We start from the raw sequence: 111,927 nt of genomic DNA on the forward strand, positions 1-111,927 counted from the left end.
TTTTGGGGTCGTCAAACATTTTGTAGTGCTTTTTTAAAAGCACTACATCTTTAGTCTAATACGACTCGTCAGTCAGTTTTTGGTGCTTCAGTTCAAGGTATCGACCTTGACCCGTACAGTCAGGTCGTCGCGGCCCTGAGTAGAGTAGCTGCGGGTTGTAGAGGATTTGTCGGCCTGGGTGTCACGATTGATGCCGGCCAGGGAGATCCACTCGCCGAGGCGCCCACTGACTGTTGTGTCGGTGCTTTGCACGTTCACTACATCGGGACGTTCCTGGCTCATGCGGTCACGATTGGTGCTGATCGCCAGGTGCACGGTCTCGCCGGTGACGCTGGCGGTCACGTAGAAGCCCTGGGTGACGTTGCGGTACTGGGTCTGGTTCTGCGGGCGGCCATAACTGTCTGGTTGGGTGGTGGTCAGCGGCACGCTCTGGCCGACCTGGATCAGGGCGGGGATGCCTTCGCTGGCCTGGATCTGCTGGACGCCGCCATCGCGGCTGGTGGTGCCGTAGCTGATGATGCGGGTCTGGCTGTCGCCGCGGTTCTGCTGGTTGGTTTCATTGGTGTCGACGGTGATCAGCAGGCGTTTTGCCGGGGTGTCGAGCTGGGACAGCAAGGCGCGCAGGCCTTCGATTTTTGCGGGGTCAGCGTTAACAATCAGCTGGTTGCCATAGGCGCTGACGGTGCCGTCCTTGCCGATGAAGTTTTGCGCCACGGGCAGCAGGTCGGCGCTGGTGCGGTTGCTCAGGTTGACGACTGCGGTGTCGGCCAAGGCCGAGACACTGGCGGTCAGGAGGAGGGCGGTGAGCAGGGTGCGTAGGGACATGTCCGTGATCTCTGCGAGTCATTTGGCTGGATAGTGCCAGTTTGTCGGCCTGAGGGGTCGCAAATTGAATCGTAGACGGCAAAATGCCCTGGCATGGCAGGGCATTTGGGGTGTTGCTGATATCGCTATCGCAGGCAAGCCAGCTCCCACACTTGACCGAGTACACCCCTTGGAATGCGATCAAATGTGGGAGCTGGCTTGCCTGCGATGCAGGCGACGCGGTTTCGGATCAGTCCCCGCGCACCATGTCCACATGCGGAATCCCGACTTCAAGAAACTCGTCGCTGACGATCTTGAACCCCAGCCGCTCATAGAACGGCGCCGCATACACCTGGGCACTCAGAAACTGCCGGGTCTGGCCACGCTGCTCGGCGACGCCGATCACCGTTTCCATCAGCTTGTCGCCGACCTTCAGCCCGCGCCAGTCCTTGAGTACCGACACGCGGCCGATCTCGCCGCTGGGCAACAACCGAGCGGTGCCAATCGGGAAGTCGCCTTCGAACGCCAGAAAGTGCATCGCACCTGCGTCGTCCGCGTCCCATTCCAGCTCGGGAGGAACCGATTGTTCGGCGATGAACACCGCTTCACGAATGCGCCTGATCTCGGCGATATCCTTTTGCCAGTCCGCGACACTCACGTGAATCTTATTCATCGGCAAATCCCAGGCTTCCTTGCTTGACCAGTTCGCACAGCAGGTCGCGGCCGTCTTCGTCCGCGAGCCATGGGCCGAGGTTGTCGGCGTGCAGGGCGTCGGCGGCGCAGATCAGTTTGAGCAATTCGCGCAGCTTGCCCGGCAGGTAACGGCTCTGGCCGCTGGCGAACAGCAGCACGTCATCGTCCACTTCCGACCAGGCCATGCGCGCGCTCGGGTTGCGCACCAGGATCGCGCCGTCTTGCAGGCTGCTGACAAAATCCTCTTCGGCCACTTCTTCACCGGCCACCAGTTCAGGGTAGCGCGGTTCAGTCATGAACTGGCCGAACCAGGTGAGCAGCATGCGCTCGTCGCTCATGTGCTCGGCCAGCAGGCTCTTGAGGCGGTCCAGTGCGTCGCTCTGGATCTGGTGCGGGTCGCTGACCGGCTGGGCGTCGGCGTCGGTGTAGCGTTCTTCGTCGGTCAGGTACTGGGCGAGGAAGTCGGTGAAGTGGGTCAGCACTTCAGCGGCACTCGGTGCGCGGAAACCGACCGAGTAGGTCATGCAGTCATCTTCGGCGATGCCGAAATGCGCCAGCCGCGGCGGCAGGTAGAGCATGTCGCCCGGTTCCAGCACCCATTCGGCGCTTTCTTCGAAGTCGGCGAGGATGCGCAGGTCGGCGTGCTGCAGCAGCGGGCTCTCGGAGCTGCACATCTGGCCGATCTTCCAGTTGCGCTTGCCCTGGGCTTGCAGCAGGAACACGTCATAGTTGTCGAAGTGCGGACCGACGCTGCCACCCGGTGCGGCGAAGCTGATCATCACATCGTCGATGCGCCAGCTCGGCAGGAAGCGGAACTGCTCCAGCAGCTCGGCGACTTCCGGCACGAACTGGTCGACCGCCTGTACCAGCAGGGTCCATTCGCGCTCGGGCAAGGTGCTGAAGGCATCTTCGGCAAACGGGCCGCGACGCAGTTCCCAGGGGCGTTCGCCGTGTTCGATCACCAGGCGCGATTCGACTTCTTCTTCCAGGGCCAAGCCAGCCAGTTCGTCGGCGTCGATCGGGCTTTCGAAGTCAGGGATGGCCTGGCGGATCAGCAGCGGTTTCTTCTGCCAGTAATCGCGCAGGAATTCCCGTGCAGTGATGCCGCCCAGAAGTTGAAGAGGGATATCAGGATTCATGTGTAACCTATTGAAAAAAAGCACTTTTAAGACAGGAATAAAAACGCCCGGCGCGGCCGGGCGTCTCAAGGGTCTTGCGGTAATCAGATGCGCTTGGCTTGCTCGACGGCGTTGCCGATGTAATTGGCTGGGGTCAGCAGCTTCAGCTCGGCCTTGGCCGCGGCTGGCATGTCCAGGCCGTCGATGAAAGTTTGCAGCGCTTCGGAGGTGATGCCCTTGCCGCGCGTCAACTCTTTGAGCTTCTCGTAGGGGTTTTCGATGTTGTAGCGACGCATCACGGTCTGGATCGGCTCGGCCAGGACTTCCCAGCAGGCGTCCAGGTCAGCGGCGATCTTCTGCGCGTTGAGCTCAAGCTTGCTGATGCCCTTGAGGCTGGCTTCGTACGCGATCACGCTGTGGGCAAAACCCACGCCGAGGTTGCGCAGTACGGTGGAGTCGGTCAGGTCGCGCTGCCAGCGGGAGATCGGCAATTTACTGGCCAGGTGCTGGAACAGGGCGTTGGCGATGCCGAGGTTGCCTTCGGAGTTTTCGAAGTCGATCGGGTTGACCTTGTGTGGCATGGTCGACGAACCGATTTCACCGGCAATGGTGCGCTGCTTGAAGTAGCCCAGGGAGATGTAGCCCCAGATATCGCGGTCGAAGTCGATCAGGATGGTATTGAAGCGTGCGATCGCGTCGAACAGCTCGGCGATGTAGTCGTGCGGTTCGATCTGCGTAGTGTAGGGGTTGAAGCCCAGGCCCAGCTCGTCTTCGATGAAGGCACGGGCGTTTTCTTCCCAGTCGATTTCCGGGTAGGCCGACAGGTGCGCGTTGTAGTTGCCCACGGCGCCGTTGATCTTGCCCAGCAGCGGGACGGCGGCGACCTGAGCGATCTGGCGCTCGAGGCGGTACACCACGTTGGCCAGTTCCTTGCCCAAGGTCGTCGGCGACGCCGGCTGACCGTGGGTACGCGACAGCATCGGCACATCGGCGAAGCGGATCGCCAGTTCGCGGATCGCGTCGGCGGTCTGGTGCATCAGCGGCAGCATCACGTCATCACGGCCTTCGCGCAGCATCAGGGCGTGGGACAGGTTGTTGATGTCCTCGCTGGTGCAGGCAAAGTGGATGAATTCGCTGACCTGGGCCAGTTCCGGCAGCTTGGCCGCCTGCTCCTTGAGCAGGTATTCGATGGCTTTTACGTCGTGGTTGGTGGTGCGCTCGATCTCTTTGACACGCTCGGCGTGCTCCAGGGAGAAGTTTTCCGCCAGGGTATTCAAGACAGCGTTGGCCTCGGCGGAAAACGCCGGCACTTCGCTGATGCCAGGGTGAGCGGCCAGGCGCTGGAGCCAGCGCACTTCAACCAGTACACGAGCACGGATCAGGCCGTATTCGCTGAAAATAGGGCGCAGGGCCTGGGTTTTGCCGGCGTAGCGGCCGTCAACAGGGGAAACCGCAGTGAGCGAAGAAAGCTGCATGGGGTGTTCTCGGACAGTCGGGCAACGAAATGGGGCGCGTATCATACATGAAAAAATCCGCCGGTCCGTTGCCAACTGACCGGCGTATTACGCGTAACGGCTTGAAAACGGCCTGCTGGTGCGACTTATTCGTTGCGCATCAACGGGTAAAGCTCTTTGAGCAATTTGCGCCGGCTGATCACCAACTGCCAGCGATGCCCGCCCAACTGGCGCCACAACCGCGCCGAACGAATACCGGCCAGCAGCAGCGCGCGGATTTTCGAGGCGTTGTTCGGTTGTTGCAGGTTGCGCATGTCGCCGTGCACCTGGATGCGCTGGCGCAGAGTGCTCAAGGTGTCCTGGTACAGCGCTCCGCAGGCGGCGACCACGTTTTCATGGGCCGGGCCAAAGTGCTCCACCTGGGACTGAATCTGCGGCAGGCGCTTGCCGATGGTCTCGAGCATGTCGTCGCGCTTGGCCAGTTGACGCTCAAGACCGAGCATCGACAGGGCGTAGCGCAACGGCTCACGCTGCAAGGTGCTCGGGTCGCGCTCCAGGGCGCCGATCAGCGCGCGGTAACCTTCACGCAGCGCCAGGTCGTCGCCGCCGTAGACCTCCAGGGTGTCCTTGGGGTCGCGAATCAGCAGGCTGCCGAGCATGCAGGCCAGGCCGGCCTCGGTGACCTGGCCGGTCTTGGCGATCTTGTCCACCAGTACCGCCGCGAGGAAAACCCCGCCGAGTGCGGTCAACTGCTCCTGGGTCGGGCTCATGCCGGGTTGCTCCAGGCCTGCGCGACTTCAATCACGCCGCCGCCCAGGCAAACCTCACCGTCGTAGAACACCACAGACTGGCCAGGGGTGACCGCGCGTTGCGGCTCATCAAAGGTGGCGCGGTAGCCGCTGACGGTTTTTTCCAGGGTGCAGGCCTGGTCGCCTTGGCGATAGCGCACTTTGGCGGTCAGGCGGCGTGGCGTACTCAGGTCGATCGGGTTGACCCAATAGATCTCGGAAGCGAGCAGGGCGCCGGAGAACAGCAACGGGTGTTCGTTACCCTGGCCAACGATCAGCACGTTGTTTTCCAGGTCTTTGACCAGCACGTACCACGGCTCTTCACCGGCGTCTTTCAAACCGCCGATGCCCAGGCCCTGGCGCTGGCCGATGGTGTGATACATCAGGCCATGGTGACGGCCGATGACTTCACCGTCAGTCGTTTTGATTTCGCCCGGCTGCGCCGGCAGGTACTGCTTGAGAAAGTCGCTGAAGCGGCGCTCGCCGATAAAGCAGATGCCGGTAGAGTCTTTCTTCTTGGCAGTGGCCAGGCCGTGTTGCTCGGCGATCCTGCGCACTTCAGGTTTTTCCAGCTCGCCCACCGGGAACAGGGTCTTGGCGATCTGTTCACCGCCGACGGCGTGCAGGAAGTAGCTCTGGTCCTTGTTCGGGTCCAGGCCCTTGAGCAGTTCGGTACGCCCGTCGATATCGCGGCGGCGCACGTAGTGGCCAGTAGCGATCAGGTCGGCACCGAGCATCATGGCGTAGTCAAGGAACGCCTTGAACTTGATCTCGCGGTTGCACAGGATGTCCGGGTTCGGCGTGCGACCGGCCTTGTACTCGGCGAGGAAGTGCTCGAACACATTGTCCCAGTACTCGGCGGCGAAGTTGGCGGTGTGCAGCTTGATGCCGATCTTGTCGCACACGGCCTGGGCGTCCGCCAGGTCGTCCATGGCGGTGCAGTATTCCGTTCCATCGTCTTCTTCCCAGTTCTTCATGAACAGGCCTTCCACCTCATAACCCTGCTCCATGAGCAGAACGGCGGAAACGGAAGAATCCACGCCGCCGGACATGCCGACGATGACGCGCTTCTTTTGGGTGTCAGAAGGGGCTGGATCACGCATAGGGTTTCAACGGGTGTCTTGAAAAAGGACGCGATTCTATCAGGCTCAAGCCTTCAAGGCTAAAGGGAAGGGCGGATCAATTCGAGACTGTGGCGCTGGCCGGCCAGATAATCATCGATACAGCGGATGATCAGCTCGCTGCGCCACTCGTCGCGCAAGGCCATCAGCTCGTCGCGGGTCAGCCAGCGGGCGCGGAGGATGCCTTCGTCGAGTTGATACTCGGGGTGATGTCTCAGCGCCTTGGCGATAAAGCAGACGCGTTGATAGGTCACGCCATTGCTCGGGGCGGTGTACAGGTAGATGCCGACGATGCCGGTGGGCTCCACGTCCCAGCCGGTTTCCTCAAGTGTTTCGCGCACGGCGGCTTCGGTCAGGGTTTCGTCCGGGTCAAGGTGACCGGCGGGCTGGTTGAGCACCGCGCGGCCGCCCTTGAGTTCTTCGACCATCAGGAAGCGGCCGTTGTCTTCGACGAGGGTGGCGACGGTGATGTGGGGTTGCCAGGTCATGGAGGCCTCGATTCTGGATTGAGCAGGATTGCAGTCAGTGTGGGAGCTGGCTTGCCTGCGATAGCGGTCTATCAGCGAGCTATTCAGTAGCTGACCCACCGCTATCGCAGGCAAGCCAGCTCCCACATTTGATTGGGTTTCTTCAATTAAATCGGTAGTAGGCACAAACAGAAACCCCGGCACGTGGCCGGGGCTTCTTTGCAGCCTTACAACCTTACTTCAACTTGGCAATCGCCGCGTTGAGGGTGTTGCTTGGGCGCATGGCCTGGCTGGTCAGCTCAGGGTTCGGCGCGTAGTAGCCGCCGATGTCCACGGGCTTGCCTTGTACGGCGTTGAGCTCGGCAACGATGGTCGCCTCGTTCTCGGCCAGGGTCTTGGCCAGTTCGCCGAACTGCGCTTGCAATGCAGTGTCTTCGGTCTGGGCGGCCAGGGCTTGTGCCCAGTACAGCGCCAGGTAGAAGTGGCTGCCGCGGTTGTCGATGTTGCCGACTTTGCGCGAGGGCGACTTGTTGTTGTCGAGGAACTGGCCGGTGGCCTGGTCCAAGGTCTTGGACAGGACCAGGGCTTTCGGGTTGTTGTACGTCACACCCAAATGCTCAAGGGACGCGGCCAGGGCCAGGAACTCGCCCAGGGAATCCCAGCGCAGGAAGTTCTCTTCCACCAGTTGCTGCACGTGTTTCGGAGCCGAACCGCCGGCGCCGGTTTCGAACAGGCCACCGCCGTTCATCAGCGGCACGATCGACAGCATCTTGGCGCTGGTGCCCAGTTCCATGATCGGGAACAAGTCGGTCAGGTAGTCGCGCAGTACGTTGCCGGTCACCGAAATGGTATCCAGGCCCTTGCGGGTGCGCTCCAGGGTGAACTTCATCGCTTCGACCGGCGACATGATGCGGATATCCAGGCCTTCGGTGTTGTGGTCTTTGAGGTAAGCCTGAACTTTCTCGACCACGACGCCGTCGTGCGCACGCTTGGGGTCCAGCCAGAAAATGGCCGGGGTGTTGCTGGCGCGGGCGCGGTTGACGGCCAGCTTGACCCAGTCCTGGATCGGCGCGTCTTTGGTCTGGCACATGCGGAAGATGTCGCCGGCTTCGACGTTCTGTTCCATCAGCAGGTTGCCCTTGCTGTCGGTGACGCGGACAACGCCGTCAGCCTTGATCTGGAAGGTCTTGTCGTGGGAGCCGTACTCTTCGGCTTTCTTCGCCATCAGGCCAACGTTTGGCACGCTGCCCATGGTGGTCGGATCGAAGGCGCCATTGGTCTTGCAGTCTTCGATGACCGCCTGGTAGATGGTGGCGTAGCAGCGATCCGGGATGACGGCCTTGGTGTCATGCAGCTGGCCGTCGGTGCCCCACATTTTGCCGGAGTCACGGATCATGGCCGGCATCGAGGCGTCGACGATCACGTCGCTTGGCACGTGCAGGTTGGTAATGCCTTTGTCGGAGTTGACCATCGCCAGGGAAGGGCGAGCCGCGTATACGGCCTGGATGTCAGCTTCGATCTGCGCTTGCTGGTCGGCCGGCAGGGCCTTGATGCGAGCGTACAGGTCGCCGATGCCGTTGTTCAGGTTGAAGCCGATCTGCTCCAGCACGGTGGCGTGCTTGGTCAGGGCGTCTTTGTAGAACTCGGCAACGATCTGGCCGAACATGATCGGGTCGGAGACCTTCATCATGGTGGCTTTCAGGTGAACCGACAGCAGTACGCCTTGTTTCTTGGCGTCTTCGATTTCAGCGGCGATGAACGCGCGCAGGGCTTTCTTGCTCAGTACGGCGGTGTCGATGATTTCGCCGGCCTGTACCGAAGTCTTTTCCTTCAGCGCGGTGGCGGTGCCGTCCTGGGCGATCAGCTCGATTTTGACAGCATCGGCGGCTTCGATCTGTACGGCTTTTTCGCTGCCGTAAAAGTCGCCGTTGTCCATGTGGGCGATGTGCGACTTGGAGTCGGCAGCCCAGGCGCCCATCTTGTGCGGGTGCTTGCGCGCGTAGTTCTTGACCGACAGCGGTGCGCGACGGTCGGAGTTGCCTTCGCGCAGTACCGGGTTCACGGCGCTGCCCTTGACCTTGTCGTAACGGGCACGGGTTTCTTTTTCCGCGTCGGTGGTTACGGTTTCCGGGTAGTCCGGCAGGGCGTAGCCCTGGGCCTGCAGTTCCTTGATCGCGGCTTGCAGCTGCGGGGTCGAGGCGCTGATGTTAGGCAGCTTGATGATGTTGGCTTCAGGCGTAACGGCCAGGTCGCCGAGTTCGGCGAGGTGGTCCGGGATGGCCTTGGCGCCCAGTTGCTCGGGGAAGCTTGCGAGGATGCGCGCGGCGAGGGAGATGTCGCGGGTTTCCACGGCAATATCAGCGGAAGCGGTGAAGGCCTCTACGATAGGCAGCAGTGAATAGGTGGCGAGGGCCGGGGCTTCGTCGGTGAAGGTATAGATGATCTTCGAGCGGGTGGGCATATTCGGATTAACTCTCTTCTTTGCTGAAAGCGTGCGCAGAAACTCGAGATGCGCCGGGTGGAGCGCGTTCGTTCAAAGTCATCCATGAGCGAAATGTCGAGGTTTCTTCGCGGTGATGTTGGGTTGCATCAGTCGAGCGTCAAGCGGGTGGACTATTGTAATAGTCCTGCTTTGCGAGCCGAAGGCGTCTGTTCCAGAGCGGTCGGCGGTCGTGACTCTTTGGTCAGCGGCGGCATTATACATAGGTCGCTATGCTTACGCCGAGCCTTCATACAAAAGGTGGGTCGTCCATTGGTCTAAAGGTCGCAGGTACCGGATTGCGCCTAAAGTCGCACGATGTGCTCAAGATTGGCGCTTTTCCCTTTGCTTTCAGGCTTGTAGGCGACAAATTATGCTGTTTTCGAGGCAAATGAGCCTGGCGTGAGGTTTCAGTCGCCATTTATCTGGAGTAGGCTCGAACGCAGCCAGATGTTCAATCCATAGATGGAGTTCAGCATGGGATACAAGAAGATTCAGGTTCCGGCAGTCGGCGACAAAATCACCGTCAATGCAGACCATTCTCTCAATGTTCCTGACCAACCGATCATCCCTTACATCGAAGGTGACGGTATCGGCGTCGACATCAGCCCGGTGATGATCAAGGTGGTCGACGCCGCTGTTGAAAAGGCCTACGGCGGCAAGCGAAAAATCTCGTGGATGGAGGTTTATGCCGGCGAGAAGGCGACTCAAGTCTACGACCAGGACACCTGGCTGCCTCAGGAAACCCTGGATGCGGTCAAGGATTACGTAGTGTCCATCAAGGGCCCGCTGACCACGCCCGTTGGCGGCGGTATTCGTTCGTTGAACGTGGCCCTGCGCCAGCAACTCGACCTTTATGTCTGCCTGCGTCCGGTGCGCTGGTTTGAAGGCGTGCCCAGCCCGGTCAAGAAGCCCGGCGATGTGGACATGACTATCTTCCGCGAGAACTCCGAGGACATCTACGCCGGGATCGAGTGGAAGGCCGGCTCGCCCGAAGCGATCAAGGTGATCAAGTTCCTGAAGGAAGAGATGGGTGTCACCAAGATCCGTTTCGACCAGGATTGCGGGATTGGCGTGAAGCCGGTCTCCAAGGAGGGCACCAAGCGCCTGGCGCGCAAGGCCCTGCAATACGTAGTGGATAACGACCGTGAGTCGCTGACCATCGTGCACAAAGGCAACATCATGAAGTTCACCGAAGGCGCCTTTAAAGAATGGGCCTACGAAGTGGCGGCCGAAGAGTTCGGTGCCACGCTGCTCGACGGTGGCCCGTGGATGCAGTTCAAGAACCCCAGGACCGGCAAGAATGTGGTGGTCAAGGACGCCATTGCCGACGCCATGCTCCAGCAGATCCTGCTGCGTCCGGCTGAATATGACGTGATCGCGACCCTCAACCTGAACGGCGACTACCTGTCCGATGCCCTGGCGGCAGAAGTGGGCGGCATCGGTATTGCGCCGGGCGCGAACCTGTCCGACACCGTGGCGATGTTCGAGGCGACCCACGGCACTGCGCCTAAATATGCGGGCAAGGACCAGGTCAATCCGGGTTCGTTGATCCTGTCGGCGGAGATGATGCTGCGTCACATGGGCTGGGTCGAGGCGGCGGATTTGATTATCAAGGGCACCAATGGCGCCATTTCGGCGAAGACCGTGACCTATGACTTCGAGCGCCTGATGGACGGTGCGACGCTGGTGTCGTCGTCGGGGTTTGGTGATGCGTTGATTTCGCATATGTAAAAGGGGTGCGCACAAAAAAAACCGGTCATCTCATGGGTTGAGTTGACCGGTTTTTTTATTGCAATCCACGCGCTCGGCGGCTTTTCAGGCCGTTTGTTTGTTTTCTTTGAGAGCGGTGGATGGTGTTGATTTTTCAGACATATCAGCCGAGGCCGCGCGGATATTCACGGCGTGTAGCCCTTTCGGTCCTTGAATGATCTCGAATTCCACGGGTTGGCCCGCTTTGAGCGTCTTGTATCCGTCCATTTTTATCGCAGAAAAATGCGCAAACAAATCCTCATCTTTGTCATATTCAACGATGAAGCCGTAACCCTTGGCATTATTGAACCACTTGACCTTACCGCTTGCCATACCCATATCCCTCTGCACCAGACTCCATCACTGGAGTATCATCCAGTTTATCCGTCCTAACCCGAATAAATAAGGTTGACTGCGCGGACCTTTTTTACCCACTGTGGGTTCTATTGGTTGTAACACCGTTTCGCCGATAGTCAAGGCGACCGGCCGGTCAGAGTTGAAATTCTGACAGGTCGCCCCCACCACTGTAATTGAACCACTGACGAACCTTTCTTTCCATGCATGCAAACAGCCAGATTCGACTAACATTCAATCAGGATCGACCGGATCAGGAACACGATGACCACGGTTCTGCAGGCATTGCTGTCCAGGAGGCCAAGCCTGCTCTACAGGCGCCGCCGATGTACAAGGTGGTTTTGTTCAATGATGACTACACACCGATGGATTTCGTGGTCGAAGTGCTCGAGGTGTTTTTTAACCTGAACCGCGAGTTGGCGACCAAGGTAATGCTGGCCGTTCACACAGAAGGACGGGCAGTATGTGGAGTGTTTACCCGCGACATCGCCGAGACAAAGGCCATGCAGGTCAACCAGTACGCCAGGGAAAGCCAGCATCCGCTACTCTGTGAAATCGAGAAGGACGGTTAACGCCGATCCACTTGGGTATGAGGTGAAGCTATGTTAAACCGCGAGCTCGAAGTCACCCTCAATCTTGCCTTCAAGGAGGCTCGTTCGAAGCGTCATGAGTTCATGACCGTCGAGCACCTGCTGCTGGCACTTTTGGATAACGAAGCTGCCGCCACCGTTCTACGCGCGTGCGGCGCCAATCTCGATAAGCTCAAGCATGACCTGCAGGAATTTATCGACTCCACCACGCCACTTATTCCCGTTCACGATGAAGACCGTGAAACCCAGCCGACGCTGGGCTTTCAGCGCGTGCTTCAACGTGCAGTGTTCCACGTGCAGAGCTCCGGCAAGCGTGAAGTCACAGGCGCCAATGTGCTGGTGGCGATCTTCAGCGAGCAGGAAAGCCAGGCAGTGTTCCTGCTTAAACAGCAGAGCGTTGCCCGTATTGATGTCGTGAACTACATCGCCCACGGTATCTCCAAGGTGCCTGGGCACGGCGATCATTCCGAGGGTGAACAGGAAATGCAGGACGACGAGGGCGGTGAGTCTTCTTCTTCAAGCAACCCACTGGATGCCTATGCCAGCAACCTCAATGAACTGGCGCGCCAGGGGCGGATCGATCCGCTCGTGGGCCGCGAGCTGGAAGTTGAGCGCGTAGCGCAGATCCTCGCGCGTCGTCGCAAGAACAACCCGCTGCTGGTCGGTGAGGCGGGCGTGGGTAAGACCGCGATTGCCGAAGGCCTGGCCAAGCGCATCGTGGATAACCAGGTGCCGGACCTGTTGGCCAACAGCGTCGTCTACTCGCTTGACCTGGGCGCCTTGCTTGCCGGGACCAAGTACCGTGGCGATTTCGAGAAGCGCTTCAAGGCGCTGCTCGGCGAGCTGAAAAAACGCCCGCAGGCGATCCTGTTCATCGACGAAATCCACACCATCATCGGTGCCGGTGCCGCATCCGGCGGGGTGATGGACGCGTCCAACCTGCTCAAGCCATTGTTGTCGTCGGGTGATATCCGTTGCATTGGCTCGACCACGTTCCAGGAATTCCGCGGCATCTTCGAGAAAGACCGTGCCTTGGCGCGTCGTTTCCAGAAAGTCGACGTGTCCGAGCCTTCGGTCGAAGACACCATCGGCATCCTGCGCGGGCTCAAGGGGCGTTTCGAGGCGCACCATGGCATCGAGTACACTGATGAGGCCTTGCGTGCGGCGGCTGAGCTGGCGTCGCGCTATATCAATGACCGGCACATGCCGGACAAGGCGATCGACGTGATCGACGAGGCGGGCGCCTATCAGCGCCTGCAACCGGTCGAGAAGCGTGTGAAGCGCATCGACGTGCAACAGGTCGAGGACATCGTGGCGAAAATTGCGCGTATTCCGCCTAAACACGTCAACAGTTCCGACAAAGAGCTGCTGCGTAACCTGGAGCGCGACCTCAAGCTGACGGTGTTCGGTCAGGATGCGGCCATCGATGCGCTGTCCACCGCGATCAAACTGTCGCGCGCGGGCCTCAAGTCGCCGGACAAGCCGGTAGGTTCGTTCCTGTTCGCCGGCCCGACCGGCGTCGGCAAGACCGAAGCGGCGCGGCAGTTGGCCAAGGCCATGGGCATTGAGCTGGTACGTTTCGACATGTCCGAATACATGGAGCGCCACACCGTGTCGCGCCTGATCGGTGCGCCTCCGGGCTATGTCGGTTTCGACCAGGGCGGCCTGTTGACCGAAGCGATCACCAAGCAGCCGCATTGCGTGTTGCTGCTCGATGAAATTGAGAAGGCCCACCCCGAAGTCTTCAACCTGCTGCTGCAGGTGATGGACCACGGCACCCTGACCGACAACAACGGGCGCAAGGCGGACTTTCGAAACGTGATCGTGATCATGACCACCAACGCCGGTGCCGAAACGGCCGCGCGGGCTTCGATCGGGTTCAGCCATCAGGATCACTCTTCGGATGCGATGGAAGTGATCAAGAAGAGCTTTACGCCGGAGTTCCGCAACCGTCTGGACACCATTATCCAGTTTGGTCGCCTCAGCCATGAGGTCATCAAAAGCGTGGTGGACAAGTTCCTCACCGAGCTTCAGGCGCAGCTGGAAGACAAGCGCGTGCAGCTGGAAGTGTCGGAAGCGGCGCGCAGCTGGATTGCCGAGGGCGGCTACGATGCGGCAATGGGCGCACGCCCGATGGCGCGTCTGATCCAGGACAAGATCAAGCGGCCACTGGCCGAAGAGATCCTGTTCGGCGAGCTGTCCGACCATGGTGGCGTGGTGCACATCGACCTGAAGGACGGCGAGCTGACCTTCGACTTTGAAACCACGGCTGAAATGGCCTGATAGCTGACCGCAACAAAGCAAAAGGCGCCGAAAGGCGCCTTTTTGCTGTCTCTGATTGTGCAATGCAGTCTTCAGGTCAATAAAGACCAAATGTGGGAGCTGGCTTAACCAGTTTCGGCTAAATCGCACGCACACAAAAACGCCCGGCATAACCGGGCGTCTTGTATTGACCTGCTTAGCGAGCGCGGTAAGTGATGCGCCCTTTGCTCAAGTCATAGGGCGTCAGCTCGACGCGCACTTTGTCACCGGTAAGAATACGAATGTAGTTCTTGCGCATCTTGCCGGAGATATGCGCGGTTACGACGTGCCCATTTTCCAACTCCACACGAAACATGGTGTTGGGCAGGGTGTCGACGACAGTGCCTTCCATTTCGAAGCTGTCTTCTTTCGACATGCAGTAAAGCCCTCGGTATCCAGTGAATGGCCCGGTGCAACTGCGCCAGGCAAAAGCGGCGTGCATTGTGCCCGAAAAAGGGTGTTCACGCCAAGGGGTTCTAGTTAAGCGTGACCCATCTTTGGTTAATCAGCAGTTCTATAGGCCGATATTGGGTCTTGTAATTCATTTTTTTGCAGTTTTTGATCCAGTAACCCAGGTACACCGCCTCCAGTTCCAGGCGCAACGCCTCGCCGATTTGCCAGAGGATGGCGAAGCGTCCCAGGCTGCGGCGTTCTTCGGCGGGCTCGTAGAAGGTGTAGACCGCAGACAACCCGTTAGGCAGCAGATCGGTCACGGCGACGGCCACCAGTCGGCCTGCTGCGCGAAACTCGTAGAAGCGCGAGAACGGCAAGTCACGCACCAGGAACGTGGAAAACTGGTCGCGGCTGGGCGGGAACATATCGCCGTCGGCGTGGCGTTGCTCGATGTAGCGCTGATACAGGTCGAAGCACTCTTCGGTGAAGCGCGGCTTGGTCGATGTCACCGTCAGGTCGGCGTTGCGCTTGAGAATGCGTTTCTGGTTGCGGTCCGGCAGAAACTGCGCCACGGGGATACGTGCCGGCACGCAGGCATTACAGTTCTGGCAGTGAGGCCGGTACAGATGATCGCCGCTGCGCCGAAAGCCCATCTCCGATAGATCGGCGTACACATGCACGTCCATAGGCTGGCTGGGGTCGAGGAACAGTGTGGTGGCCTGCTCGTCGGGCAGATAGCTGCAAGAGTGGGGTTGAGTGGCATAAAACTTCAAGCGCGCCAACTCGGTCATGATCAACCCTCGGGATAAGCTTTGAAATAAGTGTAAGCCAGGAGCGCGAAAGTCGCCTAGGAAACCCACGGTCCAGTGTTGGGTTGGTCCAGGTGATCGCGTAGCAGGCCGGCGAAGTCGCTGCGGGAGATGGCGCGGGCACCCAGGCTGTGCAGGTGGTCATTGGGCATCTGGCAGTCGATCAGTACAAAGCCCCAGGCCTGCAGTTGACGGGTCAGCGTGGCAAAGCCGAATTTCGAGGCGTTGTCGGCGCGGCTGAACATGGATTCGCCGAAAAACAATTGGCCTATTGCCAGGCCATACAGGCCGCCGACCAGTTCGCCATCATCCCAGACTTCCACTGAATGGGCGTAGCCGCGCTGGTGCAGCGCCAGGTAGGCGCTCTGGATGCCCTCGGTGATCCAGGTGCCGTCGGCATAGGCGCGCGGTGCGGCGCAGGCCTGGATGACGGCGGCGAAGTCTTGGTCGAAGGTCACCTGGTAGCGCTGCTGACGCAACAATTTGCCCAGGCTGCGGGAGACATGCAGCTCGTCGGGGAATATGACGGTGCGCGGATCGGGCGACCACCAGAGGATCGGCTGGCCCTCGGAGAACCAGGGGAAGCAGCCATGGCGGTAGGCTTGCACCAGGCGCTCGGCCGACAAGTCGCCACCGGCGGCAAGCAGGCCATTGGGCTCGCGCAGGGCCTTGGCCAGCGGGGGAAAGGTCAGGGAGTCGCGTTGTAACCAGGTCAGCATGGCATCCAGGCTTACGGAAGGGGAGGGGAGTGGCAGGTATGTCACCTGCCTGCGCAGTGCTGATTATTGTCGACATGGCGCCATCGGGCCAGCCCGAATCGGTCATTGGCGTGTATTAGCGTGAGCGGGTGTGTCTGCAACTCCGTGCCGGGGACGTGGTCGTAATCGGGTCGGTTCCATGCAGGCCATCTGCCAAGCTGGACCGGATTGATAAAAACAGCTCATAAGCCTTTGTCAGCAAAGACAATGCATGCTCAAATTGAGCCTGTCGTGTGAGCCGATTCGTCGGGCTGCCGGGTGAAGGGCAAGGGGCGTGGCATCGCCGGCACAAACCCGTACAATGCGGGCATTGTGGCGCTTTCGTCATTTCATCCAGCCGTCGCCCAATGTTAAAAAGTAGATGCAACGACGCTCCTTCATTTTTCAACTGCTCGGATTGGGCAGTGTTTGCAGTCATTCAACAGATGGACGCGCTAAAGGCGCAGGAAAAGACCCGTTTTGAAGAAATCCGCCGCAGTACCTAAAGCAGCCGTGGTGCCAGCCTGGCGCCAGCACCTGCATTATCGCCTCAAGGAAGGCGCGCTGATCGCTATTGGCGCCCTGTGCCTGTTCCTGATGATGGCCTTGCTCACCTATGGCAAGGACGATCCTGGCTGGAGCCACAACAGCAAGATCGATGATGTGCAGAACTTCGGCGGGCCGGTGGGCTCCTACAGCGCCGATATCCTGTTCATGGTACTGGGTTATTTCGCCTACATTTTCCCGTTGTTGCTGGCCATCAAGACCTGGCAGATCTTCCGTCAGCGGCACGAGCCGTGGCAGTGGAGCGGCTGGCTGTTCTCCTGGCGCCTGATCGGCCTGGTGTTCCTGGTATTGTCCGGCGCGGCCCTGGCGCATATCCATTTCCATGCGCCCACCGGCCTGCCGGCGGGCGCGGGCGGTGCGCTGGGTGAAAGCCTCGGCGACCTGGCGCGCAGGACCCTGAATATCCAGGGCAGCACCTTGATGTTCATCGCGCTGTTCCTGTTCGGCCTCACCGTGTTCACCGACCTGTCCTGGTTCAAGGTGATGGATGTGACCGGCAAGATCACCCTCGATCTGCTGGAGTTGTTCCAGGGCGCCGCCAACCGCTGGTGGGCCGCCCGTGTCGAGCGCAAGCGCATGGTGGCGCAGTTGCGCGAGGTGGACACCCGCGTCAACGAAGTGGTGGCTCCGAGCACGCCGGACCGACGCGAGCAGGCCAAGGTCAAGGAGCGGCTGATCGAGCGCGAGCAGGCCCTGAGCAAGCACATGTCGGACCGCGAGAAGCAGGTGCCGCCGGTGATCGCCCCGGCGCCGCCCAAGGCCCCCGAGCCGAGTCATCGCGTGCAGAAAGAGAAACAGGCGCCGCTGTTCATCGACAGCGCGGTCGAAGGCACCTTGCCGCCGATCTCGATCCTCGACCCGGCCGAAAAGAAACAACTCAACTATTCCCCGGAATCCCTGGCGGCCGTCGGCCACCTGTTGGAAATCAAGCTCAAGGAATTCGGCGTCGAAGTATCGGTGGATTCGATCCATCCCGGCCCGGTCATTACCCGCTACGAAATCCAGCCGGCCGCGGGCGTCAAGGTCAGCCGTATTTCCAACTTGGCCAAGGACTTGGCCCGTTCCCTGGCCGTGACCAGCGTGCGCGTGGTGGAGGTGATCCCCGGCAAGACCACCGTGGGTATCGAGATTCCCAACGAAGACCGCCAGATCGTGCGCTTCTCCGAAGTGCTGTCGACCCCGGAATACGACAACTTCAAATCGCCGGTCACCCTGGCCCTGGGCCACGACATTGGGGGCAAGCCGGTGATCACCGACCTGGCAAAAATGCCGCACTTGCTCGTTGCCGGTACCACCGGTTCCGGTAAGTCGGTGGGCGTGAACGCGATGATCCTGTCGATCCTGTTCAAGTCCGGCCCGGAAGACGCCAAGCTGATCATGATCGACCCGAAGATGCTCGAACTGTCGATCTACGAAGGTATTCCGCACCTGCTGTGCCCGGTGGTCACCGACATGAAGGACGCCGCCAACGCCCTGCGCTGGAGCGTTGCCGAGATGGAACGCCGCTACAAGCTGATGGCCAAGATGGGCGTGCGTAACCTGTCGGGCTTCAACGCCAAGGTCAAGGAAGCCCAGGACGCCGGTACGCCGCTGACGGATCCGCTGTACAAGCGCGAAAGCATCCACGACGAAGCGCCCTTGCTGACCAAGCTGCCGACCATCGTGGTGGTGGTCGACGAATTCGCCGACATGATGATGATCGTCGGCAAGAAGGTTGAAGAACTGATTGCGCGGATCGCCCAGAAGGCCCGTGCCGCCGGTATCCACTTGATTCTCGCGACCCAGCGTCCGTCGGTGGACGTGATCACCGGCCTGATCAAGGCCAACATCCCGACGCGCATGGCGTTCCAGGTGTCGAGCAAGATCGACTCGCGGACCATTATCGACCAGGGCGGCGCCGAACAACTGCTCGGCCACGGTGACATGCTCTACATGCCGCCGGGCACCAGCCTGCCGATTCGTGTCCACGGTGCCTTTGTTTCCGATGACGAAGTACACCGCGTCGTGGAAGCCTGGAAGTTGCGCGGCGCTCCGGAATACAACGACGACATCCTCGCCGGTGTTGAAGAGGCCGGCAGCGGCTTCGACGGCGGCAGCGGCGGTGGCGACGACGATGCCGAAACCGACGCGCTGTACGACGAAGCCGTGGCCTTTGTACTCGAAAGCCGCCGCGCGTCGATTTCCGCGGTGCAACGCAAGCTCAAGATCGGCTACAACCGCGCCGCCCGCATGATCGAATCCATGGAAAACGCCGGCGTCGTGACCGCCATGAACACCAACGGCTCGCGTGAAGTCATTGCCCCCGGGCAGATGCGCGACTGATCCCGCGCCGCGTGGCGACACGCGGCGCGTCCTGACTACTCAATGAGGACTCCCATGCGTCTTATCCGCATGCTGTTGTTGCCGGCACTGGCCCTGACCGCGGTTTCGGCTCACGCTGACCCGGCTTCCGTGGCCAGCCTGAAAAACCTGCTGGACAAATCCCAGACCCTGACCGCGCGCTTTTCCCAGTTGACCCTGGACGCCGGCGGCACCCAGTTGCAGGAAACGGCCGGCGAAATGGCTGTGCAGCGTCCTGGCCTGTTCTACTGGCACACCGAAGGCAAGGCTGAGCAGACCATCGTTTCCGATGGCCAGAAAGTTACCTTGTGGGACCCTGACCTGGAGCAGGCGACCATCAAGAAACTCGACCCGCGCCTGAATCAGACGCCGGCGCTGCTGCTCTCGGGAGATGTGTCGAAGATCAATGACAGCTTCGACATCACCTCCAAGCAAACCAGCAACGTGATCGAGTTCACGCTCAAGCCCAAATCCAAGGACACGCTGTTCGACACGCTGTCGCTGTCGTTCGGCAACGGCGTGATCAATAACATGCGCCTGGTCGACAGCGTCGGCCAACGCACCGATATCCTGTTCACTGGGGTCAAGGCCAACCAGCCGGTGCCCGCCTCCAAGTTCAAGTTCGACATCCCCAAGGGTGCCGACGTGATCCAGGAATAAATCCGCCAGAGGTTTCAAACGCTGCCCATGGACCTGTTTCGAAGTGACCCGATTGCCCAGCCCCTGGCCGCGCGCTTGCGTTCGACCAACCTGGATGAGTACGTCGGTCAGGAACACCTGCTCGCTCGCGGCAAACCCCTGCGCGAAGCGCTGGAGCAGGGCGCGCTGCATTCGATGATTTTCTGGGGGCCGCCGGGGGTGGGTAAAACCACCCTGGCGCGCCTGCTGGCGAAGGTCTCGGACGCACACTTCGAAACGGTCTCGGCGGTACTGGCCGGGGTCAAGGAGATCCGCCAGGCGGTGGAAGTGGCCAAGCAGCAGGCCGGCCAATACGGCAAGCGCACCATCCTGTTCGTCGATGAAGTGCATCGCTTCAACAAGTCACAGCAGGATGCGTTCCTGCCGTACGTCGAAGACGGCACCTTGATCTTTATCGGCGCCACCACTGAAAACCCTTCTTTCGAATTGAATAACGCACTGCTCTCGCGGGCTCGCGTCTATGTGCTCAAAAGCCTGGACGAAGCGGCGATGCAAAAGTTGCTGCATCGCGCGTTGAGTGAAGACAAAGGCCTGGGCAAGCGCCAACTGAGCCTGAGCGAAGAAGGCTTCAAGATCCTGTTCAGCGCCGCCGATGGCGATGGTCGGCGCTTTCTCAACCTGCTCGAAAACGCCTCCGACCTGGCTGAAGACAATAGCGAGATAGGCGTCGACCTCTTGCAAAGCCTGCTCGGCGACACGCGTCGGCGCTTCGACAAGGGCGGCGAAGCGTTCTACGACCAGATTTCGGCGCTGCACAAGTCCGTACGCGGCTCCAACCCGGACGGCGCGCTGTACTGGTTTGCGCGGATGATCGACGGCGGCTGCGACCCGCTGTACCTGGCGCGCCGCGTGGTGCGCATGGCCAGCGAAGACATCGGCAACGCCGACCCGCGCGCACTGAGCCTGTGCCTGGCGGCCTGGGATGTGCAGGAGCGCCTGGGTAGCCCGGAAGGCGAGTTGGCGGTGGCCCAGGCCATCACTTACCTGGCCTGCGCGCCCAAGAGCAACGCGGTGTACATGGGCTTCAAATCCGCACTGCGCGCCGCCGCCGAATACGGCTCCCTCGAAGTACCGCTGCACTTGCGCAACGCCCCGACCAAGCTGATGAAGCAGCTGGGCTACGGCGATGAATACCGTTACGCCCATGACGAGCCGGACGCTTATGCCGCCGGCGAAGATTACTTCCCCGATGAGCTTGAGCCGCTGCCGCTTTATCAGCCGGTGCCCCGTGGCCTGGAATTGAAGATCGGCGAAAAGCTCAACCACCTCGCCCAACTCGACCGCCTCAGCCCAAAACAGCGGAGAAAGTAGTGCTCAAGACGATTCTTGCCGTGTCCGCAGCCGGCATCGCTGGTACATTATTGCGTTTCGCCACCGGCACCTGGGTCAGCGCCAACTGGCCGAAGCATTATTATGCAGCGACCTTGGCGGTCAACCTGGTGGGTTGCCTGATCATCGGGTTGCTGTACGGCTGGTTCCTGTTGCGCCCGGAAGTGCCGATTGAAATTCGCGCCGGCTTGATTGTCGGCTTTGTAGGCGGTCTGACGACCTTTTCATCCTTTTCACTGGATACGCTGCGCCTGCTGGAAAGCGGGCAGGCCCTGGTCGCCTTCGGGTACCTGGGCATCAGCGTGTTCGGCGGGCTGCTCGCCACCTGGGCCGGCCTGTCCTTGACCAAACTTTGATAAACGAGAGACCGACATGCTCGATTCCAAACTGTTACGTAGCAACCTTCAGGACGTAGCGGACCGCCTGGCATCCCGTGGCTTCGCCTTGGATGTCGCGCGCATCGAAGCGCTGGAAGAACAGCGCAAGACCGTCCAGACCCGCACCGAAGCACTGCAGGCTGAGCGTAATGCGCGTTCCAAATCCATCGGTCAGGCCAAGCAGCGCGGCGAAGACATCGCGCCGTTGATGGCGGATGTCGAGCGCATGGGCACCGAGCTGTCCGACGGCAAAATCGAGCTGGAAGGCATTCAAACCGAACTGGATTCGATCCTGCTGGGCATTCCCAACCTGCCTCATGAATCCGTGCCGATTGGCGCAGACGAAGACGGCAACGTCGAAGTGCGCCGCTGGGGCACCCCCAAAGCCTTCGATTTCGAGGTCAAGGACCACGTCGCCCTGGGCGAACTGAGCGGCGGCCTGGATTTTGAAACCGCGGCCAAAATGTCCGGCGCGCGCTTTGCTTTGCTGCGCGGCCCGATTGCGCGCATGCACCGCGCACTGGCGCAGTTCATGATCAACCTGCACACCGGCGAACACGGTTACGAAGAAGCCTACACGCCTTACCTGGTGCAGGCGCCGGCGCTGATGGGCACCAGCCAGCTGCCGAAATTCGAGGAAGACCTGTTCAAGATCAGCCGCGACGGCGAAGCCGACCTGTACCTGATCCCGACCGCTGAAGTATCGCTGACCAACATCGTGGCCGGCGAAATCCTCGACGCCAAACAACTGCCGCTGAAGTTCGTGGCGCACAGCCCGTGTTTCCGCAGTGAAGCCGGTGCATCGGGGCGCGATACCCGCGGCATGATCCGCCAGCACCAGTTCGACAAGGTCGAGATGGTCCAGGTCGTCGAGCCTTCGACCTCCATGCAAGCGCTGGAAGGCATGACCGCGAACGCCGAGCGCGTCCTGCAACTGCTGGAGCTGCCCTACCGCGTGCTGGCGCTGTGCACCGGCGACATGGGGTTCAGCGCCGTGAAGACCTACGACCTCGAAGTGTGGGTGCCGAGCCAGGACAAATACCGCGAGATTTCGTCGTGCTCCAACTGCGGTGATTTCCAGGCCCGGCGCATGCAGGCGCGTTTCCGTAACCCGGAAACCGGCAAGCCGGAGCTGGTCCATACCCTCAACGGTTCCGGCCTGGCCGTCGGCCGCACCCTGGTGGCCGTGCTGGAAAACTACCAGCAGGCCGACGGTTCGATCCGCGTGCCTGAAGTGCTCAAGCCATACATGGCGGGCGTTGAGGTCATCCGCTAAATGGAATTCCTGCCGCTGTTTCATAACCTGCGCGGCAGTCGCGTGCTGGTCGTTGGTGGCGGGGAGATTGCCTTGCGCAAATCCCGGCTGCTGGCCGACGCCGGTGCGGTGCTGCGGGTGGTTGCTCCCCAGATCGAAGACCAACTGCGTGAATTGGTGCGGGGCAGTGGCGGGGAACTGATTCTGCGCGGTTATCAGGAGGCCGACCTCGACGGTTGCACCCTGATCATCGCCGCAACCGATGACGAGCCGCTGAACGCGCAAGTGTCCAGCGACGCCAAGCGTCGTTGCGTGCCGGTCAATGTGGTGGATGCGCCGGCCCTGTGCAGCGTGATTTTCCCGGCGATCGTCGACCGCTCGCCCTTGGTTATCGCAGTGTCCAGCGGCGGCGATGCGCCGGTGCTGGCACGCTTGATCCGCGCCAAGCTGGAAACCTGGATTCCGTCCACGTACGGCCAGTTGGCCGGCTTGGCGGCGCGTTTTCGTGCCCAGGTCAAAGGCTTGTACCCGGATGTGCAGCAGCGTCGCGCCTTTTGGGAAGAGGTGTTCCAAGGCCCGATTGCCGACCGCCAGTTGGCCGGGCAGGGCGATGAAGCGGAGCGTCTGTTGATCGAAAAGGTCAACGGCGCACCGCCCCACGCGCCGGGTGAAGTCTACCTGGTGGGCGCGGGCCCCGGTGACCCCGACCTGCTGACCTTCCGAGCCCTGCGCCTGATGCAGCAAGCCGATGTGGTGCTGTACGACCGTCTGGTGGCGCCTGCGATTCTTGAGCTGTGCCGTCGCGACGCCGAGCGGGTGTATGTCGGCAAGCGCCGCGCCGAACATGCCGTGCCGCAGGACCAGATCAACCAGCAATTGGTGGACCTGGCCAAGCAAGGCAAACGGGTGCTGCGCCTCAAGGGCGGCGACCCGTTCATCTTCGGGCGCGGTGGCGAAGAAATCGAGGAACTGGCGGCCCATGGCATCCCGTTCCAGGTGGTACCGGGCATCACCGCCGCCAGCGGTTGCGCGGCGTACGCCGGGATTCCGCTGACTCACCGCGACTACGCCCAGTCGGTGCGCTTTATCACCGGGCATTTGAAGAACGGGACGTCGGACCTGCCCTGGACTGACCTGGTGGGCCCATCGCAGACCCTGGTGTTCTACATGGGCTTGATTGGTTTGCCGATCATCTGCGAACAGTTGATCAAGCATGGGCGTGCGGCGGATACCCCGGCGGCGTTGATCCAGCAGGGCACCACGTCGAACCAGCGTGTGTTTACCGGCACCCTGGCCGACTTGCCACGCATGGTGGCGGAGCATGAAGTGCATGCGCCGACGCTGGTGATCGTGGGCGAGGTGGTGGTGTTGCGTGAGAAGCTCAAGTGGTTCGAAGGGGCCCAAGCCGGGGTTTAACAATCCTGTATGAGCGGGCTTGTCGAATCGTCGCACCGCCCGCGCTGGGGGGCGAAGCCGCCCCAATTAAAGACACCACAGTGTTCCAGATAAAACCAGGTCGCCTGGTTTGGGGCGGCTTCGCCCCACAGCGCGGGGCAAGCCCGCTCACTACAATGCTCCGGCGTCGTAAACACCTTTGCCCGTCAACCGCTCCCGATCATGCTCAACATCAAACCCCTGCAATGGCCCCTTCGGCACAATCCCTGTCGGGTTAATGGTTCGGTGGCTGGCATAGTAATGCCCCTTGATGTGTTCAAAATCCACCGTCTCGGCCACCCCCGGCCATTGGTACATCTCCCTTAGCCAATTCGACAGGTTCGGGTAATCCGCAATCCTGCGCAGATTGCATTTGAAGTGGCTGTAATACACCGCATCAAAGCGAATCAGCGTGGTAAACAGCCGCACATCGGCTTCGGTCAGGTAGTCGCCGGCCAAATAACGATGCGCGCCCAAATGTTGTTCAAGATGATCGAGTTCGGCAAACACGTCGTCAAACGCACGGTCGTAGGCTTGCTGCGACGTGGCGAAGCCTGCGCGGTACACGCCGTTGTTCACGGCGGGGTAGATGCGCTCGTTCAGCGTGTCGATGCTCGCGCGCAGTGGCTCAGGGTAGAAATCCAAAGTATTGCCGGTCAGCCCGTTGAACGCGCTGTTGAACATGCGAATGATCTCCGCCGATTCATTGCTCACGATGCGCTTGAGCTGTTTGTCCCACAGCACGGGCACAGTGACACGCCCGGTGTAGTCAGCGGTATCGGCGGTGTAGCGCTGGTACATGAAGGTAAAATCGTCGAGCGTGTCGCCGGTCGAGCCGTGGGCCTTGTCGAAGGTCCAGCCGTTTTCAAGCATCAACCAGCTGACCACGGACACGTCGATCAAGCTTTCCAGACCTTTGAGCTTGCGCAGGATCAAGGTGCGGTGCGCCCAGGGGCAGGCGAGGGAAACGTAGAGATGATAGCGACCGGCCTCGGCCTTGAAGCCGCCTTCACCGCTGGGGCCAGGCTGGCCGTCGGCGGTCACCCAGTGGCGGCGTTGTGCCTGTTCCCGTTGGAAGGCGCCGTCTGCGCTACTTTCGTACCACTGGTCTTTCCAGTGTCCTTCGATCAGCAAACCCATGACTGGCTCCTTGGCTAATAAGCGTTGGAGGCCAGTCTAAAGGGCTCGGTTCGATTTAAAAGCGCAAAGACTGCGGGTGAATGATCGATTAAATCGATTTGTCCCGCGCGCTCCAGTACTGCTCGGCCAACACAAACGCCTGTTCCCGTGAATGGCCCAGGCCGCGCAAGGCCAGGGCCATGGTGGCAATCAGGGCCAGTTGCGGGTAACTGTCTTCGACTTCGCCGCGCCACAGCGCTTTCAGATGCTCGGGTTCCAGCGTGGCAGGTTTGACATGGCGCTGAGTGGAGAGGGCGGGCCATTCTTCGTCCCAGCTTACGCCGCCGGTGGTGCCGTACAGATGGCTGGCCGAATCGGGGTTGATCTCGATCTCGCCGCCATCGCCCTTCACCACGATCACGTTGTCGCCAAGCAAACCGCTGGCATCGCGGTGCACGCCCTGGTAACCGGGATGGAAAATACTTTGCAGGCCAAGGCGCGCATTCAGCGGGTTGAGCAGTCGCGCCAGGGAGTGGATCGGCGAGCGCAGGCCCAGGGTGTTGCGCAGGTCGATCATGCGCTGCAACTGCGGTGCCCAATCGCCCAGCGGGATGAACGCCAGGTTGCCTTCTCCGTAAGCAGCCTCGACCTGCTGCCAGTTGCGGCACAGCGGGATCTGCAAACCTTGCAGCAACTGCTCGGTGTACAGCCGACCCGCCGTATGGGCGCCGCCGCCATGCATCAGGATGCGCACGCCATGTTGCGCCAGGCACTTGGCTGCCAACAGGTACCACGGCAGGTGGCGCTTCTTGCCGGCGTAGGTGGGCCAGTCGACGTCCACGTTCAGCGTCGGAGGGTTGAGGCGCTGGCGTACCGCTTCGGTGAAGCCGGCAAGTTCTTCCGGGCTTTCTTCCTTGTGGCGCAGCAGCATCAGGAAAGCGCCAAGCTGGGTGTCTTCGACTTTTTCGTCGAGCAGCATGCTCATGGCTTCGCGGGCTTCCTCGCGGGTGAGGTTGCGCGCGCCGCGCTTGCCTTTGCCCAGGATGCGCACGAACGGCGCGAACGGGTGCTCGTCGGGGGTTTGCAGGGTCAGCGGGGCAAAGTCGGTCATAAGCAATTCGTCGGCCTGGGCAGGCCCGCCAGCTTGGCGGCGAGTTTGGCGGGAGTGCCGTTGAACAATTTGTTGAGGTGCAGGCTGTTGCCCTTTTCCGGGCCCAGCTTGAGCGCGGTGTACTTGATCAGTGGGCGCGTGGCCGGGGACAGCTGGAATTCGGCGTAGAACTGGCGCAGCAGCTCGAGAACCTCCCAATGGTCGGGGGTCAGCTCAAGGGCTTCGGCGGCGGCCAGGGCGTTGGCCACCTCAGTCGACCATTCATCCAGGTTGACCAAGTAGCCGTCCTTGTCCAGTTCCAGCACGCGTGCGCCGACGGTCAGGGTGTTCATAGCCAGCTGTTGACCTTGTCGTAGGTAATCGACAGCTGGACGAAACCTGGGTAATCGACGCGCTCGGCCCAGTCCGGCAGCGGCAGGTTGCGCGCCTGCAGGTCTTCGGCCAATACAAAGACCTTCACGCCCCGGGTTTGCAGGGCGCAAGTGTGCAGGCCGTAGGCGCCATCGCCGCAGAGCAGGATGGCGTCCTGGTTGCCGCAGACGCGCAGGCAGCTGTCGAGGCGGCTGTCGGTAAACGGCGAATGAGATACCACGTGTAGAGTCGACATCAGAGGGTAATCACCTGATCGTAACGGTCAATCAACTGGGTGATCGCGTGGTTGTCCAGAGGCTCGGCGCTGGCGGGCAGCGTGAGGCCACGCACGGCCAGGCTGTGGGTGCAGGCAAACACTTCATCGATGCCGAACAGCCCGAGCGCCTGCAGGTTGGCGCTCAGGTCTTTTTGCTGCACGGCCTTTGCGTCCTGGTGCGGCGCCAACTGGAACACGCCATCGTCCATGAACAGCAGGCCAATCGGCAGATCGAAGGCGCCACCGGCCAAGACAATGTCCAAGGCTTCGCGCGCGCTCGGGCCCGACCACGGTGCCTGGCGGCTGATCACCAACAGGGATTTGGCCATGTCACGTCCCTCCAAAACAGATCAGGCGGTCGGCGGCCTGCGCCGCGTCGTGCAACTGGCCCAGGCCCGACAACGCCCACGGCGCTTCCAAGTTGACCGCGCTGCGTTGATAGCGCGTGGCCTCCCCATGGTCAAGCACGCCACGGCGCAACGCCGCGGCGATGCACACCACGCCGTCGAGCTGGTGCTGGCTGACAAACTCGCGCCATTGGCGGGCGATGTCTTGCTCGTCCTGGGGGGCGACGATGTTGGTGGAGGCGCTGTGCACCCCGTCCTGATAAAAAAACAGCCGCACAATCTCATGCCCGCCGGCCAGCGCCGCCTGGGCGAACAGCAGGGCGCGGCGCGAGGAGGGCGCGTGGGCTGCGCTGAACACTGCAATCGCAAACTTCATGGAACACTCTGCAAGCAAACCTGGGGCCAATGATAAAGCCGTCGCCATGAAAAAGCCCGCCGTGATCAAAACGGTCACTGTGGTTGACCGTTCCGGGCCGGGGTGGTTGGGTGGTTGGGTGGTGACTGGGCGGTCGCTATCGCAGGCGAGGTATCTACACATCTTTGTAGTGAGCGGGCTTGTCCCGCGCTGGGCTGCGAAGCAGCCCCAAACCAGGCGACCGGATTCTACCTGAAGCTCGGCGATGCCTTTATTGGGGCGGCTTCGCCACCCAGCGCGGGACAAGCCCGCTCACTACAGGGATACTTTTCAGTCGTTGAGAGTTGTGTAGATACCTATGCTGCGATAGGGCCCTTATTCCACCCGGGTTTCACCTGTAAACACCAGTGTCTGCCGACACCGCCGACACAAATACCGCCGCCCCCTGGCCACCATGCCGTGGCGCTGCGATGAAAACGGAAAATCACTGTTCGCACACGGGCATCGGTAGATATAGCGCATCACCTGGCGGCGCTTCACCGCATAGGTATGGCAGCGGTCCGGCGGCAGTTCATAGACCCCGCGCATGATCAATTGCCATTCCTCGCCATGGGGCTGGATGCGCTCGCCAAACAATTGGTGGGCAATCAGGTGCGCCACTTCATGGGCCACGGTCTGTTTCAGGAAGTGCTGACTGTTTTCACGGTACAACTGCGGGTTGAAACGCAGCAGGTTCTCGTGCAAATGCGCGACACCGGCCTTCTGGCCCCGCAGCTTGAGGCTGACCTGGGGGCGTTTGAAGCTTCGTTTGAAAAAGGATTCGGCTTGCAGGTAACACTCTTCGACGCGGGTATTGAGTTGCTCGGGCATGCTGTACATATCTCCAGAGACGCCCAGTATGCCGCAAAGCTGAGTGTTTCCGAATCTGTCATGCGCCGAATGGTCATCCATAACGCACAAAGCCACCTTGCGGTGGCCTTGCCTGCGGTCTGATCAACTCAACTGGTATAGATCGGGCCTACGCCCAGGCCCCAGACGATCACCGTGAACGCCATGATCGCCACCAGCACCACCAGCCCTACGGCCAGTATCGAGCTGGAAAACAGGAAGCCTTCGTCCGGATCGATGCTCATGAAGGTCGGCACGCCCACATACAGCAGGTACACCGTGTAGCAGATCGCCGCCGTGCCCACCACCATGCCCAACCACATATGCGGATAGAGCGCCGCCAGCCCGCCGATGAACAGCGGCGTCGCGGTATAGGTAGCAAACGCGACGCAACGCGCCATGCTTGGGTTAGCGTCATAGGTGCGCGCCATCCAGTGAATGAACGCACCCATCACCGCCACGCCGCCGAGCATGGCCGCGTACGACATCAGGGTCATCCACAGTGCGCTTTCCTGGGTCAGCATCACCGGCGCGCGGTTGCCGATGACCCAGCCAACCTGGGTGGTACCGATAAAGGCGGATACGGCGGGGATCGCCGCGAGGATCAGGGTATGAGTGAGGTACATGTGGCTGATGCTTTCTTCTTTATCGCCACGAATTTCCCGCCATTCCTGGTCGGGATGGGTAAAAAGCCCCACGACGTGATGGATCATGCCAGTCACTCCTGTCGTTATTGCCATCGCCCCCATCGGAGCGCCCACGGGCCAAGTGGCCTCAAGGTCCGGATAGCTGTGCGACCTCACGTCGCAGTATAGGAAGGTATGACCGGAATGACTGTAGGGCCTTTAGAGCAAATTGCGCTGTAAACGGCGTTCCTAATCGCTGAGGGGTCTGTCAGATTCGGTACGGTCCATTGTGGGAGCTGGCAAGCCAGCTCCACAATGGAACTCGGTCGTTCATGAAGGTAAAATACCGCGCTTTTCGTCACACACCTCCAGCGGATCCAAGCGCCATGGGCACTCTTACGGTCAACCAGAACAAACTGCAAAAACGCCTGCGTCGCCTGGCCGGTGAAGCGGTCGCCGATTTCAACATGATCGAGGACGGCGACAAGGTCATGGTCTGCCTCTCCGGCGGCAAGGACAGCTACACCCTGCTCGACGTACTGCTGCACCTGCAAAAGGTCGCGCCGATCCAGTTCCAGATCGTCGCCGTCAACATGGACCAGAAGCAGCCGGGCTTTCCTGAACAGGTGCTGCCGGCCTACCTCGAAGCGCTGGGCGTGGAGTACCACATCGTCGAGAAAGACACCTATTCGGTGGTCAAGGAGTTGATCCCGGAAGGCAAGACCACCTGCTCGCTGTGCTCGCGCCTGCGCCGTGGCACGCTGTACACCTTTGCCGACGAGATCGGCGCCACCAAGATGGCCTTGGGTCACCACCGCGACGACATCGTAGAGACTTTCTTCCTCAATATGTTCTTCAACGGCTCGCTCAAGGCCATGCCGCCCAAGTTGCGTGCCGATGACGGGCGCAACGTAGTAATCCGTCCACTGGCGTATTGCAACGAAAAGGACATCCAGGCCTACTCCGACTTCAAGCAATTCCCGATCATCCCGTGCAACCTCTGCGGCTCCCAGGAAAACCTGCAGCGCCAGGTGGTCAAGGAAATGCTCCTGGACTGGGAGCGCAAGACCCCCGGCCGCACCGAAAGCATCTTCCGCAGCCTGCAGAATGTGCAGCCTTCGCAGTTGGCCGACCGTAACCTGTTCGACTTCGCCAGCCTGAAAATCGATGAAACCGCGGCGTCGCGCTTCGTCAATGTAGTGAACCTCTGAGTGGTTTCAACGCTCTGACACACGGCGCTTGCGGGCGCCGTTTTCAATTCAACTGCCAGGAGAGGGCATGCGCGATTACAAGTGGCTGCACGAATATTGTCTGAACCGCTTCGGTTCGTCGGCCGAGCTGGAAGCCCATCTGCCTGTACCCAAGACCCCGGCGCAGTTGCGCAAGATCAGCGATGATCGTTATTTGTCGACGTTGGCCCTGCGCGTATTTCGTGCCGGCTTGAAGCACAGTGTGGTGGACGGCAAATGGCCGGCGTTCGAGCAGGTGTTCTTCGGCTTCGACCCGGAAAAAGTCGTGCTGATGGGCGCCGAGCACCTGGAGCGGCTGATGCAGGACACGCGCATCATCCGTCACTTGGGCAAGCTCAAGAGCGTGCCGCGCAATGCGCAGATGATTCTGGATATCGAGCAGGAGAAGGGCAGCTTTGGCGCGTTTGTCGCCGACTGGCCGGTGACCGACATCGTCGGGCTGTGGAAGTACCTGAGCAAGCACGGCCATCAGCTCGGCGGGCTGTCGGCGCCGCGTTTCCTGCGCATGGTCGGCAAGGACACGTTTGTGCCGAGTTATGACGTGGTCGCGGCCTTGAGCGCACAGAAGATCGTCGACAAAGCGCCGACCAGCCTGCGCGACCTGGCGACGGTGCAGGACGCGTTCAACCAGTGGCACGCCGAGAGTGGGCGGCCGATGTGCCAGTTGTCGATGATGCTGGCGTATACGGTGAATCATTGAGACCGAGGCGATGCTATCGCGAGCAAGCCCGCTCCCACATTTGTCCGCATACATCCTTTGAAATGCGGTCGAATGTGGGAGCGGGCTTGCTCGCGAAGGCTGACTATCAGGCGCCCTGATCTGCCGCCAACCGCCGATTCAACTGATGCCGCCACCGCACATACAGCAGCGCCGTACAAAACAGCGCCAGGCTCGCCGCCATCTCCAACACCCCGAACCCTTGCCGGTTGGGGTCGTACGCCGCCAGCGCGCCCTTGATGAAATACAGGTTCACCACAAAGCACATCCACGAATGCCCGCGCGCGCTGCCGGTGAGCATCCCCGGCGCCAGTACCAGCAGCGGCACCAGTTCGATCAGCAGGATCACCCAGGGCCGCGCACCGTGCAGGTCGGCGATGAACAGGTAATACACGCACAGCAACGCCACCAGCGCGAAAAACGCCAGCAGGCTCAGTGCGCGTGCAAGCTTTACGCGCGGCGCCAGCCACGCCTGGGGCGGCAGGACCTTAGGCTTTCTGGCCACGGCCGTTCTCCAACAGCGTGGCGGTGGTGGCCAGGCGCAGGCCCAGGGCCCGGCACAAGGTGATTTCATGTTGATCGAGCAGGCGCTTGCCGTCAGGCCCGGCATGGTGGGTGGGCCCGTACGGCGTGCCGCCGCCCTGGGTGTCGAGCAGGGCCTGTTCGCTGTAGGGCAGCCCGGTGATCAACATGCCGTGATGCAACAGCGGCAGCAGCATCGACATCAGCGTGGTTTCCTGGCCGCCGTGCAGGCTGGCGGTGGAGGTGAACACACCGGCCGGCTTGCCGACGAGCGCACCGGTCAGCCACAGGTTGCTGGTGCCGTCGAGGAAGTATTTGAGCGGCGCGGCCATGTTGCCGAAGCGCGTCGGGCTGCCCAGGGCCAGGCCTGAACAGTTTTTCAGGTCATCCAGGCTGGCATACAGCGCGCCTTCGTCCGGAATGCTCGGCGCCACGGCTTCGCACTCGGTGGAGACCGCCGGCACGGTGCGCAACCGCGCTTCCATCCCGCCTTGCTCGATGCCCCGGGCAATCTGCCGAGCCATTTCGCTCACCGAGCCATGGCGGCTGTAATACAGCACCAACACATACGGCGACGTCACGGCAGGATCTCCACTACGTTTTCCGGTGGGCGGCCAATGATGGCTTTATCGGCGGTTTCCAGGATCGGGCGTTCCATCAGCTTCGGGTGTGCGGCGATGGCGGCAATCAACTGCGCTTCGCTGAGGCTGGCGTCGGCCAGGTTGAGGGTCTTGTACTCGTCTTCACCGCTGCGCAGCAGTTGGCGTGCGCTGATGCCCAGCTTGCCGAGCAGGGCCTTCAATTGCGCGGCGTCCAGCGGGGTGTCCAGGTAGCGCACCACAGTGGGCGCGAGCCCACGGGCTTCGAGCAGTTCCAGCGCACCGCGTGATTTCGAGCAGCGCGGGTTGTGATAAAGCGTCAGATCGGTCATGTGCGGGTCGCATCTTGCGTAAGGTGGCGGGTATTCTACCTGCGCTGCGGCCCGTCCTTAAACCGTAAGAGGCGATAGGTCGCAGCCAACGTTCATTTTTGCGAAGGATTACCCCATGACTAAGCGACTGATCGGTGCACTGGCGATCATCACAACCCTGCTGCTCAGCGGCTGCGGTAACGATTACGGCGTTGACCAGAATGGTCGGAAGGTGGCGGCCGAACGCTTGGACAAGCAGTGGCTGGTGATCAATTACTGGGCCGAATGGTGTGGCCCGTGCCGCACGGAAATCCCTGAACTCAATGCCCTGGCCGAGCAGTTGAAGGCGCAGAACGTGGGCGTATTCGGGGTCAATTTCGACAATGTGCAGGGTGAGGAACTCAAAGCCGCCAGCGACAAGCTGGGCATCAAGTTCACGGTGCTGGCGCAGAACCCGGAAGGCATCTTCGATATCCCGCGCAGCGAAGCGTTGCCGGTGACCTACATCATTGATGACCAGGGCAAGGTGCGTGAGCAGTTGATGGGCGAGCAGACGGCGGAAGGGGTGCTGGCCAAACTCAAGGCCTTGCGCGGTTAAAAATGTGCGTAGCTGGCTGGTGTGGGAGCTGGCTCCCACAGGAAAACCGATCCAGAGGGGATTTCAGCCTTCTTCCAGCCACAGGCGAATCGGCTTGCCCTCGGCCGGCCAGAAACGCGTCTGCTCGATCGGCGAAATGTCCCAGCGTTGCACGTTTTGCAGGGCCTGGAAGAAGCGGTGTTCCTGCTCCATCAATGCCTCGGCGCAGAGCTTGCGGGTGCTGCCGATCTTGCCGAAGCTGAGCGTGTTGCCGTCGACGGTGTACGGCGCAAACCAGTGGTTGCAACCGCCGTTGCCGTAGGCGCGGCCATCGGCGCCGAGGGTGACGGTCAGGTGCGCGTAATCCATCAGCGGCCGTTCACCGATCCATTCCACCACATAGCTGTGATCGCGCTTGAGCTTGACCGCGTCTCCGGCGCAGCCGGTCAGGGCCACTCCGAGGGCCGCGAGCAGAAGCAGGCCTTTCATTGCGCGGCCTTCTGGCACTTCGGGCAGCGGTGCGTGTCGCCCTCGCTGGCCCAGCCCAACTCGGCGATGCGCGCGTTGGCCGCCGGTTGCAGGGGCTCCCTGGTCAGCTTGGTTTCCACCGCGAATTCGAACTCCAACGCTGCATCGCAGCTGTTGCAGTTGACCTTCCAGGTGTGAATCTCCAGTTCGCCGAACTTCGGCCCCTGGGCCATGGCGACCCACTGGCCCGCCGGGCGGATGGAGTAGCGCGCGTCGCCTTCGACGGTGAGGCGCATCGACAGGGTTTTACTGCCACGCAGGGTGACGATCAACACGTCGCCATGCTTGATCGAACCGCCGTTGCCAGTGACCTGGTAACGGCCCGGCACCAGGGCACGGCATTCGATCAGGGTGTGTTGCGGGCTCAGCAAACTGAAGCGGAAATCGTGTTCGGCCATGGATCCTCCAAATAGGCGCGGCATCCTATCACGGGTGCTTGCTCATCATGAGCCTGGTATGTGACCGCTGATCAACCGTCGACAAGGTTCTGCGCCCGCCCATCGGCCCAGGCGGCAATGTTGGCCAAAGTGGTGCCGGCGATGGCGGCCAGGGCTTCGCGGGTGAGGAAGGCCTGGTGGGCGGTGATGATCACATTCGGGAAGGTCAGCAGGCGCGCGAGGACATCGTCCTGCAAGGGCAGGTCGGAGCGGTCTTCGAAAAACAGTTGGGCTTCTTCCTCATACACATCCAGCCCGAGGTAGCCCAACTGGCCGTCCTTGAGCGCTTCGATGAGCGCCGGAGTGTCGACCAGCCCACCGCGACCGGTGTTGATCAGCATCGCGCCGCGCTGCATCTGCGCCAGGGAGCGGGCGTTGATCAGGTGTTGACTGTCGGCGGTCAGCGGGCAGTGCAGGCTGATGATCTGCGCCTGGGCGAGCAATTCGGGCAGGCTCACGTAGCCTGCGCCGAGCGCCAGGACCTCTGGGTTGGGAAAGGGGTCGCAGGCGAGCAGCCGGCAACCGAAGCCGGCCATGATCCGGGCGAAGGTCGCGCCGATCTGCCCGGTGCCGACCACCCCGACGGTCTTGCCCACCAGGTCAAAACCGGTGAGGCCATGCAGGCTGAAATCGCCATCGCGGGTGCGGTTATAGGCGCGATGCAGACGGCGGTTGAGGGCCAGGATCAGCGCGACCGCATGCTCGGCTACCGCGTGGGGCGAATAGGCCGGCACGCGTACGATGGCCAGGCCCAGGCGCTTGGCGGCGGTCAGGTCCACATGGTTGTAGCCCGCCGAGCGCAGGGCGATCAGCCGCGTGCCGCCCTTGGCCAACTGTTCCAGCACTGGGGCACTGAGGTCGTCGTTGATAAAGGCGCACACCACTTCGTGATGTTCGGCCAGGGCCACGGTGTCGAGGTTGAGCCGGGCGGGCTGGAACTGCAGCGCCAGGCCCGCCGGCAGCGGCTCGCCGAGAAAACTGTCGCGATCGTACGCCTGGCTGCTGAAAAGAATGACGCGCATTGAAAAGGCTCCCTGCAATCGTAAGTCTGGATAGGCTGCCCCTGTGGCTGCCCGCGATAGCTATAAGTATCTACACCTCTTTGTAGTGAGCGGGCTTGCCCCGCGCTGGGTGGCGAAGCCGCCCCCATACCAGGCGACTTGGATTTATCTGGAACTCGGCGGCGTCTTTTATTGGGGCGGCTTCGCCACCCAGCGCGGGGCAAGCCCGCTCACTACAGAACAGATGCTCGCATGCCCTCAAAGAAGATGTGTAGATGCCGATCCTATAGGCGTCAGGCCTTGACCCGCGCTTCACTGGCCAGGCGCGCGATCGACATGTCCAGTTCGTCCAGTGCGTGCAGGGCCTTGGCGTCGTCTTGCTTGAGCAGGGTTTCGGCGCGGTGGCAGGCGGCACGCAGTTGCGGGACACCGCAATAACGGGTCGCGCCATGCAGGCGGTGCACACGTTCGATCAAGGCGTTGTTGTCGCTGGCGTCACGCGCAAGGGTGATGGCCAGGCGATCGGCTTCCAGGGAGGCCAGCAACATCGCCAGCATATCGGCCGCCAGGTCCGCCTTGCCGGCGGCCAGGCGCAAGCCTTCCTCGTGGTCGAGCACCGGCAGCTTCACTCCAGGGCCAAGGCCTTCCGTTGCGCGCTCCGGCGCCTGGTTGCGCAGGGCCAGGCCGGTCCATTTCAACACCACCTGGGCCAGTTGCCGCTCGCTGATGGGTTTGGTCAGGTAATCGTCCATGCCGCTTTGCAGCAAGGCACGTTTTTCATTGGCCATGGCGTGGGCGGTGAGGGCGACCACCGGCAGTGGGGTGCCGCTGCGTTCGCTTTCCCATTGGCGGATCGCCTCGGTGCTCTGGCGACCGTCCATGCCGGGCATCTGCACGTCCATCAGCACCAGGTCGAAGGTGTCCTGTTTCACCGCGTCGACAGCCGCGTACCCGCTTTCCACTGCGCGCACCCGAGCGCCCATGTCTTCCAGCAGGGTCTGGACCAGCAGCAGGTTCGCCGGGTTGTCATCCACGCACAGCACGCGCGGTGCCCGGCTGGACAGCGGCTCGCCCGGTTCGCTGCGCGCCGGGCGCGGGCTGATCAGGTCGGACAACGCGCGGCGCAACTTGCGCGTGCACGCCGGCTTGGCCTGCAATTGGCTGTTGGGGTTGGGCACGGACTGGTTGAACAGCATCTGTTCGGTGGTGGGGCACAGCACCAGCACCTTGCAGCCCAGGTGTTCCAAGTCCCACAAGTGCTGGTTGAGGCGCTCGGGCGGGATGTCGTTGGCGGTGACGCCGAGTACCGCGAGGTCGATGGCCTGGTCGGTCTGGTGCGCGCTGGTGATGCCGTTGGTCAGGCTTTCCAATGTATTGAACGGCGTGACTTCCAGGCCGCAGTCTTCCAGTTGGTGCTGCAATGCCTGGCGCGCCAGCTCGTGGTTTTCCAGCACCGCCACGCGATGGCCCAGCAGCGGCGCGCACGGCAAGTCCTCGACGTCGTCGCGGGTCTTGGGCAGGTTGAGGCTGATCCAGAACTCCGAGCCTTCGCCCGGCGTGCTGTCGACGCCGATTTCACCGCCCATCTGTTCGATCAGGCGCTTGGAAATCACCAGGCCCAACCCCGTGCCGCCCGGTTGGCGCGACAATGAATTATCGGCCTGGCTGAACGCCTGGAACAGTGCGCGCACGTCCTGGCTGGACAGGCCGATGCCGGTGTCCTGCACGCTGATGCGCAGTTGCACGCTGTCTTCCTGCTCGTCCTCGATCATCGCGCGGGCCACGATAGTGCCTTCGCGGGTGAACTTGATCGCGTTGCTGATCAGGTTGGTGAGGATCTGTTTGAGACGCAGCGGGTCGCCGACCAACGCCAGCGGCGTGTCGCGATAGACCAGGCTCACCAGTTCCAGCTGCTTGGCATGGGCGGCCGGGGCGAGGATGGTCAGGGTGTCCTGCAGCAAGTCGCGCAGGTTGAACGGAATGCTGTCGAGCACCAGCTTGCCGGCTTCGATTTTCGAGAAGTCGAGGATCTCGTTGATGATGCCCAGCAGGTTGTCGGCGGACTTTTCGATAGTGCCCAGGTAGTCGAGCTGGCGTGGCGTCAGCTCGCTTTTTTGCAGCAAATGGGTAAAACCGAGGATGCCATTGAGCGGCGTGCGGATTTCATGGCTCATGTTGGCCAGGAACTCCGACTTGATACGACTGGCCTCCAGGGCTTCCTTGCGGGCCAGGTCCAGCTCGATGTTCTGGATCTCGATGGTTTCCAGGTTCTGGCGCACGTCTTCGGTGGCCTGGTCGATGCTGTGCTGCAGTTCTTCCTGGGCATTCTGCAGGGTCTCGGCCATGCGGTTGATGCCGAGGGCGAGCTGGTCCAGTTCCTGGCTGCCCAGCGGCGGCAAGCGGGTTTCCAGGTTGCCGTCCTTGAGTTGCGCCACGGCTTGCTTGATCTGGCCGATCGGCGAATTGATCGTACGGCTGATGCGCAGGGCCAGGGCCGCGGTGCAGATCAGGCCAATGGCGATCAGCAGGAGGCTGGCGAACAGGCTGCGGTAACCGCGCAGCAACATGCCGTTGTGGGACAGTTCCACTTCGACCCAGCCCAGCAGACGGTCGGCTTCATCCGGGATCAGGTCGCCGGCCAGGTTGCGGTGACGGCCGAACACTGGCAGCAGGTAGCGGGTGGCGTCGTTGCCGGTGCGCTGCAGCAGGTGTGAGCTATTGCCGACGGGCGCCTGGTTGAGCATGGTCGGGCCCGCATGGGCGAGCGGCGCGCGGTCCGGGCCCAGGAAGGCGACGGTGCGTACGTCCTGTTGTTCCAGCGACTGGGTGGCGATGCGCTCCAGCAGGTCGGCGTTGCGCGCGCTCAGGGCGGGCGCCACCAACGGGGCCAACTGCTCGGCGATCATTTCGCCGCGTTGCAGCAATTGGGCCTGCAACTCCGAGAGCTGCATCCAGGTGAAGTAGCCGCCCAGCAACGAGGCCATCAGGCTGGTCGGTAATAAGGTCAGCAACAGTACGCGGCCTTTTATCCCCATTCTTGTCAGCACGCCACTCTCCTGCTACCACATTGATATCTACGATTGCCCGGGCATCCGGCCCGCGCCACCTGCGCAGTGTAGCCATTTGCGCGGCGTGGAATCTCGTAAATTTATGACGGACGGCGATCTTCAGGGGATTCGGCAACCTTTGGCGGCAGTGGGTGCATCGATGTCGACGGTCAGGCGCGGCGCTGTTTGCGTTTTTTCCACTGATGGGCAACCCACCAGCGCCAATACCCCATGGTCAGGCAGTAGGCGAGAGCGCCCAGCACCAGCCCCAACACCACTGAACCCAGCAGGAACGGCTGCCACAGCGTGCTTAATTGCCCGCTGATCCACTCCCAGGTCAAGTCGTCCGGAAGGCTGCGCGGCGGCACATTCATCAGCCACGCGCCGGTCATGTAGGTGCACACGAACACCACCGGCATGGTGATCGGGTTGGTCAGCCACACGAGGCTGACCGCGATGGGCATATTGCCGCGCACCGCGATCGCCAGGACCGCCGCGAGCAGCATTTGCAAGGGAATCGGGATAAAGGCCGCGAACAAACCCACGGCCATCGCGCGCGCGACCGAGTGCCGGTTCAGGTGCCACAGGTTAGGGTCATGCAGCAACGTGCCGAGAAACTGTAATGACTTGTGTTCCCGGATACTGCTGGGGTCGGGCATGTACCGTTTGAATAAGCGCCGGGGCATAAGGGGTCCAGGTCAGTTCGAGGGGCAAGTATGCGCGCATTCTATAAACAGAAAATTCAGACTTTGTGACAAAACATCAGAGGCAGTGTTGGGCTGCCGGTCAAGACTAATGGATCACTTGAAAAGGATGACTCATGAGGACAGGGATGTTCGCGTTGGCGCTGGGGCTGCTGGCCTTGCGCTTTCTTCCGGCATTGCCGCCCGCCGGATGGCTGATTGCCTTGTTGGCGCTGGCATTGATGCTGTTGCCGTTTCGCACGTACCCGCTGGCGTTTTTCCTGCTGGGCCTGAGCTGGGCGTGCATCAGCGCGCAGTCGGCGCTGGATGATCGCCTGAAGCCGGCGCTGGACGGCCAGACACGCTGGATAGAAGGGCGGGTCATCGGGCTGCCGCAACGCACGGGCGAAGCGGTGCGTTTCGAGTTGACCGACAGCCGGTCGCGAAACGCCCGGCTGCCCAAACGTATTCGGGTGTCCTGGCGTGGCGGGCCGCCGGTGCACAGCGGTGAACGCTGGCGCCTGGCAATCACCCTCAAACGGCCGGCCGGGTTGCTGAACTTCCATGGCTTTGACCAGGAAGCCTGGCTGCTGGCCCAGCGCATCGGCGCCACGGGCACGGTGAAAGACGGCGAGCGCCTGGCACCGGCCCGAAACGCCTGGCGCGACAGCGTCCGCCAGCGTCTGTTGGCGGTGGATGCCCAAGGCCGTGAAGCCGGGCTGATTGCGCTGGTGCTGGGAGACGGCTCTGGGCTGGCGACCACCGATTGGCAGGTACTGCAGGACACCGGCACCGTGCATCTGCTGGTGATTTCGGGCCAGCACATCGGTTTGCTGGCAGGCTTGATCTACGGGCTGATCGCTGGACTGGCGCGCTATGGCTTCTGGCCCCGCACCTGGCCGTGGCTGTCGTGGGCGTGTGGTCTGGCCTTCAGCGCCGCGCTGGGTTACGGCTTGCTCGCCGGGTTTGGCGTGCCGGTGCAGCGCGCCTGCGTGATGGTCGGGCTGGTGTTGGTGTGGCGGCTGCGCTTTCGCCATCTGGGGCTGTGGTGGCCGTTGCTGCTGGCACTCGATGGGGTGCTGGTCCTGGAGCCGCTGGCGAGTTTGCAGCCAGGTTTCTGGTTGTCGTTTGCGGCGGTGGCGGTGCTGATCCTGGCATTCGGCGGGCGGCTGGGGCCCTGGAGCCTGTGGCAGGCCTGGACCCGCCCGCAGTGGCTGATTGCAATAGGATTGTTTCCCGCCTTGCTGGTGTTGGGGCTGCCCATCAGCCTGAGTGCGCCGCTGGCCAATCTGGTGGCTGTGCCCTGGATCAGCCTGGTGGTCTTGCCGTTGGCGTTGCTCGGCACGGCATTGCTGCCTTTACCGTTTATAGGTGAAGGGTTGCTGTGGCTGGCGGGCGGCGCGCTGGGTGGGTTGTTCAGCGCCTTGGCCTGGCTCGCAGGGCAGATGCCTGCCTGGATTCCGGCCGAGGTTGGGTTGGGGTATTGGCTGGTGAGCCTGCTCGGTGCCGTGCTGCTATTGCTGCCAAAAGGCCTGCCGTTTCAGGTGCTGGGCTGGCCGATGCTGTTGCTGGCGGTGTTTCCCCCGCGCGAAGAGGTGCCTCATGGGCAAGTGGAGGTGGTGCAACTGGATGTCGGCCAGGGGCAGTCGCTGATCTTGCGCACCCGTCACCACACCTTGCTGTATGACGCCGGCCCACGCTCCGGTACCTTTGACCTGGGCGCCCGCGTGGTGTTGCCGTCGTTGCGCAAGCTCGGGGTACGCGAACTGGACATGCTGCTGCTGAGCCACGCCGACGCGGATCATGCCGGTGGCGCGGCCGCGGTTGCCAGGGGAATGCCGATCAAGCGCGTGGTGGGCGGGGAGACCGAGGGGCTGCCGGCGTTTCTCGCTGCCCAGCCGTGCGTCAGTGGCGAACAGTGGAATTGGGACGGTGTGACCTTCGAGCTGTGGCAATGGCCTGACGCTATCAACGGCAACCCGAAGTCCTGTGTGTTGCAGGTGCAGGCCAACGGCGAGCGCCTGTTGCTCACCGGCGATATTGATCGCGCGGCCGAGCGGGCCATGCTCGCCTCACTCCTGGCGGTGCCCACCGATTGGTTGCAAGCGCCACATCACGGCAGTCGCAGTTCGTCTTCCTGGGTGTTTCTGGAACGTCTCGCGCCGCGTTCCGTGCTCATTTCACGGGGGCGCGGCAACGCGTTCGGCCATCCCCATCCACAGGTACTGGCACGTTACCAGCGCTTGGGCAGCCAGGTGCATGACAGCGCCGAGCAAGGGGCCGTGCGCTTGCAATTGGGCGCCTTCGCGCCACCGGTTGTTGCGCGCAGTCAACGAAGGTTCTGGCGCGAGCGGTTACCCTAGGTGCTGGTGGCAGCAGCCGATGGGGTCTGTGGCCGGTGAACCTATATGGTAAAGTGGTGCACTTTTTCGAGGGGACATTCACTGTGTGGGAATTGGTCAAATCCGGCGGCTGGATGATGTTGCCGATCATCATGAGTTCTATCGCCGCACTCGCCATCGTCGCCGAGCGCCTGTGGACCCTGCGCGCCAGTCGCGTCACCCCCGAGCATCTGCTGGGTCAGGTCTGGGCCTGGATCAAGAACAAGCAGCTGGACAAGGAAAAACTCAAGGAGCTGCGCGCCAACTCCCCGCTGGGTGAAATTCTCGCCGCGGGCCTGGCCAACTCCAAGCATGGTCGCGAGATCATGAAAGAGTGCATCGAAGAAGCCGCCGCCCGCGTCATCCATGAGCTGGAGCGCTACATCAACGCCCTGGGCACCATTGCCGCCATGGCGCCGTTGCTCGGCCTGCTCGGCACGGTGCTGGGCATGATCGATATTTTCAGCTCGTTCATGGGCTCCGGCATGACCTCCAACGCAGCCGTGCTGGCGGGGGGCATCTCCAAGGCGCTGATCACTACGGCGGCGGGCCTGATGGTCGGGATTCCTTCGGTGTTCTTCCACCGATTCCTGCAGCGCCGCATCGATGAACTGGTGGTCGGCATGGAGCAGGAAGCCATCAAGCTGGTGGAAGTGGTGCAGGGCGACCGTGACGTGGACCTGGTTGGGGGCAACGCGTGAAATTTCGCCGCAAGCGCCGGGAAAACGTCGATATCAACCTCGCGTCGCTGATCGACGTGGTGTTTATCCTGCTGCTGTTTTTTGTCGTCACCACCACCTTCAACCGGCAGACTGAGCTGCGCGTCGATCTGCCGGAAGCCGTAAGCGGTTCGCCGGCCGAAGACCAGCAGGTCAAGCAACTGGACATCGCCATCAGCGCCGAAGGGGTGTTCTCGGTGAATAACCAGTTGCTCGAGAAAAACGACCTTAATAGCTTGATGGACGCCTTGCAGAAAGAGTCCGGCGGCGATACTAAAATGCCGCTGTCGATCAGTGCCGACGGCAAAACCCCGCACCAATCCGTGATCACTGCGATGGATGCCGCTGGCAAGCTCGGTTTCAGCCACTTGCGCATGACCACCATCGAGGCGGCGAGCGCGCCCTGATGACCATGTCCGATCGTTTGCTCAAGGCCTGGTACGAGGGCCATCCGGCGCTCGCGCTGTTGCGTCCGCTAGAAACCTTGTACCGCCAGGTGGTGCAGCGCAAGCGCGCGCGCTTCCTGGCGGGTGAGGGCGATATTTACCGATCGCCGGTGCCGGTAGTGGTGGTAGGTAATATCACCGTGGGCGGTACCGGCAAGACGCCGTTGATCCTATGGCTGATCGAACACTGCCGGCGCAGCGGCTTGCGCGTAGGAGTGGTCAGCCGCGGTTACGGCGCCAAGCCACCCCAGTTGCCGTGGCGGGTCGATGCCAGCCACAGCGCTGAAGTAGCCGGCGATGAGCCTCTGCTGATTGTGCAGCGCTGCGGCGTACCTTTGATGATCGACCCGGATCGCAGCCGGGCGGTCAAGGCGCTGCTGGCCAGCGAAACCCTCGACCTGATCCTCTCCGACGATGGCCTGCAGCATTACCGCCTGGCCCGTGACCTTGAACTGGTGCTGATCGACGCCGCCCGTGGCCTGGGCAACCGCCGTTGTTTGCCGGCGGGGCCGCTGCGCGAGCCGGTGGAGCGGCTGCAGAGTGTCGATGCGCTGTTGTATAACGGCGCCGCCAGCGATCGAGACGATGGGTTTGCCTTTCACTTGCAGCCCACCGCGCTGGTCAATCTGAAGACCGGCGAGCGCCGGCCGGTCGACTCCTTTGCCGCGGGCCAGGCGGTGCATGCGGTCGCGGGCATCGGTAACCCGCAGCGTTTCTTCAAGACCCTTGAAACGCTACACTGGCAGCCGATACCCCATGCGTTCGCCGACCATGCGCCGTATAGCGCCCAGGTGCTGAATTTTACACCGTCATTACCGCTGGTCATGACCGAGAAGGACGCGGTGAAGTGCCGCGCCTTTGCCCAACCCGACTGGTGGTACCTTGCGGTGGATGCGCTGCCGTCGCCGGCGTTCGTCGCCTGGTTCGACACGCAGCTGATGCGCCTGTTGCCTGCACGTCTATTGCCTTAAACCGCTTATTTCCAGGAAACACTCATGGACACCAAACTGCTCGACATCCTCGCTTGCCCGATCTGCAAAGGCCCGCTCAAGCTCAGCGCCGACAAGACCGAGCTGATCAGCAAAGGCGCCGGCCTGGCTTACCCGATCCGTGATGGCATCCCGGTGATGCTGGAGAGCGAAGCCCGCACCCTGACCACCGATGAGCGCCTGGATAAATGACCACAGCCTTTACCGTTGTCATTCCTTCGCGCTACGCGTCGACCCGCCTGCCGGGCAAGCCGCTGCAACTGATCGGCAACAAGCCGATGATCCAGCTGGTGTGGGAACAGGCCTGCAAAAGCAGCGCCGAGCGTGTGGTGGTGGCCACCGATGATCCGCGCATCATCGAAGCCTGCAAGGGTTTCGGTGCCGAGGCCGTGCTGACGCGCGAAGACCACAACTCCGGCACCGACCGCCTGGCCGAAGTGGCCACCCAACTCGGCCTGGCGCCGGATGCCATCGTGGTCAATGTGCAAGGTGACGAGCCGTTGATCCCGCCGAGCGTGATCGACCAGGTCGCCGCCAACCTGGCCGCCCATGGCGAAGCCCGCATGGCGACCCTGGCCGAACCGATCGAAGACATCGCCACCCTGTTCAACCCGAACGTGGTCAAAGTGGTCAGCGACCTCAACGGCCTGGCGCTGACGTTCAGCCGCTCGACCCTGCCATGGGCGCGCGATGCCTTCGCCAGTCACCCTGACTTACTGCCGGAAGGCGTGCCCTATCGCCGCCATATCGGCATTTATGCCTACCGCGCCGGTTTCCTGCATGACTTCGTCAGTTGGGGCCCGTGCTGGCTGGAAAACACCGAATCCCTGGAGCAACTGCGCGCCTTGTGGCATGGCGTGCGCATCCATGTGGGCGATGCGCTGGAAGCGCCGCCGGCCGGCGTCGACACCCCGGAAGACCTTGAGCGCGTCCGTCGCCTGCTGGGGGCCTGATGGAGGTTCTGTTTGTCTGCCTGGGCAATATCTGTCGCTCGCCCACCGCAGAAGGCGTACTGCGCCATAAGTTGCGCGAGGCAGGGTTGGCGGGCCAGGTCGATGTAGCGTCCGCCGGTACCGGCGAATGGCACATCGGCAATCCGCCGGATCAACGCAGCCAACGCGCGGCATTGGCGCGCGGCTACGATTTGTCCGCCCAGCGGGCCCAGCAGGTCAGCCGCGCCGACTTTGCGCGCTACGACCTTATGCTAGCGATGGACCACAGCAACCTGCGCAACCTCAAGGCCCTGCAACCCGGCCAGGGCAAGGCGCAGCTGGACCTGTTCCTGCGCCGTTACGCATCCGAAGTGGACGAAGTGCCCGACCCGTATTACGAAGGTGAACAAGGCTTCGAACGGGTCCTGGACCTGATCGAGCGGGCCTGTGATCTATTGGTGATCGAATTGAAGGGGCGCCTATGACCTTGCACGTGCAATCGCAGGTATCGCTCAAGCCATTCAACAGCTTTGGCATCGATGTGCGTGCCCAGTTGTTCGCCGAGGCCCACAGCGACGACGACGTCCGTGAGGCCCTGGCCTATTCGGCCGCGCAAGCGCTGCCGTTGCTGGTGATCGGTGGGGGCAGCAACTTGCTGTTGACCCAGGACATCCCGGCGCTGGTGCTGCGCATGGCAACCCAAGGCATCCGCGTGCTGCATGACGATGGCATGCACGTGGTGGTCGAGTCCGAAGCGGGCGAGGCCTGGCACCCGTTTGTGCTGTGGACCCTGGCGCAGGGTTTCTGCGGCCTGGAAAATCTCAGCCTGATCCCCGGCACCGTTGGCGCCGCGCCCATGCAGAACATCGGCGCCTACGGGGTGGAAATCAAGGACGTATTCGCCGGCCTGACCGCCCTGGATCGCCGCACCGGCGAACTGCGCGATTTCAGCCTGCAAGAATGCAACTTCGCCTACCGTGACAGCCTGTTCAAGCACGAAACCGGACGCTGGCTGATCCTGCGGGTGCGCTTTGCCCTGAGCCGCGCCAGCCACCTGAAACTCGACTACGGTCCGGTGCAACAGCGCCTAGCGGGGCAGGGGATCATCGAGGCGACGCCGAGCGACGTCAGCCGTGCGATTTGCAGCATCCGCCGGGAAAAACTGCCGGACCCGGCAGAGCTTGGCAATGCCGGAAGCTTCTTCAAGAACCCATTGGTGTCCCAGGCCCTGGCGGCAGAGCTGCAAGCGCAGTACCCGGACCTGGTGGCTTACCCGCAGGCTGACGGGCAAATGAAGCTCGCCGCCGGCTGGCTGATCGACAAGGCTGGGTGGAAGGGTTTTCGTGAGGGCGATGCCGGCGTGCACAAGCTGCAGGCACTGGTGCTGGTCAACTATGGCGGTGCCACAGGGCACGATATCGCTAACCTGGCCCAGCGTATCCAGCGCGATATCGCCGAGCGCTTCAAGGTCCAGCTGGAAATGGAGCCCAATCAGTATTGATCCCTGTTCTCGGCACAAAAAAATGCCCCGCATCTTTCGATACGGGGCATTTTTTATTGCGTTAACAATCAGTCGTCGCGGCTCATGATGCCGAAGATCTGCAACAGGCTGATAAACAGGTTGTAGATCGATACATACAGGCTGACGGTCGCCATGATGTAGTTACGCTCACCACCGTGGATGATCGCGCTGGTCTGGAACAGGATGCACACCGAGGAGAACAGCACAAAACCCGCGCTGATCGCCAGTTGCAGGCCGCTGATCTGGAAGAACATGCCTGCAACCACCGCCGCCAGCAACACGAAGAAGCCCGCGGTGATGAAGCCGCCCAGGAAGCTCATGTCCTTACGCGTGATCAGCACGTAGGCCGACAGACCGCCGAACACCAGGGCGGTCATGGCAAACGCCGAGCTGACCACTTCCGCACCGCCGGCCATGCCGAGGTAACGGTTGAGGATCGGGCCGAGAATAAAGCCCATGAAACCCGTCAAGGCAAACGCCGACACCAGGCCCCAGGCCGAGTCGCGCAGCTTGTTGGTCAGGAAGAACAGACCATAGAAGCCGATCAACACGACAAAGATATTCGGGTAGCCGACGCGCATCTGCTGCGCCACGAACGCCATCACACCGCTGAATGCGAGGGTAAGGGCGAGCAAGCCATAGGTGTTGCGCAACACGCGGCTGACTTCAAGCTGCTCAGCCTGCGCGTTGCCATTCACTGCGTAATTCTGTTCGCGCATGGCGACACTCCTCCGGTTTTGAAACGTTCAGTCGCAAAGATCATAACAGACGCTCTGTAACAAGCTATGGCGAGAGTTTGACAGTGTGTTTCATTCGGGTATTATGGCGCCCGCTGAGACGGGATGGGCTATGATAATCCTGTGGATGCACAAGGGAAATTGGCAGAGTGGTTGAATGCACCGGTCTTGAAAACCGGCGAACGTTAATAGCGTTCCCAGGGTTCTTATCTAAGGCTACATCCAGTTGCACCTTGCAGTACCGTTTCATCGCGTCATCGGAACACACGGGAAATTGGCAGAGTGGTTGAATGCACCGGTCTTGAAAACCGGCGAACGTTAATAGCGTTCCCAGGGTTCGAATCCCTGGTTTCCCGCCGCGAACTCAACAAAATCAAGGGCTTAGGTCAATCCTAGGCCCTTTTTTTATGGCTGTTTCATACCCATCCCACCGGCACAGACCGCTCTCCCTTACTACCTTTTTAAAGATGCAACAGCTTAGTTGCGCCTTATGTCGCCTGATGTGGTCTCAGAGAAAGGCGTCCTAGCAGTTGCAGCCTACTGACGTTTCTCTCGTATTCGCTTTAGCTTACATTCATTGATCAAGGGTGATGCGTGGCGGCTCCGGTATGGGTGGCGGGGTGCACTCATCCCATGCCTTGGGCATTCAGAAAAACCGTTCAGCCAGTGGGTGTCTGAGATCTCCCGTCGGGCTCTCGCAAGCGATCGTTTGAAAGCGGGGCCACGGTTGGGCAGATGGTCTGAGGAAAGGCCACGAGATCTGGCCTGTCAAAATCATGTGAACGGTCTTCCCGCTTTACTCCACATCGCCGTTAAGCGCGGAAGCAGATGCAGGTGGGATGCGTCGCATGAAGCCCGTTCGTCTTCGAGTGTAGGCCGAGTGCCCATTGCCCCACCTAGCGATATTGATCGACTGCCGGCTTACGTACGTCACGCGGGTCGAATCAGCTTCGCTGAAGCCCCCACCTTCGTCAGCGTCTCAGTGTTCTGGTCGTTTCGATCTCTGGCCTCTAGATCGACTGTAAAGCTTTAATGCCCTGGGGAATGCTCGTGCTGTCATGTGTGTCTGGTGGGGGATTGTCCGTCAGTTCGAGTCTTTTGGGATTCTACAAAAGGCAGAGTCGGAAAGGTATGCGTTTATTCAGGGGGTTATATTTTGAAACGGCACTCTCGATGCGCAGAAGCTCCTTAGGCGGCATTTTGTATAAGTGCTTTGTGGTGGAGGGGGCAAGGTCGATATTGGATTTTAGGTGCCAATGCTGCGGCATAAGAATGAGTATGCTTAGAGCATACTCTAAGGTGCAATAAAAAAATTGCATCTTGTTGAACAGCTTTTTTTTGTGTGGCAGGATGCGCGCCACTTGAACATGTGTAATAGCTGATACAGCCCAGAAGGATTGCAGCGTTGAGCAAAGAATATTCAATTGATCACGATAGAATACTTCCTTCAGTATCAGTCGCAAGCGATAGCGGTCTTTCAGTCTTGGGGGAAAAACTATGTTCTTCATTGACGGTTCATCGTCGCTTGAGTGATATCAAGATTTTTGCGGAATGCCTTAAGGCTGATGGGAAGTGTGCTGCTAATTTTAGGTGCCTGATCGAGCGCTTTGAAAGCAGCACAAGTCAACGGGGTGGTGAAGTGAATTCCAAACCAGTTGAAAGCCCCCACGCTCATGCTAATATTTCAACAAAGGACATGATCCTTTGAATGCGCTTGCCCCTTTGCGCATGAGCCATGTCGAGCTGTTTGAAACGACACGCAATGGAACTCCGACCTTCCGAATGATTTGCCCTGATCATACGATGACAGAGTTCTTTGATGAGTGGGCGTATCAACTTGCCAAATTAAAAGCATTCAAGACCACACGTACATATTGTTACGCGGTGCGTGAGATGCTGAACTATATTCATCAAGTCAGTATTCAATGTGGTGGCCTCACTGCATTGCAACTGCGAGAAGCATTAGATAGCTATGAGAGCTACTTGGTCAGCGGAATTTATAGCACATCATCCGTAGCCAGTGAGGCTGCGAGGGTGCTTGGTAGCAGAGAGCTGGGTGGCGCTTCTATTGCAGTGCATTTTGCGGGTGTAAATAATTTCATTACCGCTAGTGAGGCGATGAGGGAAGCATTGCTGCAGATGCAGGATAGCGGCTACGTCTCTGAAATGGCTATCTCGATGATGCCGCTCACTACAACCAGGTACATGGAGGCGCCTCGGAATGTCAAGGCTGCGATCAGGGCAAACAGCTGGATGGCCGGCTGCATCGCAGGGGGCGCAAAACGGATCAAACAGAAACACCTGAGCCCAGTATCTAAGCCCTCGACGGTGGCGCGCACTGATGAATTTGGAGGGGATGAAAAAACCTTCCCGATTGACAAGTGTAGGGATTTGATTGAAAGCGCTACGTGTCTGCGCGACAAGGTGCTGTGGAGCTTGCTAGCAGCATCCGGCTGCCGGATTTCGGAAGCGCTTACAGTGTTGTGGGACGACATTCATATCGATACCGATAATCCGAAAAATAATAAGGTATTTATTGTTGATCCTGACACGCGTCTAGATGTTTTGATCCATTACATCCCTGAGCATCAGCTCAAAAAGCTTGATCATAAGGGGCGGGTGAAGCCTGATACGTTTTTGATCCAGCCCTTTGCTTCAATGTTCTGGCATTACTTAGGGTTGTATGACCAAGAGCAGCGTGCTCTAGAAGCGAGCAGGCACCGTCCGGTAGCGCACAGATTTTTATTTCGTAACCTTCGTGACGGAGGCCCCATGGCGATGTCTTATCAGGCCGTTTACGAGCGCTTCCGTTCAGCTGCACAGAAAATTACGGGCATGAGCTACGGCTTTCATTCGCTCCGTCATATGTACGCGTATTACCTGGTCAACCATTGCCCTAATCCGGTTGGTCATAACAAATTCGGACTGGATTTGAAAACGGTGCAAGTCTTCATGGGGCATAAAACCATCAAGGCAACTGAGCGATACGCACGTAAAGACATCAAAATGCTCGAGGCAACGTTCGCGGCTATCAATATGCTTCGCATGTCAACAGCTAACTATAGCGTGACACACGTTCAAATTCAGCATCTCGAGAATGAACTCAAGCAACTCAAACTCTCACTGCATAGCGACAGTAAATAATGATTAATTTGCACCCTATCAATGCAATTTGGCTTGTGGAAGAAAATGAGGTTGCTCAGCACTTCGTTAAGGCTGTTGCGACAGTTCGAACCCTTTATAAAAAATACTATGGTGCACAGCCTGATAGTGCTGCAGATCGGGTCGAGTCTGTTTTTAGGCGTGCTCTGACCTTTGAAAGATGGGGCGTGAGTGAAGTTCAACTGACGTTAGAGGCAACGTTCCGCAATAGTAATGTGCACTGGAGCGAAGTTGATCCTAGGCTTTCGGGGCTCTCAGCCGCCTACGAAGGTTCAATTTCTCAGTTATTTCGCTTAGTTTTTATTACGTTATGGGCGCGAAAAGTTTTTGTTGCTCCTCTCGGGATGCAGACTATCGCACATATGCCAGAAGTGTTTGATATGCTTTGTGAGAAGTTGAATGTAGAAAATCTGACGTTGATTCGCGGCGTGCACCCTGAATCCAAGATCAAAAGTCTTTTCAAGAGAGAAGAGTTTGATAGTGGGAGCAGTCGCGTAAACTTCTGGCTGAGACTTCTGTTAAGCACCACCGCCTACACCATTGAAGATCTGTCGCAATCAGATGTCAATAGCCTGTTTTCAGCTGCTAACGGTTCAGGACAGTTGCCATTGCGCAGGTACTACGTCAATGACTTCCTTCTCACACTCTCGTCTCAGAGCGCGGAAAAGAAAAAGATGGTTGAGGATGTTATCAACCAATACCAGCTTGAAAAGCGCGAGAACAAACCTGCGAGGGTCTATAAAGGGCGGATCCGGATTGGAAAAGTACAAAAGAAAGCTGAAAGCGCGTATGAAAAGTCTTATGCGGCAGCGCAAGAGATTGCATCCGGTGTGCGAGATATGAATTTCGCAGAGGATTTTAGTACATATTTTCCCTCCCACATTTTCAAGAAAATCTTCTACATTGGAGGGGAGGGGGAAGATTCGCTTTTTTATGAGTCCTCGCGTTATCCTGTGAAAGTATTTTCCTCGATGGTAAATGGTTTTTACAAATCGTTCATGCACTCAATGAGGCTCCAGAACTCTACCAATCATGAGTTTGTACTCGGCTTGCTCATGAGTTATGTCATGTGCTATCTGCCCAATTTCTTCCTTCAACGGGATGGTGATCTCTTAGACTATCCTAAGAATTTGAATGACTTCAATTGCACTCTTTTTTTTACCCGAGAGTCAGTTTTTCTTGAAGGGGTAATCGTATATGAAAAGGAGCCGCCAAGAACATTTATTGGTTATGTTAATGAATTTTCTCGTGTAAAAGGTTGGGGTAGCGATACTCTTTACGCTCGAGTAGGTATCATCGATCGCTTTTGTGATTATGTCGAAGACAATAATCTGGTGTTGCCAGGTGCCGATAAGTTTAAAAATAACTTTACGAGCGCATGCTATCCAGCTGTTTCAAAAAGGTCTGGCACTGACAAAGTTCCGGTTCCAAGACCGTATTTTTCCACATTCATCAGCATGCTTGACAGTCTCGAGTATTTGGTCGATCACATTAACTGTATGCCATATTACGATGGCCAGTTGGAGCTAGATGTAAACTATGGAGTTTTGGGTGGTGAGCTTTATCAGCCTTCCACGGTCGAGCTCACTCATAGTCATGCTTGGGCGGGGTTGATCGGTCGCAATGTTAAGGGTATTGATGAGGTCAATCAGAGTCTTCTGAATTATACTCCAATCTTTTATCATGAAAATAAAATACAGACTTTCAAATTTCTCCCCCGTTTTTATAAGATTGTCGATATCGAGATTAGGGGTGAAGTAGTTAGTCGTATTTCTCCCAATGAAGTCAGGTTGACGCAGCTGATGTGTCACACTGGAATTCGCCAGCAACATCTGATTTGGCTGGACAAAGATAGGTATGATCGTGGCGTAGATCGGTATCGCTCGCTCCCATTCCAACCCATGTTTGTCAGCTCAGATAAATCGCATGGAGAGTGGACGGCGATTGTTGCTATGCGCGCAATCGAGATCATGGACAGGCAACGCAAGTGGTATGATGCGTGCACTTCGCCTAGTTACAAGCAGGACTTGTGGTATGGCATGGTTGAAGGATCCAAATTTGGTCGATACAAACCCCTGTTCAGGGGGCAAGGAAATACCGACTCTGATTGGAACAACTCTCGGCAGTTTCGTGTTTACATGTTGATTTTGCAGCATTTCATTCGCGTTCAGATGCAGGACGCCTCTGGGGAGGACTTGGTTTTCGTCAAGTCTGAAGGTGGTTCGCCTGTTCCTTTTCTCGACTATTCGCCATATTTCCTCAGAGAGCTTGCCGTCAATGATCTGGTCAGCCCACACACCCCCCATGCATTGCGCGCGGGGTTCGTATCTGACGCGATCAGGCTCCTACCGCCTTCGATCATCGGTCAATATTTGACAGGTCAGAGTGAGGCGCTTGTCTGGTATTACGCAATTTTTGATGGCGACAATTTGTCTGATCACCAACAGTTGCTCGCTGATTACATGATGAAAAACATGCAGAGTATTGAGCGGGGTGATGCTCCTGAACTTGCTGAGACCGTCCTCAAGCTTCATGCTAAATTGATGACGTCTATTGAAAAAGATCCAGTGCAGGCTATTAAAACTCACGGCTTGATCAGCCTCGCGGGTGTAGCGGCTGACAAGAACGGGCTTGAGACTCTGCGCGCAAGACTTTACACCAAGCTCGCGTTCAATAACTGCCATATTTGCCCGTTCGATAATCGTTGTCCGAAGGAAGTAGTCTCCAAAATCGGTGGGCACCGTCAATGCGCGTTGTGCCCTTATGCCATCCGTGGTATCGATCACTTACAGGCTGTGAGTGCAGAAAAAGATAAAGCAAAAGAGATGATGAAGGTCGTGCTTGACAAAATTCAAGAGTATCGAGCTCTCAAGCCAAGCGCTCGCAATCCGCAAATTTTGGAAAATTTGTATGTTGAGTATGACCACCATGCTTTGGAAGCTTACGCCCTGGAGGCTATTGAGCAGCAACTGTATCTGATGGCGCAAACCGGAGAGGCAAATAGTTTTTTTCTCCGAGAGAAGGATGGACTGATGGCTCACTTCCAGAAAGTCGAGATCTCAGAATCCGACCACGTCCTGAAGCGCTTGGTCGATGTTCAGAACTTTCCGGATCTTTCCAGTCCTCGGCTTGATGCGCAGTTCGCCCAAATGAGGATGAGGATGCTTGTGAACCAAGGCAAGTATGATGAGCTACTGAAGCCGAGTAACAAACCTGCGAGTCATCAGTTGGCGTCACAGATTTCCAGCATGATGACGACGGGCATGCTCAGCGTCCGGGACGTTATGAAAATCAGTCACGACAGCGCCAATGTTAGCATGGTAGCTAGGCCCGCTTTATCACTTTCTGCTAACATGGGGTTAGCAGAAATGGGAGCATAGCATTGGTTCAGCGACTCGATCCGTTTGATAATTATAGAGCAGAGCACAAGGCATTACGCATTAGACATATTCGTAGTGCGCTTGATATTCTGTCTAAAGCTACGTATCCGAACATCACAAATTTGGCAATCGACGTTGCTAAAATTGTGAAAGAGTTTGAATACCGAGATTTCGAGTCGTTGCCTGAAAAGACTAAGGTCAAAGGCTTTAAGCCCGTTAGCCATGTCACGCTGCTTAGGAATTCCGACTATCGTCTTTATCTAGATCGGAGCGGCAAGATAGAGGAGTCTGCAGAGGAAACTCCTGTCGTTACTACTTCGGATTTCGAAGCGCTTAAGATCCGCAATGCGAGTTTGAATGGCCAAATAGACCAGTTGAAACTCACGATCAGAAATATCGATTCTGGTGTTCTTCCTAATTCGCCAGAAGAAACGGATAAGCTTCGTAGCGAAACTGAAAGCCTTCGTGACGCTTTAACGATGGTTTGTAGGGTGCTTGACAACGTTTTGGGCGAGTGTAGTCAAGTCTTGATCACAGTTCCACCTGGGCAGGAAACTGAACAGCAACCGTCGCCCGGGTTGTGGGGATTATTCGATATCATCGCTACTTATGACGAGCTTTTGAAGCTTGATACTTTACGTAGACAACTCTGCAAAGTTTAGCCCTCACGTTTCCTTGGGAGTGCCCGGAGTCGTACATTACAATGACGCCGGGGCGTGGGGCGTTGAGCACCAAGTGTTCAGCATCAACAGGTCGCCCCAGGTCTAGCGACCTCAGGCGCTCGATGATTTTCAAAGACTGACGATGCTCCGCCTTGATATTAACCCTTGTGAAAGTCGTCCTTCTGCTTTCAAGTAGTGTTTATGCCATTAAGTATGGCAGGGCGTAATTTTAATCCAGATTTTCCAGCCGCTTCGTACTCGCCACTTCGCTATCAATTTAGAGCGGTCAGTCGGTAAGGGCTCGTTGCTAGCACATTGGACTAATAAAGTGCCCCAGAAATCCTTTTCGAGTCATTTCAGCTAACTCAACGGTGTAGCTTCATAGCTCAATCGTCCGAAAACGCTTATCCGATCAGCAACGAATGCACCGACTCGCTCTTGGGCAATTTTCAGTATATTCAGGATTTCTTGACTCACCTGTTTGGTGGACAGGTATTCCACGACTGGCTTGGGCGGAGGAGCAGCGTGACTCCACATTTCTATGATTACCTTGAGGAGCCCGTCTGAGCCAAAATGCTTGAGAGCCATTTCCCACAGCTGGCCTTCCTGCACCATATCCAGGCGAGGCCTAGTCATAACGGAGTTCCAGCAACATGATGGTCTTTCTTGATTGCGAGTTTACCGAGCTCTCGGCGGCAGCGAAGCTGATATCACTGGCGTTAGTCGCTGAGGATGGGCACGAATTCTACGTGGAATTGCTCGATGCTTGGCAAGAAGAAGACTGCAGTGATTTCGTAAAGGAAACCGTGCTTCCACAGCTGTGGGGTGGGAGCTACGCGTTGCCCATTATTGAAGCCAGGATGTCGCTGCTCAGATTTCTGACGTCGTTCAAAAAAGAGATCGAGATCGTCACTGATGCCCCTCAGTTCGATTGGGAGCTTTTTTGCGACCTGGTATATGAGGACGGGCGATGGCCCAGAATCGTTCGTAATTTCCCTACTGACGCAACGACCCTTTCTCCGACTAGCGAGGGTGAAGAGCTGCCTCACCACGCCTTGCTCGACGCCAGGATCATCGCCGGCATGTTCGTATCTGTAAACCGAGGGCATCCCGGTGGAACCTGAGCGGGTTAGACGGAACTATACCTCTAGCTGATTCGCTGGATTTTTTTGATCTCAGATCACACCAAATCTCGTACAAACCACAAAAAGTAAACTCAAATACTTGGCTTTTGTTGGCAAGCCGAGCCGGGGCCTACGGCCCCAAATTAACGAGCAGGTTACAAGGTGCGTAGGGGCAACCATAAGCGATGGTATTTGCTTGAGAGTGAGCTTAAAAAGCTGTCATATCGAAAGGGTCAGATAAAAACGGCGGCCAGAGAACCAGCCTCATTTCCAAAATGAACAATGTGCCGGGGCAGGCAACGCTGCTTTTCTTTTGAGTTCAAAATGTAGATCTCCGGTTTTGAAAAACGAATTCAAGGGCAGAGATTTCGAAAAAGACATTAATGTCGCATTTGTGTAAATCCTGAATCAGGATCTGGCACCATCGCTTATGAGGTTCTCGTGCGCAGGGGGCTATGGATTAAGCCGGAAATAAGGTTATCCAGTGATCGAAGCCACTTGGCGGCAAACCGATCTTTCCGCTCGGCCTCGCGTTGTCGTGTAAGCCAAGCTCAATCTCAACGCACGGCCCCGAGCCCTTTGAGAGCACGTGCGTCAATCCAGCATTGTCCTCTAACAATCAGCTCTAGATTCGGTAGCGTTAATCCTCTTCCAATATCGATGCACAGTCGATAGAGCCAGCCCCGTCTCCCGCGCAATCTGCGATTGATTCATTCCAGCAGTCTTAAGCTCGCGAACGACGCTTTCGCTTCCCTTGTTCTGAGGCTTTCCAGGCTTACGGGGGGCAACCGCTCCATCAGTGAGCTGTTCAGCGAGAATTCCAAGACCTCCTTCTTTCTCAAACGCTTGCAGCTGCTTTAAAGCAGCATCAATGAGGACAGGGTAGGGGGTGTCCTGCTGTTGGGACATACAAAGAGCTAGGAGGGCCAGAGGGTTTATTCGAAGGCCCTCAGCAAGGCTCTCGAACTTCTCAAGAGTAATACTTGTTTCGCCTCGCTCGAGGGCGCTGAGTTTGGATTTCGCGGAGGCGTCAGAAAGGTCTTCGTGCCGAAGTTGACGCTGCTTACGCAGTGCTCGGATGGCGCCCGCGAGTGCGATTCTAAGCTGCATGGCTCACTCAAAAGTCAGGATATAGCCACACAGGAGGGTTTCCGTTAAATACCAGAATGAGGTATTATTGCGCATACAGCGGTCAGGACGGCCCATTGCGAAGCTTCTGTAAGCTGGTTTTGGCAATTTATGGGAATTAGATGAGAGCGTTTCGCTGGGCATGAAGACCGGCGCGCGGACTTTCCAGCAAGCCTCTGCTGAGCAGGCGTATTACTCGTAAAATATTTCGGAGGCTGTACATGGTTGGAGTGATCGATACAGGGCTTTTCGGAGACCCTGGAGCCTCTTTAGTTGGCTCAGAAGTTAGCCTCCAAGATGCGATGTCTGCAGCCAGAAAGCGCTACAAATGGATGCCCCTATGCGCCGTCGAGGAGTGGATCATCCTAGACGCCATAGTCACTGACGCGGAGCGAGCGAAAGTAATCGCTGCCGGTTGCCAACCAATGTTTATGTTTGCCCACAAAGTTGTTGACGATGAGCAGAGGCGTTTCGAGCCAGGCCATTGGGTGCGCTCAAGTATGGGTACAACCTTCGAAGAGGGTTTCCTGTTCGCCACACGCAACTCAGTCTACGTCTTGCTCGGGCCAGGCCATCGTAAGTCTGCTTCTATCGAAGCGATATTTTCCCTTTTCTGATTACCCACCGGTTCTGCTGAGCAACTGACATGCTCCAGCAGCTTGAGGCGACACATGTTCAGAACCATAGACAGCGACCTCATAGGTGTCCCAGGAATGTTTGGCGAGGGCGTATCCAACTGGCGTGGAGTGTCGAGGCTGCTCCGAACTCCTTGGTACCACCTGACCCTTAGCGTCGAACACCAGGGGCGGCACAGCGAGTGTGCGGTGATGATTGACGACACGCGCCAGCTTCAAGAAATTTTGGTGAGCCAAGGCTCTGATTTAGGTATCACCGAAATCATGGCTGTGACGCCGTCTTGGATGAATAAGACAGGAGGTTGGCAGATGGAGCGGTTGACCAGATTAAGCGTAGGTGAGGACAGAATTGGCTCTGAGGTCTGTGTCCTAGAGGTGGGTGAGGGCGAGGTTTACCACACCTCGCATCAACCAGATTTCCAGATCGAAGCGCTGGCGAACGTAAGGCCTGTCTTTCTCTCAAGCATGATTCGATCAGCCTGAAATTTACCATTAGTCCCCCACGATACCAGCGCTCCTTGTTGCGTGTGCAATTCTTGATAACTCCATAAAGACCGCAACCGGAGCCCAACGATGCTGGACACACTAGATGTGAATTTTCACGGCAAACGCCATACAGATTTTGATCTGAAACGAATCATAAGGGCTCAAGAACAGGGCTTCGACCTACCGGTCACAGCGTACCTTTGCGGAGTATCCATTAGGGCGCGCGCAGGCATCGGCGTGGTGTTTGGCCACAAGCGGAAAGACCAGTATGGGCGGTTTGGCGATGGCCATCTGATTCGGACTTCTGATGTGTTGAAAGTTGAACGTGAAGGCAGATTCTGGGTTATGACAACCGTAAATTCTCGGTACGTGCTCGCGACATTTCAGCGGAGCAATGGAAGAGCGAGCTTGCGCGAGTTTTTACGCTTTTCAGAGAAAAAGCTCCATTTCACTCCGTGCATACTTCAGTGATGCGCCACGTATCGTAGTCTCTGTTTTGACTTAACTCTGGAATAAAGTAAGTAATGCGATTTTATAAATCGTTACCTTCAAAGTAGCTAAATTTACAAAAGATGCTAGACGTGATTGATCGAGAATATTTAGATAAAGGGCGTAGGAAATAGCGTGTAAGAAGTTTATTCACACACGCTTTTAGGGCTAAGTACCCAGAGCAGCATCGCGCGATGTGTGCTCGGGGGGACGGGTGTTCGAAGACGTAAAGAGCGGGGCTCTGTTTTAGCCTTGTCGCGGCTGCGCACGTCCGAGTTAGATCTGAAGCTTATGGAAATGGTGTTGGCTACTGAGCACTGTCCGGCATAAAAATGCCTCCCGGTACCGTGTACTCCTAGACCCGAGCATACGGTTCAAGCGTTCGCTTCACTTGTCGGGGACGGGGTACACCCCATCCGTCAATCAAACGAAAGGATCCAGCCGAGTGGCAGCTCCTGGCTGGATGCGGGCTATTCCGAATTCCCGCTCTCGGCCAATAACCGCCTTTCACCCCGGGCAAGTCGACCTATACAGACCTTTAACGACGTAGAGCAAGCGGCCCTAATGGGCTTCTTTGCAGTTTTGACACCAGCCAAATAGTTTCGTCACCTAAGTGGAAAAATCTTCCCCTTGTCGATGGCGAGTCCAGCAATAGCTAATCTCGGCTTATAGTTTGTATGTGTCGCGGTAGATTTGTCGGCGAATGGCATAATCGACCTCGTAATAGCCGGGATATAACCTTCCGTAAGAAAAATCACGATCATCATAACCTGGGAAGTATTCAATCCCATCCTCATCCTGCTTGAACTGAATATACATGTGGGGTGAGCCTTTCAGATCCCTATTGTTTATAGAGATAATATGATTAGCCGCCTTAATGAGCTGATAAAACAAGCTTTGAAGAACACCTTTTCGATATGAAATATATTTTTCTCGCTGAAAATATTCAAGATGCGAACAGCTTACCCAGTAAGCATATTCATCATCTTCAATGTGTTTGTTTTCATTTAAAAAACATATAGTTATAAGGTCGCGACATACAGAGTTAAAATTTTTTAAGGCGCCTAAAAGCACAGGCGAACTCATGTCCCCTTCATGGTCTTTAATTATCCAGTCTGCCTTTTTCAAGTAAGACTGAAGCCGTAGTAAAAATTGCTCTGAAAGCCGAACGTCATAATAAAAAAATGGTAAAAAACAGCAGTAATAAACGAGATCGCTAGGCTCTATCTCATTACGCCAAAATCTGTAAACTCTTGATGCTGGTAAATCTTGAGGAAGAAGATTGTGAGTGGTGAGAAAAAGTTCAGCGTCTAAAAAATCTGCAATAGCCTTTAGCTTGATAAGATCCGAATCGTTAACAATTACCCCGATAAGGTCAGCCACATCAATTATGTCATTTTTTGTATCAAGTTCGTATTCGGTATTGCCGATTTTAGCGGCCCGATGAGTGGCTTTATTTACGATATTGAGAATTATAAGTTTTTCATATTTTTCATAGAGTTTTTTCTCTATGAATTTATCGACGGTGTATTTCGTCTTGGTTAGGGTGGAGGTGGATGTAACCTGAAAGGCAACTTTTTCCTCGTTGTCGCCTAAGTCTATCGCAGCGGCATTGTTAGTAATTGTGTTTATGTTTTTTAGCTTAAAGCCATAAATCAAATTTAGAAGACCGCAATAGAAGTCTTCTGCGCCGTGATTTATGTCAGTTAGACTTATACTGTTATTCAGTTCAACCTGAGACTTCAGCCAGGAAAGGGCTGTTATTATTTTTTTGTGATATGTAAGTCGATTCATGTTTTTGGGTTATCCGAACTTTAGTAATTGTAGTATGGGATATAACTACCGTTGCGTGATTCAAATCACTACTTGTTTTTGTTGGCTTTAGGCCAAGGCAAAGAAAGTTAAGGTGCACCACAAGAACTTTCTACCAAGGACATCGCACGTCGACACGAAGTCATCTGACCGTCTAGGCAGGCCGGACGATTCATGCATCTAAAGGAGGAGCAAGCATTGGGCTTTTGTTAGTAATGCCGAGCTGAATTTGCTGTACCTGATCAAGCAACTCGAGATCTTTCATGCCTCGAACCCAAATCTCAAGCTGGTTCTTTTTGATATTGAAGTTAAAGGTTGTATCGTCATGTGAGTACGACACGGATCCTGTACGACTATCGTCTTCAGCATGCCCCCCGCTAGCCTCACTTATATCCTCAATCCGATCTACCAGTTCTTCGAAGCTCTCATCCAGTCTAGAAAAAGAGATGATCAAACTATCGAGATTACGATCCAGTATTTCTTCGATGGCATCACGCTCGGCTTCCCAGCCTTCCCGCAGTTCAAATGTACGCCGGATCTCAAACTCAGCCGGATCATCTGGATTCTGTCCTGCAACGATGGAGTATCGAAAGATATCTGAATGAACATCCCCGATACCGAGATCATACTCCTTGCGTACTCGTCGACGACCGTTCGTGAGGGCTCTCTTGGACGTATCGTAAATGTGCTGCAGGTACTCTGCGACCTGCTCATCTAACAGACGACGGCACCATAACTCCGCTGCATCATTTAGATCCGTAGGTACTCGGTGTTTTTTAGCGGTGCTGAAGCCTTCAAGCGACCGAATCGCTCCAGTCTCAACCCCCTCTAGATAAACACTGGTGTTGTGTAATTTAATGCTAGAAAGTGAGGCGTCCAAAGGTTCAGTTGCTTCCTCCTTGACGTGATGGATCTTGAATGAGCCACTCGCGTTTAATATTGCCTGCGGTCTCTGGGTAGCCTTTAGGGTCGTCTCATAAGTGATGTAGTGAGGCACTTCCTTGCGAAGGTAGTCTCGCAAACCTATGTCGGTAAGCCACCGGTCACGGGTCAGGGCGTCGGGCGCTCGGCCGTTCAATGCTTCAAGCAGAAAATGCGTCCAGATGCCGTGTTTCAAATCCGTTGAAGGAAACGATTTCTCACCCGGAGAGCATGATAGGAATACGCCCAGGTACCAGTTCTCATTTAGGAACTCGTCAACCTCATCTGCTTCGAGGTTGGAGATGACATCCCGAGACTTCACAACGCCTTTGAAATTTTCAGCACATGCATCCACGAATATCAGCGCTTGTTGGCAAGCACTGGCTTGCAGCGGTTCGAGAAGGTCGTCCCGCATCATCAGTGAGGTGCCTGCAATGTTCACCCGATTTGTATCGTAGGCGCTCAGCCGATTGCCACCGGCACCGTGAAACCCGTGTCCGGCATAGTAGAAAATGAATAGCTCTTCCGGCTGGAGAGTCTGTATCGCGTAGGCAAGGTCACTCTGCAGGGCGGCTAAACTTGCGTCAGAATCTTTTAGCAGGGTCACAGTAGGAGGGGCATCTGCAAGGTCTGTATAGACTGTACTTACCCATTCGGCGAACGCCTCCGCGTCAGCGTGCGCATAATCGACGACTGGTAGGGCATTCATTCGGTAATTTTCGACAGCAACGATGAAAGCCGTCACTCGACTGAATTTTGTCTGATTTTTCGAAGCTACAACGGGCTTAGCTGCTTTGAATTTCCGTTTCAACTCATTTGATCCTTTACGCCTCTCGGAAGCGAAAAGCCTCCATTTAGAATGTCAATTCTGTCTTTGGCTTTGAGAGCACGTCAAGTGCGTGAAAACGTCCGCTATAAACGATAATAAAATTACATGAAAGGCTGCTTGGGTCTTGAACGGACGTAGTCGAACGTCTATTTCTGGCCGTAAGTAGTCGTTTTAGAAGGCGCATTTTTTAAGATGCAGCTGCCGGTCGCGTCCTCCCTAGCGGGCTCTCACCGTCCACAACTGATCTACCTTCGTCGGATAGCTCTGACTCATCAACTCTCGGCGCATCGCCCAACCTGGCGCCACCGGAACACTCGCAACCCGCAGCATTCCCTTTCCCCACCGACCATTGATCTCGTTCAAAACGCTCATCACTTTGTCTGCCATCGCAGGCTGAGACTGAGCGAATAGGTCATCTGTGAGTTCGCCAGGCTGTCGAAAACCATCAGTAGAACTTCCGCCTTGCTGTATTTGAAGCCCGCTCGGAAGAGTCGATTGACCGCTTCGGTCGCAGCCTTGGTCATGAGTCGAACGTCGTTTGTCGGGTACGGGAGTTCTACGAGTGCGCCGTTTGCGTACTTCGCTTCTTCGGGATTGAACATGCCTGTCCTGATACTCACGCGGATCTTCTTGCACAGCGAGTTTTGCGCTCTGAGCTTTTCCGCCGCGCGTTGGGTGTAGGTGGCGACGGCCTCCTTGATCGGCTCGATCTGCGTAAGCCCCTACATAGTAAATATGTCGCTTTTAGTCGCGCTGGGCCCTGTAGGCCCTGCTGAAGATGCTGCTCCACAATAGGAGCTGAAAGTGTAATGTGGGGCATACCAAGGAGCTTCATCGGAGGATGGGTGCATGAATGTTTTTATCAGCTCGGTAATAAGAGGTTTTGAGGAATATCGCGCAGCTGCAAAAAAAGCGGTAATGCTGTTAGGGCACACGCCAAAAATGAGTGAAGAATTTGGCGCCAGACCTTACTCCTCGCAAACCGCGTGCATGCTGGAGGTGGATCAGGCCGATGTAGTCGTTCTGGTGCTGGGTGCAGATTTTGGCTTTGAAACCCAAACAGGTGAGTCGGTTACTCAGCAGGAGTTCCGACGCGCTAAAGCTTCAAACAAACGCATCCTCGCTTTTTTGGAAACCATACCGGCCAACGAAAAGCAGGAAGCGTTTAAGCGTGAGGTTTCTGATTACGTCGATGGACTTTTTCGAGTGACATTTTCATCTGCGAACGAACTGGCAGATGGAATTGTGCAGGCTCTCAGCCTTTTGAGGCAGAACCAAACGGCGATTAACGAAACGGAATTCGAGCAGAGGCTGGCCCACCGACCCAATGAATCCAGATCGAGCGGATACGGTCACGACGCTACTGTCGAGTTCGTATTTCTTCCGCAGCCGGCGCTGAGTGGTTCGCTGAGAGTGTCTGATGCTCAGCGGGACGAGATCTTCTTGAAGGTCTGCCAGGAGGGGCTGAGCGCCGTTAGAGACGGCTATAAGCCCCACGATCAACCGGAGACGTTGGGTCTAGATACCAACGTACTCAAGTGGCGAATGCAGGACGACGGTCTGCAGTGGGTTTCCGTCAGTCTTTCCAATGGAAATGCAGGAAGTCGGAATGACATGTTTTCGTCCTATTACGTTTCTCCGTCGAAAACGCGATCCGCCGCGCTTGCTGCTTTTAGTCTGGTTACACAAGGTCGGAGTGGCTGGTTTCAAATAGCTTTGCTTGGCATGGACAATAAAGTTTTTTCGGAGCCACCAGCTTCCACAGCTTCGAGCATTTCCATCCCTCACCGCACCGAACGCTTGCTCCAAGAGAGGCAGCTCCTTTTGCCGGCAACCCAAAGTGTATTTGAGAGTTGGTTAGATGACGCGCTATATCGAATGGGTCGCAAGCTGAATTTGTAGAGATGTTTAGAGCACCGTAAAGGTACAGCGCAATGGATAACACAATCACCGTCGACCAACTGGTTACCAACCACCTAAGATCAATCAACGAAATATGGCTCTGCGGGACGCATACCCAGCTATGCCTGTGGCGTGGCGAACAGGTCTTCACCCACGAGATGATGAGCGAGGGCACTCACGATCAGAATTTCCGACGCCTGTGCTTGCAGTTGGTCAACTCTGATGATCAAGCTGCCGTGGCCAGGGGTCAGGTAATTGTGCGCGAACGGCTGAAAAAGATGGGGAAGGAGGGCGAGTTTTATCCCGCTTAGGAGGCGGACACTCATCAATAAGAAAAGGAGCATCGGGCATTCATGGGGAGTCAAACCAAGTTCTGCTGTCGCTTGGAAGCGTATCTTCCGATGATGATCCTGGAGCGCTTAGGATTACTCACTCAATTCAGTAACACCATGGAGCAGGCCACGGTTTATGGATATCGAATTTCGCGGTAATGGCATGCGTGATAACCCGTCTGTAGGTACATGCGATGAGTACGGCGTGAGCGGGATTACCAGCTTTGACGATTTGACCGAAGCTCGTCGTAAGATTGCTGAGGCGCACCCAGGCTTTAAACTCCTGATCTCGCTCGATGATCTGCACCAAGCTCGCTACACCTCGGGGCATGCGCGCAATAATTTAGGGATGGACGATGCATCGGAGCAGGACATAGCGGGCTTGCCTCCAGAGTGCTTTGAGAATGGTGAATACATAGGCTATCCGACTACAAAAGAGGAGTTCGCAATCTGTCTTCGCAATTTCATGACCCTGGTTGCAGCCACGTCTTTCGAGGATGCTTGTACTCATGGTTTGACGCTAGATCAGCAGGCCCTCCAGGAGTGGATCGGTTACCAGAACAACCCTATCTCTCTTCTAGAGCAGCCTCTTTCAGCGCTCCTGGTACCCGTTCAGCAGTCCTGCCAGGCACTCGCGGCTTTTCCGAATGGCTATTTCACTTCGGATCTGGATCCCGCGAAAAACTTTGCCGTTGCGCGTCATTTTTCAGAAGCCCATGGCTATGAGTTGATGGGCGTAGGTGCTTCTTACATCGGCTTCATTCGTGCTGAACCGCCTGATACATCACTTGCTAACGTCGTAGCCAAAGACTTCTGTGCGCTCTATAACACTAGCGATGAAGACCTACAGACACGCATTTCTGCAGTCGCACAGGCGATCTCTGGTCGGACTTATCTGTGGCTTCGTTACGTGGAATGAGCTCCGTGAATAGCCAAGTCTCGCCAGTCGATTTATACATCAAAGTCAACCTATAGCCGGGTTAGGGGGTATTAATTTTAATTGGCTAGATTAATGATGAAGAAAATTTAATGCGTTATTATCTCTTGGGGTGAGTATGAGTTTTGAGTCTGAGTCCGAAGTTGGAAAACTGGCATATAAGTGGTATACGCGGTTGGCGTCGATAGGAATGGGTCACTATCGTGCCGCTATGCGATATTCATTTATCCATAAAATGATCTCAATCCCGGCAATTGTTTTTTCAGCAGCTGTTGGAACTACGGTGTTCGCCAGTATGCAGCAACAAATAGATATTTTTTGGCAGGTGATGGTTGGAGCTATGAGTGTATTGGCTGCGGTAATGACTGCCCTCCAGAGTACACTGGGCTATCAAGAACTTGCTGAAAAACATCGCGCTGCTGGTGCCAATTACAATGCATTGGGAAGAGAGATGGAGTTTATGTTTGAATCGGGTGGGGCAAATAATTTTGAATGTTTGGATAATATACGTCAGCGTATAGATTCGCTCGCTAAAGAGTCGCCTCATATTCCGAAGTCGGTACATGGCTATATGCATAAGCACGGCGTGTCAGATGAGTGGGTTCTACAGGAAAAATCTGAAGTTTGATGATAAATAAAGTAATGGTTTGTTGATTTAGCGCTCGCCAGTAATGGCTGCAGCCTTAAGGAGGTAATTAACCCTCTAGATTCCCATGCATGGTCACCATGCTTCGTTGCGTACGCCAAAAGTCGGCTCACGGAAAGCTCGTCAGCTGAAGGTTTACATCAAACCCCACAGCGGCGAGGTTATTGTGACAAAAGGTTGCAGTCACGCGGGCTGAAGAGGAAGGCAGAGCAGGCAGTGACACTGTTGAGTCTTGTCGGCCAAGTGATTTTGATTTGACTACCCAAGGGGCCCTTTTTGAGGGCCTTCTTTATTTTTTAGACCGATCAGGAGCCCTGTTTGCACCGCTTGTTTTTTCGTCAATCAAAATCGCCTCATGACGGTGCAATTCGCCCTCAAACGCCTGGATTCGCGAAGCAAAGTCGGGAAGAAAATGCTTCTTGGCTGGTGAGCGAGCCATTGCCCTGAATCGTCATAATGCATGGGCTATGATCATCCAGTTGACAGCCCCCAAATGACTAAAGCTCCCGCCCATGGAAGACACATCCGAGGTTCGCATTTCAGCGGATGAATTGTCCGAAGATGTCGTGACAAGAGAGTCCCTTTATGAACAGGTTTGGTCGGCTCCTATGACCAAAATCGGCGAACGATATGGGGTGTCTTCAAGCTATTTGGCTCGAGTTTTCACCAGTTTAAATATTCCTCGTCCACCGGTGGGGTATTGGGCTCAAGTCGCAGCGGGCAAAGCTAAAGCGCGTCCATTATTGCCCGAATCCCGGCCTGGCGATTTGACTGCGTGGAGTCGAAATGGAGCGCCTCTCCAGGTTTCGCGATCTTTGCCAAAAGAACGTGAAAAAACGAACCGAAAAATATCTCCAGTCCCTGCTGCACTGCCTCGCAGGCACCCAATTTTACTAGATATTGAAGAGCACTTTAAGAAGGTTCGGGAAAGCGATAACGGTTATTTACGGCCCACAAAACGTTCCATGGCGGATTTAATTGTGAGCCGTACCGGGATAGCCCATGCGGTAGGTTTTGCCAACCAGTTTTACTTGGCTCTGATGAAAGAAGGTCTTGCAGTAGCGCTCAGCGATCCTGCTACGCATATGAATCGTGAGCCAGTTGATCACAGGGAAAAGGCCTCAACGAGGTACATACATCCTTCGCTATGGCAGCCGCAACGTCCTACCGTGGTTTATATAGGAACCATAGTTTTTGGTTTGACCATCTATGAGATCAGTGAGTACGTCGAGGTCAAGTACGTAGACAAGGAATATGTTCGACTAAGTTTACTTCCAACCAATCAACGTCGCTCTCCTTATCGCAATGATTGGGTAATGAGTACCGACATGCCTACCGGTCGCCTCTGCCTCCAGGTTTATTCCCCCTACTACCGAGCAGATTGGATTCATCGGTGGATCGAGGACAGGCCTGGTGATTTGGTCAGCAGAATCCCAAGCATCGTCAAATTCTTGATTGCTGAAGCCCCAGGACTTGCCAAAAAAGTGGAGGTTGAGCGAGAAAGGGCTGAGCTCGAATGGCAGAAGCATCAATTGCAAATGGCTGAGTGGCAAAGAAGAGAAGAGGAAAAACGTCGACTCAAGGCGATCCAGGATAGCCGTGAGCAGCTAGAAGCTGTGATTCAGACTTGGGCAAAGGTAAACAGCATTCAGGCGTTCTTTGACGATATAGAGAGATCCGCGCGTAGGCTCGGGGATGATGAACGGAGCGTGATTATCGAGCGGCTGGCTAAAGCGAAAGAATTGATCGGGGATTTGGACGCGTTGAAACACTTCAATGGATGGGAGCCTCCAGCGTTTTGAGTCTATTCGGGCGTCTTGTCGTTCTGTAAGCCCTGGGGAGATGTTGTGCCTGCTAAGACTCGCAAGTCTAGGCTTTCAAAAAGGCCTACTGCTTTCACTGTCTGTAGCATAACAATGGTGTTTGCAGTATTAGCGCTGGTCTTCGTCCAGCTCGTTATCTTTCAGCATTGGTTGTTGGCCTGCAACTCAGGCTTACATGGACAGATGGTAGATTTCGCAGAGAAGCGCTCATTGTCGTGCCAGACGAAGATCCCGGCGGTAGGGGAGGTATAAGGGCTTAGGTTAGGTTTTGCGGTTGAGCAGGTTGTCGAAGAACGTGGTGCTCAGCGCCTCAGTCCAATCAATCGGCAGCAGTTCAACCCAACTCAACGCCTGAAGAATGATCACCAGACCCAAGCCGTAGGCGTTGCCAGGGGCAGCTTCCACGCACAGCGGCGCCCCGAACTTGGTGTCGTAAAAGAGCGACGATTTGACACCGTCCGGCCCCATGTACACCGTATGTGTCGCGATGTGGTCATTTCCAAGAATCATGAGGTCGGGGGCGTGCTCACCCTGGACGTTGTGAACTGAAATGTCCGGTGAGTATATGCGTGCAAAAACTGCACAAAAGGGCTGGTTTTTGAGTGGAGGGTAAGTGCGAGGCCAATCTCTGACCCTACCGTTGTAGATCGGCCCATCCACCTGATACTCAGGGTTGGTACGACCTCGACGTGTGAGCAGCAATTTCTTTACCGCTTCGGCTTGGCTGACCGCCTTTGCCAATACCGCTGAATCCGAGATCGAGTGCTTGCATTCGATGTAGGCGTACACCGCGTCAACAGGAATTTGTTCTTTTACCGGATACTGGCGGCTCATACCGGAGCGCAGGGTGGGGCTGGACATCTTGTCGTAAATGATGAGGTCATCCCCGGCCTTTTCGCCATTTTCAGCTACAACAAAACCCCGGCACACACCGTACTTGGCTGGCAGAATATCCTCCAGCAAAGCGCATATGGCGACCTCGAATTCATCACCAAGGTCAAAGTTGTAGATCGCTTCGATGTCCTGCAACCTCGCTTCGACTTTCCTGGCCAACCTCTCGATGTATCCACCGTATGAGCTCATTGATCCTCCTCCAGTTGCTCGATGTTTGTAGGCCTCTATGACATTAATCCTCCTGGCTAAAACAGGGTCTTGCAAGTCAGGACATGCTGCGGATTAGGCGGCTCGGGCTGTCGTGACCTCTGCTTTAGAAGCTTGACGTTGCAATTGTGGTGGTAATCTACGCCTTTATATCGAAGAGGCGGCGCCCGGATTCCTGGCACGCTCTAAGTCTGCAGGGAGCTCTTAGCTAGTGGATTCGCGACCAACCAACCCTCATTCTCAACCACCTCAGATTGACTCATCAGCTGACAACGTTACCTTGGAGACTGGCCGTAGCCTGCAGTCCACCATGCGTGGCTTTTTCAACTGGCTCACCAATGCCATCCTAGACGGCGTTGGATTTCAACAAACCTCTGCTTGGAATGCGGGTCGTCTGGTCGGTACCGAACAGGGAAAAAGCAAAGGCTTGGAGGAGGGCTTCTCTCAGGGGCATGCCCAAGGACTGGACGACGGAAAGCTAATTGTTGAGTTGCGTCCTGGCACACCTACGATTCCCGCTCCACCGGGCATCAAGGAACCTGCACTATTCAAGGACTGGAGATTTGCAATCACTCCAGAAATGGCTGCTGAGATCCGGCAGGATGTGAAGCAATATCTTCCTGATCAACCTCCCTCTGAAGATCAGTGGAAGATGATCTTGTCCACCACTCCGACCACCTCTGTAGTTGCGGGCGCTGGTAGTGGTAAGTCGACAACCATGGTGTTGCGGCTGATCGTTCTATACCACTACCTCAAAATTGATTTGTCGGGTCTGACGGTTGTCACTTTCACAAAAGAATCCAAGCTGGATTTCGCGAAGAAAGTCCGCGAGGTTTTTGACCTTTGGGGTTATGAAGTCAGCGAGAAGAAGTCACTTGAGATTGTCCGCACGTTCCATTCCCGCATTCTGTCCTTCGCCAAAAGCATCGATGGTCTAAGTGATGTAAAGACTTTCGAGTTTCTAGACAACAAGCCAGGTGAGGACGAAAAGGACGGTTCGATGCTGAATGTCAAGCTGGGCGAAACCCAGCTCGATCTGATGAACGCGACATACCATGAGCTTTACGAAAGCAACACGGAGTTTCGCTCGCTGATGGGAGAACTCTATCAACGCTCACTATTGCTAGCTGAGATGGATAAAGACCATCCAGACGTTCTGGAGCGCCAGGATAAGGCCTGGCAAATGGCGAATATCGATGATGCGTTGTGCGCTCAACTTGAAGGTCTTTGGGAAGCTGCCGGTTATTGGCCAATTGATGGGATAGAGCCTGCACGGAAGACCGTCCGACTGCTTGGGAAAAACTTCCGTGTGAACGGATATATTCCCGATTTCGATACCTACGTGATACTAGGGGTCGACGATACCGAACCAAATGAAATTAAGCTTGATCACCAATATGGTTGGTTCATGCGTAAGCACGTGCGCGACAAGCGGACGCTGTTTCAAGCGTTTTGCAGTCCACGGGTTGTTTATCTGAACAGTTATGTCGATGCATCGCGGTCGGTTGACGCCCTCAAAGGTCGGATAAATGGATGCCCGAAATTCCAGTACAAGGTCAAGGGAGAGATTAGCTCCAGTTATATTTTGGAGGCATTTTTTGTCAATGCATCCTTCATCGAAAACCTGGGCCTGGACGCCATTGAGGCGGTCAAAAATATGACCTTGTACAAGGGCGAGCCCGACACGCCATTTTTCCATGCGATGAGTATTTACTGGGCCGCGTTCAACGAGCGACTGCTGCAGATGAGTCCGCCGGTAATGACGTTCAACAGTATGTTTGCGATGTTCAGCGAACGTGGTCAGCAAAATTTTAAGGCAGTACCGGACAGCGTACTTCGCCCCATGACCACGCTGCTCATCGACGAATTCCAAGATGTTGGGGCGAACACAATCTCTTGGGTCAGGGCGACCTTCAAGGAAATCGAACTACGCGGGTTGGCCGCTAAAACCTTGGGTGCGCCAGCTTATGCCTCGGTGATGGCGGTGGGGGACGATTGGCAAAGCATCTATGGATGGCGTGGCAGCTCTCCACGTTTTCTGATGGAGTTCGACAAGGAGTTTAGGTCGCCGAAGCAGACACAGGTGTTCATGCAGGAAAACCATCGATCACATCAAATGGTTGTTGATGCGGCGGAAGCAATAGTCAACCAGACACCAGGTTTTGACAACAAGCACGGTGTTGCGGTCAACAAGCGTGTGATCGGCAACCAGGTACCGGTAGAGGTTCGAGAGCTTGACTGGGAGCACCTAATCCAGATGGCCGAACACCATTACGACGCTGGCAACTCGATCCTTATTCTTTACCGTAAACGCGACACCAAAAAAGATGCCAAAGCAAAACTCAGCGTCGTCATTGAGAGAGCTCGTGAAGACAAGCGAGACAAGGCCGTCAAGTTTCTGACCTACCACTCCTCGAAGGGCTTGCAGGCTGACGCCGTCTTTTTGCTGGGGGATTGCGAGGTCACCACGTCATCGCCTTCGAGAAACGATTTCTATGCCCAGGCCGGTATGGCGAATCCGGGCGAGCCCTGCGGTTACGACAGGGCACAGCAGCAGGAGGCGCTGCGAACAGCCTACGTCGCCATCACTCGGGCCGTCACCTACTGCTATTGGTATGTTTCCTGGGACGAAAAGGTACCTGCGTCGGAGAAGGCAAGTCGTTATATCAAGGGGGATCAGGCCTATTGGAATGTTGTGACGCCTCGTCCTGCACCACCTTCAGATGGGATCAAACGCAAAGTAGTCAAGGGACGCTAGCTAGGGCCCTTGTTCGTCATATCTAATATCTGCAGGCGACGTGCGGGAATACAGAAAGGCGCAGTGGCTACGCGGTCAGGAGGTTTGAGCTATATACTCTTCCAGCTACCGCACAGCCTTGCTGGCTTTGATTTCAAATCGGCGCTCCACTTCTGCGTCACTTAGCTTAAGCGCATCATCGCCGAGCCACATGGCAAGTTTCTCGCGCTTCTGGCTCATTGTGAGAGCATCGAGGTTCGGAATGTAGCCGTTATTGGCTTTCATGCCCCGCTGCAGCTCGTAGAAGGTCTTGATCAGAGACTTTGGATGAATCTCGCCCCTTGGGCAGAAGCGATTTGTCAGCTTGCCGACCGTGTGGTTAAACGCCCGCAACTGAGACGTCATGGTGATCTGGCAGAAGTAGGCTGCCCAGCCAAGACGTTTGCCTTTGAAGATGCAGCCAGTGATCCGGAGATTCAGCTTCCATTGGCAGTAGGCGAGGGCGCGTTCCTCGTCAGCAGGGCGTCGAGCCGTCGCCAGTTTATGCCGGTATGCCGTGAAAATTTTAGCGATGGATGACTCGATGGCGCTAGGAAGGCTTGCGTGTTGAAACATACCTGCATACAGCTGATACCTTAAATACGGGGCAGTGACGGTGTTCAACCGAACCCACCGCACTTATCCGTACCCAGGGGGTTACCAGGGAAATTGGGTATACCCTTGATGCTAGTCAGGTTGGCACCGCCAGCGGCAACAGCCGGCAGCTCTCACAGGTCTTCCGTGCAGGTTAGAAAGGAGAGGGGTCACCGTCGAGAAGCAGCGAGAGGTCAGCTATTTTTGTCCTCAACGTCGCTTTCAGCGTTGCTCTCAGCTTCTTGTCCACCTCTTTATGCAGTCGAATCTTTTCTATGGCCAATGCGATTATGAATTCCATTGCCGCTTCGCCGCGCTCATACGAGTAGCCCTTCGCCACGCGCAGAATGATGTCCGCCATCGCTGCGCTGTAGATCTCGTGAGCACTGTAATCCAGCTCCGTGGGAAGCGCCGCTCTGAGAAATGCCGACTGGATGATTCCGTCGTCATACCTGGAGAACACATCCGGCGACAGCAGCACCTGCTGTAACTCACCAGACTCCAGTCGTTTCGCGTCCTTGATTTTTGCCCCTTCCCGGGCGTTCTGCAAAATCCAAAGGATGGTCAAGAAGATGTCTACAGTCGAAGCCTTTTTGACATCCTCCTTCCCGTTCACGAACGCGAAGCCATCAGTAAGCTTCATCTCTTCGTTCGTGAAACTGCTTGGCCAGAATGCCTGGGACGATAGGCCGGATGCTTCCTCGGCAGCCAACTGATCAGCGCGGTGTTTGATCAGCAGCAAGTTCTCATCACCAAAGGCGACTAGCTTGTTGATTATGTCTTTCTCTTTGGCCCAGTGATTACTGCACACAGCGCTGCCGGCGGGAATCTCCATGAAGGCCTTGAAAACGTACCGGCGCTCACCCTTCGGTGGTTGCGTCAGATTGGAACTCAGGTCTTTCATCAGCTCGTAGGTTCGACCGAAGAGGGCTCCGACGATGTAGAGGCGAGTTCCTGATTTCTGGGCGCTTCGCAGCCGTCTACTGATTCTCTGCAGAATAGTCCCACGCTCTGCTGCAGCTGCAACCACAATAACTGATCCATGAAGCTCTTCGTCTTGGTTGAAGTCTTCTTCGCTGATCTTGGTGCAGGTCAGGCCTCTTTCAGTCAGATATTCCAAAGCTTCCGTCGCGAGTTTCTCACTCGCCGAGTCTTTATCATGGATGATCAGCTTGGTCGACGCGGGCGACTCTTGGTCGAGGCATTTTTTGAACCAGGTCTTGAAGCCGTCAGTCTCGACCAGTTTTTCCTTGTCTACGTGAACTGTGCGCCGTCTTTCTCCTCCTTGGATGGGCGTTACACATCTGAAAAGCCCCTTGCCTATGAAGGAGTCAAACTTCACCTGAAGGTCATCCGGCAGATGATCCATGCTGATGTTTAACAGCCTTGTTTCAGTGTGTTCTGCGATAAAGCGCTCGCCGTGAATCCGGATGGTCTGTCGTGCTTCCGAAGTTTCGGACTCAGCGAGCATTTCGAAATCCTGAGGACGTTCCAGAGTATGGACAATAGTGCAGCTTTCAGACTTCTTGGAGAACGACAAAACCGTAGCGACTCGAGATGGGGGAGCGCTGTTGACTCGAATCCACTGGTCGGCCAACCCACACGTAGATGAGGCAGAGATCAGGCAAAGGGCAGCATTGGCGCCAGGCAAACGCCCATCCTTCAGCCCCTCGTGCGAATGGAAAGATCTGATGGTCTGGATAGTAGGTTTTCCAAACCGGGCCTGATAAAGCTGCATTGAAAGGGCTATGGGCAAGAAAGCCATAGTGTCGAGGTAGATCGTGTCGGGCTCACCCAACGTGCTTGTAGCAGCTTGTTTGAGCATCTTCAGCGAAGCAAATGCAAGAAAGTGGGCGTGCAGTGTCTCGGAGAGAAGATTTTCAGCCCGAATGAAATAATTTGCGGAACGTGACGAGGGCTTCGAAAACAAAAAGCCAGCCGGGGCTTTGGTCAACACTGAGGTGCACTTGACCAGTTTCTCCATGCCGGCCTTGACGATTTTCGCGGTGCCGTTCTGTAGCAGTTTGGAAATATTTTTCGGGGCACCAGAAATATTCTGGTATTTGGTGATGCTGCCGTGGCCATCGTGATACGCAAATCCATAGCTCAGCGAAGAGTTTGCATTCCGACGCTGCAAGGCGCTGGATAATGGAGAGGCTTTATCTTGGCACTGCTTCTGAATCTGCTCCTCAAAACACTGCGGTATGAGGAAGATTAAGTGATCTGGCAGGATGTAGCCGGGTAGGCGCTTCTGCAGCGCATCCGTCACCTGGATATCTGTGATGGCATCAGGGCCTGTGAAGAACACCACAACCTGTGCGGGCTCAGCCTCAGATGAAGCCGCGAGAGATACTTCGAAATCGTAAAGATCGGACATGTCAGTTCACCGGGATGCAGATGGTGAAGACAGTCCCTTCAGCGGCTTCGAGCTCACCACCACCGCTCCATTTTTTGGGGTGATACGCCACCTCGCCTTCGTGCCCTTGAAACGCTTGTGAGAGGCAAAGTCTGCCTGTGCGTAACCGAACATAGGCTTGAAGCTTGTTGAAAGCCTGAACGGCGTTATGCAGACCCATACCCGATTCCTTCGACGGCTTGGTGGTGACGTGTTTTTTGAAGCAGTCGAGGGTAGCTTGGAGCTCCTCATCAAGTGACAGCTTGTCCAACAACTCAAGCGGTGCACCTTCATTTTTCGAAAGCCAACGTCTTGCGAGGCCAGGGCCGCTGTCGATGATCGATAGCTCTAGAAAGTCGAGCGCATCGACATCTTTGACCATGTGCCTGATGACGAAACGCGCAAATTCGGGCTCAGTGTGGGAGTAATTCTTGATCTCCATTTTGCTGATGCGACTTGCTTTGACTGTCATGCCACGCAAGCCCTTTTTGTATTTGACCCCCATCAAATCGCATGACGCATGTTCGTCAGCGTTCGATATCAGCTCTTCAAGGACAGTGCCCAAGGCGCTAAGGCCACTGCGCATCAACGCATTGCGCTCATGCCTGGTGTGCATTACTGATGACAAGTCTTCGATCAAGGTGGAGAAGGTTGGCCACTTATGGACTTCAGGTTCTCCTCCCCCGTAGTAGAAAGGCTTGATGTACTCCATCTGCGCGTGGTTGATACTGAAGAGGTTAATCACCTTGGGGCGAGCCCCTTTGCCCCCTGAGGTGTGTTTCAGATCACTTTCGAACATTGCTTCAATCATTGGTCGAATGACAGTCAATGCTGCACGGCGATCAATCGGATCATGATTTTCCGACACAATGTCTGAGCTCATTACCAGCGCGGCTAAACCTGCCGCCGTTTTGGCAAGCTGCGAAACTTGATCTAGGGCGTTTTCAGTGTCTGCGTAGAGGTGCAACGTGCTTTTGCTCTGGGCTTTTGCCCAGGTGATCACGAGTTGCGCAAGAGATGCGTCGACCCCCAGAAGTCCCCCATGACTCATAGATACAGGTAACCGCAATTGCCGTTCTGTGAAACACAGAGGGTAGAGCTCCTCTATGTCATACGTATTCATGCTTCGAGTGATTTTCATCAGCACCTCTGACATTCCATCGATTGGGTGCTGAGCCACGCTAGAAGCAAGGAGCACGGGGAGCTGTCACCAGCCGAAATTTCCACGCACGTAAACAGGCAGGGAATGAAACGTATTCGGAGGGCAGGGACAGCAACTTTACGTAACCATGCGGCTGCTTGGAAGGTGGCGGGTGCAAAAATGCCGGTATTCGAGCGACTGCTCCAAAGCAATCACGATGAATGAAGATCCTTGGCACTTAAATGACCGGACGATAGGCCAGAGTTGGAGAGCTGGCGCATCGAGTGACGTTGCCACCTGCTATACCGAGGCAGGGAGTGCAGGAGGGGCTATACCCGAGAAGAAAAGGCTAAACGGAGCGATCATGATTACAGTGCTTCGATCAGCCCCGAAGGCCCATTGCAACTGAAGCGTCACTCTGTAGAGGGGCAGAAAGGGAGCGCCGGCGAGTCGCATGTTGCAGCTCCCTGTGGCCCATTTTTGAGCTGAGCGAGTGGTCAGCTTCCCCGATTGAAGGGAAGCACCACGCCACTGTCGCCCGATTTGATGGCCGGATCGCCGCTGACCATAGACTTCAGCTTCGCCAGATGGAAGACCGAAGCTTTACCGGACAGATAACGCTCCGGCAGGCCCGCTAGCTTTTCAATATCGTTTGCAGCCAAACCGATATAGCTCGATACCGACTCAATCGGCATAACTCCAGAAGACGACAGCAACTCGATGGTACGCTTCAGTAGCCGAGGTTGTTCAGGGGCGCGCGCATCATCACCTGGCTCGGATTTAGCTCCCCACCTGGCTGACCTGCGCTTGAACAATACGAGCTTTGCATCCGCGTCGATAATCTTGAGAGCCTCGAGACGCATGATCATGGCCGCGACAGAGACGCCCCAGCGCTGTTTGAGCAGCAGTAGGCTGTCCAGCGTGACCGGAGTCCTCACATCGGCAGCAAACGTTTCTGCCGGTAGCAGGAAAGCTCCGGCGAACCGATGAGCCTGCGACTCCATCAGCTTGTAGCGTTCAGGGTCGGTTGAGCGCTCTATGCCCTTGTGAAGGATGAGATGGCCGAGCTCATGCGCCAGGTCAAATCGACTGCGAAAGCTATTACCTTTATCGGCCGACAAGAGAATCAATGGCCGTTGAAGTTCGTGACTCCATGCTGAAAGGCCTTCGATTGGCGCGATACCGGTTTCTTCTCGCACCACGATAATGCCCGCACCCTCTACAGCTAGTGCCAAATCAGGAATTGCCCGGCGGCCAAGACTCCAGAGGTCTCTGCATTCACTGGCAGCTTCCTCGATGTCGGAGTTGGCGATTTGCTGAGGATCGGTGAACGACCTCACTGGCAGATTTACGTCCGGAAAATCCACGAATTCGTTCATCGCCAGCACGATATCCTGCGTCCATTCTAGCCGTGCTTCCAGCATTGCCCTCGCAGAGACGTGCGCGGACGCGTTGCTCCGGAAAAGAGGCAACGAGCCCTTCTTTGGAAGAGGGCGGGTGAACCATTCAGGGCTGACATTGATGACCTTGGAGAGACTGTCTAGCGCCTCCGCCTCGGGTGCCTGCTGTCCCGACTTCCACTTGCTGATGGTCGCGGGTGACACGCCGACCATTGCAGCGAGCTGTACTTGCGAAAGCACGCGGGCAGCCAATGCTTGAATCAATCGACCTGGCTGGAAATCTGTGATGCCCCGGCTCATGTTTCTTCCTGTCCTCCAAGCTCGATAATGCCTGGTTTAAGTTTTACTGTTGCGTTGTCGGCTTGTTTCGGTGCTGCTTCATAGCGATCTAGGAACTGGCTCAAAGGTTCCCGAAACAGCCATCCGTCCATCTTCGGATTGGGCACAGCGATGTAAACCTGCAGTGGTTTTTCAGGATGGTGATGCAGTGAACCACTGAAGCGTGCGACGAAGAAAAATGCCCCCGAGGTCACATCCTGAGGCCCAAAAAGGGACGGCTGTACCAGTTGGCTCATGGCTTCGTTCGCTTCGGCGAGTTCACGTCGGATGATGCTACGAGTGGGTCGATTCCAGTTCGTCGTGTTCATGTTCAAGCGCGCGAATTTAAACATCCCAGCCAGACCCACTATCACGCGGTTGCCTTGGGGGGAGATCAATTCAGCGTTGGATGCCTCCAACAAGTCGCTGAAGCGCTCGTTCATCAGGATGTGCCGCATGTGCCCCAGAGCAGTTTTGCGCTGCTTACTCACCTCCTTCGTCACCCCGAAAGCTTGTAGCGCACCGGCAGCAAAGGCGTCTTCGACACCCATCACAAGGTCGCGCGGAACGTTGGCGATTAGCAAAGCGGCGATGGCGTCTGGGTTTGGGGTCATTTAGTCATGCTCAGGTTTCGGTTGGCGAGATTATATACCTGAAAAATTTCGTGTGTGTAGGTTTTTAATGGATTTACATGCTGTGAAGCGCCTTAATATCGGTTTTGCTCATGCCTTCGCTGAAGGGCATAGATGAATCGTGCGTATCATTTAGCCTTGACCGTCCACAACTGATCTACCTTCGTCGTGTAGCTCTGACTCATCAGCTCCCGACGCATTGCCCAACTGGGAGCCGCAGGCACGCTGGCTAAACGCAGCACTCCCTTTCCCCAGCGGCCATTGATCTCATCCAGGACGGTCATCACCTTGTCCGCCGTAACAGGCTGGGAATGTGCAAACAGGTCGTCCGTGAATTCACCGGGCTGTCGCAAATCCATCAAGAGAACCTCCGCCTTGCTGTACTTGAAGCCCGGTCGGAAGAGGCGATTGACCGCTTCGGTCGCAGCCTTGGTCATGAGTCGAACATCGTTTGTCGGGTAGGGTAGTTCGACAAGTGCGCCGTTCGCATACTTCGCCTCTTCAGGATTGAACATGCCCGTCCTAATGCTGACGCGGATCTTCTTGCACAGCGAGTTTTGCGCTCTGAGATTTTCCGCTGCTCGCTGAGTGTAAGTAGCCACTGCCTCCTTGATAGGTTCTATCTGTGCGAGCCGGGTTCCAAACATCCGGCTGCAGCAGATTTCCTGTTTGGGTGGGTCAGCGTCACCTAGTTCGAGACAGGGAGTACCGGCGAGTTCGCGTCCCGTCTTTTCGACCACCACGCTGAATTTCTGGCGAAGCATCGCAGGGTCGGCTTTCGCCAAATCCATGGCCGTCTTGATGCCCATCACTTCAAAGTGAGCTTTCATGCGCCTCCCGATTCCCCACACCTCACCGACATCAGTGTTGCGCAGCGTCCAATCCCGTTTGAACGGATCGCAGAGATCGACCACACCACCGGTGATATCCAGCAGCCTTTTGGCGGTATGATTTGCGAGCTTCGCTAGGGTCTTGGTGCGGGCAATACCCACCCCGACTGGAATTCCCGTGCGCTTGAGAAGAGTGGAGCGCACATGTCGCCCAAAAGCAGACACATCACCTGGGAGGCCCGTGAGATCGGCGAACGCCTCATCAATGCTGTAAACCTCTAACGCTGGCACCATCGATTCGATGATCGTCATGACGCGCTCACTCATGTCGCCATAGAGCGCGTAATTACTGCTGAAGGCCACGATTCCATGCCGGCGTAGATGGTCTTTGATCTGGAAGTATGGCTGGCCCATTCTCACAAAAGGTTTGGCGTCGTAGCTGCGCGCAATCACACAGCCGTCGTTGTTGGACAGCACCACGATGGGTGTCTTGGCTAGGTCGGGTCTGAACACTCGCTCGCAGCTCGCGTAAAACGAGTTGCAGTCAATCAGGGCGAAGACAGGCTCAAGTGTTGTCATGATCGCGCACGCTGTATTTCACCACACCCCAGATCACCAGCTCATCGCCCTCCATGACATGTCTTACCGGATATTTCGGATTCTCCGACAGGAGGAGTACGGCGTTCTCACGCAGAAGCAGGCGCTTGCAGAAAGGCTCCGAGTTCAGCGCGGCGATGACGATATCGCCACTGACCGCATCGATGCTTCGATCAACAACCACCAGATCCCCTGAATAGATTCCGGCGCCCTGCATGCTATCTCCGTCAATCCTCACCAAGTACACGTGCGGCGCGCGGATATCGAATAGCTCATCGAGGGAAATGTGCTTTTCGATGTGATCAGCCGCAGGGGAGGGGAAGCCCGCCGGTACCCTGGATGAATAAAGGGGCAGCTTTTTACCGCCAGTAGCGAGAGGGCCGAGGATGGTGACGCTCATGATGCAAGCCTTAGATTGGTAGACTGTACGTATATACAGTTAACGATTTGCTTCGCTTGTGGTCAATCTCATAAGCATCACTATTCGACGGGTGACAGCATGTGCGGACGCTACTCGATCTACGAATCGATGGATCACTACCTGAAGGAGCTCGCGCCAGAGCAGTTGGTGATCAGCGGCTACGATCTTTGGCCAGTAGAGCGATACAACGTCGCACCCTCGACGCGTGTGGAGATCATTCGGCCTGTGGACGACCAATTAAGCGTAGATAAGGTGAAATGGGGATGGTCACCATTTTGGGCGAAAGGAAAGCGTCCTGACCCGATAAACGCCAGGGTTGAAACAGTCATGACTGGGAAGTTTTTCAATCAGCTCTGGCCAAGCGGTCGTGTACTTGCACCGGCAAACGGGTGGTTTGAGTGGGTCAACGATCCGGCTGATCCAAAGAAAAAACAGCCTTACTTCATAACCCTGAAGGAGCAGGCTCCGATGTTCTTCGCTGGGTTAGCTGAGGTTCACCAAGGCCTGGAGCCAGACCCTAGCGACGGCTTCGTCATCATCACCGCCGCCAGCGATCAAGGGATGGTAGATATTCATGATCGGAAACCGCTGGTTTTCGCCCCGGAGCACGCGCGGGAATGGATCGCCTCAGATACTTCACCTGAACGCGCGCGTGAAATCGCGATGGAACACTGCCGGCCTGCTACCGATTTTCATTGGTATAAGGTAAGCAAGGCTGTGGGTAGTGTTCGTAATCAGGGCCCAGAATTGGTTAAGCCGCTCTCAGGGGCGTCAGACGTCGATGAATGATCAACCTGAGTCGTACATCCCGTTGGCTGTAGATGTTGATGGACGGCAACTGGAGCGTTGTCCTGCCTGTCCATGAGTAGTTCCCGTCAGCTTTCATCAAGAACGGACATCGCTTAGATCAATCACCAGTTTTGACACCCGGCATACCTGAGACCGCCCAGGCAGCGGCTGGTACTGTAGGAGCCATATGGTGGGATTATTCGCCCCGAAGAGTTGGACACCATTCGGGTGGCATGGCATAAATTAAGGACAAAATATGTTCAGCAAATCTCAGGTCATTACCATCCCAGTCCTGATCTCATCGGTACTTTTACTCACCGGCTGCCCCCCATCACCGGAATTCACCCGATGGGAACGCACTTCGACCTCTGTAGATGGTGTAAGAGCCGCAATGGCAGAATGTGGCGACCCTGTGGCAGGGCCACAAAACCATTTCCCAATAAACGAACAGATAATTCACTTTCAATGTATGCAGCGCCTCGGTTTCACCCGCAAGGACGGCTTTGAATACTGTGAAATAATGGAGAATATGCCAGCCTGCGTCGAAAAAAGGCAGGGTCGTCCGCTCAGTTTGTCGCAGCTCGAAGCGTTTCCGTTTGTAGAAGATGAAGCATTTCATCCAATCAAGCCTAATTCTGGTCGGGATGAACGTATGCAGGTCTCATGGCGTAAAGCGGGAGCATCACGCCATTTCGAATTCGAGGTAGCCAATGATAGTGAAGCCCTGCCAGTGATGTATGCGTGCGGCTATGCGAAACCACTTGGGTCGAATCTGGACGTCGCCAGCATCGGGCGCACTGCAGAAGTGCAACGCTGCATGATTGATCATGGCTTTGAGCCCAAAAATAAAATTATGCTTGTTTGCCAGACTTACCCACAAGTGACGGGCTGTTCGTCGACAACGCCACCGAGTGGATGCAGATAGAGAGCAGAGCCAAGGGGGGCGCTCGTTAGAGATAGAGAGCTCATCGGCCCAGTTGCGTCGTCTACATCGATTTAACCGATACGACATCCACGTACTTGTACTTCTTCCTAGCAGCCTTCACAGCCTCTTGCTCAGCAAGCAACGAGCTCAACGTATCAGCCTCGTGAATCAATTCGATCATTTTCCCTTCAAACTCGTTTCCAACACGTAACGTGACCCTCAGCCTTGGCGTAAATGCTTTCGCCACGTTCTTCTTCACTTGGGGAGCTTCTGCTGGCTTTGTAGGTACCATTTCTGGCTCAGGCTCCTGTACTTGAGGCGCAGACACCTGGTCTTCGGGCTGAGGCGTACCGAATAGGGCACGACGCATTTCTTCTTCAGTTAATTCAGAGCTCATAGAACATCTCAAAGGGGGCGGTAATCAGCTCGACGAATTCTACTAGGATGGCTGCTCCAGCGTGTCCTCTGGAAGCATGTATACCCACTGTGAATTCGGGCTACGTGCTCGCAACATTTCAACGTGGTAGTGGGCCTGATAGCGATAAAAATGATGCAACGTAAGCTAGGCTATTGAGGGCTTAAGGGGGCATCGCAATGGTTGTCTGGCTTCGTCTTCGACAACTGAGTGAACTGCTCCAATGCGTTTTGGAAGGCCTCCAATGCGAAGCTTACCGGCTTGCTCTCGGCGATCCATTTTGTCGAGATTCCAACTTCCAGTTTGTCCGAAATACTTCGACCGAAGCGCAGCCAGTGTACGGTGTCAGCCTCGATTACCTGCTCAGCGACCAAGACGATACAGTCGAAATTCATGTCATCGCTACAGACCAGCAACGGCACGATTGTGGAGCTTCCATCCTCCGCCGGGATGATGCGACGGTTCGCAAGAGCGTCTTCGTCTTCGTCGATAAGCCAGATCAGAGAAAGACCAAGGCTTGCGACGTCTGACCATTCGAGATGAGTGGACAGCCATTGCTCAATTCCAATGCCGTCAATCATTAACCATGCGCAAGCGCTCCTGGCGAATCCAGGTCGGTAGTAAGCGGCGCTGATAACTTGATGCATCGCGAAGTCCTTCAATGCAGTGCGGCGGTGTCACAGAGAATGATGATACTCCAGTGATATCACCCTACGCGTCAGATCACTACTCTCGGACGCTTGAAGGGCAGCCTATATTGCACCTGGACGGACGCGCAGATTTCAACCTTGGTACAACGATGAGGACGAGGTCGGATTGTGAGCATCTTTTCCCGTCGGGCTTCCCTGACAAGCTGCTCCTCCGATTGTAATCAGTTACGATCCTGACGACTCATCAACAATCGAGATCGTGTCATGCAAGATGGCTGCTGGCCCTTCCATCTCTTCGGTGCCAATTTTGCCACTGAATCCGAGGCGAAGAAATTTGTGTTTGAGCAGTGGGAGCCAGAGCCCCCTGAAAGCGTAAGCGAAGCCGAGTACATTTCGTGGGAAGACCGCAATCCAACCTGGCGTCTAGCGGAGGAGCTGGGGTTCTCTATGGATTCAGATTTCGTTGAGCTTGCCGGCACCCCACAAGACGTCATAGCGCAAATCCGCAGTCAGTCCGAGAGAGTGTTGGTCAGCTCTAGGGTAGGAGAGTTCACGCATTTTATAATGGTGGGTTCGAATGCCATCTGGGGTGACCGTCGTTCGACTTCTACCCAAGTAGAGCCGCTGGTGCGCTTGCCGGAGAGCACTGCAACCATCACATATCTCGGCCTGTTCAACTGAGCTGACGGCCTCATAGGTTAGGCCCGTTTTTGACCAGGCGCAGGCACTGGACTAAGGCTAAAATTGTCCTCATTTGGGGCGGATGACGATTCAACCAGACGTGAAATTATGACCAGACAGCTTGTCTACCAACGAATACGAAATCGAATTGTCGAGCTACTTGAGTGGCTGATCGAGTGCGAGAATGAGCCACCTCGGTGTGGTATGAATGAGTTAATCAATTCATGGGAAGATTGGGTGCCAACTCCGTCGCCAAAAGGATACTTCGTCGATCAGGGGTTCACTCCAATGCAGAGCGTTTTTTTGGTAAATGTAAGCGCAGCCATCGAGGATTTTTGCGAAGCAACACCTGAACTCATAGAGAACGACGCTGCGGCAATTGCGCTCCCTCAATGGCGCCTTGTCATCGCTGCTGCCAAGCCGACGCTATCTGCGATGAAAGCGAGTACCAAAATGTCGGAGGAGAGTGACGACAGGCTCGAGCGTTGAGTTGCTGGCTCTTTAAGCAAGGTATTGCGTACGATTTTGCCAGGGTGCAGCAATCGGTCAGAAATAGGTAAGCGTCCAATCAAGTCATCTACCGATCCAGCTATCAGCACGAGGATGACTGCTTGCCGCCCATGCCGTAAGGTTCGCTACCAAAATCGCCACAGCCCTCCAGTGGTGGTAATACAGCAAGGAGAGCGAACAATGAACACCTTCAAATCATCAGTTCAAAACGTAGCTGCGGCCATAGGCCTCATCGCAGCAGTGACAGTCGGCGGATGCGTCATGATCCCTTACGACACGCCGGAATCAAAAGCCCAAATCCAGCGCGATCTGAAAATTGCACCATCGGATATTCAAGCCGTATCGGAAACTAACTGGTGCTTGTTCCCATATGGAAGCGAAGGCAGCTGCAGGGCCACTCAAGGCCTGGGAGTGTTGACCAGCAAAGGCGTGATCCTCAGCCTCTACAACAACCACACCTACACTGAAACCGCACGCATCCTCCCAGAACAAGTGCAGTGCGTGAAGACAGTTGGTGGTCGCACTGGAGTCGAACCGTTCGTTGTATTCACCAAAGACCGAGCGATCATGCTCGCCGTCATTACGCCGGGTGGGCAAATGAATGTGCCTGTGAAAGTCAGTTTCTTTGATTATCTGACGAAGCCAGGGCAGCACGTCTTCACTGGGACGGATGGCGGATATGTGCGCAAGTCGGGTCGAAAGCAAACCGTAGGCGGAATGGTGTCAGGCACTGCCATCCCGTGGCATACAACACTCGACGTAACCGAGGTTTTTAACCCTTGCCCGCAGGTTACAGATTAACGAGGACTGGCGCGTTCCATCGCAAGCGGTGCGCGCATGCCGAAGCCCGTAGGTGTGAAGGATGAATGCCCGAAGGGCCGAGCCCCCCGGCGGCTCGGCTCTCGAAAGCCGCCCTTGAAGAGGCTGGTTTCGAATGCCATCTGGGGCGACCGACGTTCGACCACTACCGATGTAGAGCCGCTGGTGCGCTTACCGGAGAGCACCGCAACCATTTCATATCTCGGTCTGTTCAACTCAATTGACTGCTCGAAAGGGCATGTCTGCGTTTGCATACGACTGCGCGCTTTCGACCCTAAGCAGTCGGTCTCGGTCAGCTTGAATAAGGCAGCAAGAAACGGATAGTAAGTGCTGGACGAATTCCAGCCTGATACGACTCCAACTAATAGGAGTTTAACCATGGCGTTTCGTATAACTGGCCTTTCCCCCGAGCCATTCCAGTCACTGTTTGGATTGCCCGACCAAGAGCTAGCATCTCTCGGGATAAAGCGTTACATGGTCGACAGCAACCCAGGCTTTCCTGACCGTATCGAAATAAAGGATGCAGAGCTAGGTCAGAGTGTGCTTTTACTCAACCATCTCTCTCAGCCAGCCGAGACGCCATACCGTGCCTCACATGCGATCTTCATAAGGGAGTGGGCTACGCAAGCTTATGACGCAGTCGATCAGATACCCGAGTCTATGCGAATCCGTCTGCTATCACTTCGTGCATTCACTGATGATGGGATGATGCTCAATGCCGACGTCGTAGATGGAATAGCGATAGAACCTGTTGTTACTCGGATGTTTGCTGATCCAGGGGTTAGTTACATTCACGTTCACAATGCCAAGCAGGGTTGCTACTCCGGGCGAATAGATAGGGCGTAGTCGCCGCAGTCTCGGTGGCTCGTTCCTCTTTCGACTTTTCTGGTCACCAACTTTCCGCTATTGGCCGATTTCTGCCTGTCGTAGCGGGCAGTAATCGGCCAGAACCGGATGTTTAAAGCTGGGGCAATGAACTCGTCGAATTTCTTCCCGCTTTAAGAGTTTGCCGACGCGCTTTTACACACTCTGGGCTGGCAAGTAGAGTTAGGAAATCAACTCGTCCCTTTTTATAAAGTAGGTGCAAATGGTGGCTCCCTTCGTTCTCCAGGACTTTGGTGTTGGATGGGTCGCCACCGACGCCGTCGGGCAGGTTGCGCTCTTCACTACGGGGGGGCCGGGGCCGGTTCCTGATTCAGCAATGCCCTCCGTCGAAAACTCCGAAGAATTTGTCCTTTCATTGCCGGAGGTGTCCGATGTAGATCGGGTCACTGCCAGGGCTGGCGTAAACGCTTTCGTTGAATTTGCCAAACGTGGGTTCTTCGCGTACGACTGGTCAGACGTTCATCGCGATTCACGCCAGGCCTTGAGGGGGTATGAGCTGCAATGCCGCCCACTGAATCCACTGACACTTTTCGATTTGCCTGCCCCTTACGGGCATTAGCTGAGGCTACTCGGCTATCTGATGTAACCTTCGGAGCACCCATCATAGTGATAGGTGATCAGGTTTCTTAGCCTTCATTCGGCGATTCGGAGCCGCTTTTTTTTGGGCCGGAAGCTTTCAGTTGCGTACCGCAGCTCCCGGCCAATAGCTGCGCTTCGCGATTGACGACTTTCGACCCTAAGCAGACGGTACCCACTTAGTGTCAGCTAAGCTGAAAATTTGCCGCTCAGAAGAACTGCCAAGCTCTCCGAAGATAAGCTCCACTTTAGTTGTTGGCTTTTGTAGAAAATCCAGGTTTTGGATAAGCGGAAGGATGACGGCCAATAGCTGTTCTGCATCCAAGCCTCGAAATATAGCCTCACAGTCGCCGCCATCGATTGCCATGTCATCGCTATCGAATTGACCTACGCCACTCCGAGCAAGCTGTGGCTTGAGTTCTTCAATAACGTTGCACCACGGTACAATGTCCTCGATGGAATGAGTGAAATGAAGGATCAGATGTTGCATCGGTTATTCCTGAAGTTCTGATGGTGATAGGAGCGCTGGCTATTTTCTTTCCTTTAACGTTTCGCCGGTGGAAACTCCTATTTCGAGGATTTTCATCCTTCATAGCGAGGCTTGCTTAAGCCTAGCTTGATTCCTCAATCACGGGCTGGCTGCTTTCGAACTGAAGACGCCCATGCGACTCACATCATGAGCTAAGCAACGGCTGACTCCGGCAGCCATTGGCCGATTGCTGCCCCACAAGAGAATCCCCTACGCTTGAAAAAAACGGTCGGGCCGGCATGAGCAAAGGGCACTGGACGCCTTGTCATCGATAATCTCTTCGCTGGCCAGGCGTCCTACTATCGCCGCCAACGTAACGCCAGGGTGCATTGCACAAACGTAGACGCCATCCACTTTTGGTAGATAGCCAATGATGGGGATGCCATCGGCAGGCATGGGCCTGAGTCCGACGCTAGCCTGTTCCGGATGTATGGAAACAACACCATGGAGTTCATCCTGAATTGTCTTGGCCGTTCGAAGCGCTATCGCTGCCGGCTGATTTTCCATGGCGTCGCCTAGGTAATCTTCTGCCGCCAGCAACGCACCATCCGAACCTTGCCTGACTTCCATTTCAGGGCTGGAGATGAGGGTGTGCACGAGGTTGGGTTGTGACTTGTAACGGATGAAAACAGCAGGCGAGGCCTCTATTGGCAGGGACACTCCAAGCATGTCTGTCAGCTTCGTGATGCCTGTTCCGGCTGCCAGTACGACAATATCGGCATCGATGATGCCCATTGTTGTTTTCACTCCGGTCACCGTTGCACTCTGGGTTACAAAACCGAGCACTCGCGTCTGAGTGAGAATCCGCGCCCCATGCGCCTGAGCACCTGCGATCAACGCATACGTAGCCGCCACTGCGTCCAGCGCTCCTTCTTCAGCCGCATATATCGCAGACAGCGGAGGGTTTTTGAGATTTGGTTCCAGGTCTAGAATCTGCGATCGAGACACCAGCTTTGCCAAAGCTTGATGACCTGAGATCGGCAGCGCTCCAATCGCCGTCACGCTGTAAGACAAGGCACCTGTCCATCGTATCTCCAGACCAGGCAGCTGCGTTTCGAGTAGGCGGTACTCCCTGATGGCAGAACCGCGAAGTTGCGCAATTGGGTCAGGGTCGGGGGGTGAGGTATTGAGCCAAGCGAATGAGGCGCCCGTTACTCCCGAAGCTATATCTTCAGCCTCTACCAAGGTGACATTCGCGCCTTTACCTGCCAAGTGATACGCCAATGACGCGCCAACGATGCCTGCACCAATGACAACGACTCGTTTGCCCTGACCATTTCCCATATCAACCTCCGCTCTGTCGATGTGCGGATGGTACGACAGCGGGATGATTTCATGACATGACAGCCTGATCGTTCAGCACGCTTTTTGAGTGTTTGCTCCTGGCCGAAAGCCGGCGGGTCAGGGGTTGAGCAGCTCCATGAGGTGGGTGGCATGGACATCTTCTGTTCGCATGAAGCCGCAGCGCAGGTAAAACGCATCGCCTGCAAAAGTATCGGTGGAAAGACGCACCTTCTGAAAGTGAAGAGCGGCGTGTGCAACCAACGCCTTCACCAGCGCGTGACCGACATGTTGATTTCTTGCCGCAGGCGCCACGTACACTCGCCGTAGCCTTGCGGTATTGGGCTGATTATAGGGATCAACTGATAGCCCTCCGATTCCTATCCCTTGCTGGTTCAAATACGCAGCCATGAGACATTCACCGGGCGCGTTGAAGCGATTCTTTCCTGAATGCCATTCCGAAATCAGACGCGTCAGAAATCTGAACCCTTCTGCAATTGCCTCTTTCTCCAAAGTAAGAACTTCCGCCGGCAGATACGTAATGTGTTGAATTTCGAATGGTTTCATTCATCGTCCCTGATTCGGTGTGATTCCTTTTTGGCTGATCGAGGGTGCGCTGGGCGCTTGCTATGAGCGATGCGAATGGCAGACACCGGCCAATAGCAGACAAGAGGAGCAAAAATAAGCTGCCCGTTATTCCTATGCATACGACAGAATGTGACCTTCCCTTATGTTTTTAGGCCTCGCACACCATGGACGACTCTCGTTTCACACCCGAGCAGGTGGCGTTGCGATCTGGTAATGCTCAGGTGGATAAGGATGTGAGGCAATGGTTAGTGGGCCTTCCAATCGCTGAGAGACTCGATTTTTTAAAGCAACTGTGGCCACTGAACTTTCGGTACTCACTCAGACTACTCCAAGCGGCACAGCTACCTAGGCAGAAAAACGAATGCGTGTTCAGGCACTGGCTGCGTGCTGGCCATCACAATACGGCGCAAGAACTCATCAAACGGTTTGAGCCAGTTCTCGGGGAAAGAAAATTCTGGCAGATTGCTTCGCAAGAGACACTTTCACCGACTATGCGCGAATTCATGAATTACTACGGCCTTGGACGCCTGGACTCACAAGCCCAAGGAAAATAAACCTTGAGCCTTGTAGAAAATCTGTTTTCGGCGCAGCCGGATACTGACGCCATTGGTGCCGACTGTTCTCCGCTGGGTTGATTTCTCCTCTTAGTGCTAGGGAAAAAAACGACCATTAATAGGGGGAGAAGATGAACGAAGAATTCAGCTATGTCTGGCTATTACCGTTGCTTGAGAAACCTTTCGAAACGGCTGCACTCGATTTTCCAGATGCGGCAAGTGCTCTTAGCAAAAAATATACGCTACCTGCCGACATTGCGTTGCAGCCGCTGGTGATCACAGCCTTGACGTCGCATTCCGAATATTGGTCGGGACTGGCGCTTAAATGGCTGGAGGATGGTTTTCCTGTAGACATTGCGCTGACCGAGCTCTTGGCTCATTGCGCCGAGGACAAAACGCTGTCTCAGTCTCGCCGTCATAGAGCACGCAGGATTGTTGGCCGGTAAAATCATGGGGCTAAATCCTATGTCTGGCTGTTATCGGCCAAAAGGAGCCAGTCGAAGGCGTCCAGAAAATCAGGGGCGATTCAGTTTTTTACGTCGAATGCCCCGCAGGCGACTACTATTTAATGGAAGTCTGGATCGTAGCCGTCTTCATTGTATTCCTGAATGAGTGACTGAGACGGCCTCACGCCAACCTCAACGTTAGCCCAATCTCTTACGCTTTTTGCCACACCATGGAAGCCGGGAAAGAGCGTTGAGCCATCAACGCCAAGTCGCGAGCAAAGGTCTAGTAAGGCGGGGGCTTCCTCAATCGGCAAGGTCATTTTGACAAGAGGTGTGTGGCTCCCTGTCATGCTGTAAATCTCTTCAACATCCTCTAGCGCTTCTACCTGATACAAGTCGTCTGGGTTATATCCTTTAACCTCATGTGTGGTAAATAAACCAGACTGAGCCGCCTGATTTTTGCTCGTTCCCCCTGGAGTCCTAATCACCTTCACTGTTTTCCAGTGCATCGCATAAGTGGTGTCCAGAGCCCAGATTGCAAGCCTCGGCATCTCTCTGCTATCAATCTCAAGGTTTGCCGATGAGGCAGCGAAGTAACAGGCGACAAAGCTTCTCTCAGTCCAGTCTAGGAGGCGCGTGGGCACATCGTAGTGTTGAGCTACGGCCATGATTTCGTATAGTTGGGTAGACGGCCAAGGGATATGTGGACTTTGGAACGACCCCCAACCATCGGCAAGCGTTCCGCTCAACTGTTCGGTGTAACCCGGAACATTTAGCCCTGAGCGATCACAGCCAATCAGAAATCTCCTCAATATCTCCAGCTCAAAGGCCACTTGCCCAGCCGTTGAGGCATCAAACATCCTCCTTGGCGAGCCATAGGCGAATGAGCCTGTTCCACGCCTGCACACTTATGGTGTCAGCTTGTACTCATCACTTGGCTGACCTCTAAAGATGAATCTTCCAGCACCCCAAATAGGGTTTAGAGGGGACAAGTGGTCAAGCAACTGGCGTGCAGTGTGGAAAGGTATGTCTATTGGATTTGCCATCGTTCCTTGACTCCGCTTCCGTTTGGCGAGTTCCAGTGTAATGGCCTTTTGATAGGCAGGCTATTGCAGTTCACTCAGGGCTATGGCCGCCTTGAACGGACGTTAATTGCGACCCTTTGAAGCGCTACGGATTTCGAAGAAACCTCCAAGCCTCAACGTAGGCCTGTTGTTAGGCCATTGCTGAACAGTCTGCTTTTGGCCGATAGTGGACACTCGCGACCGACATCCATCGGCCAAAAATGGACAGCGCCCAGGTCGAATGCTGGTTGACCTCACCTGTGGAGCCACTTGCCGAAATGTTTGCGCACTGCCTCGTGATCGAACTTGTCCTCTCCGCGCCAGCATGCAGCCGCTTCCGACCAGTCGCTTCTGCTGTGAATGGGCCGTTCGAAAGACGCTGGCTTGAGCACGTCTAAGTGTGCAAGGACGTCGATAATCACCCGCCGCTCGTTCTTTGAAGACTTCACTACGGCTGTCAGCCGTTTTTCCAATGTGCCGGCGTGGTCGCCAGGTTGGCTTAGGTCGATGATCCCAAGGATTGCCTGGAGAATTGCTACATCCTCTTCCTTCGGATCGGGGATGTCAGCACGCAACAGTTCTTGGAGGTCGAACCATGTATAGATCAACTTGCCGTGGCGGACGCCGCCCCATTTTATGCGCTCGAAATTGAGGACATTGAGGTTCACATCTGTGTATTGATCGTCACCGACCGTGAGGCCGGGCACCACATCGCGACAAACAGCGCACGTATAAATTGTGGCGGTGACCGTACCGTCTGGAAGGTAGCTGTGACCACAAACAGCCGGCGCGTAATGATGAAGAGCCATCTGGCAGGCAAGATGATATGAAGCCACGCCAGACCGCCAATCCAGTCTTCTTGTGGAAAGGCTGGCTACAAATGCGCGGGCGGCCTTGGCTGCGGGGATTCGCTTGACCATGTCCAATACCTCGCCCACGCACTGGTCGTGGCCGATGCTCGCGGGTTCAAACATCAAGCCCTGAGCTTTTGCATAGGCGAAGTCCTGAGGTTCCGTCTTCGGGGCAGGAAGCCAGCCATTGCTACCCCAGTATGTTTTAAAAAGTATGTTCTTAGCCTTCTTGTCCATGTGTACTCCACTTTTTCCAGTGGTGCGATTGTTTCGCTCCGTAACCAAGAGGATCGAGCGACGCCTGCTTGAGGGGGGCGTATACAGCCCCTCACCGCAGTCAGCAATCCGCCAATTTCTGCCTGCCGCGAGCGTCCGCTTTGGGTCGATAGCGGTCAGCCAACTTGTCTCAAAAGGGATCGAGCCTTGCGTCGATGCCAGCCTGCTTAGCCAGCGCGATCAGGTTTGTGACGCAATCTTGCTCAATGATGCAACCCACATAATCGGCACCGCCTGTATCCACATGCAGAAAGCGCTTCCCGAACCCGGTCAGCCATTGATCGAAATCGATCAGCACTTGCATCAGTGATGTCGTCTCTTCCAGCTTGTAGGCATAAACCTGGTCAATACCGCTGGCTTCAACCAGTTTCAGTGCCAGGTACTTGAAATCATCGAAGCCGTGCACGTCCACGGCCATGAGAACCAGATTATTGAGTAACTGGCCTTCCTCAGCGTCCAAAAGCCCACTGACCAACGCGGTGACCGGGTCTTCACCTAGGTTGTAATAGCGCGACACCCTTCTCACGAGACGCGCACGTTCCTTTTCAGGCAGCCGCGCCAACAGGGCCTGGGTGAACGTTTTCAGTTGCGCACCGAATGGATAAAGCTCACGCATAATCGCGGCATCGCTCAACCGTGGTTCATCGGGTGGGGGTTGTGTGAAGCGATCACCGAACAATCGACTGAACAAGCCCATCGCCGTTTATTCTCCTTGGTGGGTGAAGCCTCTGGCGCGAAGCTTACCCCAGCGGTTCGATGACGGCGAATAGGGTCAGGGTTGATATCTACTCAGACTACGTGTGGCAGCAATCGACCCCAAGCTGACTGTGGCGATAGGTGGAAGTCGGCCCTGAACAGACATTCAAGAGGGGACATCATTGGGCTAGCTATGAAGCACCTCATAGGTCAATCCAGCCTCAAAATATGAAGCTCTCCATTCGGGAGATCCTGAATGTGGCTCGCACAGCAAGCGAACGATACATCCAGCCTCACCCATCGAAATCGCTTCCACCTCCGCGATATCTCCAGGAGCCGCCTCCCGGGAGTTCAGCCAATCAGAGAGCACTACTTTTGTTTGGTCAACCTCGATCAGCTTTATGATATTGCCTTTGGAAAGTGTCATCACGTCTCGCCTAAACTTGTGCCGGTATCTGGTTTGTAAACGCGTTTGGAGATTTGCGGAAGGGCTGCTTCTGGCCGATAGATGCCGGTGTCGCGCTTCTGCGTATCTCCGAATAGATATCTAACGGATTGATCTGTCTCAGGATAAAGTGGCGTGTCAAATGATCAGGGAATGCACATGTCAAAAATGATTCAGCGCTTGAACATTAATGAACAGATCTCTTACCTGAAGGTAGGTATAGAGCTAGGTATTTTTAGCGTATCGGACGCTGCCCAATGGGCAGATGATCAAATCGCTACACAAGAAGACCCTGCCTACGAGCTGATAGAGCTTTCACTCATGAGTGACTCGAACCGGTACGAGATTGCAGATCAGTTGGTTCGAATTGGGGCGCCCTCGTTAAACCCCGCTGAGGTCTTGCCGTGTCTGCTCGCCAAGGCACATAAGAGGCTCCTCAACGAACCAGATTTTGGACGGATTTTAGCGGAGGGGCTGTACCGATCTTGGTCAGCCTCAATCTACGACTTCCCAGAAATCTTGAGTCCATGCGGTTACTTCGACGATGCCTATTCATTGGCTGAGAACGGGGTATATGGGACGACCGATCAGATAACGCGCGAGCTACTTGAGTTCACCTCTCGATTCAAGAATTGCGCTGAGCTTTTTAGCGCCTAAATGACAGATGTGGGAGAAGGCTAGCAGCTGCGAGAGGCCGCTTTCGACCCAAAGCGGACATTTGACAAAAAGTAAGCGGTAACGAATTTTTCACTGTGGCTCCAATTCTGACCATAAACAACTGCGCCCAATGCCGGCCATTAACGTACCGTAGTCTTCAAAATTACTGGCACTCACCTCATCCTGGCTAGTCCACGTTGCTTCACACTCTTCGCACACCCACAGCAAAATATTTGTGGAGCGCACCCGCATTGCTCGAACGTAACCTTGGCTGCACCTTTGGCACTCAATCAGCATACAAATAATCTCTGACAGGACTTCGATGTAGTCTAATCCTATCGGCTGCTTCTGGCCGATAGCTGTCAGTCGTTCCATAGGCAGCACGCCGTCGTGAACTGTGCCGGAATGCGTATGAAGCCAGTGCTTTTCTTCCGTGCTGTGCTGATTATTGAGCGGGCAGTATTGGACAGGGGAGGGTGGGTTAAGGTTTATCCAAGCGCGGCCATCTGCATGTAAAACCAGGCGGGTCAGTCACGGGATTCCCCTTGTCTGTTCGTACTTGCGCCTTCAATTGTCCGACGTTGATCCGGGGCGTACTTTCCACCATTGGCGCGGTTGAGCTGCAGACGCTTGGAACGACCCGCTATGCCTGTAAGTCTACCTGTGTCTACTCACGGGTAAGGTACAGTGCAATGGATAAGACAATCACCGTCGATCAACTGGCGACCACTGACCTGAGATCAATCAACGAGATATGGCTCGGCGGGACTCATACCCAGCTATGCCTATGGCGTGGCGAACAGGTCTTCACCCACGAGATGATGAGCGAGGGCACCCACGATCAGAATGTCAGACGTCTTTGCGTGAAGGTGGTCAACCCTGGCGATCACGCTGCTGTGGCCAACGTTGAGTTGATGGTGCGCGAACGGCTGGAAAAGATGGGGAAGGAAGGCGAGTTTTATCCGGCTGAGGAGACGGACACTCATCGATAGCACCCAGCAGCTCTGGTAAAAAATAGGGTCTCGGCTAGTCGTGAGTGCCTCAGTACGCCATTTGAGCATGTGTTGCGATTTCCGCTTTATGGGCAAATTGCACTAGCTCTGTGCTTTGGCGCTCCTGTACTGTTCGTTCCACCAGATGACAAGTTCAGCATGTTGCTCGTGAGTGATCCATGCGAAATTTGTTTTGTCCGCCGGGTCGCCCCCAAAGACTAAGGGCTTCGTATACCACTTGATCTTGCCAGCGAAACGCTCGTCCGGCTCAAGGGAAATCTGCTGGGGAAGGGCAAACGGCGCGGCATAGGACGCATCGAGTGGCAGCGTCGGAATGGTAAACATTACTCCGGAAGAGTTGATGACGATAAAGTCGTCCCATCCTCTTAGACCTAATAGCGTGTACCCCGGAAGATGATGATCAAATCCTTAGGCATTCATGGCAGCTAAGCTTTCATCCTCCGTGAAGATGATGAAATAGTCGTCGTTTTGCCAACCTTCGTTCATGAGGGGATGACTCACTTTTGGCAGATAGGGAGGTACTCGGAGTGCTACCAGCGTCTCGTGGCCGACAGAGAGCAACGGTTGCTTGCAGTCGGATGATTGTCTGATCACAGAAGGGCTGCATTGTTTTGGTACAGGCGCAAATCACTGGGAGCGTAGACGTTGCCATTCATTCCAGCAGTCCTCCGCGACGATGTCTGGATAACCACGATCTTCTTCCATTGCCAAGGCTGCGCTAAAAGGCAAAGCGATGCAGGTGGATCTGTCTCGGATTTCACACACCTCAATCTCGGTAAGCGGCTGGCCCTTTTTATCCTCGGCGGCTTGCAGCACTGCCGCCAGAGCCGGCACAAAGACTAGACATAACGGATCTGTAGTCATCAGTTTCTTCCCTGAGTCGATTAGAAATCGCATGGTAGGCCAGTTTCGGATGTCAACATTACCTCGAAGTGCGAACGTCAAAGTTAGCGTAGCGCGCTGCTATGTGGTGGCAGGAAGACTTATTGTCGCTTGGCGGCAGACCTTCAATGATGATCCTGAAACGCTTAGGATTACTCACTCAATTCAGTACCAAAATGGAGCAGGCCACGGTTTATGGATATCGAATTTCGCGGTAACGGCAAGCGTGATAATCCGTCTGTAGGTACATGCGATGAGTACGGCGTGAGCGGGATTACCAGCTTTGACGATCTGACCGAAGCTCGTCGTAAGATTGCTGAGGCGCATCCAGGCTTTAAACCTCTGTTCTCGCTCGATGATCTGCACCAAGCCCGCTACACCTCGGGGCATGCGCGCAATAATTTAGGGATGGACGATGCATCGGAGCAGGACATAGCGGGTTTACCTCCAGAGTGCTTTGAGAATGGTGAATACATAGGCTATCCGACTACGAAAGCGGAGTTCGCAATCCGTCTTCGCAATTTCATGACCATGGTTGCAGCCACGTCTTTCGAGGATGCTTGTACTCATGGTTTGACGCTAGATCAGCAGGCCCTCCAGGAGTGGATCGGTTACCAGAACAACCCTATCTCTCTTCTAGAGCAGCCTCTTTCAGCGCTCCTGGTACCCGTTCAGCAGTCCTGCCAGGCACTCGCGGCTTTTCCGAATGGCTATTTCACTTCGGATCTGGATCCCGCGAAAAACTTTGCCGTTGCGCGTCATTTTTCAGAAGCGCATGGCTATGAGTTGATGGGCGTAGGTGCTTCTTACATCGGCTTCATTCGTGCTGAACCGCCTGATACATCACTTGCTAACGTCGTAGCCAAAGACTTCTGTGCGCTCTATAACACTAGCGATGAAAACCTACAGGGACGTGTTTCCAAAGTTGCGCAGGCGATCTCCGGTCGGACGCATCTTTGGCTCCGTTACGTGGAGTGAGCTTCGTCGCATCCAAAGTTCGGCTGAATAGTTAACAAAGCTTGTGAGAGGTCTGGAGCTTTTTGCCGCCTCGTAGGAGGGCAGTATCCACACATCCACTACAATCAGGCACATGATTGGCGCTGCTCGTTTTCCGCTACGTAACGTCAATTTCGTCTGATAGCTGTCGATATGGAGAGCAGCCGTCCCAAGCTCTGAACAAGTTTAAGCCTGCCCAATTCCCGCTGTTTACAATTGCCTGCTGACAAAAAGGATTCTGTACATGCTTTTTTCCCTGCTCGACAAATTCTTCAATCGACCGCTAACTGATGAAGCATTTGCCAAAAAATTTATGGATTCGACTCGTAAAGCTGGCTTCAGCGAGAATCTGAATTTTGAGAAGAACGAGTTCCGCATCCGCCATGGGGATGGATCGTACTTCAATCTCCATAATGCCTTTCGCGACTATCAAAATGCAGACAAAGCACAGAAATCCGCCGTTCTGACCGGATACGTATCGACGCTGTTAGAGGCGGGTAGAAAAACCGAGACTGTGTTTGATAATGTCAAAGCACAGCTGCGTCCGGTGATTCGCAACCTTGCCATGCTTGAAGAAATTCGACTGGAACACGCCCGTAAAAATGGCGACAAGCAGTACGATTATGTTTCACAGCCTTTGGGCCGAGACTGCGTTATTCTGCTTGCTGTCGATTCGCCCGAGTCCACTGCCACCCTTACCAATGGCCCCGAAGCACATTGGGGTGTGACGATGGAAGAGGCGGTAAAGATCTCCATCGAGAACCTGCGTGATACGACAAACGAAGCCTTCGGGGAGATTATTCCAGGCCTATACGCTGGGGAGTGGGCGGATGGGTACGACACCAGCAGGGTGTTGTTGCCAGATGTCCTTCAGCGCGTGCCAGTTAAAGGTCGGCCAGTGTTCATGGTGCCCAGTCGAGACGTCCTGATGGTCACTGGAGACAAGGACGAACAGGGAATTCGTCAGATGGTAGAGCTTGCTTTCCAGGCTCTTGAAAGGGGGCGTGCTGTCTCTACCGATATTTACACCTACGAAGGTCGCGATATCATACCGTTTAACTGTGATGATGAAGGGGTCAGCAGTCGGTTGGTTACACTGGAGCATTTGCTGCTGCAGAGTAATTATGCCAATCAGAAAGAGTTGCTCGACAAGCTCAATCTGGAAAAGGGCATCGACATCTTCGTCGCCTCCTACAACCTCTTCCAAATGGCTGACCAACCAAACCAGACGGTATCGATGAGCGCCTGGACAAAAGGTGTGCTGACGCTGTTGCCCAAGACAGATCGCGTCGCGTTGGTTGAACCTGTTGAGGGTGGGGAAGCGACAGTCAAAACCGTCTCCTGGAGTGAACTTGAATCCGAGCTTGGCGATCTGCTGGCTACAGAAGCGGGCTATCCACGTCGTTATCGGACACTGGGATTTCCTTCGGTTGAGCAGCTTAATCGCCTGACTACCTTGTGATCAGTGCTCTACTACTCTGGCGCACTGCAATGGAGGTATCGCTGAGCTGGCAAAGCAGCAGTCGCAATTTATCATTACGATACACTCCCCATTTTGATTGCTTATCCTGGTGGGAAAATTTGGGAGTTTACCGATGTGGGGTGGTGGCTTCTCTAGCGCTACTGAGTCGGGCCGCAAGATCTGACTGACTTACTTCAGTTGGCGAGCCGCTGTGCGCGGGCAGGCTGTGGCGAACCGAGCTCCCGCGTCCCGCCGTATCTCGGCCCTGCGGGCGTCCATCCTTCACGCCTTCGGCTGTGCCAGCCTGCGCGCTCCGCTTGCGTCGGCTACTCAGCGCTTTTCGACGTTCTGTACCCGAGCAGTTTATAGAATCTAAACATTGATACTTCTGCTTCATTCAAGTGTCTATTCTATTGTGACTTGACAGTACCAATTGCTTAGGAAGCTCCCATGTCCAAACTCGCAGAATTTCGCCAGCTTGAAAAACATCTCGCCGAACAGCTTCAAGCGCTTGAGGCCCTGAAGGGCGACGCTGGTCTTAAGAAAGAAATTGAATTCGAAACGAAGCTGCGCGATTTGCTCGCAAAATACAGCTACAGCTTAAAAGACGTGATCAACCTGCTTGATCCGCAAGCCGGTCGACGCGCTCCTGTAGCGGCGCCGAAAGCGGGCACGCGCAAGGCCCGCCAGGTGAAAGTCTATAAGAACCCGCATACCGGCGAGGTCATCGAAACGAAGGGCGGCAATCACAAAGGTTTGAAAGAGTGGAAAAGTGAGCACGGCGCAGCGACTGTAGAGTCTTGGCTCGCGAAGTAATCTCTATTGATAGAAAAGGGCCCTTAATGGCCCTTTTTTGGCTCAACCTTTTTGTGCGCCGGCAGCGCTCCGAACAGTAACGAACCTCCTCCAAGCATCGCGTCCATTTCTTCCTCCAAGTGAAAGGAAGGCGCACGTAAGGCATGTGTTTACCGGAAGCTCGCTCTTTTTCACACCCGCACCCATGTTGATGATGGTCAGCAGGTCACTTCGATAAGAAGTATCCGGTGGTGCGCAGTTGAAGGCTGTAAACCCAGATCCCAAAAACCAAAGCGTACTCCTTGAACATCGGAAGCGTGAGCAGGTGGACTATAGAACCGCTACCCATTCGGCTAAGGGAAAATGTTACACCTAACGCCAAGGCAAGAATGAAGCAAAGCGAACTACTCTTTTTCCTGGCTAATAGCATCAAGCCGCCAACGAACATCAGCAGCGCTACCACGCAGATATTGAGAAACACCGAGATAGAAATATCACCAAAGCGAGTTTGCTCGAAACCTTCCTCCACCACCCAGACGCCAGCTTGAAGCAGGACGATGAAACAGTAGAAGACGGTCATGAAGACGGGGGCTGGACGAGTGTTGTACCAAGGCTGAGGCATATTCGCTTCCATAGTGATGAGCTCCTGGGGAGATTGCAGTCACGGATTATAAGATGGTGGCTAGGGACGACACCATCGAAGTAGCTGTGCCCATTAGCTCCCTGCGAGTCGCCGCAGCCCCATTAGGACTGGTGTGCTGCGATGGAGATGGAATCAAACACCGTAACGTTTGTTCCCCCCAGAAGTGATGCAGTACCGACCGCCTCTAGGCCCGATACAGACGTTTCCGGAAGAACAAGGGCAAGAGGATCCGTAGCTCGGCGTTTGCCGAGGAATAGGCTGAGGAGCAGGTCTCGCCTGACGCACTGGTTCCTGTTTGGAGACCGCGTAGCAATTCGCCCCGTCACAGAGGCTTTTAGATGATATCCATTTAGCAGGCTGGCCATCCACGCTGATGCGAACCCAATCATTTTTCTTTTCGAAGACTTGAACCCTGTCGCCACGTTTCAAGGTCGAGATGACTTTTCCTCCAGGCTGGTTCCGCAGGTTCAACCTATCCGCATTTACAAACTGATCGACTGGTACGCTCTGTACTGGCTGGGTCGCTGGTAGCGGAGCAGAAATTAAGGCGTTCGGCGTGGGCTGCTTGTTGGGCGGAACCTTAGCGGGAGGCGTGTCTTTCTTGCTTATTGCCCAAAAGACCACGAAGAGAATTACAAGCGGGACTAACCATGACTGGGATTTTTTGCGCATATCCATTGCCCTCGTACAGTTCGCACCAAGCTGCTGGTTGCGTGCCGGTATTCACTGCAAGCTTAGCCAAGCCTCCACTTTCTGCAGCCTGCCAACCTGGAAGAGCTCCGGCTTTGCCACGTCGAGTACCTTAAGGAGTTGTTGTTTCTCTGATGGGGATGGAAACCACTCGTCAACCTCGAGATTGCAGTTAGCAGACTCACTCAATGCCCACCGCACGATCATGTCGGCGGCGGCTCGATAGTGATCCGCCATGTGTAACTGTCGACCTTCTACAGACCAGCCAGGCTTCGCCATTTGCTCAGTGACATCGATGATGCCCAGGTCGCTAAAGAAGGCGGTGGTGTCAGGATAGTGAATACCAGCAAGAGACACCTTGACGACTCCAGCCTCCCGGTCAAAGTACGACAGGAAATGCCACCCCCCAGTGGTGGTTTCAGGGCGCGGAAAATTTATCGCAGCTTTGCCGGTTATGTAGTGCTCGAGTGAGACCCGTTTGAGATCAAAGTCAAATAGCGGCTGGATCATGGAAGCTTTTTGAGTCGGGCTAGACCTTGCTTTATATGACCAGCGTTCTCACCGATTGTGTAAAGTGCGCCACGGACGTTGTCGCCTACTTCCGCATGTCCCTGCGCTTCCACCTGGAGGGTTAGCTCCATCAGGGCGGCCTAAAGGGCGAGTTGGTTCTCGTACATCCTTTCCAGGACGTCTGACAATGAGTATTCGTTAGGCATAGATCGACCTCTCTCTTCGGATAAGGCCAGCGTAGCCGCTTAGCAGCACCCGTGTTTAGATGATCTCGATCTCGTCAGCTTTCAACCATCCAGCGTCAATAACGCGTTGCTTTGCCACTTCAGGCTGAGGCGTATACACCACGATTGCGAGACTCTGCTCGGCACGACTGCACGTTACATACAGTAGTCGGCGGGTGCGGGCCAGTGAGTCGTCATTACCCTCTCGCTGATTTTTTAGGTCGTTCGCTGATGGCGGTTGCACCCCGAGAAGTTTTTCATAACTGAATAGAAATCCCCCAGCTTCCTCATCATTCAATATCACCATGACCCTAGGAAACTCCAAGCCCTTGACGCCTTGGTGGGTGTCAAAGGGGGACAGACCCTGGGTGTAACCGGCGAAGGCAGCCATCTCAGAGAAACGGCGTCCTAGCACCACCTGATACGCATAAATTTCGAGCGTTTCTCGGTCGATTGATTCGGGCGGTTCATCATTTGTAACTCCTAGCAGTTGTGCGGCAAGCAGGCGGTCGGGAACGTTCAAAAGGCCGGTGCTCAAGATCACGTGAACCACATCAGTGATGAGGGGATCATTCTCCTCAAATAGAGCGAGGAGCTCCTGGGTGGCATTACTGACTTGTTCCATCAAAGCAAGCTGGTCGGGAGCTTCCTTCATGTGACGCGGATCAAGGAGAGGTGAGCGCATCCGGACGGCCTCCATTAGGCTGAAGCTATCCTGCTGCGCCGACGCCAAAATGGGCATCACGTCGCCCATGAAGAGTTTCAAGGTAGGAAGGCTGCCGTCTAACAGTCCGGTTCGGAGGTGCTCAGCGGCGTGGAGGGGGGTAAATACTCCCTCGAACCCCATACGGCGTCCGGCCATCTTGTGCTCAAGAATGAGTGTCTTTCTCCCTGACTGACCCACTGCCCACTGCGCGTCTTGAGTAAATGCGGCCATGCGGTGAGCGATTTCCTCCTCCAGCTCAAAGCCTCGGCCAGCCACTTGGCGGGTGCAGAACATGCGTACTGCGCCTTCAACGGCGCCCTCTTTAGGGATCTGCCAATGATCGTCAGCGCTGGCTCGCATAGTGTTGATCAAATCGATCACCCTCGTCGGGCATCGCCGATTGATCTTTTTCTCCGGTTTCGCCCAGTGTTCTGGAATAGCCCGTTCCAGATTTGCTTTGCCGTCGGAGTAGATCCGCTGCATGGTATCGCCCAGTAGTCCTAGGCAGAACCTATCGGGGATCTGTTGTTGAACGCTCAAGAACGCTTCCATCAGCGGGCCATAAGTGTCTTGGCTTTCGTCGATTAGAAGTACCGGATGTAGGTCGGTCATGACATCTCGCAGCGGCTGCTGCTGTATGAACGCTGCGGCCATCTGAATGACTTCGCTGTGGTTCAGCGCTTGGCGTCCCCTGTTTTCGCCTGTAGGGCTGTACGTAAATGTAGTTACCTGTTCGAGTTCCTCGAGCCGGCGGATTTTTCTGGCTCGGCTCGCTCTGTTGGTTTGGGTTGTCTTGTTTTCGCCTTTGGAACGATCCAGCTGTCTCTGCAGTGCAGCTATATCCTCGCCCAGCTTGACGCGCAGCCACTCGCGGATGTCATCGTTGAAGCCTTGGATCATCCGCCAAGCAAAAGCATGGATGGTCGAAACGATAACTAGAGGATCATGCTCCAGGCGACGTAAGATCTCGTCACACGCCGCATTGGTGTAAGTGATGATCGCAATCTGCCGGCCTTCAAAAATGAGTCTCTCGCGTTCTCGTTCCTTGAAGCTGCGTACTGCTTCTACGAGTGAATACGTCTTCCCAGAGCCTGCGCCGGCATATAGGAAAAAACTGGTCGGTCGATCAAGGTTCAAGCAGGTCTGTATGATTTGATCGGCATCGAGGGCCACATCAGGCTCTGCTCTTTGAACTATTTCGGATAGGCCGTCGTTCGTCGTGCTCACGCCGTCACCTCCGTGATGGCTGTAGGAACGACTAACAGTTCGCGCTGCTTGCGCTCCAGCTTGGACTGAAGCCAAGTCAGTCCCTCCCGGATGTATTCAGGGATGGTGAGTTCGGCAAAGCCTGGATCGCCTAGAACCTGTAGCGCGAACTCGGCTTTGTCACCGTCTCGAAGAGACTCAAATAAAAGACTGGCAAGGTTGTTCGAACTCTCTGCTCCGTTCAGGGCCCGAGCAAACGCACGCATCAAACCTCGCCTTGCCTGCTTGGCTGAAAAGTGTGAGGCATTGCTAAGCACCAAGCTGTCTTCGAAGGTGTTTGGCAGCATCTCGACCTGTTCACCGGTCAGTGGCAGGTGGATATTGATCGGCGTTTGGTAAGCAATTCTGATCGCGAAAAGCTGATCGATCTGCTGGGTTTTCAGGTCATCCGCCAAAGCGAGCAATGCGTCCACGCTGTGGGGCAGGCCACCTGCTTTTGTCCAATGACGTAGCGTCGGGTTGTTCGTCTGTTGACCCGCATCTCGCTGGACTGGTTGAGCAGATCTCAGGCTGCCAGCATCCAGGTCGGTGATGACCAACGTTACGATCCCTAATGCGTCGATCAGGGGGAGCAGCCGATGTGCATGGCTGCCACCGATGTCTAAAATGGTGATGTAGCACTGGTCAAGGAAAGGGAAATGCTTTCGAAGAAAGTGCGGAAGCATCATGCGCTCGGCGGCGCCTTCAACAAGGATTACGGCATCGGCAAAAAACAAATCGGCGTGCTGTGCCCGAAGATACCGTGTGACGAAATCTTTGGTCTGGGGCTTTTTACCGAATACGGTGGAGAGGTTTGATACCGTTGAAACCGGCACCTGTACGCCGTCCATGCCGGCAGGTAGACGCCGGAAGTACCGCAGGTTCTGATACTCAACTTCATGAGCGACATGGCTGGAGTGCGTGCTCACCATCAGTTGGCTTTTCAAGTTTGGGAAACGCTCAAGCAAAGGGTCTCTGCAGAGCACATGGTAGGCATGCTTCACGAACACCTGTTGAACTTGTACATGAAGGTGAGCTTCCGGCTCCTCAATTAGCACCAGGTGAATGGGCTCAACTCCAGCGGCGCTCTGCTCGTCAGCAGTTCTGAATTTTTTTAGCCACTCATCTCGAAACGCCATGAGCCGGAAAATCATCGAAATGAGATTTTGATATCCCAGACCGTTGGACGTCTCCGGCAGCCGAAGGGGAGGAGCGCCAGGTGCGCCACCTATGGAGTCGAGCTCAAACAGGACGGCTGCTTCGTGATTCATCCCGTCGGTGGGCGCGAGTCTGGTCGCGACACGAATACTCGGATCGCTGTTGTTGGGATATCCCAACCCGGCGACTTCCTTCAGCGCTGGTTCGAAGCTGGTGCTTAATCGGGTATCGAAAGCCACTTGTGCTGCTTCGATAGCTCTGAGCGCACCTAAATCCGAAATATCTGGACTATCTCCTGGATCAAGGTGACGGTTGTAGTAGGCACGAAGCTGTTCCGAAAGCTTTCTACCACCAGATTGCTTGCCATCGTCATGCCCCTCGTCAGCACTGTCACCGAACCCACGCTGAGCATTGATCTCATGTACACGGATGAGATTGATTAGTGGATTGCGCTCCAATGCCACTGAAGTTGCCGAGAGTGATTGCCGATTGGCAGAGCGAGTTCTCGAATCTGGGTCTTGAAGCTGGGCGGGATCCAGGCGATACCAGCGCACCTTGAACATCTTGCCCAGACGTCGATTGAGGTAGTCGTGCAGGCTTTGAGGCCAAAGAGGTAAATGTGGTGGATCCTCGCCTTCGGCAGCCAGTCTCTGAATCTCGGTCTTCAGTATCTCTACCCGTTCTCTCTGCTTGCGGTAGTCCACATAGAGGTCTTCCATGTCCTCCGGCTCGAGCCGGAACCGCATCCCGACCAAACCACCGCGCCAAGCAAAGTTAGGTATTAGATCTCGGATGTGATGCAGCTCGCCTTGCTCCGCCGATATCCAGATATCCAGCGTCGGCAACCACTCTGCCCAGTCATTGGCCGATGGGATAGCGCCTGCAGCCTCCCAGGCCTGCCCAATCGCCTCTATGGTAACCACATGAGAAAGTGTCAGATCCTGAAGGCGAAACGCGGAGGCTTTGGATACCAGAAATCTTCGCAGAGTCAGCATGGCGGAAGATTTGCCGCTGTTATTAGCCCCGACTAATAGGGTTGTCTCGGCTGCTAAGTCGATTCGAACAGACAGGAGCTTGCGGAAGTTCGCAATCTCCAGATGCTGGATGTGCATAAGCTCTTCCATGAAAGCTGCTCAGCGGCTGAGTGCCGGGCTGACGCGTGCTGAGACTCTAGCTGAGCGCGGTCAAGTCGCAAATATCAGTGATTGAGTTTAGCCACCATTGCGGACGGCGAACCTGCGATTGATGCGCTTGCGTAAGGCGCTGGAGGAACGATATGACAACCTGCCAACCGACGCGCTGCTCGTTAAGGTGTTATCGATCCAAGAACAGGCTACGCTCGATTTAAATACGTCAAGCCAAGAGCAACATCAGGAGGCGAGTGCCGCGCTGGCGGTCGCTCAATGAGGTATAGCGTCTATCTACGGTCTGATTGGTGTACAGGCTCCGTCGCAATCTTCGCCTCGTCAGCATCATAGAGTTCTTCCTACTTCACTGAAGCAATCAGCAAGGCACGTTTTATCAAGCCAATGAAAAGATGCTTTCAGACCGGTGTCAATGTTCATGGGATCTTATATGCCTTTTTACGCCTTTGTGAAAAATACTTTTGATGGCATTATGCCTCGACTAACAAGCGCGTTTAGGAGAGCTTAATGAAAGATGATATGGAATCACGGAAACTCAGAGCCCGTTGGGATAAAGCATTTAGAGAATGGACAATCATAATCCTGTCTGCTGCATCTGCAGTCACTGCTTGGTCGGCACTCATCATTCTAGGCAAGCTTGGCCCCTTGGTCAGCTTCAATTTTCTGAGCGTGTCGCTCAGTGCGCTCTTGATACCAGTGTCGCTAATAGCCAAAGAGCTTTGGCTTGTAAGATCTATAGCTATTGTCGGTATGATCATCGTTATGGCTACTGCTTTCGTGAACCCGCCATGGGTTGTGAGTACGCAATAGCGTAAGATTGATGAGATCAAGGACAGTAGTTACAAGCTACTGAAAGCTTGAGATACGAACACGTCGCTGATGTCGTACAGTCCTGACTCGCTAAGTGAATCGCGTTCATCCGACCAAAGGCCCTCCATGAGAGCCTTTGGTTTTTATGCGACTCAATCGTAAGCGTTTTGTTAAGTCGCTAGATCTAAAGGATTGGCGGTGGCAAATCCAGCGAAGCTGACGTGATCTTTGCCCCTGTCTGCCAGCTACGATATCTTTTTGAGCACTCCCTCCCGCTCTAAGCCTTCGCCCCACAAGGATGTCTACCAAATGCTTTGTTCTATCATTCTGAACGGTAAGCATATGCCAACATAGCAATCAGCTGTAGTGGTAGCTGGGGAGTTCACTGACTTGCTGCTGGATTTCAACCACCCGCTCTGCGTCGTCCACAGGCCTGCTTCTCCGCACCTGGGGCGATCCCGAGAAGGTCAGTGGCATTAATGATGCCCTGCTCGCCGAAAAAACTGTCGTGTCAGGATAGTGAATACCCGCGAGAGATACCTTGGCTACGCCGGACACTCGGTCAAAGTAGGACAGGTAATGACAACCACCCGTTGTGCTTCATGAATGCGGAAAGTTGATGGCTGCTTTCCCTGTGACGTAGTGCTCTCGTGTGACGCGTTTGAGATCAAAATCGAATAGCGGATGGATCATGGGAGCTTTTTGAGGCGCGCTAGACCTTGCTTGATGTGGCCGGCGTTCTCGCCGATGGTATCAAGGGCGCCACGTACGTTATTTCCTAAATCCGCATGTCCGTGGGCTTCGATGTGGAGTGTCAGTTCCATCAGGCCAGCCTCTAAAGCGAGCTGGTTTTGGTACATTCTTTCCAGAACGTCTGATAACGAATATTCGCTTGCCATTTTCCCTCACCTCTCCTTGGAATCATCTGAGCATATCCGTTGTGGCACGACCTAGGGTATCAAGCGCATCTCGCGTAGTTTGTCGAACACATCGAAAAATGCTTGATCGCTCGCTTGGTAGGCAGTGAAGCCCATGGCACGGCTTTTCGACATATCCGTTACTACTTCGATTGGTCGACCGAGGTCTGCATCGGTATGCCATGGTGATATCAGGCGACCAATATCGGATTCTTTCAAGCCGTTCTCCGCGACTATTTGCATCCATACGGCTTGATCGTCAGCCATCTGCTTCTCAAGAGGGGAGAGTGAAGCGGGATAATCGGCGGCAGGCAAGTCGAAGTAGTCGGCAATTCGGCTCCACATCCATTTCCAACGAAATACATCGCCGTTAGTGACGTTGAATGCTTGATTGGCCGCAGCCGGTGTGGTGGCCGCCCACAGTTGTTGTTTCGCCAACTGCCGGGCGTCCGTCATATCGGTGAGGCTGTCCCACTGCACCCTTGATCCGGGAAACACAAAAGGGCGATTGGTCTGTTTGCAAATCGAGGCATAGACGGCGAGGGTAGTTGCCATGTTCATAGCATTACCTACAGCAACCCCGGTGACGGTATGCGGGCGATGAACGCTCCATGTGAAGCCGTCCTTTTCAGCAGCAACGAAGAGTTCGTCTTCTTGGGCGTAGTAGAAATTCTCAACGTCCAAACGACCCTGCTCTTCGCGGAACGGCGTTTGCGGGAGGCTGCCTTTTCCATAGGCTTCGAATGGGCCGAGGTAGTGTTTCAGGCCAGTGACCAATGCTACGTGCTCGACGCTCTTGGCTGGGCGAATGGCGGTGAGCACATTGCGAACCATGGCGGCATTAACGCGAATGTTTTCGGCCTCCGTGGCTTGCCGTGACCATGTGGTGATGAACACATGAGTAGGTTTCAGATCCGCAAGCGCATCTTCCAGCGAAGCTGGATCTTGGAGATCTGCCGCGACGGGGATCACGCCTTGCGATTGCGACGGGTGCCTCGATAGCGCGGCGACCTGCCACTTGTTGTCGATTAGTAACTGAGTGATTGCGCTGCCGACGATGCCACTGGCGCCCACAACCAAAGCTGTCTGGGTCATACGTTTCTCCTGGATTTAGATTTGGGAGTCCTCCTAAGTAACAGAGGTTCAACCTAAACCGGAGCCGTACGGGGGGCCGTCGTAAGAGGATGTCGAACACACCTCCCGAACTCCAGTATTTGGAGCGATGGTGTCTCCCGTTTTTAAGCGGACTCTCATGTAGCCCACCTTGCCATCAATATCTCGCCCAAAGCAGGGCTTTTGGGCCTACAGTCTTGAGTGTCGCTCACTGCGTAAGGAATACAAATGAACGCGTTGCCTTTAACCTCTGTGCCAAAGCACGTCAGCCTGCTGGGTTACGGCGGTCTGTTGCCGTTTATTTTTCTGGCGCTGCTGATCCCGTTCTCTCTCGAATATCGGCCATTGTTTGAAATTGCGCTTGTTAACTATGGCGCAGTCATCCTGAGCTTCGTCGGAGCCTTGCACTGGGGCTTCGCCATGAGCGTGCAAGACATAAGAGCCGAGCAGCGCTCCGACCGGTTTATCTGGAGTGTCATTCCTGCGCTTATTGCTTGGATTGCCACGTTATTGCCAATGCCATTGGGTTGCTTGCTGTTGGTCATCGGCTTTGTTGTCCACCTCCGGCAGGACAGGCAGCTGTTGCGGGTTATGAGCTTGCCCGTCTGGTACCTGCCGATGCGATTACGGCTTACGTTCGTGGCGAGCGTCTGCTTGCTGCTTGCCGCGCTCGTTGAGGCGCTTCATTCGTGAAGTCTCGTGTGCCCGACTCACTTCCATCCAAGCACCGCGTCTGAATTAAGACGAGGCTGTTGGGCCTCTTGGCTCGTGGAAAGGTGACATGGGGTCAGTAGCAAGCGGAGCGCGCAGGCGGGAGGATGGAAGCCCACAGGGCCAAGACTCGGCAACGGCGAGGCTTGGTTCACGACAGCCGTCCTCGCAGAGGCAAGCTCGACATTGGCTCCCTAGAGCGCCTTCAGGAGACGCTCAAGCGTCTGATGTTCCCATGTGCTGAGCAACGCAATGGGATCTGTTCCAAATCTATCACCCGCGTCAAACGACCATCGCCGTCCATCCGGACTGACGCATTCTTCGCAGTAGTCGAGCGTGTCACAGTCGCTGTAGATTGATATCCGCCAACCCTCGACGCTCACCACGAAATAGCCCGCATAAATCTCATCCCAAGATGCCTGGCTCACCTTGGTCATCATCCGTCGCTCGAAGGTGACCTCCCGCAATACTTGGCATACCTCTCTCGCTGACAGCTCAGCCGCAGTGCTATTGCTGACGCTACTTACCTGGGATGAACGAGCTGCCGCTCTGGCCTCTTCTAGCCTTTGCTCAGCGTACATAGCCGGATCATCAACTGGCAGTGGATAGCCTGCAGCTGAGAGAGCTTCGGCGCGCTCTTCAATGAGCAGGCGCTCAGGATCACGAACGACTTGATAGGCTCTGCCCGGCGCGCGCCAAGTGGAGTCCATTCGTGGCTCCCTAGGGGCTGACCGGCTTAGTCTCCAACCGGCATCGTCGGGAGATTTCGAAAGCAGGCACTCACCGCAGTTGGGCACGTGGTTTGCGATCTCATACTCACGCCAGTCCACCATAGCTACGCCATCAATTCCGAGCGGTTTGCGCTCAATCAGCCAGGCTACAGCGTTAATGAACTGGCCATGAGAGTACGCAACGATGTCTTGGGCGGGATGTTCAGCAAGACGCTTCAGGCAAGACCGGGCTCGAGATATAAAATCTAGGAATGACTCTGCGCCTTCACCGTCCGTGAGCGCCGGGTCTGCCTTGGCCCAATACGCCTCCACCCATTCGCGCCGATCAGCGACGGTTGTGCTAGTGCACCGCGCGGGTTCAAGGTAAGTGAATTCTTGGATGGGCCAAGTTTCAAAAGGGATATGAGAAAACACCGCTGCGGTCGCCATAGCGGTTGAATGCGCTCGGGTGAAAGGCGAGGCAACTATCAGAGCCGGAGGATGGTTGAACGACAGGGCCACCAGGTGCGCTTGCTCGAATCCTTTCGGAGTCAGAGGAATGGTCGAGTGATCTAAAGTGGCTTGGCCCGCGTTCGCAGCGCTCTCTCCATGTCGTATTAGTCTCACATGCTTCATTTACGAAATACTCGCACAGATTCGGCCATCATTTCTCTTAGATCCCCAAGGTTCCTTCCTCAATGGCCATCTATCAAGTGACCAAAACCGTATTGTCCACCCCGCGACTGCACCTTCCAACAGAAATATGAACAGACAGGATGACTACACTCCATTGCGCAGTGCTGAAGGTATCCCTGGAGTTTCTTCCGTCGATGGAAATAACGAGAGCAAGCGGAGCGCGCAGGCCAGTAAGGCCGGAGACGCGAGGATGGAAGCCCAGAGGGCCATGACTTGGCGTCAGCCATGGCATGGTTTACGACAGCCGACCCGATAGGGCGCGCCATAAATTGGGATTTGCTTAGATTGTAGGATTGCTGATGTTCTGCAGGCTTATGTATTCCAATATTTCTGGACTGTGCTTCTGGCAATACCGAGCTTTTCAGCGATTGTTTTTCTGTCGAAACCTTGCGCTTTCAGGACTCGAACGTAGTCCGCTTTAAGCGGCTGCTTAGGCTTACCTTGGGAGCGCTTGATAAGCTTTCCATCACTGAATTGCTCCTCTACCAACTGCCACCCACCGGACATCTCGAATTCCCTGATTCGCAAGGCAGTACGTTGCAACGCTTCTGAAGGAAGTTCTTCACCCTGTGCAGCAATGACGAGAGTGACCATAGTCAAGAGGTCTAGGCCTAGATAGTCAGCGATCTCGTCCAGTTTCTCCAACGTCGCGTTCGCTCGGGCCTGCTCAAGCTTCCCCACGTACGTTCTGTGCGTTGCCCCCGCCAACTCTTCGTAACTCAACCCCTGATGAGCACGAGCTCCACGCAATGCTCCTGCCAGCGCTTCTTTCAGATGCATGAGTCGGATCCTCAAAACTGAGGATAGAGCCACGGCAAGCGTGTTTCGATAAACAGACTATGGTGATATTATCGTGGCATTAGGTTTGTCAGGCGGTCGTCGATCAAGGCGCCACGGTGTCAGGAGCGATGGTTTGATCAGGAGAGCGGGTGGTGGGACATGGCTCGGTGGCCTTGATGCGAGCCGCTCCATAGAGCGTGCATTGGATAGCCTCCGCATGCCTCCCTGCAACCATCATAGAAGGCTTCCTGGCATGAACTGAATGCGGTTTTTTAAGCGAAGGCAGGGATAGTGAGTGATGAAGTTCGATTGCGTGAAAGTTTCAGGAAAAGTTGACTACGTCCGATCTGTTGATCGAATGAACGGCGGACATAAAGCTAAAGTCAGCATTGATGGTGCAGTTATCCCGAATTTGCAAGTGTCGAACAAGTTTTACGAAGAGTTAGAGGTCGGCGAGAGTGTAACTCTGTATGGCTTGTTTAAAAGAAATAATGACAAAGAAAAAAACACAGGCATTTTGTACGGCTTAGCAAAGCAAAACGGCGAGAAATCATTTGCAACCCAGTATAGATATCAAGTCCCGCTTTTCCTGACGGTCACTGCGGCCATCGCATTTTGCTTAACTTTCGTCGCCGGCTGGATAGCTTCGATATTTCCAGTGCTGTTTTTCTTCGGAGAAAATTCAGATTATATGTATACCACTACCGTATTTGCAGTAATTGAGTCGAGCTTGGTTGCCGCTTTTTTCCTGTGGAGGGCATTGGTGATGTTCAACGCTACGTCTGATCCTGAAGCTTGGGAAGCTACCGAAGCCGCAGCTCTATCGAGTCGCTTCAGTAAGCTCCACAAGTAATAGTCCTGTACGTAGGGCACGATTACACCAGCCCGGCTACAGGATCGCTGCGCCAGACTTTCCTTTCCTAGCGAGTATCGGGCAAGCGGAGCGCGCAGGCGTGCTGGATGAGCGCCCAACGGGCTGAGACGCGGCGCAGCCGTGGCTCAGTTCTCGCCAGCCTTCCGTCGCAGGCGGCACGCCATAACCACCGCCCAGCTTTGTGAAAAGGAGGCTGAAATGACCTGCGATTTACTCCTCGAGCGTGAAAGAACTAGGCGAAGAACTCTGTGGGCGCTTGCCAGCCTCCACCCCGGTGATTCAAATGCATCCGACCTCCTTGCCATCCTCGATGATCTCGATGATCAAGAGCGAAACGACACTGCCTGTAGCGATAAGCTATTCGAACTCATTGAGGTTCGTAACTCTGCCTCGGTGATGCGCCATAACTCCGGAATCGACATCATTTTAGAGCAGACTATTCCGCAACCCTGGAGAGAGCGTTTCCACCAAGCAAGCATCGGGTCGACCAGGTTGGTTGATGGGCATTACGGTGCAGACTGGGATAAGTTTCTGACTGAATGGGAGCGTGAGATGCAGCATCTGAAAAATCACCGAGCTGCACAGGCTCCTACCAGCTAGAGCGGCTGGTTCGAGCGATGGCGGCGCAAGCACACAAGCAGTCGGTGGAGCCGCTCAAAATCGCAGCCTTCAAGCAGGAGCAGCAAGGTGGAACGGCCTTCGTTTTTTATTGATTTTGAAGCCTCTGGAATAGCTCCTGATAGCTATCCTATCGAGGTCGCCGTCGTGTCGAGTGAGAACTCCTTCAGCTCGCTTATCAAGCCAGTCCGGTACTGGACGCACTGGTCGTTCGATGCGCAAGACATGCATGGTCTCACTCAGGATCATTTGCTTCAGGAAGGCGATACCCCAGTCGCTGTTGCGACAAATATGAATCAGCTGTTTTCAGGCCACGTGCTTTGCAGCGACTCACCTCAAGACAGTTTTTGGTTCGATGTGCTTTTCGAGGCCGCAGATCTGATGCCCACCTTCGAGTTGAAGCCTTTGGAGGCATTTGTAGGCCGGGAGGCTGCCAGTGAAATCTACAGGCGACTGCCGACAATTAGGCCCCATCGAGCTCTGCATGACGCGACTGCTCTGATGAACGCCTGCCGTGCTTTTTTCGAAGCTTGAACTACTTTGCTGGACGGTTATCTGAAACCGCCCGGCCAAGTTATCTATTCGTAGATCCAGAGGTGACACACGTGCTCGATATTCTCGAGCGAGACATCCTGCCCTCCCGTGGACGGCTTTAGCTCATTAATCAATCGGCTGGTGAGCCTGATGCCAGATTTGCCTGCGCCCACTCCTGAGCGGTCGTGACTTGAATCGAATGCTGCGCATTGAAGGTGTTGGCTTTTGGCCAAGCCACACCTCTGCCTTGG

The 111,927-nt window shown here is 55.8% G+C and carries 113 protein-coding genes, 1 tRNA gene and 5 pseudogenes (1 of these 119 only partly in view); 53 read left to right on the forward strand and 66 right to left on the reverse strand.

Features of this window, described 5'->3' with window-relative positions; all coding sequences use genetic code 11:
- Positions 1-87 precede the first annotated feature (87 nt).
- The 8 genes from KVG91_RS20775 to KVG91_RS20810 all read right to left on the reverse strand — a co-directional run bounded on the left by KVG91_RS20775 (position 88) and on the right by KVG91_RS20810 (position 8,906).
- Positions 88-825: a secretin N-terminal domain-containing protein gene (locus KVG91_RS20775; protein WP_169375566.1), complete on the reverse strand. Its 738-nt coding sequence runs from the start codon at positions 823-825 to the stop codon at positions 88-90.
- Between the two features lie 229 nt (positions 826-1,054).
- Complete coding sequence (locus KVG91_RS20780) at positions 1,055-1,477, reverse strand: GNAT family N-acetyltransferase (RefSeq protein ID WP_169375565.1); 423 nt, start codon at positions 1,475-1,477, stop codon at positions 1,055-1,057.
- Entirely contained in the window at positions 1,470-2,636 is a 1,167-nt protein-coding gene (locus KVG91_RS20785; protein WP_169375564.1) for a ribosomal protein uL16 3-hydroxylase, read from the reverse strand. The genes KVG91_RS20780 and KVG91_RS20785 overlap by 8 nt, the downstream gene beginning before the upstream one ends.
- An 83-nt stretch (positions 2,637-2,719) precedes the next feature.
- Positions 2,720-4,090 carry an adenylosuccinate lyase gene (gene purB / locus KVG91_RS20790; protein ID WP_169375563.1) on the reverse strand — a complete coding sequence of 457 codons (1,371 nt, stop codon included), beginning with the start codon at positions 4,088-4,090 and terminating at the stop codon, positions 2,720-2,722.
- Between the two features lie 125 nt (positions 4,091-4,215).
- Complete coding sequence (gene hflD, locus KVG91_RS20795) at positions 4,216-4,839, reverse strand: high frequency lysogenization protein HflD (protein WP_169375562.1); 624 nt, start codon at positions 4,837-4,839, stop codon at positions 4,216-4,218.
- Positions 4,836-5,960 (reverse strand): tRNA 2-thiouridine(34) synthase MnmA, encoded by a 1,125-nt coding sequence (gene mnmA, locus KVG91_RS20800; RefSeq protein WP_169375561.1) that lies wholly within the window; start codon positions 5,958-5,960, stop codon positions 4,836-4,838. The genes hflD and mnmA overlap by 4 nt, the downstream gene beginning before the upstream one ends.
- Before the next feature lie 59 nt (positions 5,961-6,019).
- Positions 6,020-6,466 carry an NUDIX hydrolase gene (locus tag KVG91_RS20805; protein ID WP_169375560.1) on the reverse strand — a complete coding sequence of 149 codons (447 nt, stop codon included), beginning with the start codon at positions 6,464-6,466 and terminating at the stop codon, positions 6,020-6,022.
- Between the two features lie 214 nt (positions 6,467-6,680).
- A complete protein-coding gene (locus tag KVG91_RS20810) occupies positions 6,681-8,906 on the reverse strand; it encodes an NADP-dependent isocitrate dehydrogenase (protein ID WP_169375559.1) in 2,226 nt (741 codons plus the stop codon).
- A 495-nt stretch (positions 8,907-9,401) separates the two neighbouring features.
- Between KVG91_RS20810 and icd the strand changes: the two genes are divergently transcribed.
- On the forward strand, positions 9,402-10,658 hold the full coding sequence (gene icd / locus KVG91_RS20815) for an NADP-dependent isocitrate dehydrogenase (RefSeq protein WP_169375558.1): 1,257 nt from the start codon (positions 9,402-9,404) through the stop codon (positions 10,656-10,658).
- A gap of 84 nt (positions 10,659-10,742) precedes the next feature.
- Here the strand turns inward: icd and cspD are convergent, their stop codons facing one another.
- Positions 10,743-11,015 carry a cold shock domain-containing protein CspD gene (gene cspD / locus KVG91_RS20820; RefSeq protein ID WP_279309140.1) on the reverse strand — a complete coding sequence of 91 codons (273 nt, stop codon included), beginning with the start codon at positions 11,013-11,015 and terminating at the stop codon, positions 10,743-10,745.
- 218 nt (positions 11,016-11,233) lie between these two features.
- Between cspD and clpS the strand changes: the two genes are divergently transcribed.
- On the forward strand, positions 11,234-11,602 hold the full coding sequence (clpS, locus tag KVG91_RS20825) for an ATP-dependent Clp protease adapter ClpS (protein WP_076950793.1): 369 nt from the start codon (positions 11,234-11,236) through the stop codon (positions 11,600-11,602).
- Between the two features lie 30 nt (positions 11,603-11,632).
- Positions 11,633-13,903, forward strand: a complete 2,271-nt coding sequence (gene clpA / locus KVG91_RS20830) for an ATP-dependent Clp protease ATP-binding subunit ClpA (RefSeq protein WP_076950792.1) — start codon at positions 11,633-11,635, stop codon at positions 13,901-13,903.
- 175 nt (positions 13,904-14,078) lie between these two features.
- On the opposite strand, the gene infA is transcribed toward clpA, so the two are convergent.
- From infA to aat, 3 genes are all read right to left on the reverse strand, one after another.
- Positions 14,079-14,297: a translation initiation factor IF-1 gene (gene infA / locus KVG91_RS20835; protein ID WP_002553999.1), complete on the reverse strand. Its 219-nt coding sequence runs from the start codon at positions 14,295-14,297 to the stop codon at positions 14,079-14,081.
- 100 nt (positions 14,298-14,397) lie between these two features.
- Complete coding sequence (locus KVG91_RS20840) at positions 14,398-15,105, reverse strand: arginyltransferase (RefSeq protein WP_169375556.1); 708 nt, start codon at positions 15,103-15,105, stop codon at positions 14,398-14,400.
- A 56-nt stretch (positions 15,106-15,161) separates the two neighbouring features.
- On the reverse strand, positions 15,162-15,842 hold the full coding sequence (gene aat / locus KVG91_RS20845) for a leucyl/phenylalanyl-tRNA--protein transferase (RefSeq protein WP_169375555.1): 681 nt from the start codon (positions 15,840-15,842) through the stop codon (positions 15,162-15,164).
- Positions 15,843-16,340: 498 nt separating this feature from the next.
- Here aat and KVG91_RS20850 point away from each other — a divergent pair, with 498 nt between their 5' ends.
- From KVG91_RS20850 to cysG, 6 genes are read left to right on the forward strand one after another with little or no spacing between them, the layout of a single operon-like run.
- The gene (locus tag KVG91_RS20850) at positions 16,341-18,749 is read left to right on the forward strand and encodes a DNA translocase FtsK (RefSeq protein WP_169375554.1); all 2,409 of its coding nucleotides are present in this window, start codon (positions 16,341-16,343) and stop codon (positions 18,747-18,749) included.
- Between the two features lie 54 nt (positions 18,750-18,803).
- A complete protein-coding gene (lolA, locus tag KVG91_RS20855) occupies positions 18,804-19,427 on the forward strand; it encodes an outer membrane lipoprotein chaperone LolA (protein WP_169375553.1) in 624 nt (207 codons plus the stop codon).
- A 27-nt stretch (positions 19,428-19,454) separates the two neighbouring features.
- Positions 19,455-20,777, forward strand: a complete 1,323-nt coding sequence (locus KVG91_RS20860; RefSeq protein WP_169375552.1) for a replication-associated recombination protein A — start codon at positions 19,455-19,457, stop codon at positions 20,775-20,777.
- Positions 20,777-21,151 carry a fluoride efflux transporter CrcB gene (gene crcB, locus KVG91_RS20865; RefSeq protein WP_124424039.1) on the forward strand — a complete coding sequence of 125 codons (375 nt, stop codon included), beginning with the start codon at positions 20,777-20,779 and terminating at the stop codon, positions 21,149-21,151. Before KVG91_RS20860 ends, crcB begins: the two co-directional genes overlap by 1 nt.
- A gap of 16 nt (positions 21,152-21,167) precedes the next feature.
- Positions 21,168-22,448, forward strand: a complete 1,281-nt coding sequence (serS, locus tag KVG91_RS20870) for a serine--tRNA ligase (RefSeq protein ID WP_169375551.1) — start codon at positions 21,168-21,170, stop codon at positions 22,446-22,448.
- On the forward strand, positions 22,449-23,843 hold the full coding sequence (gene cysG / locus KVG91_RS20875; RefSeq protein WP_169375550.1) for a siroheme synthase CysG: 1,395 nt from the start codon (positions 22,449-22,451) through the stop codon (positions 23,841-23,843).
- A gap of 150 nt (positions 23,844-23,993) precedes the next feature.
- Here cysG and KVG91_RS20880 read toward each other — a convergent pair whose 3' ends face one another.
- The 8 genes from KVG91_RS20880 to KVG91_RS20915 all read right to left on the reverse strand — a co-directional run bounded on the left by KVG91_RS20880 (position 23,994) and on the right by KVG91_RS20915 (position 29,022).
- Positions 23,994-25,001 (reverse strand): glutathione S-transferase family protein, encoded by a 1,008-nt coding sequence (locus KVG91_RS20880; protein ID WP_169375549.1) that lies wholly within the window; start codon positions 24,999-25,001, stop codon positions 23,994-23,996.
- Between the two features lie 88 nt (positions 25,002-25,089).
- Positions 25,090-26,091 carry a glycosyl transferase family protein gene (locus KVG91_RS20885; protein ID WP_169375548.1) on the reverse strand — a complete coding sequence of 334 codons (1,002 nt, stop codon included), beginning with the start codon at positions 26,089-26,091 and terminating at the stop codon, positions 25,090-25,092.
- The gene (locus KVG91_RS20890; RefSeq protein WP_169375547.1) at positions 26,088-26,423 is read right to left on the reverse strand and encodes a TusE/DsrC/DsvC family sulfur relay protein; all 336 of its coding nucleotides are present in this window, start codon (positions 26,421-26,423) and stop codon (positions 26,088-26,090) included. Before KVG91_RS20890 ends, KVG91_RS20885 begins: the two co-directional genes overlap by 4 nt.
- Positions 26,420-26,698, reverse strand: a complete 279-nt coding sequence (gene tusB / locus KVG91_RS20895; protein WP_169375546.1) for a sulfurtransferase complex subunit TusB — start codon at positions 26,696-26,698, stop codon at positions 26,420-26,422. The genes KVG91_RS20890 and tusB overlap by 4 nt, the downstream gene beginning before the upstream one ends.
- A complete protein-coding gene (tusC, locus tag KVG91_RS20900; RefSeq protein WP_169375545.1) occupies positions 26,698-27,048 on the reverse strand; it encodes a sulfurtransferase complex subunit TusC in 351 nt (116 codons plus the stop codon). The genes tusB and tusC overlap by 1 nt, the downstream gene beginning before the upstream one ends.
- 1 nt (position 27,049) lies before the next feature.
- On the reverse strand, positions 27,050-27,442 hold the full coding sequence (tusD, locus tag KVG91_RS20905) for a sulfurtransferase complex subunit TusD (protein ID WP_169375544.1): 393 nt from the start codon (positions 27,440-27,442) through the stop codon (positions 27,050-27,052).
- A 354-nt stretch (positions 27,443-27,796) separates the two neighbouring features.
- The gene (locus KVG91_RS20910; RefSeq protein ID WP_169376223.1) at positions 27,797-28,291 is read right to left on the reverse strand and encodes a SprT family zinc-dependent metalloprotease; all 495 of its coding nucleotides are present in this window, start codon (positions 28,289-28,291) and stop codon (positions 27,797-27,799) included.
- 128 nt (positions 28,292-28,419) lie between these two features.
- On the reverse strand, positions 28,420-29,022 hold the full coding sequence (locus KVG91_RS20915) for a Yip1 family protein (RefSeq protein ID WP_076950778.1): 603 nt from the start codon (positions 29,020-29,022) through the stop codon (positions 28,420-28,422).
- A gap of 299 nt (positions 29,023-29,321) precedes the next feature.
- On the opposite strand from KVG91_RS20915, the gene ttcA reads away from it, so the two are divergent.
- Both ttcA and KVG91_RS20925 read left to right on the forward strand, forming a co-directional pair.
- The gene (gene ttcA, locus KVG91_RS20920) at positions 29,322-30,146 is read left to right on the forward strand and encodes a tRNA 2-thiocytidine(32) synthetase TtcA (protein ID WP_169376224.1); all 825 of its coding nucleotides are present in this window, start codon (positions 29,322-29,324) and stop codon (positions 30,144-30,146) included.
- Between the two features lie 67 nt (positions 30,147-30,213).
- A complete protein-coding gene (locus KVG91_RS20925; protein WP_169376225.1) occupies positions 30,214-30,885 on the forward strand; it encodes a DNA-3-methyladenine glycosylase I in 672 nt (223 codons plus the stop codon).
- A 106-nt stretch (positions 30,886-30,991) separates the two neighbouring features.
- On the opposite strand, the gene KVG91_RS20930 is transcribed toward KVG91_RS20925, so the two are convergent.
- Genes KVG91_RS20930 through arsC form a run of 3 tightly spaced genes read right to left on the reverse strand, consistent with a single transcriptional unit; the run spans position 30,992 to position 32,356 of the window.
- Positions 30,992-31,408 (reverse strand): DUF2069 domain-containing protein, encoded by a 417-nt coding sequence (locus KVG91_RS20930; protein ID WP_169376226.1) that lies wholly within the window; start codon positions 31,406-31,408, stop codon positions 30,992-30,994.
- Complete coding sequence (gene wrbA / locus KVG91_RS20935) at positions 31,392-32,006, reverse strand: NAD(P)H:quinone oxidoreductase (RefSeq protein WP_169376227.1); 615 nt, start codon at positions 32,004-32,006, stop codon at positions 31,392-31,394. The genes KVG91_RS20930 and wrbA overlap by 17 nt, the downstream gene beginning before the upstream one ends.
- The gene (gene arsC / locus KVG91_RS20940) at positions 32,003-32,356 is read right to left on the reverse strand and encodes an arsenate reductase (glutaredoxin) (RefSeq protein WP_169376228.1); all 354 of its coding nucleotides are present in this window, start codon (positions 32,354-32,356) and stop codon (positions 32,003-32,005) included. Before arsC ends, wrbA begins: the two co-directional genes overlap by 4 nt.
- Positions 32,357-32,471: 115 nt before the next feature.
- Here arsC and KVG91_RS20945 point away from each other — a divergent pair, with 115 nt between their 5' ends.
- Complete coding sequence (locus KVG91_RS20945; RefSeq protein ID WP_169376229.1) at positions 32,472-32,933, forward strand: TlpA family protein disulfide reductase; 462 nt, start codon at positions 32,472-32,474, stop codon at positions 32,931-32,933.
- Positions 32,934-32,996: 63 nt separating this feature from the next.
- Here KVG91_RS20945 and KVG91_RS20950 read toward each other — a convergent pair whose 3' ends face one another.
- The 5 genes from KVG91_RS20950 to KVG91_RS20970 all read right to left on the reverse strand — a co-directional run bounded on the left by KVG91_RS20950 (position 32,997) and on the right by KVG91_RS20970 (position 38,611).
- The gene (locus KVG91_RS20950; RefSeq protein ID WP_169376230.1) at positions 32,997-33,401 is read right to left on the reverse strand and encodes an META domain-containing protein; all 405 of its coding nucleotides are present in this window, start codon (positions 33,399-33,401) and stop codon (positions 32,997-32,999) included.
- Positions 33,398-33,838, reverse strand: a complete 441-nt coding sequence (locus KVG91_RS20955; RefSeq protein WP_169376231.1) for a hypothetical protein — start codon at positions 33,836-33,838, stop codon at positions 33,398-33,400. The genes KVG91_RS20950 and KVG91_RS20955 overlap by 4 nt, the downstream gene beginning before the upstream one ends.
- Positions 33,839-33,909: 71 nt before the next feature.
- Positions 33,910-34,899 (reverse strand): 2-hydroxyacid dehydrogenase, encoded by a 990-nt coding sequence (locus KVG91_RS20960; RefSeq protein WP_217894932.1) that lies wholly within the window; start codon positions 34,897-34,899, stop codon positions 33,910-33,912.
- 272 nt (positions 34,900-35,171) lie between these two features.
- Positions 35,172-37,925, reverse strand: a complete 2,754-nt coding sequence (locus KVG91_RS20965; RefSeq protein ID WP_169375103.1) for a response regulator — start codon at positions 37,923-37,925, stop codon at positions 35,172-35,174.
- A 170-nt stretch (positions 37,926-38,095) separates the two neighbouring features.
- Positions 38,096-38,611 (reverse strand): DUF2062 domain-containing protein, encoded by a 516-nt coding sequence (locus KVG91_RS20970; RefSeq protein WP_169375104.1) that lies wholly within the window; start codon positions 38,609-38,611, stop codon positions 38,096-38,098.
- A 134-nt stretch (positions 38,612-38,745) separates the two neighbouring features.
- Here KVG91_RS20970 and KVG91_RS20975 point away from each other — a divergent pair, with 134 nt between their 5' ends.
- The 8 genes from KVG91_RS20975 (at position 38,746) to murB (ending at position 45,576) form a co-directional block, all read left to right on the forward strand.
- Positions 38,746-40,971, forward strand: a complete 2,226-nt coding sequence (locus KVG91_RS20975; protein WP_169375105.1) for a DNA internalization-related competence protein ComEC/Rec2 — start codon at positions 38,746-38,748, stop codon at positions 40,969-40,971.
- 83 nt (positions 40,972-41,054) lie between these two features.
- Entirely contained in the window at positions 41,055-41,690 is a 636-nt protein-coding gene (locus KVG91_RS20980; protein WP_169375106.1) for a MotA/TolQ/ExbB proton channel family protein, read from the forward strand.
- On the forward strand, positions 41,687-42,115 hold the full coding sequence (locus KVG91_RS20985) for an ExbD/TolR family protein (RefSeq protein ID WP_169375107.1): 429 nt from the start codon (positions 41,687-41,689) through the stop codon (positions 42,113-42,115). Before KVG91_RS20980 ends, KVG91_RS20985 begins: the two co-directional genes overlap by 4 nt.
- Positions 42,115-43,125, forward strand: a complete 1,011-nt coding sequence (gene lpxK / locus KVG91_RS20990) for a tetraacyldisaccharide 4'-kinase (protein WP_217894933.1) — start codon at positions 42,115-42,117, stop codon at positions 43,123-43,125. The genes KVG91_RS20985 and lpxK overlap by 1 nt, the downstream gene beginning before the upstream one ends.
- Before the next feature lie 24 nt (positions 43,126-43,149).
- On the forward strand, positions 43,150-43,335 hold the full coding sequence (locus KVG91_RS20995) for a Trm112 family protein (RefSeq protein ID WP_003174668.1): 186 nt from the start codon (positions 43,150-43,152) through the stop codon (positions 43,333-43,335).
- The gene (gene kdsB, locus KVG91_RS21000; protein ID WP_169378449.1) at positions 43,332-44,096 is read left to right on the forward strand and encodes a 3-deoxy-manno-octulosonate cytidylyltransferase; all 765 of its coding nucleotides are present in this window, start codon (positions 43,332-43,334) and stop codon (positions 44,094-44,096) included. Before KVG91_RS20995 ends, kdsB begins: the two co-directional genes overlap by 4 nt.
- Positions 44,096-44,560, forward strand: a complete 465-nt coding sequence (locus tag KVG91_RS21005) for a low molecular weight protein-tyrosine-phosphatase (RefSeq protein WP_169378448.1) — start codon at positions 44,096-44,098, stop codon at positions 44,558-44,560. Before kdsB ends, KVG91_RS21005 begins: the two co-directional genes overlap by 1 nt.
- Positions 44,557-45,576, forward strand: coding sequence for a UDP-N-acetylmuramate dehydrogenase (gene murB, locus KVG91_RS21010; RefSeq protein ID WP_169378447.1), 1,020 nt, complete (start codon positions 44,557-44,559; stop codon positions 45,574-45,576). Before KVG91_RS21005 ends, murB begins: the two co-directional genes overlap by 4 nt.
- Before the next feature lie 68 nt (positions 45,577-45,644).
- On the opposite strand, the gene KVG91_RS21015 is transcribed toward murB, so the two are convergent.
- Positions 45,645-46,316 (reverse strand): Bax inhibitor-1/YccA family protein, encoded by a 672-nt coding sequence (locus tag KVG91_RS21015; protein WP_003174664.1) that lies wholly within the window; start codon positions 46,314-46,316, stop codon positions 45,645-45,647.
- 286 nt (positions 46,317-46,602) lie between these two features.
- Between KVG91_RS21015 and KVG91_RS21020 the strand changes: the two genes are divergently transcribed.
- The 6 genes from KVG91_RS21020 to KVG91_RS21045 all read left to right on the forward strand — a co-directional run bounded on the left by KVG91_RS21020 (position 46,603) and on the right by KVG91_RS21045 (position 54,662).
- Positions 46,603-46,690 (forward strand) — tRNA-Ser (locus KVG91_RS21020).
- A gap of 1,049 nt (positions 46,691-47,739) precedes the next feature.
- A complete protein-coding gene (locus tag KVG91_RS21025) occupies positions 47,740-48,042 on the forward strand; it encodes a hypothetical protein (RefSeq protein ID WP_169375486.1) in 303 nt (100 codons plus the stop codon).
- Positions 48,039-49,478 carry a tyrosine-type recombinase/integrase gene (locus tag KVG91_RS21030; RefSeq protein WP_225927028.1) on the forward strand — a complete coding sequence of 480 codons (1,440 nt, stop codon included), beginning with the start codon at positions 48,039-48,041 and terminating at the stop codon, positions 49,476-49,478. The genes KVG91_RS21025 and KVG91_RS21030 overlap by 4 nt, the downstream gene beginning before the upstream one ends.
- The gene (locus tag KVG91_RS21035; RefSeq protein ID WP_169375485.1) at positions 49,478-52,876 is read left to right on the forward strand and encodes a hypothetical protein; all 3,399 of its coding nucleotides are present in this window, start codon (positions 49,478-49,480) and stop codon (positions 52,874-52,876) included. Before KVG91_RS21030 ends, KVG91_RS21035 begins: the two co-directional genes overlap by 1 nt.
- Positions 52,877-52,878: 2 nt before the next feature.
- Positions 52,879-53,538, forward strand: a complete 660-nt coding sequence (locus KVG91_RS21040; RefSeq protein WP_064055422.1) for a hypothetical protein — start codon at positions 52,879-52,881, stop codon at positions 53,536-53,538.
- A gap of 653 nt (positions 53,539-54,191) precedes the next feature.
- Positions 54,192-54,662, forward strand: a complete 471-nt coding sequence (locus KVG91_RS21045; RefSeq protein WP_064055423.1) for a 3'-5' exonuclease family protein — start codon at positions 54,192-54,194, stop codon at positions 54,660-54,662.
- Positions 54,663-55,274: 612 nt separating this feature from the next.
- On the opposite strand, the gene KVG91_RS28070 is transcribed toward KVG91_RS21045, so the two are convergent.
- Positions 55,275-55,772 (reverse strand): helix-turn-helix domain-containing protein, encoded by a 498-nt coding sequence (locus KVG91_RS28070; protein ID WP_098465999.1) that lies wholly within the window; start codon positions 55,770-55,772, stop codon positions 55,275-55,277.
- A 239-nt stretch (positions 55,773-56,011) separates the two neighbouring features.
- Here KVG91_RS28070 and KVG91_RS28075 point away from each other — a divergent pair, with 239 nt between their 5' ends.
- From KVG91_RS28075 to KVG91_RS21060, 3 genes are all read left to right on the forward strand, one after another.
- Positions 56,012-56,407, forward strand: coding sequence for a DUF6957 family protein (locus KVG91_RS28075; RefSeq protein WP_404822429.1), 396 nt, complete (start codon positions 56,012-56,014; stop codon positions 56,405-56,407).
- A gap of 210 nt (positions 56,408-56,617) precedes the next feature.
- Positions 56,618-56,908, forward strand: a complete 291-nt coding sequence (locus KVG91_RS21055; RefSeq protein ID WP_225927029.1) for a hypothetical protein — start codon at positions 56,618-56,620, stop codon at positions 56,906-56,908.
- Between the two features lie 90 nt (positions 56,909-56,998).
- Positions 56,999-57,382: a hypothetical protein gene (locus KVG91_RS21060; RefSeq protein WP_169375483.1), complete on the forward strand. Its 384-nt coding sequence runs from the start codon at positions 56,999-57,001 to the stop codon at positions 57,380-57,382.
- Positions 57,383-58,066: 684 nt separating this feature from the next.
- Here the strand turns inward: KVG91_RS21060 and KVG91_RS21065 are convergent.
- The 3 genes and pseudogenes from KVG91_RS21065 to KVG91_RS27635 form a co-directional block, all read right to left on the reverse strand.
- Positions 58,067-59,194, reverse strand: a complete 1,128-nt coding sequence (locus KVG91_RS21065) for an SMEK domain-containing protein (RefSeq protein ID WP_169375482.1) — start codon at positions 59,192-59,194, stop codon at positions 58,067-58,069.
- 190 nt (positions 59,195-59,384) lie between these two features.
- Entirely contained in the window at positions 59,385-60,944 is a 1,560-nt protein-coding gene (locus tag KVG91_RS21070) for a caspase family protein (protein WP_217894934.1), read from the reverse strand.
- Between the two features lie 234 nt (positions 60,945-61,178).
- Positions 61,179-61,681: pseudogene (locus KVG91_RS27635) on the reverse strand (DUF4113 domain-containing protein); the annotation flags it as partial.
- Positions 61,682-61,811: 130 nt separating this feature from the next.
- Here KVG91_RS27635 and KVG91_RS21085 point away from each other — a divergent pair.
- The 5 genes from KVG91_RS21085 to KVG91_RS21105 all read left to right on the forward strand — a co-directional run bounded on the left by KVG91_RS21085 (position 61,812) and on the right by KVG91_RS21105 (position 66,581).
- On the forward strand, positions 61,812-62,864 hold the full coding sequence (locus KVG91_RS21085; RefSeq protein WP_169375481.1) for a DUF4062 domain-containing protein: 1,053 nt from the start codon (positions 61,812-61,814) through the stop codon (positions 62,862-62,864).
- Between the two features lie 32 nt (positions 62,865-62,896).
- Positions 62,897-63,175, forward strand: coding sequence for a hypothetical protein (locus KVG91_RS21090; protein ID WP_169375480.1), 279 nt, complete (start codon positions 62,897-62,899; stop codon positions 63,173-63,175).
- Between the two features lie 157 nt (positions 63,176-63,332).
- Positions 63,333-64,115 carry a DUF4253 domain-containing protein gene (locus KVG91_RS21095; RefSeq protein ID WP_225927030.1) on the forward strand — a complete coding sequence of 261 codons (783 nt, stop codon included), beginning with the start codon at positions 63,333-63,335 and terminating at the stop codon, positions 64,113-64,115.
- A 136-nt stretch (positions 64,116-64,251) separates the two neighbouring features.
- Complete coding sequence (locus tag KVG91_RS21100; protein ID WP_099311814.1) at positions 64,252-64,761, forward strand: SLATT domain-containing protein; 510 nt, start codon at positions 64,252-64,254, stop codon at positions 64,759-64,761.
- 530 nt (positions 64,762-65,291) lie between these two features.
- Entirely contained in the window at positions 65,292-66,581 is a 1,290-nt protein-coding gene (locus tag KVG91_RS21105) for a DUF4200 domain-containing protein (protein ID WP_169374468.1), read from the forward strand.
- A 282-nt stretch (positions 66,582-66,863) separates the two neighbouring features.
- Here the strand turns inward: KVG91_RS21105 and KVG91_RS21110 are convergent, their stop codons facing one another.
- Positions 66,864-67,685, reverse strand: a complete 822-nt coding sequence (locus tag KVG91_RS21110) for a DUF6602 domain-containing protein (protein ID WP_169374467.1) — start codon at positions 67,683-67,685, stop codon at positions 66,864-66,866.
- Positions 67,686-68,013: 328 nt separating this feature from the next.
- On the opposite strand from KVG91_RS21110, the gene KVG91_RS21115 reads away from it, so the two are divergent.
- Complete coding sequence (locus tag KVG91_RS21115) at positions 68,014-70,461, forward strand: UvrD-helicase domain-containing protein (protein ID WP_169374466.1); 2,448 nt, start codon at positions 68,014-68,016, stop codon at positions 70,459-70,461.
- A gap of 105 nt (positions 70,462-70,566) precedes the next feature.
- Here the strand turns inward: KVG91_RS21115 and KVG91_RS21120 are convergent, their stop codons facing one another.
- The 7 genes from KVG91_RS21120 to KVG91_RS21150 all read right to left on the reverse strand — a co-directional run bounded on the left by KVG91_RS21120 (position 70,567) and on the right by KVG91_RS21150 (position 78,786).
- A complete protein-coding gene (locus KVG91_RS21120; protein ID WP_225927031.1) occupies positions 70,567-71,103 on the reverse strand; it encodes a hypothetical protein in 537 nt (178 codons plus the stop codon).
- A 124-nt stretch (positions 71,104-71,227) separates the two neighbouring features.
- Entirely contained in the window at positions 71,228-73,450 is a 2,223-nt protein-coding gene (locus KVG91_RS21125) for a hypothetical protein (protein WP_169374465.1), read from the reverse strand.
- 1 nt (position 73,451) lies between these two features.
- Positions 73,452-74,609: an ATP-binding protein gene (locus KVG91_RS21130; RefSeq protein ID WP_106579768.1), complete on the reverse strand. Its 1,158-nt coding sequence runs from the start codon at positions 74,607-74,609 to the stop codon at positions 73,452-73,454.
- A gap of 497 nt (positions 74,610-75,106) precedes the next feature.
- Positions 75,107-76,309, reverse strand: coding sequence for an XRE family transcriptional regulator (locus tag KVG91_RS21135; protein ID WP_169374464.1), 1,203 nt, complete (start codon positions 76,307-76,309; stop codon positions 75,107-75,109).
- The gene (locus KVG91_RS21140; protein WP_169374463.1) at positions 76,306-76,941 is read right to left on the reverse strand and encodes a hypothetical protein; all 636 of its coding nucleotides are present in this window, start codon (positions 76,939-76,941) and stop codon (positions 76,306-76,308) included. The genes KVG91_RS21135 and KVG91_RS21140 overlap by 4 nt, the downstream gene beginning before the upstream one ends.
- A gap of 146 nt (positions 76,942-77,087) precedes the next feature.
- Positions 77,088-78,368: a translesion error-prone DNA polymerase V subunit UmuC gene (umuC, locus tag KVG91_RS21145; RefSeq protein ID WP_169374462.1), complete on the reverse strand. Its 1,281-nt coding sequence runs from the start codon at positions 78,366-78,368 to the stop codon at positions 77,088-77,090.
- Positions 78,355-78,786, reverse strand: a complete 432-nt coding sequence (locus KVG91_RS21150; protein WP_169374461.1) for a LexA family protein — start codon at positions 78,784-78,786, stop codon at positions 78,355-78,357. Before KVG91_RS21150 ends, umuC begins: the two co-directional genes overlap by 14 nt.
- 99 nt (positions 78,787-78,885) lie before the next feature.
- On the opposite strand from KVG91_RS21150, the gene KVG91_RS21155 reads away from it, so the two are divergent.
- Positions 78,886-79,596, forward strand: coding sequence for an SOS response-associated peptidase family protein (locus tag KVG91_RS21155; protein WP_169374460.1), 711 nt, complete (start codon positions 78,886-78,888; stop codon positions 79,594-79,596).
- Between the two features lie 256 nt (positions 79,597-79,852).
- Positions 79,853-80,521, forward strand: a complete 669-nt coding sequence (locus tag KVG91_RS21160; protein ID WP_169374459.1) for a hypothetical protein — start codon at positions 79,853-79,855, stop codon at positions 80,519-80,521.
- A gap of 61 nt (positions 80,522-80,582) precedes the next feature.
- On the opposite strand, the gene KVG91_RS21165 is transcribed toward KVG91_RS21160, so the two are convergent.
- Positions 80,583-80,918: a hypothetical protein gene (locus tag KVG91_RS21165; protein WP_056859372.1), complete on the reverse strand. Its 336-nt coding sequence runs from the start codon at positions 80,916-80,918 to the stop codon at positions 80,583-80,585.
- 170 nt (positions 80,919-81,088) lie between these two features.
- Positions 81,089-81,583 (reverse strand): hypothetical protein, encoded by a 495-nt coding sequence (locus KVG91_RS21170; protein ID WP_064053290.1) that lies wholly within the window; start codon positions 81,581-81,583, stop codon positions 81,089-81,091.
- 267 nt (positions 81,584-81,850) lie between these two features.
- On the opposite strand from KVG91_RS21170, the gene KVG91_RS21175 reads away from it, so the two are divergent.
- From KVG91_RS21175 to KVG91_RS21190, 4 genes are all read left to right on the forward strand, one after another.
- Positions 81,851-82,267 carry a hypothetical protein gene (locus KVG91_RS21175; RefSeq protein ID WP_003191464.1) on the forward strand — a complete coding sequence of 139 codons (417 nt, stop codon included), beginning with the start codon at positions 81,851-81,853 and terminating at the stop codon, positions 82,265-82,267.
- A gap of 204 nt (positions 82,268-82,471) precedes the next feature.
- The gene (locus KVG91_RS21180; RefSeq protein ID WP_003191463.1) at positions 82,472-82,756 is read left to right on the forward strand and encodes a hypothetical protein; all 285 of its coding nucleotides are present in this window, start codon (positions 82,472-82,474) and stop codon (positions 82,754-82,756) included.
- 201 nt (positions 82,757-82,957) lie between these two features.
- Entirely contained in the window at positions 82,958-83,578 is a 621-nt protein-coding gene (locus tag KVG91_RS21185; RefSeq protein ID WP_169374458.1) for a hypothetical protein, read from the forward strand.
- Between the two features lie 492 nt (positions 83,579-84,070).
- Positions 84,071-84,442: a DUF1203 domain-containing protein gene (locus tag KVG91_RS21190; protein WP_225927072.1), complete on the forward strand. Its 372-nt coding sequence runs from the start codon at positions 84,071-84,073 to the stop codon at positions 84,440-84,442.
- 775 nt (positions 84,443-85,217) lie between these two features.
- On the opposite strand, the gene KVG91_RS21195 is transcribed toward KVG91_RS21190, so the two are convergent.
- From KVG91_RS21195 to KVG91_RS21205, 3 genes are all read right to left on the reverse strand, one after another.
- A complete protein-coding gene (locus tag KVG91_RS21195; RefSeq protein ID WP_169374457.1) occupies positions 85,218-85,547 on the reverse strand; it encodes a hypothetical protein in 330 nt (109 codons plus the stop codon).
- A 249-nt stretch (positions 85,548-85,796) separates the two neighbouring features.
- A complete protein-coding gene (locus KVG91_RS21200; RefSeq protein WP_065890167.1) occupies positions 85,797-86,870 on the reverse strand; it encodes an NAD(P)/FAD-dependent oxidoreductase in 1,074 nt (357 codons plus the stop codon).
- Between the two features lie 117 nt (positions 86,871-86,987).
- Positions 86,988-87,434, reverse strand: a complete 447-nt coding sequence (locus tag KVG91_RS21205; RefSeq protein ID WP_169374456.1) for a GNAT family N-acetyltransferase — start codon at positions 87,432-87,434, stop codon at positions 86,988-86,990.
- Positions 87,435-87,619: 185 nt separating this feature from the next.
- On the opposite strand from KVG91_RS21205, the gene KVG91_RS21210 reads away from it, so the two are divergent.
- Both KVG91_RS21210 and KVG91_RS21215 read left to right on the forward strand, forming a co-directional pair.
- The gene (locus KVG91_RS21210; protein WP_169374455.1) at positions 87,620-88,009 is read left to right on the forward strand and encodes a hypothetical protein; all 390 of its coding nucleotides are present in this window, start codon (positions 87,620-87,622) and stop codon (positions 88,007-88,009) included.
- Between the two features lie 131 nt (positions 88,010-88,140).
- Positions 88,141-88,455 carry a hypothetical protein gene (locus tag KVG91_RS21215; RefSeq protein ID WP_169374454.1) on the forward strand — a complete coding sequence of 105 codons (315 nt, stop codon included), beginning with the start codon at positions 88,141-88,143 and terminating at the stop codon, positions 88,453-88,455.
- 119 nt (positions 88,456-88,574) lie between these two features.
- On the opposite strand, the gene KVG91_RS21220 is transcribed toward KVG91_RS21215, so the two are convergent.
- The 4 genes from KVG91_RS21220 to KVG91_RS21235 all read right to left on the reverse strand — a co-directional run bounded on the left by KVG91_RS21220 (position 88,575) and on the right by KVG91_RS21235 (position 91,769).
- A complete protein-coding gene (locus tag KVG91_RS21220; RefSeq protein WP_169374453.1) occupies positions 88,575-89,315 on the reverse strand; it encodes an FRG domain-containing protein in 741 nt (246 codons plus the stop codon).
- A 458-nt stretch (positions 89,316-89,773) separates the two neighbouring features.
- Entirely contained in the window at positions 89,774-90,607 is an 834-nt protein-coding gene (locus tag KVG91_RS21225; protein WP_169374452.1) for a hypothetical protein, read from the reverse strand.
- A 169-nt stretch (positions 90,608-90,776) separates the two neighbouring features.
- The gene (locus KVG91_RS28230) at positions 90,777-91,343 is read right to left on the reverse strand and encodes a DUF6630 family protein (protein WP_256664813.1); all 567 of its coding nucleotides are present in this window, start codon (positions 91,341-91,343) and stop codon (positions 90,777-90,779) included.
- Between the two features lie 186 nt (positions 91,344-91,529).
- Complete coding sequence (locus KVG91_RS21235; RefSeq protein WP_169374451.1) at positions 91,530-91,769, reverse strand: hypothetical protein; 240 nt, start codon at positions 91,767-91,769, stop codon at positions 91,530-91,532.
- A gap of 177 nt (positions 91,770-91,946) precedes the next feature.
- On the opposite strand from KVG91_RS21235, the gene KVG91_RS21240 reads away from it, so the two are divergent.
- Positions 91,947-92,444: a hypothetical protein gene (locus KVG91_RS21240; protein ID WP_169374450.1), complete on the forward strand. Its 498-nt coding sequence runs from the start codon at positions 91,947-91,949 to the stop codon at positions 92,442-92,444.
- Between the two features lie 692 nt (positions 92,445-93,136).
- The gene (locus tag KVG91_RS21245; protein WP_056789366.1) at positions 93,137-93,436 is read left to right on the forward strand and encodes a hypothetical protein; all 300 of its coding nucleotides are present in this window, start codon (positions 93,137-93,139) and stop codon (positions 93,434-93,436) included.
- 102 nt (positions 93,437-93,538) lie between these two features.
- On the opposite strand, the gene KVG91_RS27640 is transcribed toward KVG91_RS21245, so the two are convergent.
- Together KVG91_RS27640 and KVG91_RS21255 are read right to left on the reverse strand one after the other, a co-directional pair.
- Positions 93,539-93,781, reverse strand: coding sequence for a hypothetical protein (locus KVG91_RS27640; RefSeq protein WP_225927032.1), 243 nt, complete (start codon positions 93,779-93,781; stop codon positions 93,539-93,541).
- A gap of 303 nt (positions 93,782-94,084) precedes the next feature.
- Positions 94,085-94,321 carry a hypothetical protein gene (locus KVG91_RS21255; protein WP_094774137.1) on the reverse strand — a complete coding sequence of 79 codons (237 nt, stop codon included), beginning with the start codon at positions 94,319-94,321 and terminating at the stop codon, positions 94,085-94,087.
- Between the two features lie 213 nt (positions 94,322-94,534).
- On the opposite strand from KVG91_RS21255, the gene KVG91_RS21260 reads away from it, so the two are divergent.
- From KVG91_RS21260 to KVG91_RS21270, 3 genes are all read left to right on the forward strand, one after another.
- Positions 94,535-95,317 carry a DUF4253 domain-containing protein gene (locus KVG91_RS21260; protein ID WP_128876414.1) on the forward strand — a complete coding sequence of 261 codons (783 nt, stop codon included), beginning with the start codon at positions 94,535-94,537 and terminating at the stop codon, positions 95,315-95,317.
- 262 nt (positions 95,318-95,579) lie between these two features.
- Positions 95,580-96,797, forward strand: a complete 1,218-nt coding sequence (locus KVG91_RS21265; RefSeq protein ID WP_056859365.1) for a DUF1444 family protein — start codon at positions 95,580-95,582, stop codon at positions 96,795-96,797.
- Positions 96,798-97,247: 450 nt separating this feature from the next.
- Positions 97,248-97,613, forward strand: a complete 366-nt coding sequence (locus KVG91_RS21270) for a histone-like nucleoid-structuring protein, MvaT/MvaU family (protein WP_169378891.1) — start codon at positions 97,248-97,250, stop codon at positions 97,611-97,613.
- 49 nt (positions 97,614-97,662) lie between these two features.
- Here the strand turns inward: KVG91_RS21270 and KVG91_RS27645 are convergent.
- From KVG91_RS27645 to KVG91_RS21300, 7 genes and pseudogenes are all read right to left on the reverse strand, one after another.
- Positions 97,663-97,787 (reverse strand): annotated as a pseudogene (locus KVG91_RS27645) (DUF2256 domain-containing protein); the annotation flags it as partial.
- Positions 97,788-97,818: 31 nt separating this feature from the next.
- The gene (locus tag KVG91_RS21280) at positions 97,819-98,214 is read right to left on the reverse strand and encodes a hypothetical protein (RefSeq protein WP_056789427.1); all 396 of its coding nucleotides are present in this window, start codon (positions 98,212-98,214) and stop codon (positions 97,819-97,821) included.
- A 153-nt stretch (positions 98,215-98,367) separates the two neighbouring features.
- A complete protein-coding gene (locus KVG91_RS21285) occupies positions 98,368-98,913 on the reverse strand; it encodes an SH3 domain-containing protein (protein WP_169378892.1) in 546 nt (181 codons plus the stop codon).
- 45 nt (positions 98,914-98,958) lie between these two features.
- A complete protein-coding gene (locus KVG91_RS21290; RefSeq protein WP_169378893.1) occupies positions 98,959-99,435 on the reverse strand; it encodes a hypothetical protein in 477 nt (158 codons plus the stop codon).
- Positions 99,432-99,641, reverse strand: a pseudogene (locus KVG91_RS27650) (hypothetical protein). Before KVG91_RS27650 ends, KVG91_RS21290 begins: the two are co-directional and overlap by 4 nt.
- Before the next feature lie 55 nt (positions 99,642-99,696).
- Positions 99,697-101,592, reverse strand: coding sequence for a UvrD-helicase domain-containing protein (locus KVG91_RS21295; RefSeq protein WP_169378894.1), 1,896 nt, complete (start codon positions 101,590-101,592; stop codon positions 99,697-99,699).
- Positions 101,589-103,880 (reverse strand): AAA family ATPase, encoded by a 2,292-nt coding sequence (locus tag KVG91_RS21300; protein WP_169378925.1) that lies wholly within the window; start codon positions 103,878-103,880, stop codon positions 101,589-101,591. Before KVG91_RS21300 ends, KVG91_RS21295 begins: the two co-directional genes overlap by 4 nt.
- A 540-nt stretch (positions 103,881-104,420) precedes the next feature.
- Here KVG91_RS21300 and KVG91_RS21305 point away from each other — a divergent pair.
- Positions 104,421-104,723 carry a hypothetical protein gene (locus KVG91_RS21305; protein ID WP_169378895.1) on the forward strand — a complete coding sequence of 101 codons (303 nt, stop codon included), beginning with the start codon at positions 104,421-104,423 and terminating at the stop codon, positions 104,721-104,723.
- 460 nt (positions 104,724-105,183) lie between these two features.
- On the opposite strand, the pseudogene KVG91_RS27655 reads toward KVG91_RS21305, so the two are convergent.
- From KVG91_RS27655 to KVG91_RS21315, 3 genes and pseudogenes are all read right to left on the reverse strand, one after another.
- Positions 105,184-105,416: pseudogene (locus KVG91_RS27655) on the reverse strand (hypothetical protein); the annotation flags it as partial.
- Positions 105,413-105,622: a hypothetical protein gene (locus KVG91_RS21310; RefSeq protein ID WP_169378896.1), complete on the reverse strand. Its 210-nt coding sequence runs from the start codon at positions 105,620-105,622 to the stop codon at positions 105,413-105,415. The gene KVG91_RS21310 and the pseudogene KVG91_RS27655, both read right to left, overlap by 4 nt.
- Positions 105,623-105,673: 51 nt before the next feature.
- A complete protein-coding gene (locus KVG91_RS21315) occupies positions 105,674-106,735 on the reverse strand; it encodes an SDR family oxidoreductase (protein WP_169378897.1) in 1,062 nt (353 codons plus the stop codon).
- Between the two features lie 246 nt (positions 106,736-106,981).
- On the opposite strand from KVG91_RS21315, the gene KVG91_RS21320 reads away from it, so the two are divergent.
- Positions 106,982-107,446 (forward strand): DUF3429 domain-containing protein, encoded by a 465-nt coding sequence (locus tag KVG91_RS21320; protein WP_169378898.1) that lies wholly within the window; start codon positions 106,982-106,984, stop codon positions 107,444-107,446.
- Positions 107,447-107,658: 212 nt separating this feature from the next.
- On the opposite strand, the gene KVG91_RS28235 is transcribed toward KVG91_RS21320, so the two are convergent.
- From KVG91_RS28235 to KVG91_RS21330, 3 genes and pseudogenes are all read right to left on the reverse strand, one after another.
- Positions 107,659-107,958: a DUF7693 family protein gene (locus tag KVG91_RS28235; RefSeq protein ID WP_450091395.1), complete on the reverse strand. Its 300-nt coding sequence runs from the start codon at positions 107,956-107,958 to the stop codon at positions 107,659-107,661.
- A gap of 243 nt (positions 107,959-108,201) precedes the next feature.
- Positions 108,202-108,810 (reverse strand): annotated as a pseudogene (locus KVG91_RS27665) (histidine phosphatase family protein); the annotation flags it as partial.
- Positions 108,811-109,182: 372 nt separating this feature from the next.
- Entirely contained in the window at positions 109,183-109,650 is a 468-nt protein-coding gene (locus KVG91_RS21330) for a helix-turn-helix domain-containing protein (RefSeq protein WP_169378900.1), read from the reverse strand.
- Between the two features lie 298 nt (positions 109,651-109,948).
- Here KVG91_RS21330 and KVG91_RS21335 point away from each other — a divergent pair, with 298 nt between their 5' ends.
- The 3 genes from KVG91_RS21335 to KVG91_RS21345 all read left to right on the forward strand — a co-directional run bounded on the left by KVG91_RS21335 (position 109,949) and on the right by KVG91_RS21345 (position 111,676).
- Entirely contained in the window at positions 109,949-110,503 is a 555-nt protein-coding gene (locus KVG91_RS21335; RefSeq protein WP_178115334.1) for a hypothetical protein, read from the forward strand.
- A 219-nt stretch (positions 110,504-110,722) separates the two neighbouring features.
- Positions 110,723-111,124 carry a hypothetical protein gene (locus KVG91_RS21340; protein WP_169378902.1) on the forward strand — a complete coding sequence of 134 codons (402 nt, stop codon included), beginning with the start codon at positions 110,723-110,725 and terminating at the stop codon, positions 111,122-111,124.
- Positions 111,125-111,211: 87 nt separating this feature from the next.
- Positions 111,212-111,676 carry a 3'-5' exonuclease family protein gene (locus tag KVG91_RS21345; RefSeq protein WP_169378903.1) on the forward strand — a complete coding sequence of 155 codons (465 nt, stop codon included), beginning with the start codon at positions 111,212-111,214 and terminating at the stop codon, positions 111,674-111,676.
- 130 nt (positions 111,677-111,806) lie between these two features.
- On the opposite strand, the gene KVG91_RS21350 is transcribed toward KVG91_RS21345, so the two are convergent.
- Positions 111,807-111,927: the 3' end of an aromatic alcohol reductase gene (locus KVG91_RS21350; RefSeq protein ID WP_169378904.1), read on the reverse strand. Its footprint extends 833 nt past the window's final position; only the last 121 of its 954 coding nucleotides appear in the window; the start codon falls outside the window, past its right edge; it ends in the stop codon at positions 111,807-111,809.

This window comes from Pseudomonas azadiae, assembly GCF_019145355.1.
Lineage (GTDB): Bacteria > Pseudomonadota > Gammaproteobacteria > Pseudomonadales > Pseudomonadaceae > Aquipseudomonas > Aquipseudomonas azadiae.

Excerpts from the sequence above, each read along its gene's own strand:
- KVG91_RS20775 (WP_169375566.1), bottom strand. The coding sequence starts at position 825 with ATGTCCCTACGCACCCTGCTCACCGCCCTCCTCCTGACCGCCAGTGTC.
- KVG91_RS20780 (WP_169375565.1), bottom strand. The coding sequence starts at position 1,477 with ATGAATAAGATTCACGTGAGTGTCGCGGACTGGCAAAAGGATATCGCC.
- KVG91_RS20785 (WP_169375564.1), bottom strand. The coding sequence starts at position 2,636 with ATGAATCCTGATATCCCTCTTCAACTTCTGGGCGGCATCACTGCACGG.
- purB (WP_169375563.1), bottom strand. The coding sequence starts at position 4,090 with ATGCAGCTTTCTTCGCTCACTGCGGTTTCCCCTGTTGACGGCCGCTAC.
- hflD (WP_169375562.1), bottom strand. The coding sequence starts at position 4,839 with ATGAGCCCGACCCAGGAGCAGTTGACCGCACTCGGCGGGGTTTTCCTC.
- mnmA (WP_169375561.1), bottom strand. The coding sequence starts at position 5,960 with ATGCGTGATCCAGCCCCTTCTGACACCCAAAAGAAGCGCGTCATCGTC.
- KVG91_RS20805 (WP_169375560.1), bottom strand. The coding sequence starts at position 6,466 with ATGACCTGGCAACCCCACATCACCGTCGCCACCCTCGTCGAAGACAAC.
- KVG91_RS20810 (WP_169375559.1), bottom strand. The coding sequence starts at position 8,906 with ATGCCCACCCGCTCGAAGATCATCTATACCTTCACCGACGAAGCCCCG.
- icd (WP_169375558.1), top strand. The coding sequence starts at position 9,402 with ATGGGATACAAGAAGATTCAGGTTCCGGCAGTCGGCGACAAAATCACC.
- cspD (WP_279309140.1), bottom strand. The coding sequence starts at position 11,015 with ATGGGTATGGCAAGCGGTAAGGTCAAGTGGTTCAATAATGCCAAGGGT.
- clpS (WP_076950793.1), top strand. The coding sequence starts at position 11,234 with ATGCATGCAAACAGCCAGATTCGACTAACATTCAATCAGGATCGACCG.
- clpA (WP_076950792.1), top strand. The coding sequence starts at position 11,633 with ATGTTAAACCGCGAGCTCGAAGTCACCCTCAATCTTGCCTTCAAGGAG.
- infA (WP_002553999.1), bottom strand. The coding sequence starts at position 14,297 with ATGTCGAAAGAAGACAGCTTCGAAATGGAAGGCACTGTCGTCGACACC.
- KVG91_RS20840 (WP_169375556.1), bottom strand. The coding sequence starts at position 15,105 with ATGACCGAGTTGGCGCGCTTGAAGTTTTATGCCACTCAACCCCACTCT.
- aat (WP_169375555.1), bottom strand. The coding sequence starts at position 15,842 with ATGCTGACCTGGTTACAACGCGACTCCCTGACCTTTCCCCCGCTGGCC.
- lolA (WP_169375553.1), top strand. The coding sequence starts at position 18,804 with ATGCGTCTTATCCGCATGCTGTTGTTGCCGGCACTGGCCCTGACCGCG.
- KVG91_RS20860 (WP_169375552.1), top strand. The coding sequence starts at position 19,455 with ATGGACCTGTTTCGAAGTGACCCGATTGCCCAGCCCCTGGCCGCGCGC.
- serS (WP_169375551.1), top strand. The coding sequence starts at position 21,168 with ATGCTCGATTCCAAACTGTTACGTAGCAACCTTCAGGACGTAGCGGAC.
- cysG (WP_169375550.1), top strand. The coding sequence starts at position 22,449 with ATGGAATTCCTGCCGCTGTTTCATAACCTGCGCGGCAGTCGCGTGCTG.
- KVG91_RS20880 (WP_169375549.1), bottom strand. The coding sequence starts at position 25,001 with ATGGGTTTGCTGATCGAAGGACACTGGAAAGACCAGTGGTACGAAAGT.
- KVG91_RS20885 (WP_169375548.1), bottom strand. The coding sequence starts at position 26,091 with ATGACCGACTTTGCCCCGCTGACCCTGCAAACCCCCGACGAGCACCCG.
- KVG91_RS20890 (WP_169375547.1), bottom strand. The coding sequence starts at position 26,423 with ATGAACACCCTGACCGTCGGCGCACGCGTGCTGGAACTGGACAAGGAC.
- tusB (WP_169375546.1), bottom strand. The coding sequence starts at position 26,698 with ATGTCGACTCTACACGTGGTATCTCATTCGCCGTTTACCGACAGCCGC.
- tusC (WP_169375545.1), bottom strand. The coding sequence starts at position 27,048 with ATGGCCAAATCCCTGTTGGTGATCAGCCGCCAGGCACCGTGGTCGGGC.
- tusD (WP_169375544.1), bottom strand. The coding sequence starts at position 27,442 with ATGAAGTTTGCGATTGCAGTGTTCAGCGCAGCCCACGCGCCCTCCTCG.
- KVG91_RS20910 (WP_169376223.1), bottom strand. The coding sequence starts at position 28,291 with ATGCCCGAGCAACTCAATACCCGCGTCGAAGAGTGTTACCTGCAAGCC.
- KVG91_RS20915 (WP_076950778.1), bottom strand. The coding sequence starts at position 29,022 with ATGATCCATCACGTCGTGGGGCTTTTTACCCATCCCGACCAGGAATGG.
- ttcA (WP_169376224.1), top strand. The coding sequence starts at position 29,322 with ATGGGCACTCTTACGGTCAACCAGAACAAACTGCAAAAACGCCTGCGT.
- KVG91_RS20925 (WP_169376225.1), top strand. The coding sequence starts at position 30,214 with ATGCGCGATTACAAGTGGCTGCACGAATATTGTCTGAACCGCTTCGGT.
- arsC (WP_169376228.1), bottom strand. The coding sequence starts at position 32,356 with ATGACCGATCTGACGCTTTATCACAACCCGCGCTGCTCGAAATCACGC.
- KVG91_RS20945 (WP_169376229.1), top strand. The coding sequence starts at position 32,472 with ATGACTAAGCGACTGATCGGTGCACTGGCGATCATCACAACCCTGCTG.
- KVG91_RS20950 (WP_169376230.1), bottom strand. The coding sequence starts at position 33,401 with ATGAAAGGCCTGCTTCTGCTCGCGGCCCTCGGAGTGGCCCTGACCGGC.
- KVG91_RS20955 (WP_169376231.1), bottom strand. The coding sequence starts at position 33,838 with ATGGCCGAACACGATTTCCGCTTCAGTTTGCTGAGCCCGCAACACACC.
- KVG91_RS20960 (WP_217894932.1), bottom strand. The coding sequence starts at position 34,899 with ATGCGCGTCATTCTTTTCAGCAGCCAGGCGTACGATCGCGACAGTTTT.
- KVG91_RS20970 (WP_169375104.1), bottom strand. The coding sequence starts at position 38,611 with ATGCCCCGGCGCTTATTCAAACGGTACATGCCCGACCCCAGCAGTATC.
- KVG91_RS20975 (WP_169375105.1), top strand. The coding sequence starts at position 38,746 with ATGAGGACAGGGATGTTCGCGTTGGCGCTGGGGCTGCTGGCCTTGCGC.
- lpxK (WP_217894933.1), top strand. The coding sequence starts at position 42,115 with ATGACCATGTCCGATCGTTTGCTCAAGGCCTGGTACGAGGGCCATCCG.
- KVG91_RS20995 (WP_003174668.1), top strand. The coding sequence starts at position 43,150 with ATGGACACCAAACTGCTCGACATCCTCGCTTGCCCGATCTGCAAAGGC.
- kdsB (WP_169378449.1), top strand. The coding sequence starts at position 43,332 with ATGACCACAGCCTTTACCGTTGTCATTCCTTCGCGCTACGCGTCGACC.
- KVG91_RS21005 (WP_169378448.1), top strand. The coding sequence starts at position 44,096 with ATGGAGGTTCTGTTTGTCTGCCTGGGCAATATCTGTCGCTCGCCCACC.
- murB (WP_169378447.1), top strand. The coding sequence starts at position 44,557 with ATGACCTTGCACGTGCAATCGCAGGTATCGCTCAAGCCATTCAACAGC.
- KVG91_RS21015 (WP_003174664.1), bottom strand. The coding sequence starts at position 46,316 with ATGCGCGAACAGAATTACGCAGTGAATGGCAACGCGCAGGCTGAGCAG.
- KVG91_RS21035 (WP_169375485.1), top strand. The coding sequence starts at position 49,478 with ATGATTAATTTGCACCCTATCAATGCAATTTGGCTTGTGGAAGAAAAT.
- KVG91_RS21045 (WP_064055423.1), top strand. The coding sequence starts at position 54,192 with ATGATGGTCTTTCTTGATTGCGAGTTTACCGAGCTCTCGGCGGCAGCG.
- KVG91_RS28070 (WP_098465999.1), bottom strand. The coding sequence starts at position 55,772 with ATGCAGCTTAGAATCGCACTCGCGGGCGCCATCCGAGCACTGCGTAAG.
- KVG91_RS28075 (WP_404822429.1), top strand. The coding sequence starts at position 56,012 with ATGGTTGGAGTGATCGATACAGGGCTTTTCGGAGACCCTGGAGCCTCT.
- KVG91_RS21055 (WP_225927029.1), top strand. The coding sequence starts at position 56,618 with ATGATTGACGACACGCGCCAGCTTCAAGAAATTTTGGTGAGCCAAGGC.
- KVG91_RS21060 (WP_169375483.1), top strand. The coding sequence starts at position 56,999 with ATGCTGGACACACTAGATGTGAATTTTCACGGCAAACGCCATACAGAT.
- KVG91_RS21065 (WP_169375482.1), bottom strand. The coding sequence starts at position 59,194 with ATGAATCGACTTACATATCACAAAAAAATAATAACAGCCCTTTCCTGG.
- KVG91_RS21085 (WP_169375481.1), top strand. The coding sequence starts at position 61,812 with ATGAATGTTTTTATCAGCTCGGTAATAAGAGGTTTTGAGGAATATCGC.
- KVG91_RS21090 (WP_169375480.1), top strand. The coding sequence starts at position 62,897 with ATGGATAACACAATCACCGTCGACCAACTGGTTACCAACCACCTAAGA.
- KVG91_RS21095 (WP_225927030.1), top strand. The coding sequence starts at position 63,333 with ATGGATATCGAATTTCGCGGTAATGGCATGCGTGATAACCCGTCTGTA.
- KVG91_RS21100 (WP_099311814.1), top strand. The coding sequence starts at position 64,252 with ATGAGTTTTGAGTCTGAGTCCGAAGTTGGAAAACTGGCATATAAGTGG.
- KVG91_RS21105 (WP_169374468.1), top strand. The coding sequence starts at position 65,292 with ATGGAAGACACATCCGAGGTTCGCATTTCAGCGGATGAATTGTCCGAA.
- KVG91_RS21110 (WP_169374467.1), bottom strand. The coding sequence starts at position 67,685 with ATGAGCTCATACGGTGGATACATCGAGAGGTTGGCCAGGAAAGTCGAA.
- KVG91_RS21115 (WP_169374466.1), top strand. The coding sequence starts at position 68,014 with ATGCGTGGCTTTTTCAACTGGCTCACCAATGCCATCCTAGACGGCGTT.
- KVG91_RS21125 (WP_169374465.1), bottom strand. The coding sequence starts at position 73,450 with ATGTCCGATCTTTACGATTTCGAAGTATCTCTCGCGGCTTCATCTGAG.
- KVG91_RS21130 (WP_106579768.1), bottom strand. The coding sequence starts at position 74,609 with ATGAAAATCACTCGAAGCATGAATACGTATGACATAGAGGAGCTCTAC.
- KVG91_RS21135 (WP_169374464.1), bottom strand. The coding sequence starts at position 76,309 with ATGAGCCGGGGCATCACAGATTTCCAGCCAGGTCGATTGATTCAAGCA.
- KVG91_RS21140 (WP_169374463.1), bottom strand. The coding sequence starts at position 76,941 with ATGACCCCAAACCCAGACGCCATCGCCGCTTTGCTAATCGCCAACGTT.
- umuC (WP_169374462.1), bottom strand. The coding sequence starts at position 78,368 with ATGACAACACTTGAGCCTGTCTTCGCCCTGATTGACTGCAACTCGTTT.
- KVG91_RS21150 (WP_169374461.1), bottom strand. The coding sequence starts at position 78,786 with ATGAGCGTCACCATCCTCGGCCCTCTCGCTACTGGCGGTAAAAAGCTG.
- KVG91_RS21155 (WP_169374460.1), top strand. The coding sequence starts at position 78,886 with ATGTGCGGACGCTACTCGATCTACGAATCGATGGATCACTACCTGAAG.
- KVG91_RS21160 (WP_169374459.1), top strand. The coding sequence starts at position 79,853 with ATGTTCAGCAAATCTCAGGTCATTACCATCCCAGTCCTGATCTCATCG.
- KVG91_RS21165 (WP_056859372.1), bottom strand. The coding sequence starts at position 80,918 with ATGAGCTCTGAATTAACTGAAGAAGAAATGCGTCGTGCCCTATTCGGT.
- KVG91_RS21170 (WP_064053290.1), bottom strand. The coding sequence starts at position 81,583 with ATGCATCAAGTTATCAGCGCCGCTTACTACCGACCTGGATTCGCCAGG.
- KVG91_RS21175 (WP_003191464.1), top strand. The coding sequence starts at position 81,851 with ATGCAAGATGGCTGCTGGCCCTTCCATCTCTTCGGTGCCAATTTTGCC.
- KVG91_RS21180 (WP_003191463.1), top strand. The coding sequence starts at position 82,472 with ATGAATGAGTTAATCAATTCATGGGAAGATTGGGTGCCAACTCCGTCG.
- KVG91_RS21185 (WP_169374458.1), top strand. The coding sequence starts at position 82,958 with ATGAACACCTTCAAATCATCAGTTCAAAACGTAGCTGCGGCCATAGGC.
- KVG91_RS21190 (WP_225927072.1), top strand. The coding sequence starts at position 84,071 with ATGGTCGACAGCAACCCAGGCTTTCCTGACCGTATCGAAATAAAGGAT.
- KVG91_RS21195 (WP_169374457.1), bottom strand. The coding sequence starts at position 85,547 with ATGCAACATCTGATCCTTCATTTCACTCATTCCATCGAGGACATTGTA.
- KVG91_RS21200 (WP_065890167.1), bottom strand. The coding sequence starts at position 86,870 with ATGGGAAATGGTCAGGGCAAACGAGTCGTTGTCATTGGTGCAGGCATC.
- KVG91_RS21205 (WP_169374456.1), bottom strand. The coding sequence starts at position 87,434 with ATGAAACCATTCGAAATTCAACACATTACGTATCTGCCGGCGGAAGTT.
- KVG91_RS21210 (WP_169374455.1), top strand. The coding sequence starts at position 87,620 with ATGGACGACTCTCGTTTCACACCCGAGCAGGTGGCGTTGCGATCTGGT.
- KVG91_RS21215 (WP_169374454.1), top strand. The coding sequence starts at position 88,141 with ATGAACGAAGAATTCAGCTATGTCTGGCTATTACCGTTGCTTGAGAAA.
- KVG91_RS21220 (WP_169374453.1), bottom strand. The coding sequence starts at position 89,315 with ATGTTTGATGCCTCAACGGCTGGGCAAGTGGCCTTTGAGCTGGAGATA.
- KVG91_RS21225 (WP_169374452.1), bottom strand. The coding sequence starts at position 90,607 with ATGGACAAGAAGGCTAAGAACATACTTTTTAAAACATACTGGGGTAGC.
- KVG91_RS28230 (WP_256664813.1), bottom strand. The coding sequence starts at position 91,343 with ATGGGCTTGTTCAGTCGATTGTTCGGTGATCGCTTCACACAACCCCCA.
- KVG91_RS21235 (WP_169374451.1), bottom strand. The coding sequence starts at position 91,769 with ATGACACTTTCCAAAGGCAATATCATAAAGCTGATCGAGGTTGACCAA.
- KVG91_RS21240 (WP_169374450.1), top strand. The coding sequence starts at position 91,947 with ATGTCAAAAATGATTCAGCGCTTGAACATTAATGAACAGATCTCTTAC.
- KVG91_RS21245 (WP_056789366.1), top strand. The coding sequence starts at position 93,137 with ATGGATAAGACAATCACCGTCGATCAACTGGCGACCACTGACCTGAGA.
- KVG91_RS27640 (WP_225927032.1), bottom strand. The coding sequence starts at position 93,781 with ATGTTTACCATTCCGACGCTGCCACTCGATGCGTCCTATGCCGCGCCG.
- KVG91_RS21255 (WP_094774137.1), bottom strand. The coding sequence starts at position 94,321 with ATGACTACAGATCCGTTATGTCTAGTCTTTGTGCCGGCTCTGGCGGCA.
- KVG91_RS21260 (WP_128876414.1), top strand. The coding sequence starts at position 94,535 with ATGGATATCGAATTTCGCGGTAACGGCAAGCGTGATAATCCGTCTGTA.
- KVG91_RS21265 (WP_056859365.1), top strand. The coding sequence starts at position 95,580 with ATGCTTTTTTCCCTGCTCGACAAATTCTTCAATCGACCGCTAACTGAT.
- KVG91_RS21270 (WP_169378891.1), top strand. The coding sequence starts at position 97,248 with ATGTCCAAACTCGCAGAATTTCGCCAGCTTGAAAAACATCTCGCCGAA.
- KVG91_RS21280 (WP_056789427.1), bottom strand. The coding sequence starts at position 98,214 with ATGCCTCAGCCTTGGTACAACACTCGTCCAGCCCCCGTCTTCATGACC.
- KVG91_RS21285 (WP_169378892.1), bottom strand. The coding sequence starts at position 98,913 with ATGGATATGCGCAAAAAATCCCAGTCATGGTTAGTCCCGCTTGTAATT.
- KVG91_RS21290 (WP_169378893.1), bottom strand. The coding sequence starts at position 99,435 with ATGATCCAGCCGCTATTTGACTTTGATCTCAAACGGGTCTCACTCGAG.
- KVG91_RS21300 (WP_169378925.1), bottom strand. The coding sequence starts at position 103,880 with ATGCACATCCAGCATCTGGAGATTGCGAACTTCCGCAAGCTCCTGTCT.
- KVG91_RS21305 (WP_169378895.1), top strand. The coding sequence starts at position 104,421 with ATGAAAGATGATATGGAATCACGGAAACTCAGAGCCCGTTGGGATAAA.
- KVG91_RS21310 (WP_169378896.1), bottom strand. The coding sequence starts at position 105,622 with ATGGCAAGCGAATATTCGTTATCAGACGTTCTGGAAAGAATGTACCAA.
- KVG91_RS21315 (WP_169378897.1), bottom strand. The coding sequence starts at position 106,735 with ATGACCCAGACAGCTTTGGTTGTGGGCGCCAGTGGCATCGTCGGCAGC.
- KVG91_RS21320 (WP_169378898.1), top strand. The coding sequence starts at position 106,982 with ATGAACGCGTTGCCTTTAACCTCTGTGCCAAAGCACGTCAGCCTGCTG.
- KVG91_RS21330 (WP_169378900.1), bottom strand. The coding sequence starts at position 109,650 with ATGCATCTGAAAGAAGCGCTGGCAGGAGCATTGCGTGGAGCTCGTGCT.
- KVG91_RS21335 (WP_178115334.1), top strand. The coding sequence starts at position 109,949 with ATGAAGTTCGATTGCGTGAAAGTTTCAGGAAAAGTTGACTACGTCCGA.
- KVG91_RS21340 (WP_169378902.1), top strand. The coding sequence starts at position 110,723 with ATGACCTGCGATTTACTCCTCGAGCGTGAAAGAACTAGGCGAAGAACT.